This is a genomic window from Cryobacterium sp. 10C3 (assembly GCF_034314285.1).
GTDB lineage: Bacteria > Actinomycetota > Actinomycetes > Actinomycetales > Microbacteriaceae > Cryobacterium > Cryobacterium glucosi.
On sequence record NZ_JAVIWF010000002.1, the window covers coordinates 1,034,593 to 1,149,935 of the forward strand.

The window sequence follows — 115,343 nt, forward strand, 5'->3', positions numbered from 1 at the left end:
GCATCAGGCGCTGGCCCTCGACGACGCGCTGGCCGGAATGGGCGGGCCCCGCGTGCGACCCCGTCGCCGTGTCACTCCGGTCGATCACCGATCGCTGTGCCTCCTTGAGCTGGAGCACGAGCACGTCTTCCGGTCCGATCCCTTCGAGCAGGACGACCCAGGAGTACAGGCCAACGCTGCCGACCCCGACGACCTTGTGGGCGAAGTCGATGATGTGGAACCGGTCGAGCAGGCGCCTGCGGCTTTCGTTGAGCGATGCGCGATAGGCGGCGAAGGTCGCCTCGACGATTTCGGCCGTCGAGCCGGCGAGCGGGATCCTGGTCAGCAGCGGCGGCTGGTCGAGGAACCGCCGGTGCCCGTCCACCACCCGGGTGAGCTTGCGCACGACGGACCAGGTGTCGCGGGTCTCCGCCTTGGCGACGCTGTCCCTGACCGCGCGGCGACCGGTCTTGCCCGTCGACGCGGAGATGATGGCTTCGACGTGGCTCGATTCCATCCGGTCGTACCAGACGCGCATGATGGGCATACTCGAATAGTCCGCGATCGTGCTGCGATAGCTGTGCGCGGCCTCGAGGGCAGCAGCCCTGCCGATCTCGGCAGGCAGGCCGGCGTCGGCAGCGGCGAGGACGAACGAGGTCGCCAGACGCTTCACGTCCCACTCGAAGGGTCCGCGCCAGGTCTCGTCGAAATCGTTGACGTCGAAGACGACGCGGCGGTCCTCGCTCGCGAACAGGCCGAAATTGGACAGGTGCGCGTCACCGCAGAGCTGGGTGCCGAGCCCCGTGTCCGGAAGCGCGGCGAGGTCCCGCGCCATCACGAGCGCCGTTCCACGGAAGAACGTGAACGGTGACACGCCCATCCGGGCATGCCGCAGCGGGATCAGGGACGGGTCTCTCGTGCTCGCCTGACCCAGGAGCAGGTCCACCGGATCGGAGCGATTCGCCGGGGCCTCCCAGGCGGCGAGCGACGATCGCGGCAGCCGCATCCGCGCTGCACGGCCCAGCTCTTCATGCTGCGTCGTCGTGGGGCGAACGGTGTCCGTCGTGCTGTCCATGGCGAGAGTGTATCGCCCCGACAAACGCGGCGTTCCACGGATCAGCGAAACGGATCAGCGAACACGAATCCGTGCGGCTGACGGAGTGGGGGAGCCGAGGTAGTGGTCGCGCGGCCAGTGCCGCACGCGCCTCGGGAGCAGCGTGTAGACGCGGATCGTGAGGCGCAGCATCCGGTCGAAGCGGCGTTGCCGACGAGGAGACCAGCTCAGGTCGAACAGGTCGCGCACGGAGGGTGGCAGCAGTCCGACGGTGACCAGGCGAGCGAGGGGCATGGCCAGGCGCAACAGCAGCGGCCCGCTGCGGGGGTACAGGAGCCGTCTGGCGACCTCCCGGGTGGTGTCATCCGTCCGGAGCCCATCGAGCCTCTCCTGCCAGTAGGTCGCGAAGGCCGCCCGATCGCGCGGCCACAGCGCTTCGGGCACCTGCAGAGCCGTGCCGAGCACCGCGTATTCCCGGTACAGGGACTCGGCGGTGCCTTCGTCGAACGCTCCGAACACCCGTTCGTACATGCCGACGGCCGAGTCGTAGAGCGTCGCGGCCACCCAGAGCTGCAGCTCGGGCGTGAAGGCGTTGTACGCTGGCGCCCCGCCGGCTGCCACGCCGACGACGGGAACGTGGGCCCGGTTCACCCGCCGGACCGCAGCCCTTGCCTGATCGGGAGTGCCGCAGGTCACGGCGTATGCGTAGCTCAGGGTGCCGGCCAGCCGGTCGAGCGGCCGGTTCTCGAAATCGCTGTGGTGGGCGACCCCGTGCCCGATCGCCGGATCCGCGAGCTGGAGCAGGATGGAGCGACCGCCCGCGAGCAGCATGACGGCTTCGCCCGCGATGTCCCGAAGCTGCAGCATGACCGGCCTCCCCTGTGATGGCCGAGTGTAGTCCGGCAAAAGTATTTCGGGAGTTTCTCCCCGATCCGGAATAAACCCGCTCTCTATGCGCTTGCATGTATCCGAGGGCGGCGATCCATCCGTCACGCAGACTTGAGGAGCATCATGACCGAAACCACCGCGACGACCATCCCGGGCTACAAGGCCGGAACCTGGACAATCGACCCGACCCACTCCGAGGTCGGCTTCAGCATCCGCCACATCATGATCAGCAAGGTCAAGGGCACGTTCGACACCTTCGCAGCGACCTTCGTCACCGGCGAGAACCCCCTCGACTCCGTCGTCACCGCCTCGGCAGACGTCGCTTCGATCAACACCAACGAAGCCAACCGCGACGGCCACCTCCGCACCGGCGACTTCTTCGAGGCCGAGACCTACCCGACGATCGACTTCGTCTCCACCGGTGTCCGTGAAGTCAAGGGCGAGTTCCTCGTCGACGGCAACCTCACGATCAAGGGCGTCACCAAGCCCGTCACCTTCGACTTCGAGTTCGGCGGCTTCGGCACCGACCCGTACGGCAACTACAAGGCCGGTGCAACGGCCAAGACCGAGATCACCCGCGCCGACTTCGGCCTCAACTACAACGCAGCGCTTGAGACCGGCGGCTTCCTCCTCGGTGAAAAGGTCACCATCACGATCGAGCTGCAGGCCGTCCTCAACCAGGCGTAGTCTTCCCGGTTCGTGAAAAGGGGTCCCACTTCGGTGGGGCCCCTTTTTTGGGCTACTACTCGCCCTTGATCTCTTCGCGGACCCTCCGCAGGTCCTCCATGAGCGATCCGATCAGGATCCAGTGCTGCGGATGCGGCGTCATGATCAGGAGCGGTTCGGTCAGGGCGGGCGGTTCCACCGCGACGGGCAGGTGATCCCGATCGGGATAGTCCGCCTCCGCAGCGAGGAGCCGGAGGTCGTGCGCGGAGCGGCTCAGCTCGACGGTGATCGCGAGCACCGTCGGCTCGAGATGCAGGGAATGGTCGTAGTGGTCCCTGAGCGACCTCGTCATGCCGATCGCACGGGTCACGAGAGAGGTCAGCCGGTTGTAGAACTCCTCGTCGACGTCGAGCAGGCGTCGGTTCGTGGTGTGGCGCGGGTTCAGGGTCAGGCTCTCCTCCGCTGATTTGAGGGCTTTCTCCGCCTTGTTCAGCATCGGCCTGAGCAGCCGCGCCGTTGATCATCATCTCCTCGATCTGCGTCTGCGTCTGCGGGAAGCGCAGCGCGTCGACGATGCGGTCCAGGGTGTCCGCGACCTCGCGAGCGAGGCGGATGACCGTCTCGTGCGCGGGCGCGAGCAGCACCGGCGGCACGATGAGCGCATTGACGAGCAGTGCGGCCGCGGCGCCGATCATCGTCTCGATGATGCGATCCCTGGCGTATTCCGGCGTCGTGGCTCCGATGGAGAGCACCATCATGGCGCTGATCGGGATCTGGCTCGCCGAGCTCGGGGCCAGGCGGAGCGCCCAGGCGAGCAGGATGCAGAATACGATCGCGAGCAGCACGATCCAGCTCGACTTGCCGAATGCTACGCCGACGCCGTAGGCGACGAGCACCCCGCCGACGACGCCGAGGCTGCGCTCGATCGCCCGGCCGAGGGTCTGGTTGATGTTCGGCTGCACGACGAGAAGCGCCGCGATCGCGGCGAAGATTGGGAGCTCAGTGTGCAGGAGTCCCTGCGACAGCACCCAGCCGAGCATGACGGCGAGGGAGGTCTTCACAGCCTGGAGCAACGGAATCCGGCTCGAGGATCGAACGCGGGCCGATATTCTCACCCGTTCAGGATATCGTGCCCGCTCGAGCGGAAGGGGCAGTCGGGGGAGTGATCGTCGTGGGAAGTCCGGTGAAGGCGGAATAGTCACGGATCGCCCTGGCGAAGCCGGTGGTTCGCCGTGCGGTGAGGGTGCCGAACGGCGCAGCCTCGACCGCGACGGTCGGTCCGGCCGCCCTGGTGCGCGTGGTTTCTTTCCGCCAGGTGCCGATCACGCGCCCGTCCGCGACGATGAGCGGCAGGAAGATCCCGTTGAGACCGGGAACGACCCGCGGGAAATCGGCGTCGTCCACGACGTACGACCGGTCGCGGTAGCCAAGCAGGTACTCGTCGAAGCCGGGCAGCGCGAGCACGGGCGTGCGCTGTGCCGGTCGCGAGCCGAGGGTGCCGCGTTCCGTGGCCGCGGGGAGGAGCAGGGTCTCGCCGTCCACCTCGAGCTCCTCCAGCCGGTCGCCGGCTTCCGCGAGAGCGACCCGGGCGTCAGCGACCGTGAGCTGGGTCCACGCCGCGAAGTCGCGCAGGGTCGCGGGGCCGTGGCCATCCAGGTAGCGGACGAGGAACTCGGCGAGTCCCTCACTTCGGTCGAGGCGGCGCTGCGCGGGCGCCCACTCGTCGAGCAGGGCGAGCGCAGGCTGGCCGTCCTGGTTGGGACCCCAGACCACGAGACCCGCGAGCGCGAGGGCGGCGATCAGGTGATAGCCGCGCTGGCCGTCGGGGTTGATCCCCGCGGACCGCAGCCCGGCGAGGAACGGGGTGCGGCTGAGGCGCCTGCCGCCGGAGAGGAGGCCGGTGGCCGCCTCCGCGGCCGCGGCGATGATGGTGTCGTCGAGCCCGAGTTGTCTCTGCCTGGTCGCCATCGATGCGAGCACCTTTGCGGCGGTGAGGTCCAGCATCCACCGGACGTCGGTCGCGGGGACCAGGTGCAGCGTTCCGCGCATCGGATACGAACGCACGATCGACCCGGCATCGAGCGCGGACAGGACGTCGGCGGCGACGGTGCCTGGGGAGCGCACCCCGAGCGCCCAGCTCGCCGCGGGAAGGTCCTGGGCCTGCACCGCGAGCATCCGCTCGACCACGGCGAGCAAGCCGTCCGGCCCGCCGGCCTCTCCTGCGGGCGCGGAAAGCCCGTGGCTCACCAGTCGGAGGCGCAGGACATCGGAGCGGGAGGCACGCGTGGGCATGCGGCCAGTATGACGCCGGGCGGGGACACTGTGGAACCGGCCGGGTCAGTCGAAGGTCCGCAGCAGCAACCAGTCGTCGTCTTCCGTCGCATGGCGCACGTCGAAGACGTGCGTTTCGCCGTCCTCCGCCGTCGCCTGGAACCGCCAGCCGGCGATGCACAGCGGCGGATGCCCGACACCGAAGGTGTTCGGCGCGAAGGGGCGCCACCAGTCCGCCGTGCCGACGAGGGCGGTCGGCGTGTCCGTCACCCGGAATCGTCGCGAGCGCCAGAGGATCCGGCGGGGTTCTCCCCTGCTGTTCGTCTGGACCGTGACGGGTTCAGGGTGTTGCCCGTCGATCGGGACCACTGATCACCTCGCCTGCCGTATCGAACGTATGTTCGATAAAACTATAACAACGAGGCCCGCCGAATACCAGCCACGGCGACGAAGTCGGATCGTGGCCGGGCCGGGTCCCCGCCCGCGGAGGACGGAAGCGGGGGAGGAGGAGGAGGTGAGCGCTCAGGCGAGGTCGTCGTCGGTGCGGGCGCCGAAGACGATTTCGTCCCAGCTCGGCATCGAGGCGCGTCCACGCTTTCCGAGGTTGCCGGTGTTGCGCGGCTGCCCGGTGGCAGCCTGGGAGGCCCAGGCGTTGCGGGTCGGGTCCGTACGCGGGGCCTCGACCGGGGTGTCGGCGACGGAGGCCTGGGCCGGGTCGTCGATGAGTCGCGGTCCGCCCGGTGCCGGCGCTTCGCCCCGGGAGTCCGGGACGGGGGCGCCTGAGCCGAGGACGGCGGCTTCACGCTCGCCGCGGCGGCGGCGCAGGGACTCGAGCAGGTCCGCGGTCTCGCTCAGGCTCTTGGGCGGTTCTGCGGCACGCTTGATAGCCGCCTTGGACACGGCTTCCGTCGTTCCGGCCGAGCGGGAATAGGGGATCGGATCCAACTGGGGCGCCGTGTCGTTCATGAGCTCGTCCGGCAGCGACTCCTTGAACGTGAATGCGCCGCTGTCGAAGCGGGACACGTCGGCGGGGCTCGTCTCCGCGCCGACCGCGCGGAGGCGGGGGATGAGCGCGCCCTTGAGCTCGCCCTGCTGGGAGAGTGCGATGGCCTCGTTGCCGAGGGGGAGAGCGCGTTCTTCTTCGGTTCGAAGGACCAGCGGGCATCGTGGTCGATGTCGTCCGCGGTGAAGGCAAGCTTGACGATCCAGCCGGCGCCGGGTTCCTTCCAGCTGGCCCAGCGTTCGTCCGTTGCCCCGAGGGAGGCGAGGCGCTCGCGGATGACGCCGCCGAACGTCGCGGATCCCTCTCCGGGATCGGGCTCGATCGCGGTGTGGACGGGCACGCCGAGGGCGCACGAGACGATGTACTCGCGTTCGGCGACAACCGGACCCTCGAAGCGACGGACGAAGTCGATCGGGGCTCCCGTCACGGCGGCGACGTCCTCAGCCGACATGCCGGAACGGATGTGCGCTTGCACGTCCCGCGGGGACAGCTTTGTTTTCGGGGTGTGTTCTATCTGGGTTTGGCGAAGCCGGGACTGGAGAACCTCGTCGATGGGGATCCGAAAACGGTCACCATCCTCGCTCGCTGCAAGCAGCGCGCCGTTCTCTACTCCGATTACCTTCAAATCCTGCATGGCGAAAGCCCTCTCGCGATCACTGATTGGCCAACACTGTCATGAAACGCCCCTCATTCCGGGGAATACGCCGGGCGTGCCGTAAGTTGACCACTCAGCCGAAGTTATCAGCGGCGAGAGTTTGCTATTCCTTCGGGATTGTTGCAAACTGTGCCCGCTGATTTCGTTAATCGGCATTAAATGAATGAATGGATGGGCATGGCAACCGATTACGACGCACCCCGAAAGTCCGAAGACGACTCTGAGTCGATTGAGGCCCTCAAGGAGCGCGTACCGGACAAGATGTCTGGCGTCGTGGATGTAGACGACTCAGACAACCCCGGTGGGTTCGATTTACCCGGTGCCGATCTGTCCGACCTCGACCTCGATGTCGTCGTCCTGCCCCCGCAGGCCGATGAATTCACCTGCGTAGAGTGCTTCCTCGTGAAGCACCGCTCGCAGATGTCGCACGAGACCAAGCTCGGCCCGGTCTGCCTGGAGTGCGACTCCTAAAAGCGCGTTTTAGTTACTTGATGCCGGCCGTCGTGATCCATTGATCGCGGCGGCCAACGTCGTTGGGTGGCGTGTCGAGACGAGCCAGTACGGTGCCGGATCCTGGGGATCCTCGATCGGGACCCGCACGACGGGACCGATCCAGCCCCTGATCAACAGCCAGGCCCGCGCGTCGAGCCTGCGCCCGCGCTCGAGCGTCGCTTCTGCGGCCTCGAAGGGCACGGCCTCCCCGATCAGCTCCGTTCCTATTCGCGCGCGACCCGCCGTGAAGACACCGTCCGCGACGGAGACGACCGGAGCAGTCAGCAGCAGCGTGAGGATAGCGGCACCGTAGAGCACGATGGCGATGATGATTCCCCAGAGCATCGAGATCGGTGCGAAAACGAGGATGCTCGCCGGCATCAGCAGTGCGGTCGCGAGGAATGGGGCTGGTGAGGCCCAGAGTCTTTCACGATATTCAGGCATGGCTCTATTCGATCAGACTTCTGCACTACCCTCGACACGTGGCAGAAAGCGTCGAAGTGTTGATAACCGCATCCATCGTTCCGCGGTACGCGCATCCGGGCGACGCCGGAGCAGATCTGCACTCGGCTGAAGAGCGTGTTCTTGCCCCCGGCGAGCGTGCCCTGGTCGGGACCGGCGTGTCGATCGCCCTCCCGGACGGTTATGCGGCGTTCATCGTGCCCCGCAGCGGCCTCGCGGCCAAGCACGGCATCACGATCGTGAACTCGCCGGGTACCGTCGATGCCGGCTACCGGGGCGAAATCAAGGTCTCGCTGCTCAACACCGACCAGACCGAATCTTTTGCGATCGCCGTGGGCGATCGCATTGCCCAGATCATCATCACGCCCGTCTCCCGGGCCGCTTTCATTCCCGTCGACCGGCTGCCAGACAGCCAGCGCGGCGCGGGCGGCTTCGGATCAACGGGTGTGAGTGAATCGGGAAACGGCCGGCAGACCGCCGGCTCACCAATGTCAGGAGACACCCCGTGACCGACGTCGCGAATGCGGACCAATTCCCGGAACCACTGCCCAAGTCGGCGCCGGAGGACCGTGAGACAGAGGGGCCCCTCGACGAGAGCGAGGCGAACCCGGTGCGACCGTACGTCGACCTCGGCGGCGTCAAGGTCCTGCCGCGCGAGGGCCTGCACCTGCGCCTCGAGATCGAAGAGGGCAGCAAGCGGGTCGTGGCCATCGGCCTGGACTACGCCGGTTCGACCCTGCAGGTCCAGCCGTTCGCCGCACCGCGGTCGAGTGGGCTGTGGCACGAGATCCGCGACCAGATCGCGGACCAGATCGGCAAGCAGGGCGGCACGACGACGCTGCGAGAAGGACCGTTCGGTCCGGAGCTCGTCGCGGAGATCCCAGTAGCCACCGGCCAGGACGCCTCCGAAACCAGCAGGCTGGCCCGTTTCATCGGCGTCGACGGCCCCCGCTGGTTCCTCCGCGGAGTGATCGCGGGCGAAGGCGCCATCAACCCGGACGCCGCCGCGCAGATCGAGGACCTCTTCCGCAGCATCGTCGTCGTGCGGGGGTCCGCACCGATGCCGCCGCGCGACCTGATCCCGCTGCGCATGCCGGTCACGCCCGCCGGCCCCGCAGAACCGTCCGACGCCTGACCCCACCCGTTCCCGCCAGGAAGATCGCCCCGACATGACGGACACCCCAGCATCCCGCGACGAGCCGGAGACCCCCACCCGGCGGAGCCGGCCCCGAAGGCCGTGTTCGCCGACGGCATGGCCGCTGCGGCGCGACGTGCCGGCTTCTCGCCCGCTGCAGAGGGGGAGCCGATCAGCGGCCACGCCCTGCTCGCAGCGATGGGCGGCATCCGCGGCCTGGTCGAGGCCGTGGTGCCCGGGCTCGTCTTCCTCGTCACGTACACCCTGACCCGGGCCCTGGTTCCCTCCTCGTCGCCCCGATCGTGATCGGTGTCGTGATGGCGGGCCTGCGTGTCGCGGCGAGGCAGACCGTGACGCAGGCTGTCGGCGGACTCGTCGGCATCGGCATCAGCGCCGTGCTCGCCTTGCTCTCCGGAAAGGCAGAGGACTTCTACCTCTCCGGGTTCTGGATCAACGGCGTGTACGGGGGAGCCCTCGTGATCTCGATCATCGTGGGGTGGCCGCTCATCGGCCTCGCCGTCGGCTTCCTGGTCGGCGACGGCGTGAACTGGCGGTCCGACCCGTCCAAGCGCCGGGTGCTCACCCTGCTGACCGCCCTCTGGGCAGGGCTGTTCCTCCTGCGCCTCGCCGTGGAACTCCCGCTGTACTACGCAGGCAACGTCGCCTGGCTCGGCGCGACCAAGCTCCTGATGGGCATCCCGCTGTATGCGCCGCTCCTCATCGTGTCGTGGCTGATGGTGCGGTCCGTCTACCGTCCGAGCCCGCCCGCCGACGGTGAATCCGGGAACTGATCCATGACCACAGCAGCGTCGTGACCGGCGCAGCTTCATGACCGGCGCGGGGGTTCACGATGGGCTGAGCGACGCCGAGATCGCCGAGCGGCTCGCGGACGGTCGAGGCAACGACGTCCGGCAGTCGACGTCGCGCACGGTGGCGGACATCCTGCGGGAGAACGTCTTCACCCTGTTCAACGCGATCCTGACCGTGTGCTTCGTCGCCGTCGCCGTGCTCGGCGACTACCGGGACGGCCTCTTCTACCTCGTCGTCGTCGCGAACGCGCTGATCGGGATCGTGCAGGAGGTCCGTGCGAAGCTCGTGCTCGACCGCCTCGCGCTCCTCGCGGTTCCCGAAGTCGCGGTCAAGCGCGATGGGTTCGCGCACATCGTCCCGCTCGGCTTGGTCGTGCAGGACGACGTGCTCATCCTCCGTCCGGGCGACCAGGTGCCCGCTGACGCCGTCGTCCTCGATGGAGACGACCTCGTCGCGGACGAGTCCCTCCTCACCGGGGAGTCCGATCCGGTCGTCAAGGTCGTCGGCGACGAACTCCTGTCCGGCTCGTACATCTCGGGCGGCTCCGGCTACGCGCGGCTCACGTTCGTGGGTGCTGACTCGTATGCGAACCGGCTCACCGCCGAGATCAAGCGGCACTCCCTCGTCCACTCCGAGCTCCGGGCGGCGACCAACCGCATCCTCGTGCTGCTGTCGTGGCTGCTCGGCCCGGTGATCCTCCTCACCCTGATCGGGCGCATCGCGGCATACGGCGGGCTCGACGCGCTCTTCACCGGGCCGGATGCTCCGTGGCGAAGCGCACTCCGCGACTCGGTGGCCGGCGTCGTCGGCATGATCCCCGAGGGCCTCGTCCTCCTGATCAGCCTCGCCTTCGGCCTCGCCGCCATCCAGCTGGCCAGGCACAAGGTCCTCATCGAGGAACTCGCCGCTGTCGAGGTGCTCGCGCGGGTGGACGTGCTCTGCCTCGACAAGACCGGCACCCTCACGAGCGGCACGCTCGACTTCGACAGGCTCGTCGTGCAGTCGGCGGCGCACGAAGCGGATGCCCGGCTCGTGCTCGGCCTGATCGGCACGGACGATGCGGCGAACCTCACCGCGCGGGTGCTCGGGCTGCACTTCGAACCGGGGGCGGCCGTCGTGGGCGCCCGGCTCCCGTTCAGCTCCGCCCGCAAGTTCAGCGGCATCACCCTCGACCTTCCCGGGCGCGGCAGTTCGTCGTGGCTCTTCGGGGCCCCCGAGCGGCTGCTCGCGGCGCACCCCGAATCGCTGGAGGCGGCATCCGCTATCGCCGCCGAGGGACACCGCACCCTCGCGCTCGTGCGCCTGGACGGGACGACACCCCTCGACACGGCGATCGACCCGGAGCACTCCAGCCTCGAACCGGTGTGCCTCGTGGTGTTCCGCGAATCGGTTCGCCCGCACGCGGCAGAGACCCTGCGGTACTTCGCGACGCAGGGGGTGCGCGTGATCGTCATGTCCGGGGACAGCCCCGTGACGGTCGCCGCGATCGCGCGCAGCCTCGGCGTGGCCGGCGAGACGGTCAACGCTGCAGAACTCGACGATGACGAAGCACTGGCGGCCGCGCTCGAAACGACGAGCCTGTTCGGACGGGTCAGCCCCGAGCAGAAGCGGACGGCCGTCGCCCTGCTGCAGGGACAGGGGCGGACGGTCGCGATGACGGGGGACGGCGTCAACGACGCGATGGCGATCAAGGACGCCGACCTCGGCATCGCGATGGGGTCTGCGACCCCTGCCACGAAGGCGGCGTCGCGCCTCGTCCTGCTCGACAACCGCTTCGACCGCCTCCCCGAGGTGCTCGGCCTCGGTCGCAGGGTCATCGCCAACGTCGAACGCGTCGCCAACCTGTTCCTGTCCAAGACGGTCTACGGCATCCTGATCGCCCTGACGACCTCCCTGCTCGCCTTGCCGTTCCCGTTCCTGCCCCGGCAGCTCACGCTGGTCTCCGGCCTCGCGATCGGCATCCCCTCGTTCGTGCTCGCGCTTGCGCCCAACCGGCGGATCTACACCCCGGGGGTCCTGCGCCGCATCCTCCGCTACGCCGTGCCGACAGGCGCCATCGCCGCGGCGACGGCCCTCGTGACGTTCCTCTTCCTCTACGGCAGGATTCCGCTCCACGAGGCGCGGAGCGTCACGACCATCGCGCTTTTCGTCGTCTCGCTCTGGATTCTCTGCGTGCTCGCCCGGCCGCTCACGGGTCCCCGTCTCGCCCTCGTCACGGGAATGGCCGCTGCGATGGTGCTCGCGTGCACGATCCCGTTCACCCGGGCGTTCTTCGTCATCGACGTGCGCCTCGACCTCCCGTTGCTTTTCGGGATCGGCATCGGGGCGCTCGGAGCGGCGGGCATCGAGCTCATGTACCGGCATGCGCGGCGCACCGGTCTCGTTTTCGACCGCGAATAGGGCGCGCCAGGGGAAGACCGGGCAGCCGCTCCCTGCTAGAGTTATCTCTACGTCAAGATAGTTTGACGGTGATATCGTTCGGTGACGCCGCCGGTTAGGTTACCCTTGCTGGCCTTGCGCTGGTCCGTTCGTCAGGATTGGGGACTGCGGACGGATTCCCGTCAGTTTCCACAAAGGAGAGGGCATCGTGTCTGCGTTAAACAGTTTTGGAGCCAAGGACACCCTCCGCGTCGGAGCGACAGACTATGAGGTCTTTCGCCTGGACTCGGTGCAGGGTTACGAATTGCTGCCGTTCAGTCTCAAGGTGCTGCTGGAGAACCTCCTCCGCACCGAAGACGGCGCCAACATCACGGCCGATCACATCCGCGCCCTCGGCGCCTGGGTTCCCACGAGCGAACCGGACACCGAGATCCAGTTCACGCCCGCCCGCGTGATCATGCAGGACTTCACGGGCGTGCCCTGCATCGTCGACCTCGCCACGATGCGCGAGGCCGTCGCAGAGCTCGGTGGCGACCCGAACAAGATCAACCCGCTCGCACCCGCCGAACTGGTCATCGATCACTCGGTCATCGCCGACCTCTTCGGCAGCGAGAACGCCCTCGAGCGCAACGTCGAGATCGAATACCAGCGCAACGGCGAGCGCTACCAGTTCCTGCGCTGGGGCCAGACCGCCTTCGACGACTTCAAGGTCGTCCCGCCGGGAACCGGCATCGTCCACCAGGTCAACATCGAATACCTCGCCCGCGTCACGATGACCCGCGTCGTCAACGGTGTGCTGCAGGCCTACCCGGACACCTGCGTCGGCACAGACTCGCACACGACCATGGTCAACGGTCTCGGCGTTCTCGGCTGGGGCGTCGGCGGCATCGAGGCAGAGGCGGCCATGCTCGGCCAGCCCGTCTCCATGCTCATCCCCAAGGTCGTCGGCTTCAAGCTCACCGGCTCCATCCCGACCGGCGTCACCGCGACGGATGTCGTCCTCACCATCACGCAGATGCTCCGCAAGCACGGCGTTGTCGGCAAGTTCGTCGAATTCTACGGAGAAGGCGTCGCGGAGGTCCCCCTCGCCAACCGCGCGACCATCGGCAACATGAGCCCCGAGTTCGGCTCGACCGCCGCCATGTTCCCGATCGACGATGTCACCCTCGGCTACCTGCGCCTCACCGGCCGCAGCGAGGAACAGGTCGCCCTCGTCGAGGCATACGCGAAGCTGCAGGGCCTCTGGCACGACCCGGCCCGGGAGCCCGTCTTCAGCGAGTACCTCGAGATCGACCTCGGTACCGTCGTCCCCTCGATCGCCGGTCCCAAGCGTCCGCAGGACCGGGTCGAGCTCAGCCGCGCCAAGAACCAGTTCGAGACCGACCTGCAGAGCTACGCGACCCAGGACCTGTCGCAGGTCGATGCCGCCGTCGAGGCGACCTTCCCCGCCTCCGACCCGATCGGGTTCACCGCCCAGGACGAGAGCAGCGCCCACGCGATCTCGCACACCCACGTGAGCCACCCGCCGCGGACCATCTCCAGCCCGGTCGCGATCGAGACCGCCGCGGGGGCGAGCTACACCCTCGACCACGGGGCCGTCGCCGTCGCCGCGATCACCTCCTGCACGAACACGTCCAACCCGAGCGTCATGCTCGCGGCCGGGCTCCTCGCCCGCAACGCCGTCAGGAAGGGCCTCACGAGCAAGCCGTGGGTCAAGACGACCCTCGCACCGGGCTCCAAGGTCGTCACGGACTACTACGAGAAGGCCGGCCTCACCGGTGACCTCGAAGCCCTCGGCTTCTACACCGTTGGCTACGGCTGCACCGTGTGCATCGGCAACACCGGTCCGCTCATCGACGAGGTGTCCGCCGCGATCAACGAGAACGACCTCGCCGTCACGGCCGTTCTCTCGGGCAACCGCAACTTCGAGGGCCGGATCAGCCCGGACGTCAAGATGAACTACCTGGCGAGCCCGCCGCTCGTGATCGCATACGCCCTCGCCGGTTCGATGAACTTCGACTTCGAGACGGATGCCCTCGGCGACGACACCGAGGGCAACCCGGTGTTCCTCAGGGACATCTGGCCGGATTCCGCCGAGGTGCAGTCGACGATCGACAGTTCGATCGACACCGAGATGTTCACGAAGGAGTACGGCGCCGTCTTCGAGGGCGACGAGCGCTGGCGCTCCCTGCCGACGCCAGACAGCGAAGTCTTCGAGTGGGACAGCGAGTCCACCTACGTGCGGAAGCCCCCGTACTTCGACGGCATGACGCTCGAGACCACCCCGGTGAGCGACATCGTCGGCGCCCGGGTGCTCGCGAAGCTCGGCGACTCTGTCACGACCGACCACATCAGCCCGGCAGGCAACATCAAGGCCGACAGCCCCGCCGGAGCGTACCTCGTCGAGCACGGGGTCGCCCGCGGCGACTACAACTCCTACGGCTCGCGCCGCGGCAACCATGAAGTCATGATGCGCGGCACCTTCGCCAACATCCGGCTGCGCAACCAGCTCCTCGACGACGTCGAGGGCGGCTACACCCGCGACTTCACCGTCGCGGGCGCGCCGCAGTCGTTCATCTACGACGCGAGCCAGAACTACCAGGCCGCGGGCATCCCGCTCGTGATCTTCGGCGGCAAGGAGTACGGCTCCGGTTCCTCACGGGACTGGGCGGCCAAGGGAACCAGCCTCCTCGGAGTCAAGGCCGTCATCACCGAGAGCTTCGAGCGGATCCACCGCTCGAACCTGATCGGCATGGGCGTCGTCCCGCTGCAGTTCCCGGCCGGCGAGAGCTGGGCGTCCCTGGGACTGGACGGCACCGAGATCGTCTCGATCGCGGGCCTGACGGAACTCAACGCCGGCGTCACCCCGAAGACGGTCCACGTGACCGCGACCCCGAGCGAGAACTCGGCAGCGGGCAAGGCGACCGTCGAATTCGACGCCGTGGTCCGCATCGACACGCCCGGTGAGGCCGACTACTACCGGAACGGCGGCATCCTGCAGTACGTTCTTCGTTCACTGGTCGCGTAACCGGCACGATTACCGGGTAACCGTTCGGGACCGGCGCGTAGACTCAACTCCTGTTGAAGCTACGCGCCGGTTCCTTTCTGCCCGCGACGTCGTACTCGAAAGGTGTTGCCGATGAGCCTGCCTGGAGACCATAACGGGGCCGCGTGACCTCGACCGCCTCTCGCTCGAAGAATTGGTCCAGCTCGCGGCGGAAGTCCGCGGCTTCCTGGTCAGCGAGGTCTCCAAGACCGGCGGGCACCTCGGGCCGAACCTCGGCGTGGTCGAGATGACCATCGCCATCCACCGCGTCTTCGAGTCGCCGCGCGACGCGATCGTCTTCGACACCGGGCACCAGTCCTATGTGCACAAGCTCCTGACCGGCCGCCAGGACTTCAGCGGCCTCCGCCAGCAGGACGGCCTCGCGGGGTACCCGCAGCGCTCGGAGTCCGTGCACGACATCGTCGAGAGCTCCCACGCTTCGAGCTCGCTGTCCTGGGCTGACGGCATCTCCCGCGCCTTCGAGATGACCGGGCAGAGCGACCGGCACGTGATCGCCGTCGTCGGAGACGGTGCGCTCACCGGGGGATGACCTGGGAAGCGCTCAACAACATCAGCGACGACAACACCCGCCGCCTGATCATCGTCGTGAACGACAACGGCCGCTCCTATGCCCCGACGATCGGCGGCATGGCCCGGTTCCTCAACACCGTGCGCACCCGCAGCAGCTATCACGCGGCCTACCTGAGCAGCCGCCGCGCCTTCGACAACATGGGCGCACCGGCCCGTGCGTTCTTCCGCGGTGTCCGCGGCGGGCTGCACGGCTTCCTCGCCCGATTCTCCAACAACGAGGCGCTGTACTCGAACCTCGACATCAAGTACATCGGCCCGGTCGACGGGCACGACATGGAAGCGATGCTCGAGGCGCTCCAGCAGGCCAGGAACTACGGTGCGCCGGTGATCGTGCACACGATCACCCAGAAGGGCAAGGGCTACAACCCTGCCATGCAGGACACCGCAGACCAGTTCCACGCGGTCGGCCAGATCGACCCGGAGACGGGGGAGTCGACCGAGACCCCCGGCGCGCCGTCCTGGACCTCGGTCTTCGCCGACGAACTCCTGAACCTCGCGACCGAGAACCAGCGGATCGTCGGGATCACGGCGGCCATGCTGCGTCCGACCGGGCTGCACCGGATGGCGGAACGGTTCCCGAACCGGGTGCACGACGTCGGCATCGCCGAGCAGCACGCCGTGACGAGCGCCGCCGGCCTAGCCTTCGGCGGGTTGCACCCCGTCGTCGCCCTGTACGCGACCTTCATCAACCGCGCCTTCGACCAGGTCCTGATGGACGTCGCCCTGCACAAGGCCGGGGTGACCTTCGTCCTCGACCGCGCGGGCGTGACCGGCCCGGACGGGCCGAGCCACCACGGCATCTGGGACCTTGCCATCCTTCAGGTCGTCCCCGGCATCCGTCTCGCTGCGCCGCGCGACTCGACCAGGCTCCGCGAGGAGCTCGGAGAGGCCGTCGCCGTCGAGGACGGACCGACCGTGCTGCGTTTCCCGAAGGGCAGCACCGGGGTCGAGTTCGACGCTGTGGCCCGCCTCGACGACGGCGTCGACGTTCTCCTCGAATCGACGCAGAAAGACGTGCTCATCGTCACGGTCGGACCGATGGCGGCCATGGGCCTCGACGTCGCCAGGCGCCTGTCAGCGCAGGGGATCGGCGCGACCGTCATCGACCCGCGCTGGGTCGTCCCTGTGCCCAGGAGCCTGGTCGGGCTCGCCGCTGAGCACCGCCTCGTCGTGAGCATCGAAGACGGGATCCGGGTCGGGGGAATCGGCACGCGCATCCGCCAGGACCTGCGCGAGGCCGGCGTCGACACGGCCGTCACCGAACTCGGACTGCCCGACGAATTCCTCGCCCACGGCACCCGCGCCGAGATCCTCGAACGGGTCGGCCTCACGCCACAGCACATCGCGCGCGACGTCGTGGCGATGGTGCTCGGCAGCAAGCTCCCGCACGCGCGGCCGCTCCCCGCCGATCGAACGGACACGGGATCGATCACGATGCGCGGCGGCCGCGCGGAGTGACCGGGCGACCCTGGGCCGGCTCGCCCGCACCGCGTATGCGCGACGGGGCATGCCGATGACGGTCATGATCGCGGGCTGCGGCGATCTCGGAACCGAGGTCGGGCTGCGGCTCGCGGCACTCGGACACCGCGTCGTCGGGCTGCGCAGGTCGCCCGGCGTTCTTCCCTTCGCGATCGAGGGCCAGGCCGTCGACCTCACCCGTGAGCGGCCCGTGGTCCCCGCCGATACCGACATCGTGATCGTCGCGATCGCCGCGGCCGGCCCGACCGCGGATGCCTACCGCACCTCCTACGTGGACGGCCTGCGCAACCTCCTCGACGCCCTCGATGCGGCGGGCGTCGAACCGAGCCGCTTCCTGCTCGTGTCCTCGACCGCCGTGTACGGCGTGAACGACGGGAGCTGGATCGACGAGGGAACTCCCGCTGTGCCCTCGTCCGGGACCGGTGCCGTGCTCCTCGAAGCCGAGGACCTGCTGCGCGGCCGCCTGCCCGGCGCCACCGTGCTGCGGCTCGCCGGGATCTACGGGCCCGGCAGGGAACGCCTGATCGGCCAGGTCCGCGACGGGACGACCTCTGCGGAGGGTTTGTCCAGCCACACCAACCGCATCCATCGGGACGACGCGGCAGCGGCCATCGTGCACCTCGTGACCGGCGACGCGGAGCCCGCGCCGCTCTACCTCGGCGCGGACAGCCTTCCCGCGCGGCGCGGTGACGTCCTCGCCTTCCTCGCCGCCGAACTCGGCGTTCCCGATCCGGTCGGACTCGCGAGCCGCGCGTCGACAGTGGTGGGGGAATCGGCCGACAGCCCCGCGAGTCCCGTCGGGTCAGCGGGCCGGGCGTCGCCCGGACCTCGCGGCGGCGACAAGCGCTGTCGTAACGCCCTCCTGCTCGCGAGCGGGTTCCGCTTCGCCTACCCGAGTTATCGGGAGGGGTACCGTTCCCTCCTCGCCGGCGTCGGCATCCGTCATCCCTGAACCGCCCTCGAGGTTTTAGGGTTGCAGCATACCCACCCCGCCCAGCACGGTCTCGATCCCCGAGGTCGGCGACGACCTCCCTCCACTCAGAATCGGAAAGGCTCTCCCCAGCATGAAGAACATCACTCTCGGCAGCACCGGCCTCATCGTCTCCCGGCTCGGACTCGGCTGCATGGGCATGTCCGCGTTCTACTCCGGTGCCGGAACGGATGAAGCGGAGTCCGTTCGCACCATCCACCGCGCGATCGACCTCGGCGTCACGCTCTTCGACACCGCGGAGATCTACGGACCGTACCTCAACGAAGAACTCCTCGGAAGAGCACTTGCCGACCGGCGCGACGAGGTCGTCGTCGCGACCAAGTTCGGCACCATCCTGCACCGCGGCGACGGAAGCAGGGGCCTCGACGGCAGCCCCGAGAACGTGCGCCTCTCGGTGCATGGCTCCTGTCCCGACTCGGAACCGACCACATCGACCTGTACTACCAGCACCGGATGGACCCGGGCGTCCCGGTCGAGGAGACCGTCGGCGCCCTCGCCGAACTCATCGAGGAGGGCGTCATCGGCCACTACGGGCTCTCGGAGGCCGCACCGGACACGATTCGCCGCGCGCACGCCGTACACCCCGTGACGGCGCTGCAAACCGAATACTCGCTGTGGAGCCGAGAGCCGGAAGAAGGAGCTTCTCCCACTCCTGCGCGAGCTCGGCATCGGCTTCGTGCCATACTCGCCGCTCGGTCGCGGCTTCCTGACCGGGACCATCCGCTCGCTCGACCAGCTTGACGCGAGCGATTTCCGCCGCTCGAACCCTCGGTTCGAGGGCGAGAACCTGGCCGCCAACATCCGCATCGTCGAACAGGTGGATGCCGTCGCTGCGGAACTCGACGCGACCCCCGCCCAGGTGGCGCTCGCCTGGCTGCTGGCCCAGGGCGACGACATCGCCCCGATCCCCGGGACCAAGCGGGTCGCCAGGGTCGAGGAGAACGTCGCCGCCGGTGACCTCATCCTCACGGAAGCGCAGCTCGCCACCCTCGGCGCGCTCGACGCCCCCGCGGGCGACCGCTACGCCGACATGTCAGGGGTCAACAGGTAACCAGGGCGCCTCCCCGCCTGAGCCACACAAAAAACACCCTCGCCGACTCGACGAGGGTGTTTTTGCGCAACTCAGGCGGGCAGCGGACGCTAGAGGGCTACGGGAACCTCCGACGAGACTCCGCGGATCATCGGCGTGTGGAACGTGCCGCCGAAGACGCGCTCGCTCGCGCCGACCCTGTCGAGGTACGGGGTGGCCCCGCCCATCTGGAACGGCCAGCCAGCCCCGAGGATCACGCACAGGTCGATGTCCTCCGCCGCGTGCACGACGTCGTCGTCGAGCATCCGCTTGATCTCGTCGGCGAGTCCGTCCTCGATGCGTCGCAGGATCTCCTCGCCCGTCATCGGCGTCGTGCCGCCGGCGACGATCTTCTTCGCGGTCTTGTCGAAGCCCGTGACCTTTCCCTTGGCATCGCGCTCGAGGATCTTGCCGTGCTCGGCGAGCCGGTGCAGGTTGTCGCTCTCGAAGAACCGGTCGGGGAACGCGGCATGGTGCGTGTCGAGGACGTGCGCTCCGACCTTGAGCCCGACGAGTTCGAGGAGCTCGAACGGCGTCATCGGGAGTCCGAACGGCGCGATCGCGCCGTCGACGACCTCGAACGGGGTGCCGGTGTCGACAGCGTGCATGGCCTCACCGAGGAGCTTCGCGAGGATGCGGTTGACCACGAAGCCGGGGGTGTCACGCGTGATCACGGCGTTCTTCCTCAGCTTGCCCGCGATCACCATCGCGGTCGAGAGGGTCGTCTCGTTCGTCTGCGGGGTGTTCACGACCTCGATGAGCGGCATCACAGCGACCGGATTGAAGAAGTGGAAGCCGACCAGGCGCTCCGGGCGGGCGAGCTTCGCACCGATCTGCTCGACGGAGAGAGACGAGGTGTTCGTCGCGAGGATCGCCTCCGGCGACACGTACTTCTCGATCTCGGCGAAGACATCCTGCTTGACGCCGAGTTCCTCGAACACGGCCTCGATCACCCAGTCGGCGTCGGAGAAGCTCGCCTTGTCCGTCGTGCCCGTCACGAGAGCCCTGAGCCGGTTGCCCTCGTCCGCTGTGATGCGGCCCTTGGACTGCAGCGTCGCGATCTCGCCGTGGATGTACGCGACGCCCTTGTCGACGCGGGCCTGGTCGAGGTCCGTGATGACGACGGGCACCTGCAGGCGGCGAACGAACAACAGGGCGAACTGGCTCGCCATCAGGCCGGCACCGATGACGCCGACCTTCGTGATCGGGCGCGCGAGCTTCTTGTCCGGAGAACCGGCCGGGCGCTTGGCGCGCTTCTGCACGAGGTTGAACGCATAGATGCTGGCCTGGAGCTGGTCGCCGGCGATGAGCGCGGCGAGGGAATCGTCCTCGCGCTCGAAGCCCTCCTCGCGTGTGCCGCTCTTGGCGGCCTTGAGCAGGTCGAGTGCGATATACGGGGAGAGCGCGACAGTCCCGATCCTGCTTTCGAGCATCCGCCTGGCGATTCCGATCGCGGCGTCCCACTTCACGAGGCGCTCGATCTTTCCCGGCTTGTTCGGCCGGGTGACCGTCGTCGTGCCGGCGATCACGCCGTCCGCCCAGGCGATGGAATGCTCGAGGAATGCCGCGGACCCGAAGAGCACATCGGCGATGCCGAGCTCGACGGTGTCGGTGGCCTTGAGGACCCGGTTCTTGAGCGGGTTCGAGATGATCACGGTGAGGGCGTTCTCGATGCCGATCAGGTTCGGCAGCAGGTAGGAGCCGCCCCAGCCGGGAATCAACCCGAGGGACACTTCGGGGAGGGCGACGGCGGCGACGGATGCGTCGACCGTGCGGTAGTCGGCGTTGAGGGCGATCTCGAGACCGCCCCCGAGTGCGAGCCCGTTGATGAAGACGAACGAGGGCACACCGAGCGTGGAGAGCTTCCCGAGGGCGTGGTGGCCGAGCTGGCCGAGCAGCTTGCCCGTCGCGAGCGAGGGAATCTCGCTGACCTTGCCGAGGTCGGCGCCTGCGGCGAGGATGAACGGCTTGCCTGTGACGGCGACGCCGTGGATCTCACCGCGTGCCGCCCGCTCGGCGAGGGCGTCGAGGGTGGCGGCGAACTCGAGAAGGGTGACCGGACCGAGGGTGTTCGGACGGGTGTGGTCCCTGCCGTTGTCCAGGGTGACCAGGGCGAGCGTGCGCGCCCCGGACAGGGGAATGTCGCGCACGAAGGAATGCGTGACGACCTCGTCACCGGAGAGGGCGACGAGTTCGGAGAAATCGAGTGCGGTGTAGTCGGTCATCGCTTACTTTGCCTTCCGATTGAAGTGCGGGTTTTCCCAGATGACGGTGCCGCCCTGACCGAGGCCGATGCACATGGCGGTCAGGCCGTAACGGACCTCGGGGTGTTCGGCGAACTGGTGCGCGAGCTGGTTCATCAGGCGCACGCCAGAGGAGGCGAGCGGGTGGCCGATCGCGATCGCACCGCCGTACTCGTTGACGCGGGGGTCGTCGTCGTCGATGCCGAAGTGATCGAGGAAGGAGATGACCTGGACCGCGAAGGCCTCGTTGAGCTCGAAGAGTCCGATGTCGGTGATGCCGAGGCCGGCCTTGCGGAGGGCCTTCTCGGTGGACGGTACCGGGCCGAGGCCCATGACCTCAGGCTCGACACCCGCGAAGGCGAAGCTCACGAGCTTCATCTTGACGCTGAGGCCGAGTTCCTTGGCGGCGGCGCCGCTCGCGAGCAGGCAGGCGCTCGCGCCGTCGTTGAGCCCGGACGCGTTGCCTGCCGTGATCCGGCCGAAGGGCCGGAACGGGGTCTTCAGCGTGGCGAGGCCTTCGAGGGTCGTCTCGGGGCGCGGCGCTTCGTCGCGGGTCGCGAGCCCCCAGCCCTGTTCGCTGCGAATGGCGACGGAGACCAGGTCCGGCTGGATCTTGCCTGCCGCGTACGCCGCTGCGACCTTCTGCTGGCTGCGCAGCGCGTACCGGTCCGACCGGTCCTTGGTGTACTCGGGAAAGCGGTCGTGGATGCGCTCTGCGGTCGAGCCCATGTTCAGGGCGTCTTCGCTGACGAGCCGCTCGGAGAGGAACCGCGGGTTCGGGTCGACGCCGGAGCCCATCGGGTGCCGGCCCATGTGCTCGACGCCGCCGGCGATGGCGAGGTCGTATGCCCCGAAGCCGATCGCGGCGCCGACCGTGGTCACGGCGGTCATCGCACCGGCGCACATCCGGTCGATCGCGTATCCGGGCACCGATTTCGGCAGCCCGGCCAGCAGCGCCGCGGTGCGACCGAGGGTGAGTCCCTGGTCTCCCGACTGCGTCGTCGCGGCGATCGCAACCTCGTCGATACGTTCCCCCGGAACCTTCGGGTTCCGTTCCAGCAGGCCGATCATGGCCTTCACCACGAGATCATCCGCCCGGGTGTTCCAGTACATGCCCTTTTCGCCGGCGCGTCCGAACGGGGTACGAACCCCATCCACAAACACGACTTCTGCTCTTTCGGCCACGGTGCCTCCATCAATCAGATCAGGTGTCGGTTGATCCTAGGGTGGCACGATTGACGGGTCGAATCCTTGGACGGATCCTACGAATCGACCTCGACGGTTACGGCGATGTTTTGGTTGGCTTCGACAAAGGCAGCCGTGATCTGTTGTGCAGTGAGTTCAATTTGCCAGTCGCGGGCACCGAGGGCGGCGAGCGCCTCGCTGATGGATTCCACTTCGATCGGCTCCGGTGGCGTCCAGGCGATCCGGCGCACGAAGTCCGGAGTGACGAGGTTCTCGATCGGGATCGCGAAGGACTCGGAGATCTGGCCGAGAGCAAGCCGCGCTGCCTTGTACCGCAGGTCGGCCTCTGGATTCCGGTCAGACCACGCCCGCGGCGGGGAAGGGCGTCACCGGTTCCGCGCAGGGAGGGAGGTCCGTCGCGCGGATGCCGTCCTGGATCGCAGTCCACCACCTGTCGAGTTCGCTGCGGCTCGCGCGGCCGCTGAACTCGCGGAGATCGGCGAGCGCCTGCCTGCTGGCCGGCAACACCCGTGCAGCGGCGACGAGCGACGCGTCGGGGACGAGGCGCCCCGGCGACACGTCGAGGTGCCTGGCGAGGTCGTCGCGGGCAAGCCAGAGGGATCTCGCGACGGCGAGGTTGCGCTGGGAACGAATCGAATGCACCCCGGACAGCCTGCGCCAGGGCTCTGCGCTGATCGGCTTGGGCTCGTGGTCGAGCGTCGCCTGGAATTCCTGGGCGGCGATCTGGGTCTTCTCGTCGGCGGCGAGCATCTCGACCATACGGTCGCGCAGGTCGGGGAGGAGCTCGACGTCGAGGGCGCCGTAGACGAGCCAGCTCTCCGGGAGCGGCCTGGTCGACCAGTTCGCCGCGGAATGCTCCTTGGCGAGATGGATGCCGAGGAGTTCCTCGACGACCGTGCCGAGGCCGACCCGCGGTAAGCCGAGAAGGCGTGCGGCCAGTTCGGTGTCGAAGATGATGTGCGGGTCGAGGCCGACCTCCCTCAGGCACGCGAGGTCCTGACTGGCGGCGTGGAAGATCCATTCATCTCCCGCGATCGCCGCGTTGAGCTCGGAGAAGTCCCCGATCGCCGGCGGATCGAACAGGAAGGTGCCCGCGCCGCGCCGGTACATCTGGATCAGGTACGCGCGCTGGGAGTATGTGAAACCCGATGCCCGTTCGGCGTCGATGCCGATCGGTCCCGTTCCCTCGCTGAGGGCAGCGGTGGCCGCCAGATAGGCGTCCCGCGTATCGATCACGCGGTGATCAACCACGACCAGTTCGGCGTGCGGACAACATGCTGACTCCTTCGCCAATCGGGGGAAGACCTGCGAGCATGCAGATCAATTCGCCCCAGCCTTCGACGTGAGCGGTGAGATTGTGGTCCACAGGTGTCCACGAAGCACGCAGCTCTATCTGCGCACCGTCGCCTTGCTTCGCAAGTTCGCCGAAGCCCGACGAAATAATCTTAGTCGCGGTTCCGGATGCCGCGGTATAGCGGGCTCCGTGGGAGTCGAGGGCATCGATCAGCCAGGCCCAGGCCACTTCGGCGAGGAAAGGGTCGACACCGATCTCCGTCTCGAGGGGAGCCTGCGCGAAGCAGACCACCCGGAATGCTCCGCCCCAGGCCTCCGGCTCCTCAGGGTCATAGAGGAGGATGAAACGGCCGGTCCCGAGATCGGAGTTGCCTCCGTGGCGTGACGGGGCGACATCCGCGGAGAGGGCAACGGCGTGCGGGGCGAGCTTCCCTGGGGCCGGGATTTCGCTGAGCACCAGGTCGGTGCGGGTGTGCGCTCTGCGGATGGCCGCGAGCGCAGCGGCGAACTCCGGGGGAGTGGTTCTTGTGTTTCGGGCACGTCTGCAGACTAGAGTTTTTTCCGGGCGGGTCGGTGAGGCACGCCGGGCAGCCGGAGGTACGCGTGCGGGAAAAATCGAGGTCAGGGACGCCGGGCGGACTGGTCGTCGCGGTCACGGCTCTCGTAGTTGCCGGCGCGGCCGCGGTCGTGGTGGCGGGAGTGAGCGTGCTGGCCGCCGTGATGGCGCGTCGTATCGTGACGCCGTCCGACGCACGCGCCGACGACACCGACGTTCTCGGCGTCGATCTCGAGGCCGCGACGATCACGCTCGCGGTGACGCCGGATTCCGTGTTGCCCGGTGACTACAGCTTCTGGTTCGAGCGTGAGTCCGGGCACGCCCAGCTCGGCGAGGTCCTCCGCGTGACGAAGACGGCGGTCATCCGCCGGATAGCCCGAATCGACTACGGGGACCTGAGCGAGGCCCGCAGAGGCCGCCTCGGCGGGTATTCCTATCTGGGTCCCTGGGATCTCGGCCTCCCGTTCGAGCAGGTGCAGGTGCAGACGGAGGTCGGCGAGGCCCCGGCCTGGCTGGTCCCCGCCGAGCGGCCGGACGGTCGCTGGGTGATCCAGGTGCACGGGCGGGGTGTGCGACGGCAGGAGACCCTGCGGGCCGTCCCTGTGTTCCACGACAGGGGCTACAGCTGCCTCCTGGTCTCGTATCGCAACGACGGCGACGCGCCGGGAAGCGACGACGGCCGGTACGGACTCGGGGATACCGAATGGCGCGATATCGATGCGGCGATCGGTTTCGCGGCGGCTCGCGGCGCGACGAGCATCGTGCTGATGGGGTGGTCGATGGGCGGCGCGATCGTGCTGCAAACCGCGACGCGTACGGGCTACCCGCACCTGCTCTCCGGCATCGTGCTCGATTCGCCTGTGATCGACTGGGCAGACGTCGTCGCGTTCCAGGGCAGCACGCTTCGCCTGCCTGGCCTCGTTGCCACGGGGGCCATGCAGGTCCTCGGCCGGCGGTGGGGCGGCCGCCTCACCGGCCAGGCGAGTCCGATCGACTTCCGCAGGCTCGACTTCGTGACCCGCGCCGACGACCTCGAGCTCCCCGTGCTCCTGATGCACAGCGATGACGACGGCTACGTGCCCTCGAGCCCGTCGCGCGCCCTCGCGGTTCGCCGGCCCGACATCGTGACCTTTCTACCGTTCACCGTCGCGCGGCACACCAAACTCTGGAACTATGACAGGGAAGGATGGAACGCGGCGATCGGGACCTGGCTCGGCGAACTCGAATCCCCGGCGGAACCGACCGGGCCTGATGATCCGCTCCACCCGGCCGGATAGCGGTCTCAGGGGCGCTCGCGCAGCTTGCGCTTGGTGCGGGCGAGCATCGCGGACATGCCACGGATGCGGAGCGGCGAGACCGCCTGCGTGAGTCCGATGGTCTGCGGGTAGTCGTCCGGCACGGCGAGCACCTCGGCGACGGACAGGCCGTCGAGGCCCTGCGCGAGGATGGACGCGAATCCCCGGGTCGTCGGGGACTCCCTGGGCGCCGTCGCGTGCAGGTGCACCGCGTCCCGGTCGTCGACATCGACGAAGATGAACACGGGTGACTGGCACTCGACGACGCGTTCGAGCAGGTCGGGATGCTCCTGGTACCGGCTCGGAAGCTCGGGGAGTTCATCGGCGAACTCGAGCAGAAGGAGTAAGCGGTCCTTCTGTTCCAGCTCGAGGAAGTCTTCCTGGATCTCGGCCAGTTTCGCGGGCAGTTCGGTGGTGGTCATCAATCAGATCCTGTCCTGGTTCAGCGGGGTTCGGGGGCCGTACCGGCGGCCGCTCCCGTGACGATCGGGACCCGCACGGCGTTGCCCCATTCCGTCCAGGAACCGTCGTAGTTGCGCACGTCCTCGAATCCGAGCAGGTGGGTGAGCACGAACCAGGTGTGGCTCGACCGCTCGCCGATCCGGCAGTACGCGATCACGGCATCGTTCTCGCGGAGCCCCGCCTCGCCGCGGTAGATCGCCTCGAGTTCCGCGCGGGACTTGAAGGTCGCATCCGGTGCCGCGGCGCGCGCCCACGGCACGGAGGCCGCAGAGGGGATGTGGCCGCCGCGCAGGGCGCCTTCCTCCGGGTATGCGGGCATCGTGGTGCGCTCCCCGGTGTACTCCTCGGGGGAGCGGACGTCGATGAGCGGGCGGCCGAAGTGTGCGAGCACGTCGTCCTTGAAGGCGCGGATCGGCGCGTCGTTGCGGGGGACGAGGGGGTACTCCGCGGCAGCCACCTCCGTGGCCTCGCGGGTCAGGGCTCCGCCCTCGGCGATCCACTTGTCCCTGCCGCCGTCGAGCAGGCGCACGTCGGGGTGGCCGAAGAGGCTGAACACCCAGAGCGCGTACGCGGCCCACCAGTTGTTCTTGTCGCCGTAGATCACGACGGTGGAATCGCGCGCGATGCCCTTCGAACCCAGGACGGCCGCGAAGGCAGCGCTGTCGACGAAGTCCCGCTGGACCGCGTCGTTGAGCTCGGTGTGCCAGTCGATCTTGACGGCGCCGGGGATGTGGCCGCTCTCATAGAGGAGCACGTCCTCGTCGGACTCGAGGACAGTGAGTCCGGCATCACCCTGGTGTTCGCGCAGCCAGGCCGTGCTGACGAGCCGTTCGGGATGAGCGTACGCGGCGAACTTGGCATCCGGATCGAGATCGACGGGCATGGGAACCTCCAGTGGGGCCGGGCGGTGCCCCGGGATCATTTGAACGCGGTTTAGGCTGGTCTTCCGGCCCGCGCTTCGAATGTACGCGGTCCGGCCTGGTCGCGCATTCGTGGTGAAATACTTCAACACGAATGTCCGAAAAGCAGCCCATATGGCCAACCGAGACAGAAACACGGGTATTCCACGATGGTTCCAGAGGCGCCCCGGGCTCCCAGTCGGCTGCATCGGCTCGCGGAACGCTCTCCCGAGATCACGGGGGCCGAAATCGTCGCCGAACTCGTGCCGCCTCCCCAGTTCGAGCACGCCTCATTCGAGTCCTACCGGCCCGATGTGAACTTCCCTTCCCAGCTCGAGGCCGTCGACCGGCTCACGGCCTTCGCCGAGGCCTGGCGACCGCAGCGCCCCGGCGGATTCTTCTCACGTACCCGGAAGGCTCCAGCGCAACTCCCGGGGATCTACCTCGACGGTGGGTTCGGCGTCGGGAAGACCCACTTGCTCGCCGCGCTGTGGCACTCCGCGCCGGGCCCCAAGTACTTCGGCACCTTCATCGAATACACCGCCCTCGTCGGGGCGCTCGGTTATGCTGCGGCGGTCCGGCAGCTCTCCGGGGCGAAGCTCATCTGCATCGACGAGTTCGAACTCGACGACCCGGGCGACACCATGTTGATGACGCGGTTGCTCGGCGAGCTCGTGGCCTCGGGCACCCGGGTCGCCGCGACCTCCAATACGCCGCCGAATTCACTCGGTGAGGGCCGGTTCGCGGCCATCGACTTCCTTCGCGAGATCCGCGCCATGTCCGCGAACTTCGAAATCCTCCGCATCGACGGGCTCGACTACCGCAGGCGCGACATCGAAGGCCACTCCGTCGCCGTCGAGGGACCCGAACTCGACCGGCTCGTCGCGGCGCTCGTGGCCAGGGGAGCGAACGTGACGGAAGACGACTTCGGTTCCCTGATCCGGCATCTCAGCACCGTGCATCCGTCGAAGTACATCAAACTGATCGCCGGGGTCGAGGTCATCGCCCTGACCGACAGCTACCTGTTGACCGACCAGACGGATGCCCTGCGGCTGGTCGCCTTCATCGATCGCGTCTACGACGCCGAAATACCGATCGTCGCGAGCGGGTTGCCCCTCGCGGAGGTCTTCGACGATGAGATGCTCGCGGGCGGCTACCGGAAGAAGTACCAGCGCTCCCAGTCGCGGATGGTGGCACTGACAACGGGCGAGCTCCCTCCGCACGACTGAAACCGGGATCCGTCGCGGCCGAATGCGGCTCTGACGTGCCTGTTTGCCGGAACGGCCCTGTCGAATCGGCGGCTGAGTCAAGCCGGGAAACGCGGAGTCGGGAGATACCGGGCGTCAGGAAACACGATGTTAACACGGTCAACAATCGCGTAACGCGGTCGAAACATCCCTGAGCGTGTGCGGAAACGTGTGCACTCCACACTGTCTCTGTACCTGCCGATACACGCTTCACGCTCACCCTGTGCACGTCGGCGGTCATCCCTGTTAGTTAGAGAGAGGTAACCATATCCATGGTTGAACTGTCGGTCCTGCTGGACGATACGACTGATGCACTTACCACAAACATCAATTCCCTGTGGCTCCTCGTCGCGGCAGCCCTCGTCCTCCTGATGACTCCGGGCGTGGCCTTCTTCTACGGCGGCATGGTCAAGGCGAAGAGCGTCATCTCCATGATGATGATGAGCTTCGGCGCCATGGGCCTGATCGGCGTGCTGTGGGTGGTCTACGGTTACGGCCTGTCCTTCGGACCGCCGCTCATCGGCGGCTGGCTCGGAAACCCGTCCGAGCTGATCGGCCTCAACGCACTCCTGACGAGCGGCAAGGACGGCGGACCCGACCTGGGCGCCCTCGCGTTCGCCGGCTTCCAGGCCACCTTCGCGATCATCACCGTCGCCCTCATCTCCGGAGCGATCGCCGACCGGGCCAAGTTCGGCGCGTGGATGATCTTCGCCGGCGTCTGGGCCACCCTGGTCTACTTCCCGGTCGCGTACTGGGTGTTCAACCTCACGGACGGCTGGGCTCCCTTCCTCCTCAAGGTCAACGACTTCGCCGGCGGCACCGCGGTGCACATCAACGCCGGTGCGGCCGGCCTCGCCCTCGCCCTGGTCCTCGGCAAGCGCGTCGGCTTCAAGAAGGGCATCTCCAAGCCGCACAACGTGCCGCTGACCCTCCTCGGCGCGGCAATGCTCTGGGTAGGTTGGTTCGGCTTCAACGCCGGCTCCGAAGCCGCCGTCGACGGTATCGCCGCCCTCGCCTGGATCAACACCCTCGCAGCACCCGCCGCCGGTATCATCGGCTGGCTGATCGTTGAGAAGATCAAGGACGGCAAGCCGACCATGATCGGTGCAGCATCGGGCGCCGTCGCAGGCCTCGTCGCGATCACCCCCGCGTGTAACATCCTGACCCCGATGTGGGGCATCCTCCTCGGGCTCATCGTGGGCGCCGTCTGTGCCGTCGCGATCGACCTGAAGTTCAAGCTCGGCTTCGACGACTCCCTGGACGTCGTGGGCATCCACCTCGTCGGCGGCATCATCGGAACGCTCTACGTCGGTCTCGTCGGCAACAACGTCGGCCTCCTCCAGACGGGCAGCTTCAACCAGCTCGGCGTGCAGGCCCTCGCGGCATTCGGCATCGGCATCTACTCCTTCGTGATGGCATACGCCATCGGCTGGATCATCCAGAAGACGATCGGCTTCCGCATCACGAACGAAGACGAAGTAGCCGGCGTCGACACCATCGTGCACGGCGAAGAGGGCTACGCGCTCGACGCCGTCTAACCGGCACTTTCTCTGCACGGGCAGCTGAAACCAGAGCCAGCCGAAACAAGAAGGGGCGCATCCGCGGCACGCGGATGCGCCCTTCTTGCGTCCGATCCGGTGCCTGTGCACGAGCGGATGCTGACCGTCGACCCAGCAGTCGCCCGTCAGCGCCTGACGGATCGGGTGCGATACAGTGTGGCTGTGTCAGCCATCCGCGGTTTCTTCAGTGCCCTGCGGCGACTCTTCGCGCCGACGAGGCCTCGCAGTGACCGGTCGACGGTTCCGAGCCCTGGTCGAACCGGAGCGGGCGCGACCGTCGAAGTCGACCCGCGGAGTCTTCGTGATGTACGGCTCGCCTACCGGCCGACCCGGAATGCGAGTCCGGACCCTGGAGAAATCGTCTGGACCTGGGTTCCCTTCGAGGAACGTGACGGGCGCGGCAAGGACCGCCCGGTCGTGATCGTGGCCGAGGCGGGCAAAGGGGCCGTCCTGGCCGTCCAGTTGACGAGCAAGGACCGAACCGGGCACCCCGACTATGTGGCGCTCGGCGTCGGCGACTGGGACAGGAGCGGCCGTCCCAGCTGGGTCAACGTGGACCGGGTCTTCATCGTGAACCCGGGCGGCATGCGTCGTGAGGCCGCCAGGGTCGATGCCGCGCGCTACGGGCGCATCGCGACGGTCCTGCGCGGCCGTTACGGCTGGAACTAGGACCATGCCGAGCAGTCACCCGGCCTCGTCGATTGCGCCGCCCCTCGCCGGCCGGGCTGTTGCGAGCCAGCGCTGGTCGCACCTCTGCTTCGTGCATTGGCGCGTGCCGGCCGCCGAGGTCGCACCGCTCCTGCCCGCGGGCCTGGTTCCCGACGAATTCGACGGCACCAGCTGGGTGGGCCTCATCCCGTTCGTCCTGGATCGGGCCACGATCTGGGGCAGCCCACCCATTCCGTACTTCGGGAATTTCGTGGAGGTGAATGTCCGGCTCTACGCCGTCGACGCCGAGGGGCGACGCGGAGTCGTCTTCGTCTCCCTCGAGGCGTCGCGGCTCGCGGCGGTGCTCGCTGCCCGTGCCGCGTTCGCACTTCCGTACATGTGGTCGCGGACGCGGCTGGCCGTCGTGGCGGGCGAGTACCGCTATTCCTCCCTGCGGCACTTCGCAGGCCGGGCCAGGACCGATATCGTCGTCCGGCCGGGGATGGAACCGGTGACCGGTGAACCGCTCGCGGACTTCCTCACGGCGCGCTGGGCGCTTTTCACCCGTGCCAGGGGGCGCACGGTCTACCTCCGTAACCACCACGAGCCCTGGGAGCTCGTCCAGGCCGAGCTCGTGCACCTGGACGACACTCTGCTGGCCGAGGCCGGCTTCCCGGCGCTCAGCGGGCGCGTACCGGATTCGGTGCTGTATTCGCCGGGCGTCACGACCCGTTTCGGAACGGGCTGACCCGTATCACTGGCGGTCCGGCGGCCGAGCGGGGAGCCCATTGACAACAGGACCCCCTCGCCGGTAACGGTCGAGGGGCCCTGTCGGGCGTTCGGGAAGCCGGGGGACTATGCCCCGCAGGTGACGGTGACTCCGTTGTTGTCGAAGACGCCTGCGCCGTGCTCCGTGCAGAATGCCGCAAGGTTGACGCCCGCGCTGACTGCGACCGCGATCACGATCCCGACGACGATGATGCCGACGACACTGATGATGATTCCGGCGAGGGCGAAGCCGTTGCCGAGTCCTGCCTTCTTCGACTTGACGAAGCCGACGATGCTGACAATGAGCCCGAAGGGCTGCAGCGAGACGAGGGAGAGGATGAGACCGACAATACCGAGGGTCTTGCCGGGGTTGACTGCGGAGGCTACGGGAGTCGTCATGGTGACGGCCTTTCTGTGGGCGCCGGAACCCGGACGGGCAGGCGGCAGATGGGTATGGGGAACCCAGACAGCTGAAGGAACCGGAGGTCGGTCGGGTGATCGTCCGGGTGGCGGCTGCTCGGGTGACGTGCGGCAGCAGAAAGCACGAACGGCAGCAGGGGGCGTCGTGTGCGCTGCGCCGAGAGATCGATGCTGGACAAGAAGGTGCCCTCTGTCGCACTGATGCGCCGGAGGGTTCGCTGGGTCAGTCGTCGGGAACTGTAGTTCTTGTCTGGCTTGGGTCGAGCATGGCACAGCGGACACTCAGAGTGCAAGGAGGATTCTCCACGCTCGCGCCGGCCTCTGGTCGACCCCCGTCGCGACGGGGATCTCGGCTCAGCCGCCCGATCCGAGGAGGCCGGCGCCGAGCACAGCACACGCGATCGCGATGATCAGGAAGACACCCACCCAGAGCAGGCCGGGGATGTGCGTGAGGCGGGCGAGCTGGTCGGCATCCGAGGCTGTGCCGCGGCGGCGGGAGCGTGATCCCTGAAGCTCGAGCACCGTGCGTACGGCGCCGAGAAGAAGGAATGCCGTCACGAGCAGGGCGAAGACGCTCTGCACGAACGCGGAACCGAACCAGGTGACCGCGAAGATCACCGTGGCCGTCGCGAGCACGGACCAGAGTCCGAACCAGTTGCGCACCTGGATGAGAAGCAGGGCGAGGGCCGCGAGCAGGAGCCAGAGCAGTCCGACCGAATACCCCAGGCTCAGGAGCCAGGCCGCACCGAGTCCGAGCAGGGCGGGCGAGGAATAGCCGGCGAGCAGGGTCAGCACCATCCCGAGTCCGCGGGGTTTGCCCCTGCTGACGGTGAGCCCCGACGTGTCAGAGTGCAGCCGGATGCCGTCGAGCTGTCGGCCGCCGAGGGTCGCGACGAGCGCGTGGCCGCCCTCATGCGCGATGGTGACCACATTCCTGCAGGCCCGCCACAACGCCGGGACGAGCACGATGGCGGCCGCGGCCGCGATGGTGAGCCAGGCGGGGATGAGGGGAGTACATCGTTCCTGGCCGTGACACGTTCCCAGAAGCCGAGCAGGAGATCCATGTTCACAGACTAGGTGGGCGAGGCCATCCGGACGTTGCCAGGGTCAGAGCGCCGGACATGGAAAACGTCCCGCTCCCCTGAAGGCCGGGGCCTGAGGGGAGCGGGACGCGCTGAACCGGGTGCTTAGGCGCTGGGCGTCGGGTTGGCCGCTGCCACAGAGAAGATGACGACAAGGATGACCACGAAGAGCACGAGGAAGATCGCGCTCAGGATGATGCCGGCCTTGGCGAGGCCGTTGGGGGCGCCGGCCTTCTTGGCCTGGTTGAAGCCGATGATGCTCACGATGAGGCCGGGCAGCTGGAGGTAGGGAATGAAGGCGAGGATGAACCCGACGATGCCGAGGATCTTGCCGGGGGTGGCCGTTGTGGTTTCGACGGAAGTCATGAGAGGAGCCTTTCTGGCTGTTGTACTACTGCTGGGGGGATTACCGGGTGGTGTCTGGAACGGCCGGCGACGGACGCACGAGGTCTGCCGCGAGGCGTGCATGCGGCAGGTCGAACGCAGCCGTCGTCGTGCGGCGTTCACGAGTCCCGGGAAGCGAACGATGCGACTCGGTTCACTTCACGGAACAGGACGGGAGTACAGCGCTCTTTCGTGATGAAGACGAAGGAGGGTTCGCTGGGCCGGGGATCCAATGGGATGGTCCTTCGGCTTGAAGAAGAGCTTGGCACAGGACGCACTCAGGTTGGCGGGATTGGCCCCCCCAGTACGAGGGTACAAAAAACCCCGCTCCGGCGGGGTTTTCTCCTCTGTAGGAGTGGGCGATACCGGACTCGAACCGATGACCTCTTCCGTGTGAAGGAAGCGCGCTACCAACTGCGCCAATCGCCCGCGGCGAGCGAATTTTGTTCGACCGCGACTCTCGATACTAGCCCAGACCGGGCGTCTGTCGTGCACCGACGCGCCACCGCACGCTCAAGTTCCGCTCGGTTTGTATATCCGGAAAAGTACCGGTACAGTCTTCAAAGCACGCAGAAATGCGCGCAGTTGCGGATGTGGCGCAGTGGTAGCGCATCACCTTGCCAAGGTGAGGGTCGCGAGTTCGAATCTCGTCATCCGCTCGAATTGAATCGGCCGAAAGGCCGATTCTCTTTGGTATGAACCCGAATACGGTGGATTGGCCGAGAGGCGAGGCAGCGGCCTGCAAAGCCGTATACACGGGTTCGAATCCCGTATCCACCTCCAGTCTTGGAGAACGAAGTTCTTGAAGCACTAGATTTGGGCGATTGGCGCAGCGGTAGCGCGCTTCCCTGACACGGAAGAGGTCACTGGTTCGATCCCAGTATCGCCCACAGATAAACCCCCGGTTACCCCGGGGGTTTTTTCGTTTAACGTCCACCGGAATGGGGATACCGGTCCGGAGTCTGGTGCAGCACTCTCAAGGGGAGGTTCGCCATGAATTCGCACACGGTGCCGCACGGCATCCGGTTCGGCCGCCGGGCGACCGACTTCCCGGCCGTCGTCGGCGCTGACGTCACCGACCGCCCGGGCGCCAGCAGGGCCCCCGTCGCGGGGTGCCGGCAAGCAGGTACCTGCCGCCGCAGGACTGGGACCGCCTGCTCATCGCCGATGCGCAAGGACTGCCCACCCTGTACCTCGCCGCCGACGCCGGTGAATTGTGGCTGACGGAGCCCAGCACCGGCCGGGTCGTCGCGCTCGGCAACAGCCACCTGCGCGGCCTCGGCATCTGGAGCTTCTGGCTGCACAATGTCGACCAGCGCACGATCGTCGCACGAGAGGGACTCCTCCAGCCCGGTTCGGTCGTCGCGCTCGTCCGCGAGCAGGCGCACGGGTCCGGCCCCCGTGGGATCGCCGTCCACGCTGCGACCGGGCGCCCGGTCGGCCACGTCAGCCCGCGGATCGCCGCCGGGCTCTCCCCGCTCCTCGACGGCGGAGCGGGGCTCCTGGCGGTCACCCTCGCATCCGATCCGACTCTCGCCCGTGACCGGCCAGGGCTCGTCAAGGTGATCGCCTGTTCACCGGACGTCATCGGGCATCTCTTCCGCCGGCTGCCGCAGGGGGCACCCGTGCCGTTGCGTGCGCACGACACCGTCCTCGTGGCCTGAGCCTGGCAGCCGCCCGAGCCGCACGGGAATCCCGGTCGCGACCGCGCCGCTAAAGTTGGAGGGGTTCGCACAATACTGAGGAGTACTACACGTGGCTGACGGCTTTGAGCTTTTCACCGACCGGTCTGTTGTCGCAATGCGCGTCAACGGTGAGCTCAAGGATCTCGCCGCAACGCTGACCCAGACGGATGTCGTGGAACCCGTGACGATTTCGTCGCCGGATGGCCTGAACATCCTCCGCCACTCGGCAGCGCACGTGCTCGCCCAGGCGGTGCAGAACGTCAACCCGGCGGCACGCCTGGGGATCGGTCCGCCCGTGACGGACGGCTTCTACTACGACTTCGATGTCGAGGTGCCGTTCACGCCAGAAGACATCAAGGCGCTCGAGAAGGCCATGGACCGCATCATCCGCCAGGGCCAGCGTTTCGTGCGGCGCGTCGTGACCGATGAAGACGCCAGGGCCGAATTCGCCGCGGAACCGTACAAGCTCGAGCTGATCGGGCTGAAGGGCGGCGCCGTCGCGGCCACCGCGGACAACGAATCGGTCGAGGTCGGCGGCGCCGAGCTCACCATCTACGACAACGTCGACCCGAAGACGGGCGAGACGGTCTGGAAAGACCTCTGCCGTGGCCCGCACCTGCCGAACACCCGCATGATCGGCAACGGATACTCGCTGACCAGACTCGCCGCCGCATACTGGCGCGGCTCGGAGAAGAACCCGCAGCTGCAGCGCATCTACGGGACCGCCTGGCCGACCAAGGACGAGCTGCGCGCTTTCCAGGCTCGCCAGGAGGAAGCCGCCAAGCGCGACCACCGCAAGCTCGGCCAGGAACTCGACCTGTTCTCCTTCCCGGAGGAAATCGGTTCCGGACTGGCGGTCTTCCACCCCAAGGGCGGGATCATCCGCGCGGAGATCGAGAACTACATGCGCGAGCAGCTGCTCGCGAACGGCTACGACCTCGTCAACACCCCGCACATCACCAAGGCGCACCTGTTCGAGACCAGCGGGCACCTGCAGTGGTACAAGGACGGCATGTTCCCGCCGATGCACCTCGATGAAGAGGTCGACGCGGAGGGGAACATCACCCGGCAGGGCCAGGACTACGCCATCAAACCGATGAACTGCCCGATGCACAACCTCATCTTCAAGGCGCGGGGCCGCAGCTACCGCGAACTTCCGCTGCGTCTGGCCGAATTCGGAACCGTCTACCGGTACGAGAAGAGCGGAACGCTGTCCGGCCTCACCCGGGTGCGCGGGCTCACCCAGGACGATGCCCACATCTACGTCACCGCGAGCCAGGTGAAGGCGGAAGTCGCCAGCCAGCTCGAGTTCGTCTTCGAGACGCTGCGGGGATACGGGCTCACCGATTTCTACCTCGAACTCTCCACCAAGGACCCGGTGAAGTTCGTCGGCACCGACGAGCAGTGGGACGAGGCAACCGAGACCCTCAGGCAGGTCGCCGTCGAGTCCGGGCTCGAACTGGTCAGCGACCCGGGCGGAGCGGCGTTCTATGGCCCGAAGATCTCCGTGCAGGCCAGAGACGCGATCGGCAGGACCTGGCAGCTCTCCACGGTCCAGCTCGACTTCAACCAGCCGGAACTCTTCGACCTGGAGTACACCGCCTCCGACGGGACCCGCCAGCAGCCGGTGATGATCCACCGTGCCCTACTCGGCTCCATCGAGCGCTTCTTCGCTATCCTCCTCGAGCACTATGCCGGCGCCTTCCCGGTCTGGCTGTCCCCGGTCCAGGTCGTCGGCATCCCCGTCGCCGAAGCGTACGAGGACTATCTCGGTGAAGTCATCCGGCAGCTGAAGGCACTCGGGGTGCGCGCCGAACTCGACACCTCGAGCGACCGGATGCCCAAGAAGATCCGCACCCACACCAAGGCGAAGGTGCCGTTCCAGCTGATCGCAGGCGAAGACGACCGGGCGGCCGGATCGGTGAGCTTCCGTTTCAGGGACGGTACCCAGGAGAACGGCATCCCCGTCGTGGATGCGATCGCCCGTATCGTCGACGCGATCGCAACGAAGGCGCAGGTCTGAGATGGACGCCGGAGACGAGACGATCGAATCGTCCAGCGACTTCGCGGCCGTACCGGATGCCTTCCAACGGTTGTGGACGCCGCACCGGATGGTCTACATCCAGGACGGCACGCAGCCGCACGCCGACGCCTGCCCGTTCTGCCTCGCCCCGGCGATGACCGACGAGAAGGCGCTCATCGTCGCCCGCGGCACGCACGCGTACGTGCTCCTCAACCTGTTCCCGTACAACAGCGGCCACCTGCTCGTCTGCCCGTACCGCCACATTGCGACCTATGACGAAGCAACGCCAGAGGAAGTCGCCGAGATCGGTAGTCTGACCCAGGTGGCGATGCGCGTGCTCGCCGTGACCTCCAACTGCGACGGCTTCAACATCGGGATGAACCAGGGCAGGGTCGCCGGAGCGGGCATCGCCGAACACCTGCACCAGCACATCGTTCCGCGCTGGGCCACAGACTCGAACTTCTTCCCGATCATCGCGAAGACCAAGGCCATTCCGCAGCTGCTCGGCGACGTCCGCCGGATGGTCGCGGACGGCTGGCCGCGCGACGAGGACTAGCTCCACCCATCCCTACCATTCCCGCTCCCGCAGCCGCTGCTCGCGGAGTTCCCACCAGACGCAAGGAATAGAATTCACGTTATGACTGAAACAACATCCATCGAGCAGTTTGGTTCGAGCCGCGTCAAGCGCGGACTCGCCGACATGATGAAGGGCGGCGTCATCATGGACGTCGTCACTGCAGCCCAGGCCCGCATTGCCGAAGATGCCGGAGCCGTCGCCGTCATGGCGCTCGAGCGCGTTCCCGCGGACATCCGCTCCCAGGGCGGCGTCGCGCGGATGAGTGACCCGGACCTGATCGACAGCATCATCGCCGAGGTCTCCATCCCCGTGATGGCGAAGGCCCGCATCGGTCACTTCGTCGAGGCGCAGGTCCTGCAGGCGCTCGGCGTCGATTACATCGACGAGTCCGAGGTCCTCAGCCCGGCCGACTATGTGAACCACATCGACAAGTGGAAGTTCGACGTGCCGTTCGTGTGCGGCGCGACCAACCTCGGTGAGGCGCTCCGCCGCATCAACGAGGGTGCCGCGATGATCCGGTCGAAGGGCGAGGCCGGCACCGGCGACGTCTCGGAGGCGACCAAGCACATCCGCACCATCAACGCCGAGATCAAGCGCCTCGCTTCGCTCAGCAAGGACGAGCTCTACGTGGCGGCCAAGGACCTGCAGGCGCCGTACGAGCTCGTCGTCGAGATCGCCGCGACCGGCAAGCTCCCCGTCGTGCTCTTCACCGCGGGCGGCGTGGCCACCCCTGCAGACGCCGCGATGATGATGCAGCTCGGCGCGGACGGCGTCTTCGTCGGCTCCGGAATCTTCAAGTCCGGCAACCCGGAGCAGCGCGCCAACGCGATCGTCAAGGCCGTCACCTTCTTCGACGACGCCAAGATCGTCGCCGAAGTTTCTCGCGGCCTCGGCGAAGCCATGGTCGGCATCAACGTGTCCGACCTCGCGGCACCGCACCGCCTCTCCGAGCGCGGCTGGTAGCTCGAACAGGTGACGGTAGGAGTACTCGCCCTCCAGGGCGACTTCCGCGAGCATGCGCAGGTGTTGCGCACCCTCGGAGCGGACGTCGTCCTGGTGCGCCGACCAGAAGAACTCGCCCGCGTCGACGGGCTCGTGATTCCGGGCGGCGAATCCAGCGTGATGGACAAGCTCGCGCGGGCCTTCGGCCTCGCCGATCCCTTGCGCGCCGCCGTCAGGGCCGGCCTCCCGGTCTACGGGACCTGCGCGGGACTGATCATGCTCGCGGACACCGTCGTCGACGGCATTCGCGGCCAGGAGAGCATCGGCGGCCTCGACATCAGCGTCCGGCGCAATGCCTTCGGCTCCCAGACGCAGTCCTTCGAGACCGATCTGGAGGTACCGGTGCTCGGCGATGCGCCGGTGCACGCGGTGTTCATCCGCGCCCCGGTCGTCGATACCGTCGGTCCGAAGGCAAGGGCCCTCGCGCGGCTCGCCGACGGCCGCTGCGTCGCGGTCGAGCAGGGGCGCCTGCTCGGCACCTCGTTCCACCCGGAGATCACGGGGGAGCACCGCTTCCACGAGTACTTCCTCGGAACGGTCGCGGCCGCCCGCTTCCTCGGCTGATCCGGCCGGGGTTTCCCGCCTGCCGGCTGCGGGACTAGGGTTCTGGCATGAGTCAACGATGATGAGATATGTAGCCCTGCTCAGGGGAATCAATGTCAACGGCATAACCGTGGCCATGAATGATCTCGTGAAGACCTTCGAGGGCCTCGGCTACTCGGACGTCAAGACGGTGGTCGCGAGCGGCAACGTCGTCTTCACAGTCGACGAGGCGGCCGAGGCTTCACCGGACGCGATCAAGAGCCGGATCGAGGCGGCGTTGTCGGAGCGCTTCGATTACGAGGCCTGGATTGTGCTGATCGACGAGGCAGAACTCGCCCGCGAGGTGCGGTCCTACCCGTTCCCGGAACGGGAGGGCTGGCACGCCTACGTCATGTTCGGTTCTGACCCCTCCCACCTCGCGGAGCTCGCCGGCCATGCCAGGGAGCTCGACCAGGCGGACGAGCGGATCGAACTCGGCCACGGCGTCCTCTACTGGGAGGTCCGGCGTGCCGTCGGAATCAAGAGCGCCTTCAGCAAAAAGAGCGCCAAGGTGAAATACCGCGCCACGACGACGACCCGCAACCTGAACACCCTGCAGAAAATCATCACGCTCTGATCCTCCCTGCTTCGTCAGGGCGTCCGCCACGCCTGCCGGACGGCTCCGGCGGGGCGGATCGGGCACCTCGGGTTAGACTGGCCAACAGCGCATTGGTGCGACGAATTCGCTTTTCTGCCACTGGCGGCAGACGGCCGGCACCACAATCAGACAGCCAAGCACGACAACGGGAGATTCATGTCCGGACATTCCAAGTGGGCGACTACCAAGCACCAGAAGGCGGTCACCGACTCACGGAGGGCCAAGGCCTTCGCCAAGCTGATCAAGAACATCGAGGTCGCCGCTCGGATGGGCGGCGCCGACCTGTCGGGTAACCCGACGCTTGTGGATGCGATCCAGAAGGCCAAGAAGACTTCGGTCCCCAACGAGAACATCGACCGTGCGGTCAAGCGCGGAGCCGGCCTCGCCGGCGTCGTCGTCGATTACACCACGATCATGTACGAGGGCTACGCCGCAAACGGCGTCGCCATCATGATCGAGTGTCTCACCGACAACAAGAACCGCGCTGCGGCTGAAGTCCGCACGACGGTCAGCCGCAACGGCGGCAACATGGCCGACCCGGGCAGTGTTGCCTACAACTTCCACCGCAAGGGAATCGTCGTCGTCTCCAAGGCGAACGGCGTGACCGAAGACGACGTTCTCGGCGCGGTCCTCGACGCGGGTGCCGAAGAAGTCGTCGACGAGGGGAGACCTTCGAGGTCTTCAGCGAGGTCCAGGACCTCGTGGCAACCCGTACGGCACTGCAGGCCGCCGGAATCGACTACAACTCGGCCGATATCGCCTTCGTCCCGCAGCTCACGATCGACGTCGACGCGGAGACCGCTCGCAAGGTGTTCAAGCTCATCGACGCACTCGAGGAACTCGACGACGTGCAGAACATCTACAGCAACTACGCCGTGTCTGCCGCAGTCTCCGCTGAGCTCGAAGCCGAGAACGAGTAGTCAACGGTGGCCGTGCGGGTGCTCGGAATCGACCCCGGGCTCACCCGTTGCGGCGTCGGTGTCGTCGACGTCGCGCCGAACCGCACGGCTACCCTCGTCGACGTCACCGTGTTGCGCAGTTCGCCCGACCTGCCACTCGAGCAGCGCCTGCTGCTGCTGAGCCGAGGACTCGAGGAGATGATGGACCGGCATAAGCCGGCCTTCGTCGCGATCGAGCGCGTCTTCGCCCAGCACAACGTGCGCACGGTGATGGGCACCGCCCAGATCAGCGGGGTCGCCCTCCTGCTCGCCGCCCAGCGCGGCCTCACGGTCACCCTGCATACCCCGAGCGAGGTCAAGGCGGCGATCACCGGCTACGGCTCGGCCGACAAGGCCCAGGTCGGCGCCATGGTCGCCCGCGTGCTCGGCCTCAGCGAGGTCCCGAAACCGGCGGATGCCGCGGACGCACTCGCACTGGCCATCTGCCACGCCTGGCGAACCGGGGCATCAGGAGGCACCCTTCCGACGACGGACGGGCTCGCGGGCGGCGCACTCACGCCGGCACAGGCTGCGTGGCGCGCCGCGGAGCGCGGAGCGGCAGCGTCGGCGGTGCCCCGTAGGCTTAAGCGATGATCTCTTCCGTACGTGGACTCGTCCTCTCCGCCGTTGGCTCGACGGCGGTGCTCGAGGTCGGGGGAGTCGGGCTCGCCGTGCAGGTGACGCCGACGACCGCCCTCGGCCTCCGGCACGGCAGCGAGGCGCGCCTGCTGACAACCCTGCTGGTCAGGGAGGACTCGCTCACCCTCTACGGTTTCGCGACCGCCGACGAGCTGTCCGTCTTCGAACTTCTCATCGGCGTCACAGGGGTCGGCCCGAAGTCCGCGCTCGGCGTACTCGCCGTGCTCACCCCGAACCAGGTGGCCCAGGCCGTCGCAGGTGAAGACGACGCCGTCTTCCGCAAGGTCAGCGGCATCGGGCCGAAGACCGCGAAGCTCATCATCCTGTCCCTGGCCGGCAAGGTCGTGGTTTCGGCCGTCGACGGCGCACCCCGCACCAGGCGTCCTTCCGTGGCAAGCCCCGCAGCGAGCGTCCAGGCCGCCCTGATCGGCCTCGGCTGGTCCGAGCGCGTCGCGGAGGAAGCCGTCAGGGAGACCCTCGCCGAGGCCGCCGAACCCGACCTGATCGGTGTCGCCGCCCTGCTGAGGCTCGTCCTCGCCCGGCTCGGACCGGCGCACCAGGCTTCGGAGGACCGGCAGTGACATCGGAACAGTTCGCGGCGACGCCGGACCCCGGGGTCGAGCTCACGAGCCCACTGCTCGAGGGTGAGGCCGAGCTGGCATTCGAGGGCGCGCTTCGCCCGCGGAGCCTCGCGGAATTCGTCGGCCAGCAGAAGGTGCGCGGCCAGTTGCAGCTCATGCTCACCGCCGCAACGATGCAGAATCGCACACCAGACCACATCCTGCTCGCCGGCCCTCCCGGCCTCGGCAAGACAACGCTCGCCATGATCATCGCCTACGAGGGCAACCGCCCGCTGCGCATGTCGAGCGGTCCGGCCATCCAGCACGCCGGCGACCTGGCAGCGGTGCTGTCCTCCCTCGTGCCAGGCGAAGTGCTCTTCATCGACGAGATCCACCGGATGGCGAGGTCCGCAGAGGAGATGCTCTACCTCGCAATGGAGGACTTCCGCATCGACATCATGGTGGGCAAGGGCGCAGGCGCCACGTCCGTGCCGCTCGACCTCGCCCCATTCACCCTCGTCGGCGCGACGACACGGTCCGGGATGCTCCCGAACCCGCTTCGCGACCGGTTCGGGTTCACGGCGCACCTCGAGTTCTATGCCAGCCAGGAGCTGGAACAGGTCCTCGCCCGCGCGGCGACCATGCTCGACCTCGACATCGACAGGGAGGCCATCGCGGAGATCGCCGGTCGCTGCAGGGGAACGCCGCGTATCGCGAACCGGCTCTTGCGCAGGGTGCGCGACTACGCCCTCGTCCATGGCGGTGCCGCCGACCTGGCGGCCGTCCACGCGGCCCTCGAGCTCTACGACGTCGACCCGATCGGCCTCGACAGGCTCGACCGCGAGGTCATGAACATCATCCTTACCCGTTTTGGGGGTGGGCCGGTCGGACTGAACACCCTCGCCGTCTCGGTGGGGGAAGAAGCCGAGACCGTCGAGTCGGTCGTTGAGCCGTTCCTGGTACGGATAGGCTTCCTCACGCGCACCCCGCGTGGCCGCGTGGCGACGGCAGCCGCCTGGCGGCACTTCGGGCTCGCCGATCCGAACGACGTCGGCCGCCAACCCGCCCTTCCGCTTGATGACCTATAATTCGATGTGGTTCGCTCCGAGCCGCATGTACGCACACGCTTCGGCCACCGCGCCGCAACTGAAAGGCTTTGCTGCACTATGGATCCGTTGACTCTCGTCATGCTCGCCGTACTGGCGCTGCTGGTGTTCTTTATGTTCCGCAACGGCCGCAAGCGCCAGAAGGAACAGGCGTCGCTGCAGTCGCAGATGGTCGCGGGCGCGAACGTCATGACCAACTTCGGTATGTACGGAACCATTCTGTCGATCGACGAGGAAGCAAACAAGGTCGAGCTCGAGATTGCTCCCGGAACCGTCGTCCAGATGCACCGCCAGGCGATCTCCCGCGTCGTCGAGCCCGCCGTCACCGACGAGTCCGCCGACGAAGCCGATGCCGAACTCGAGTCGTCGACCGACGACGCGCGCGCGGCCCGGCTCAATGAAGACGACGCGATCCTCCTGGGCGAACCAGAGTTCGGTGAGCGCATTGCCGACGAGGCCCCCTCAACCGATTCGACCAAGAGCGACCCCACCAAGGGCGACGCGTAACCAACCCTCGCCCGGCTCGCGTCCTTGTGGCGCCCGCACGCGTATAGAAAGCTGAGTTCCAAGGTGGCAAAGTCGACTCCGGCCAAGAAGGCCTGGCGTTCCCTGACGTGGCTGGGGGTGATCGTCATCGGCCTGATCGCAGTCAACCTCTTCGGTGTCCTCACCGCCGGAGGGTCCTGGGCGCCCAAGCTGGCCCTGGACCTCGAGGGTGGCACGCAGATCATCCTCGCGCCGAAGCTCGAGTCCGGTCAGTCCGTCTCCCAGGAGCAGCTGAACCAGGCGGTGTCGATCATCCGGCAGCGCATCGACTCCTCCGGTGTCTCCGAGGCGGAGATCAACACGAGCGGCCAGAACATCGTCGTGTCGATCCCGGGAATCCCGGACGACGCAACCATCAACCGGATCGAATCGTCCGCGAAGCTCGAGTTCCGCCCGGTCCTGGTCGCCGCCGCCCCGTCGACGGCAGCTGTCGGCGCCGACGGCACCGCAACGCCGACTCCGGTAGCCACGGTCGACCCGAGCCTGTCGAGCACGCCGACGGCCGTACCGACGAACGGCAGCGATCTCAGCTGGGTGACCCCGGCGCTCCAGGCGCAGTACGACGCCTTCGACTGCTCGACCATCGACACCTCCAACGTCGCACCGGCCGACCAGCCGCTCGTGACCTGTGAGACAGACGGTTCGGTCAAGTACATCCTCGGGCCGGTGGAGGTCAGCGGCGAGAACGTCTCCGACGCCACCAACGGCCAGAAGACGACCCAGTCCGGTGCCACCACCGGCGAGTGGGTCGTCAACATCAAGTTCGACGATCAGGGCACCAAGGACTTCGCGACGGTCAGCACCCGGCTGAGCGGCCTCACCGGCGTGCAGAACCAGTTCGCGATCGTGCTCGACGGCAAGGTCATCTCCGCGCCACGCACCCTCGCCGTGATCACGGACGGCAACGCCCAGATCAGCGGCAGTTTCGATCAGGCATCGTCGAAGGTTCTCGCGGACCAGCTGAAGTTCGGAGCCCTGCCGCTGAGCTTCACCGTACAGAGCCAGGACACGATCTCGGCGACCCTCGGTTCGACCCAGCTCGTGAGCGGCCTCATCGCCGGCCTGATCGGACTCATCCTGGTCGTCCTGTACTCGCTCCTGCAGTACCGACTGCTCGGTTTCGTCACTGTTGCGTCGCTCGTCGTCGCCGCCGTCATCACTTACCTGCTGATCACGATCCTGTCCTGGCGTGAGGGCTACCGGCTCTCCCTCGCCGGTGTCGCGGGGTTGATCGTCGCCATCGGAATCACGGCGGACTCGTTCATCGTGTACTTCGAACGAGTGCGCGACGAGTTGCGCGACGGCCGCGGGCTGGAATCGGCCGTGGAAGCGGGCTGGAAGCGCGCCATCCGCACGGTCCTCGCCTCCGACGCGGTCAACTTCCTCGCCGCGGGCGTGCTCTTCATCGTCGCCGTCGGAAACGTGAAGGGCTTCGCCCTGACGCTCGGGCTCACGACGATCGTCGACGTCGTCGTCGTTGCGCTCTTCACCCACCCGGTCCTGCAGCTGCTCGCCCAGACCCGCTTCTTCAACGAGGGCCACCGGTTCAGCGGCCTGGACCCGAGGGCTCTCGGAGCCACCTACCGGGGGAGGGCGAAGTTCCGGCCCTCAGACGAGGTCGCCTCCGCCAAGTTGTCGTCCGCGAGCCGTGAGGCCGCGAAGCGCCAGACCATCGCCGAGCGGAAAGCATCAGAACTCGTCGGATCCTCCTCGGATCGGTCGACCGACGGGAAGGATTCCTAATGGCGAGCTTTTCCCAGTTCGGCAACGACCTGCACACCGGCAAGCGCTCCTTCAACATCATCGGGCGTCGCAAGGTCTGGTATTCCCTGGCCGGTATCGCCATCCTGATCGCGCTCGTGGTGCCCCAGCTTCGCGGCGGCTTCGTCTTCGGTATCGAATTCACCGGCGGCTCCGAATTCGTCGTGAGCGACGTCGCGACCCAGGACCAGTCGCTCGCGGTCAAGGCCGTGACGAGCATCGAGCCCTCCGCGGTCCCGAAGGTGTCGAACGTCAGCACCACCGGCATCCGCATTCAGACGGACCAGCTGTCGAGCGACGCGACCCGGCAGATGCGCACAGCACTCGCCGACGCGTACGGCGTGCCCGCCGAGCAGGTCACGGCATCGTTCATCGGCCCGTCGTGGGGTGCTGACATCACCGGTCAGGCACTCAGGGGCCTCGGGATCTTCCTCGTCCTCGCCGCGATCGGCATGGCCCTGTACTTCAGGACCTGGAAGATGTCCCTCGCCGCGATGGTCGCGCTGCTGCACGACCTCATCATCACGGCCGGGTTCTACGGGATCACCGGGTTCGAGATAACCCCGGCCGCGGTGATCGGGTTCCTGACGATTCTCGGTTACTCGCTCTACGACACCGTCGTGGTGTTCGACAAGATCCGAGAGAACACCCGCGAAGACGGACCGGAATCGCGCAGGACCTTCGCAGACTCTGTCAACCTCGCGGTGAACCAGACGCTCGTGCGTTCCATCAACACCTCCGTCGTCGCGATCCTCCCGGTCGGCTCGATCCTCTTCATCGGCGCGTTCGTGCTCGGGGCGGGAACGCTGCGCGACATCTCGCTCGCGCTCCTGATCGGTATCATCGCCGGCGCGTACTCGACCATCTTCATCGCATCTCCGCTGTACGCCCAGCTCCGCACGATGGAACCCGGAGTGCGCAAGCGTGACAAGAAGGCGCTCGCCCTGCGCGCCAAGGCGTCCTCCGCGCCGAAGACGGACGTGCGCGTCACCGTCTAGCCGCACCGGATCACCGCCAATAGCGCCGCTCCCCGGCTAATTCGAGGGGAGCGGCACGGAGCGGTCGAAAAAGGCGCGATAATTGCTGGATGCCCGGGAATGGCCGGGCGCTCGCGAACGAGGTATGAGATGACGGAAACGACGACACCGCCACCGAACGCGCCGCTGCCCGCCGCTTCCCTCCGACGCCTCGTTCCGCGGATCTTCTCCCGCGCCCAGCCGGTCGGCGCCGTGGACACCCTGCTGCGGACCGTGCGGATGCACCACCCGAAGGTCGACCTGTCGATCATCGAGCGCGCGTATACCGCAGCGGAACGCGCCCACGAGGGTCAGGTGCGCCGCAGCGGAGAACCGTACATCACCCATCCGGTCGCCGTCGCCCAGATTCTCGCAGACCTCGGCATCGGCCCGAAGACCGTTGCCGCCGCCCTGCTGCACGACACCGTCGAAGACACCGAGTACACCCTCGACCAGTTGCGCGCCGACTTCGGCGACGAGATCGCGATGCTCGTCGACGGCGTGACGAAGCTCGACAAGGTCAAGTACGGCGACAGCACCCAGGCCGAGACCGTTCGCAAGATGATCGTCGCGATGTCCAAGGACATCCGGGTACTGATCATCAAGCTCGCAGACCGGCTCCACAACGCGCGCACCTGGGGATTCGTTCCCGCAGAGTCCGCGGTGCGCAAGGCGACGGAGACGCTCGAGATCTACGCCCCGCTCGCGCACCGCCTCGGGATCCAGACCATCAAGTGGGAGCTCGAAGACCTGTCCTTCGCGGTCCTGTATCCGAAGCTCTACGCCGAGATCGAAAGCCTCGTCAAGCAGCGCACCCCGCAGCGCGAGGAGTTCGTGCAGCACGTCATCGACGCGATCGTCGAAGACCTCAAGGCCGCGCGCATCCGCGGCAAGGTCGCGGGACGGCCCAAGCAGTACTACTCGATCTACCAGAAGATGGTCGTGCGGGGACGCGAATTCGACGAGATCTACGACCTCGTCGGCATCCGTGTCCTCGTGAACTCGGTTCGGGACTGCTACGCCGTGCTCGGTGCGATCCACGCCCGCTGGACGCCGCTGCCCGGCCGGTTCAAGGACTACATCGCCATACCCAAGTTCAACCTCTACCAGTCCCTGCATACGACGGTGCTCGGCCCGAGCGGTCGCGCCGTCGAGATCCAGATCCGCACCCAGGAGATGCACCAGCGTGCCGAGTTCGGCGTCGCATCGCACTGGAAGTACAAGGAACAGACCACGGGCAAGAGCTCGGGGCCCGGCCCGCAGAGCGACACCGACATGGCCTGGCTCGCGCACATCTCCGACTGGCAGGCCGAGACCGCGGACCCCGGCGAGTTCCTGGACTCGCTGCGCTACGAAATCGGCGCCAAAGAGGTTTACGTCTTCACCCCGAAGGGCCGGGTGATCGGCCTGCCGACGGGAGCGACCCCCGTCGACTTCGCTTACGCCGTGCACACGGAGGTCGGCCACCGCACCATGGGTGCCAAGGTCAACGGGCGGCTGGTGCCCCTCGAGAGCCCATTGGTCACCGGGGACGTCGTCGAGGTCTTCACCTCGAAGAACCCGGACTCGGGGCCGAGCAAGGACTGGCTCAACTTCGTCAAGAGCCCGAGGGCCCGCAACAAGATCCGGCAGTGGTTCACCAAGGAACGCCGCGACGAGGCCATCGAACAGGGCAGGGACGCCATCGCCCGCGCGATGCGCAAGCAGAACCTTCCCCTGCAGAAGCTGATGAACCAGGACTCCTTCGCCGAGGTCGCAGCGGTGATGAAGTACGAGGACGTCTCCGCGCTCTACGCCGCCGTCGGCGAGGGGCACATCAGCACGCAGTCGGTGCTCGAGAAGGTCGTCGCGACCCTGCAGAGCGTCGAGGAGAGCGATGCGACCGATCTGCCGTTCGCGCCGAACGGACGCACCCAGACGCTGCGCAACAGCGACTCCGGGATCCTCGTCCGCGGTGCCCCGGACATCCTGGTCAAACTCGCCCGTTGCTGTACCCCGGTTCCGGGAGACAAGGTCGTCGGGTTCATCACTCGCGGCGCCGGAGTCTCCGTGCACCAGGCATCCTGTCGCAATGTGCAGTCGCTGCTCAAGGAGCCGGAGCGGATGATCGAGGTCGACTGGGCCCCCACGTCGAAGAGCCTGTTCCTGGTCCAGATCCAGATCGAGGCCCTCGACCGCTCAGGACTTTTGTCGGACGTGACCAGGGTGCTCTCCGAACATCACGTCAACATCCTCTCCGCGACCGTGCACACCTCGAGCGATCGGCTGGCGATCAGCCGTTTCGTCTTCGAGATGGGTGACACGACCCACCTGGACCGGGTACTCAACGCCGTGCGTCGCATCGACGCCGTCTACGACGTCTACCGCGTCAACGACGGGTAGGCTCTCCGAGCGCCTGCATGGCCGTTTCCGCGGCGTCGAGCTGAACGAGCGCCCTGTGGGTGTACGGGAGGCGGTCGATGGCGCAGGTGCGCCTCGCCGCCGAGGTGTCCGGGTGGCCGGCCAGGCGGAGCAGTGCACCGATCAGGGCTGACGGGGCGGGAGACTCCGGGGGAGGCCAGCGCGCGAGGTCGAGTGCGGTGCGCAGCGGCCGGGTGACGAGAAGGCCGCCCGGCAGGATACCGTCCCTGCGCACGGTGCGGGCGCCGACGCGGATCGTGTTCTCGAGGTCACAGGCGACCTCGCGGACGCCGAAACGCGGTGACGGCGGGAAGTACGCCCGCGCCGTGATGGGCACGCAGAACTGGTGGCGCCCCGGCTCGGGAGCGAGGCCGTAGATCCACGCGGCGGTCAGCCGTTCCGCGATCGCCTTGGCCGGCACCAGGAGGGCGAGGGACCGCGCCCGTTGGTCCCGGTCTTCCGCGAGGTCCACCGGGCTCCAGAAGTCGCCGACGCGGAACAGCTCTCCGTCCAGGCACAGGCTCGAGAGCTCTGCGAGGGGGAGATCGCGCGGGGAAAGGACGTCGGGGAGTCGGATGGGCACCTGGACAGGGTGCGCCCCGGGAGTACACGAGAGCGACGGGGCTCCGGCATCTGTGGACAGCTGCCGGAGCCCCGTCGCTTGTGGACGGACTCCGCGGGTTGCGGCCTACTGGCCGATGGCCTTCAGCCACGCCTTGCGGGCCTCGAGCGCCTCGCGGGCTTCCGTGATCGCGCGGGCATCGGTTCCTGCCTCTGCGGTCGCGAGTTCGGCCTCGAGCTTGGCGATCGCGTCGTGCAGCTGGCCGGCGAGGCCCTCCGTACGCGCTTTGGTCTCCGGGTTGTTCCGCACCCAGTGATCGTCATCGAGCTTGCGGACGGCCGCTTCGACCTTGCGCATGCGATCTTCGACGACCTTGACGGAGTCGCGGGGAACCTTGCCGATCGCGTCCCAGCGGCGCTGAACGGAGCTGAGCGCGGTGCGGGCCTTGGTGCGGTCGGTTTCGGTGAGGAGCGCTTCGGCCTCGGTGAGGAGCGCGAGCTTCTCGACGAGGTTCCCGGCGAATTCCTCGTCGTCCTGGGCGTCGATCTCAGACTTGACGGAGTACAGCACGTCGCCGGCGGCCTTGAACTTCGCCCACATGGCGTCGTCCTGCTTCTTGCCGCTGCGGCCGGCGAGCTTCCACTCGTCGAGCAGCGTGCGATAGGCGGGGATCCCGTCTGCGCCCTTCGGCGCGAGGGCCTCCGCCTGCTCGATGAGCTGCTGCTTGCGGTTACGGACGTCCTTGTGCGCCGTGTCGAGCTCGGCGAAGAACGCCTTACGGTTCTGCTCGATGGTCGTGCGTGCAGCGCGGAAACGCTTCCAGAGCTCGTTGGCCTCACCCTTGGGGATGCGAGGGGCATCGTGCTGGTGCGCCTGCCACTTGGCGAACAGTGCGTCGAGGGCTGCGCTTGTCTGCTTCCACTGCGTCTTGGCCGGGTCTTCTGCTGCGAGCGCCTCGGCCTCCTCGACGATCGCGGCGCGTTCGGCGACGGCGGCCACTGCGGCGGCCTTCGATTCGGCACCCTGCTGCTCCGTGAGTTCGCTGACGGCGCCGCCGAGGGCGCCGAGACGCTCTACGAGGGCCGCGAGGTTGCCGACGGCGTTGGCGGTCGCAACGGTCTTCGCGAGGTGCGAGACCGATTTTGCGATGTCCGCAGCCGGTGCGCCGCCCTTGGCGCGCTGTTCCAGAAGGGTGACCTGTCCGTTGAGTTCGACGTACTTGCGCTCGAAGTAGGCCAGGGCCTCCTCCGGCGTCGCGTCAGGATACTGGCCAACCGCGCGTTCGCCCGACGCTTCGCGCACGAAAACCGTGCCGGATTCGTCTACGCGACCCCATGGTTGCTGATCTGTCGTAGTCAAGAGTCTCACCTTAGATGTCGATGTGTGTGTGCCCACACTGGGCCAATACCCGGTCAAGCCTATTGCAAGGCCCGGACGGCTGGAACTACTGGACGCTGAAGGCGCTGATTAACGTGGTGACCTTGGGGGCGCCGTCCGTCGAACCGTCTGCGACTCCGGCGTCCGTGATCTGCGCCTTCACCTGGTCGAGCCCGCTCGTGACATGGCCGATCACCGTGTAGCCGCCTGCGGCATCCGCCGGGATGGTCGAGTCTTCGTAGAGGATGAAGAACTGGCTGCCCTGACTGTACCCATTGGCGCTCTGGCGTGCCATCGCGATCGATCCCGCCGGGTAGACGTTGTCTGCCGGCGCGTTCTCGACGGGCCCATAGCTGTATCCGGGGCCGCCTGAGCCGTCGCCTGCCGGGTCGCCGCACTGGAGCACGTAGATGCCCGAGGTCGTCAGGCGGTGGCAGGTCAGGTCGGAGTAGAAGTCGGACTGGACGAGGCTGATCGTGGACGAGACCGCCTGCGGGGCCGCCGCGCCGTCGAGTTCGATCCCGAGGTTGATGCCGTTGAGGCCGAGGGTGCCCGTCCAGGTGCGGCCCTCGGCGAGCGTGCTCGGAGGGACGGTTCCGGTGTTCGCGCCGGCCGCAGCGGTCGGGGTCGCCGACGGTGTGGCCGTGGGTGCTGCCGTTGCGGAGGAGCTCGGCGCCGGGGTGCCGGGACCGCCGTTGAAGAAGTAGACCTGGGCGACGACGGCGAGCACGGCGACGACGAGGACGGCGATGCCTGCCACGATGTTGTCCCTGCGGCGGCGGGACTGCTGGTGTTCGTGAACAGCCCGGCGGGCCTGGTATGCGCGAACCCGGATGCGGGCCTCGCGCTCGTCGCGATCCTGCTTCTTGTTCGCTGCCACGGCTGTCCTCCGGGAATCCGCGCGGACTCGTTCCGCAACCAGCTTGAACTCTACAACGAGAGGACCGCAGCTCGGACGCCGGTGTCAGCGGTGCGAACTACGCTTGAGGCATGGTCGATGGACAACCCGGACTGCGCAGCGGCGCAACACCCCTCGCGGTACGGATGCGCCCGACGACCCTCGCTGAAGTCGCCGGCCAACGGCACCTTCTCACCCCAGGTTCGCCCCTGGTCAGCCTGGCCAGTGACAAGTCGGGGGAGCGCGGCGCGGTTTCGGTGATTCTCTGGGGTCCGCCGGGCACCGGGAAGACGACCCTCGCCCAGGCGATCGCGCACAGCTCCGGCCGTCGTTTCGTCGAACTCTCCGCCGTGTCCGCCGGCGTGCGCGACGTCCGGCAGGTGATGGAGGAGGCGCGCACGAGCCGCGACCTCTACGGACTGTCGACCGTGCTCTTCCTCGACGAGATCCACCGGTTCAGCAAGGCCCAGCAGGACGCACTGCTGCCCGGGGTCGAAAACGGGGTCATCATCCTCGTCGCCGCGACGACCGAGAATCCCTCTTTCTCCGTGATCGCGCCCTTGCTGTCCCGGTCCCTCCTGCTCACCCTCGAAACGCTCAGCGACGAGGACCTCGGGGTCGTCATCGACAGGGCCGTGACGGATGCCCGGGGTCTCGCCGATCGCTTCGTGCTGGAACCGGACGCCCGTGCCACGATCATCAGGCTTGCCTCCGGCGACGCCCGCCGTGCGCTCACGGCGCTCGAGGCGGCATCCGTCTCTGCATTGTCAGGGACGTCAGCATCGGGCACCGTGAACGATGACGATGACGATGACGGTGTCGATCCCGAAGCGCCGGAGCCGGACCTTCGCCCGGTCATCACGAGCGACACAGTCGCCCTCGCCGTCGACAGGGCGCTGCTGCGCTACGACCGCAACGGCGACGAACACTACGACGTGATCAGTGCCTTCATCAAGTCGGTACGCGGATCGGATGTCGACGCATCCCTGCACTACCTCGCGAGGATGATCGAGGCGGGGAAGACCCGCGGTTCATCGCGCGCCGCATCATCGTCCTCGCCTCGGAGGACATCGGCATGGCGGACCCCCAGTCCCTCGTGATCGCGGTCGCCGCAGCCGACGCCGTGCAGCTGATCGGGATGCCGGAAGGGCGGATCCCGCTCGCCCAGGCCGTCGTGCACCTCGCGACCGCACCCAAGTCCAACGCCGCGTACATGGCGCTCGACGCGGCGATCGCTGACGTCCGCGCCGGCAAAACCGGCCGGGTGCCGAAGCACCTGCGCGATGCCCACTATGCCGGCGCCAAACGACTCGGGCACGGCAAGGGCTATCGCTACCCGCACGACGACACCGTCGGAGTCGTGCAGCAGCAGTATCCGCCGGACGAACTCAAGGCGGTCCGCTACTACCAACCCACCGAACACGGCAACGAACGCGAAGTCTCGGCACGCCTCGGCAAGCTGCGCCGGATCATCCGCGGCGACTGACGGCGGGCGCGCGCGACAGGGCCGAATGCACTCCCGCGCCCCGTCCCGCACCGGCACGGCCGCCGGGGTCCGGTGTGGTATTCTTTTGAGGCCTACAACTGGCATCGGCATGCGGCTGCGTCCGATTCCAGGTTGGAGAGGGAGCCCTGTAGCCGGGCACCCCGTGGCACACCCCTCTGATCTCCCATGACGCCTGCTCACGTGCGGGCGCCCTGGATTCCACCTTTTCTGTTGCTCGTTCCATTGAAAGGACACCGTGTCTACCAAGTCACGTACCCGCAGTAAGACCCGCCTGTCGCGGGCCCTGGGCATCGCCCTGACCCCGAAGGCCGCCCGCTACCTCGAGAAGCGTCCGTACGCTCCGGGCGAGCACGGTCGCACCAAGCGCAAGACCGATTCCGACTATGCCGTGCGTCTCCGCGAAAAGCAGCGCTTAAGGGCCCAGTACGGCATCCGCGAAGCCCAGCTCAAGATCGCCTTCGAAGAAGCTCGTCGCGCCCAGGGCCTGACCGGTGAAAACCTGGTCGAGATCCTCGAGACCCGCCTCGACGCACTCCTCGTTCGCGCGGCAATCGCCCGCACGACAGCTCAGGCCCGCCAGATGGTCGTGCACCGTCACATCCTCGTCGACGGCCAGCTCGTCGACCGCCCCTCCTTCCGCGTGAAGCCGGGCCAGCTCATCCACGTCAAGGCTCGCAGCGAGGGCATGGAACCGTTCCAGGTCGCCGCAGCCGGCGGACACGTCGACGTGCTCCCGAAGCTCCCGCCGTACCTCGAGGTCGAGATCGACAAGCTGCAGGCCCGCCTCGTGCGTCGCCCGAAGCGCATCGAAATCCCCGTGACGTGTGAAGTCCAGCTCGTCGTCGAGTACTACGCAGCCCGCTAGGTTCCCCTGCCCGTCGTCAGACGGCATCTGAACTACGCTGGAGAGCGGATCACCCCCTACGGGGTGGTCCGCTTCGTGCGTTAACCGGTGCAGCACGCCGGGTGCCAATGCATGCCCCTCTCGGAATGGATGGAGTCACCAGTGTCAGGTGGAGATATCGCGGGCCTCGCCGCCGCCGTCGTGTTTGCCGTTCTCGTCGGGCTCCTCGCGGTCCCGCTGCTGAAGCTCGGCCGGGTGTTCGATGAGACGACCCTGGCCATCCATGAGCTGAGCCAGAACGTCACGCCGCTCCTCTCCGAAACCACGACGACCCTGCAGGAAACCAACAAACAGCTGGCCAGGGTCGACACGATCACTGGAAACGTCGCGGACGTGACGGGCAATGTCTCGGCACTCGTCGCACTGTTCGCCGCGACCGTCGGCGGACCGCTCATCAAACTCGCAGGCTTCTCCGCCGCCGTCAGGGCGGGTTTCCGCGCCGCATCCCCGACGCGCGCAGGCCGTCGGCGCGGGTAGTCGGCTACGCTGGAAAGAGGCTGGTCGAGTCCGGGATACGCCGGCCGCACCACACGCGCGGCCATCGCGCATTTCTTATCAGGGTCTCCACACCGTTCAGGGAGCATTTGTCATGAAGAATTTCATCTGGTTGGTCATCGGGGTCGGCATCGGATTCTTGATCGCGCATGAAGCCAACAACACCCGTCAGGGCAAGCTGTTCTTCAGTGACCTCGACACCAAGGCCCGCGAGTTCGGCGAGGCCATCTCCGATGGCTACCGCAAGCGCGAAGCCGAGCTGCGCGACGCGCTCGGCGACGTCGCCGACGCCGGAACGGACGCGCTCGGCGGAACGACCCGCCCCTGAGCCCGCTCAGCCCTCGCTACTTTTTCGCCTATTCATTTTCAACGAACTACGGAACCCATGCAGACTGCTGAAATTCGCGGGCGCTGGCTCGACTTCTTTGCCGACCGCGGACACACCGTCGTACCGTCGGCGTCACTCGTCAGCGACGACCCCACCCTCCTGTTCACCGTCGCCGGGATGGTGCCCTTTGTGCCCTATCTGACCGGCCTCGTCCCCGCGCCGTATCCCCGTGCGACGAGTGTGCAGAAATGCATCAGGACCAACGACATCGAAGAGGTGGGTAAGACACCCCGCCACGGCACGTTCTTCCAGATGAACGGCAACTTCTCCTTCGGGGACTACTTCAAGGAACAGGCCATCGGCTACGCCTGGGAGCTCCTGACGACGTCTGAGGCCGACGGCGGCTACGGATTCCAGGAGAAGGACCTCTGGGTCACCGTCTACCAGGATGACGACGAGGCGTTCCGCTACTGGCGCGCCCTCGGCCTGCCGGAGGACCGCATCCAGCGCCTCGGAATGGACAGCAACTACTGGTCTACCGGCCAGCCGGGCCCAGCGGGCCCCTGCTCCGAGATCTTCTTCGACCGCGGCCCCGCGTACGGTGCCGACGGCGGCCCGGCGACGGACGACGACCGGTACGTCGAAATCTGGAACCTCGTCTTCATGCAGTACCTCAGGGGCGAGGGGACCGGCAAGAACGACTTCGTCATCCTCGGCGACCTCCCGAAGAAGAACATCGACACCGGCATGGGTCTCGAACGTGTCGCCTTCCTCAAGCAGGGCGTCGAGAACATGTACGAGATCGACCAGGTCCGTCCGGTCCTCGACCTCGCTGCCGCCCTCTCCGGACGCCGCTACGGCGCCGTGCACGACGACGACGTACGCATGCGCATCGTCGCAGACCACGTGCGGTCCTCGCTCATGCTGATGAGCGACGGCGTCACGCCGTCCAACGAGGGTCGCGGCTACATCCTCCGGCGGCTGATGCGCCGCACGGTACGCGCCATGCGCCTGCTCGGCGTGGACGTCGCGACCTTCCCCGAACTGTTCCCCGCCGCGCGGGACGCCATGATGAGCGCGTATCCCGAGGTCCACGGCGACTACGCCAGGATCAGCCAGGGCGCATACGCCGAGGAGGAGACCTTCCTCCACACCCTCGCGAGCGGCAGCACGGTCCTCGACGTCGCGGTCGCGAAGACGATCAAGGCGAAGAAGACCGAACTGCCGGGGGACACCGCGTTCCTGCTGCACGACACCTACGGGTTCCCGATCGAGATCACCCTCGAGATGGCGGAAGAAGCCGGGCTGAGCGTCAACCGGTCGGCATTCGACGCCCTGATGGCCAAGCAGCGCTCGATGGCGAAGGCGGACGCGAAGGCCAAGAAGACCCACCTCGCCGACCTCTCCGTCTACAGCGCCTTCCGCGCGTCAGGCGAGACGGTGTTCACCGGATACGAGGAACTGCAGACCGAGTCCAGCGTGCTCGGGATCATCGTGGACGGCGCATCCGTCACGAAGGCGGTCGCGGGCGAAATCGCCGAAGTGATCCTCGCCGAGACCGCGCTCTACGCCGAGTCCGGCGGTCAGGAGGCCGACGCCGGCCTCATCGTCGGCCGCGGATACGAGCTCGAGGTCCTCGACGTTCAGAAGCCCGTCAAGGGCCTGATCAGCCACAAGGTGCACGTCACAAGCGGTGAGGTCGGCGTCGGAGACCCTGCGACGAGCGTCGTCGATCCCGACTGGCGACGCGGCGCCCGGCAGGCGCACTCCGGAACCCACGTGCTGCACGCGGCACTTCGCCAGGTCCTCGGCCCGAACGCGCACCAGTCCGGCTCGTACAACAAGGCCGGATTCTTCCGTCTCGACTTCTCCTGGAACCAGGCGCTCTCTGCCGCGACCCGCAGCGAGATCGAGGAGATCTCCAACAACGCGATCCGCGACAACCTGCCCGTCGTCACCCGTGAGCTTCCCTCGCCGAGGCGAAGGCACTCGGGGCCATGGCGCTCTTCAGCGAGAAGTACGGCGACCGGGTTCGCGTCGTCGACATCGGCGGACCCTGGTCACGGGAACTCTGCGCGGGAACCCACGTGGGTTCGAGCGCCGAGATCGGAATGATCAACCTCGTCAGCGAGGCCTCGGTCGGGTCCACGAACCGCCGCGTCGAGTCCCTCGTCGGCCTCGAGGCCTTCCGGGACCTCGCTGCTGAGCGGGCGATCGTCTCCCAGCTGACCGCGAACCTCAAGACTCCCAAGGAACAACTGCCCGAACGCATCGGCGAGCTGCTCACGAGCCTCAAGGCCGCGGAGAAGAAGATCGCGGCTTTCGAGGCGAAAGCGCTGACCGAGCGCGTCCCCGCACTCGTCGCGACCGCCCAGCGCGCAGGGGCAGTACGCCTTGTCGCCGAGAACCTCGGCACCCTGCACTCTCCCGATGAGGTGCGGATGCTGGTCACGGCAACCCGGGCGCAGCTCGGCTCCGACCCTGCGGTGGTCGCGCTTGCGGCCGTCGTCGACGACAAGCCAGTCATCATCGTGGCCACCAACGCTGCAGCGCGGGAGACGGGCCAGCGCGCCGGAGCCCTCGCGAAGCTCGTCGCCGGCATCCTCGGCGGCGGGGGCGGCGGCAAGGACGACCTCGCCCAGGGCGGCGGAACCGACGTCGACAAGATCGCGAGCGCCCTCGTCGCCGTCCGCACCACGATCGCGGGCTGAAGAATGCGGCATGGCGTGCGGGTCGGAGTCGATGTCGGCAAGGCCAGGATCGGTCTCGCGATGAGTGACCCGCACGGCATGCTCGCGACCCCGGTCGAAACCGTTCCCCGGGACGGGAACGGCGTCACCGATGTCGCCCGCATCATCGCCGTCGTCCAGAATCTCGGCGCAATGGAGGTCATCGTCGGCCTCCCGCTCGCCCTGTCCGGAAACCACACCGCGTCGACACAGGACGCCGTCGGCTTTGCGGAGGTGCTCGCCCTGGCCGTTCCCGTTCCCGTGCGCCTCGTCGACGAACGGCTCTCGACCGTCGCCGCCCAGGGAGTCCTCCGCACGGCAGGCCGGAAGGCGAAGACACAGCGCCCGGTCATTGACCAGGTAGCGGCCACCATCATCCTCCAGCATGCTCTCGACACCGAACGCGGTCTCGGGCATCCGCCAGGTTCTGCCGTTGTGCCGGCCGTTCCCGCCACGCCACCGTCGCCAGCCGCCCCGATCGAAGGGTCCTGATCGTGTCCCACCCACCGCTCGACCCCCGGGACGACCCGGCAGGCCGGAACTCAGCGGCGCCCCACGCGCACGGTACTCCTCCGACTCCTGCTCCCGGCGAGGAAACCCCGGTCAATCCCTGGGCATCTTTGCTGGCTCCGCACGCCGGGACGACGGCGTCCGGCGAGCCGGGCCACGCAGGGGCCCCCGCCGACGGCGGTGACTTCCCCACCCGCCGGTCGCTCCGCACGACCGCCCAGGCTCCGTCGACCTCACGATCGAGCCGTCGCTCCCAACTCGGCTCCGAGCCACCGCGACCGCCCAAGCGGCGTCGCAAGGGCGCGTGGGGCTGTCTGATCGCCCTCGTCGTGCTGGTGGCGCTAGTGGCGGGGGCCTTCTTCGCCCTGCAGGGCCCGATCTCCCAGCTCCAGGCGACCCTCGCTGGTCCCGCCGACTACTCCGGGTCTGGCGAGACGAAGGTCGTGGTCATGATCCATGACGGTGAGACCGGATCGGACGTGGCGAACACGCTGGTGGCCCAGGACGTCGTCAAGAGCTACGACGCCTTCTACAAGCTGCTGCTGAAGGTCACCCCCGCTCCGGTCTTCCAGCCAGGCGCGTACCAGCTCATGACGAAGATGAGCGCGAGCGCCGCGCTCACCGCACTTCAGGACCCTGCAAGCAAGCTCGAACAGACCGTCGTGATCCCGGAAGGAACGGCGGAGGCGGACATCCTCCAACTGGTCAGCGAGGGGACGAACCTCCCGCTCGCCGACCTCCAGGCGGCGTCCACCGATGTCGCGGCCTTCGGCCTTCCCGCAGAGGCCACGACCCTCGAGGGCTTCCTGTTCCCCGCGACGTACACCTTCGCTCCGGGCATCACCGCGAAGGACGCGCTCAAGACCCTCGTTGACCGCCAGTTCCAGGCCCTCGACTCCGCAGGGGTCGCGGCCGCAGACCGGTGGAAGACCATCGTGCTCGCCGCACTCATCCAGCGGGAGGCCGGCCTCGCCGCCGACTACCCCAAGGTCGCCCGGGTGTTCCTCAACCGGCTCGACCCGGCCCAGTGGGAGAGCGGGCTGCTGCAGTCCGACGCGACGGTGGCATACGGCACCGGCCACACGAACGTCGTCACGACGACGGATGCCGAACGCGCCGACGCGGGCAACGCATACAACACCTATGTCCACCCCGGACTCCCGGTCGGCCCGATCTCGAACCCGGGGGACCTCGCGATCAACGCAGCCCTGCACCCCGCAGACGGGACCTGGCTGTATTTCGTGACCTGGAACCTCGACACCGGCGAGACCATCTTCTCGACGACCGCAGCCGAACACGAAGCCGGTGTCGCCCAATGGCAGGCCTGGATGAAGGACCACCCCGAATATGGTTGAGCGCACGACACCCCCGCTTCCTGAGCGCGAGAACCACGGAAAGCCTGTGGAAGGATAGTGGGCATGCTTCGTTGGCTCACCGCAGGAGAGTCCCACGGCCCCGAACTCATCGCCATTGTCGAGGGTTTGCCCGCAGGGATCCCGGTCACACTCGATTCGATCCGCCTCGATCTCGCGCGCCGCAAACTCGGCTACGGCCGGGGCGCCCGGATGACGTTCGAGCAGGACGATCTCACCATTTCCGGCGGTGTCCGGCACGGGTTCACCCTCGGCGGGCCCGTCGCGCTGCGGATCGGCAACACCGAGTGGCCGAAGTGGTCAGAGGTCATGAGCGCTGACCCCGTCGAGACGGCGCCGGGCGAAGCCCAGAGCACCCGCGGCCGCGGCGCCCCGCTCACCCGGCCCAGGCCGGGTCACGCCGACCTCGTCGGCATGCAGAAGTACGGCTTCGACGAAGCCAGGCCCGTCCTCGAACGGGCCAGTGCTCGCGAGACCGCCGCACGGGTGGCCCTCGGTGCCGTCGCACGGTCGTTCCTCGCCGAGCTCGGCATCCGCCTGGTCAGCCATACCCTGTCGATCGGGCCCGTGCGCGTGCCCGAAGACGCTCCGCTGCCCCACCCGGACGACGTCGGGATGCTCGACGCCGATCCGCTGCGCTGCTTCGACGCGGCGACCAGCGCGCTGATGGTGGCCGAGGTCGACCAGGCTCACAAGGACGGAGACACCCTCGGCGGTGTCGTCGAGGTGCTGGCATACGACCTGCCGCCCGGTCTCGGTTCGTTCGTGCACTGGGACCGGCGACTGGACTCCCAGCTCGCAGCGGCCCTGATGGGCATCCAGGCGATCAAGGGCGTCGAGGTCGGGGACGGCTTCCTCACCACGACCCGCCGCGGTTCGCACGCGCACGATGAGCTCGTGCAGTCCGACGGCCGCATCCAGCGGGTCAGCGACCGCGCAGGCGGTACGGAGGGCGGCATGAGCACGGGAACCGTGCTGCGGGTGCGGGCAGGCATGAAGCCGATCGCGACGATCCCCCGGGCACTGCGCACCGTCGACGTCACGACGAGCGAGGCGGCCCCCGCCCACCACCAGCGGTCGGATGTCTGCGCCGTTCCTGCCGCAGGCGTCGTCGCCGAGGCCATGGTCGCGCTCGTTCTCGCCAACTCGGTGCTGGAGAAGTTCGGCGGAGACTCGATCGACGAGACCAGGCGGAACCTGGAGTCCTACCTCGCACACATCCCCGGCAACCTCAAGACGGGCGCGTCGAGCGACGCCTCGCTGTGATCCCGGCGGCACTGTGACAGCGGACCTGCCCGCCGTGCCGGAACCGGCAGGGGACGGTGACCTCCCGGACTTCCCGCTCGTGCTGATCGGGCCGATGGCCGCCGGAAAGACCAGGGTCGGCAAGCGGGTGGCGCGGGTGCTCGGCGTTCCGTTCGTGGACACCGACGCGCTCGTGGTCTCCGGACACGGGTCCATCGCGAACCTCTTCAGCCGGTACGGCGAAGGACACTTCCGCGCGCTGGAACGGATCGCCGTCGGCCAGGCCCTCGCCACCAGGGCCGTCGTCTCCCTCGGTGGGGGAGCGGTGCTCGATCCGGGTACCCGCGCCGACCTCGCCCGGTGCCGGGTCGTCTACCTGAGCGTGACGGAGCAGGCCGTCGCCGGCCGGATCAAGGGCGGCAAACGACCGCTGCTTGCTGGCGGGCTCTCCGACTGGATCCGCATCTACGAACTTCGCCGCCCGCTCTACGAAGAGCTTGCCGGTCTCCACATCGACACCTCGAATCGCCAGATGGACTCCATCGCCGACGATGTCGTGGCCTGGACCCAGAGAGGGCAGAACACGCATGACTGACGTTCACAACACCACCGAGACCACCGAGACCACCGGGACCACCGGGACGACCGTCATCACGGTGTCCGGAACCGACAGCTACCCGGTCATCATCGGCAGGGGACTGCTCTCCGAGGTCGCGGAACAGCTCGGCCCGAAGGTCGGCAAGGTGCTCATCGTGCACACCTCCACGCTCGGCGCTCGCGCCGTCGCCCTCCGCGAGGGCCTGCTCGCGCACTACGAGGTGCTCATCGCCGAGGTCCCGGATGCCGAGGCCGCCAAGCGGGTCGAGGTCGCCGCGTTCTGCTGGCAGGTGATGGGCCAGGCCGACTTCAGCCGGACGGACGCCGTGATCGGCTTCGGCGGCGGAGCCGCGACCGACCTCGCCGGTTTCGTCGCGGCGACCTGGCTGCGCGGCGTTCGCCTCGTCCAGCTCCCGACGAGCGTGCTCGGCATGGTCGACGCCGCCGTCGGCGGCAAGAACGGCATCAACACCGCCGAAGGCAAGAACCTGGTCGGCACCTTCTACGCACCCGCCGCCGTGATCTGCGACCTCGACACCCTCGACGACCTGCCCCGCAACGAGATCCTCGCCGGTTTCGCCGAGATCGTGAAGGCAGGCTTCATCCAGGTGCCCGAGATCCTCGACATCGTCGAAGCGGATGTCGCGGCCGTGACCGACCCGAAGACGCCGCAGTTCCGCCGCGTGCTCGAACTCGCGATCGAGATGAAGGCCCGCGTCGTCGGCGCTGACTTCAAGGAATCCGGCCTGCGCGAGATCCTCAACTACGGGCACACCCTCGGCCACGCCGTCGAGCACGCCGAACGGTACGGCTGGCGGCACGGCGCCGCGGTCTCTGTGGGCATGATGTTCGCCGCGGAGCTCGCCCGGCTGAGCGGACGGCTGTCCGACGAGGCGGCCGACCGGCACCGCAGCATCCTCGAATCGCTCACCCTGCCGACCAGCTACCCGGTCGGCCGCTGGAACACCCTGCTTGCGACGATGCAACGCGACAAGAAGACCCGCAGCGGAATGCTGCGTTTCATCGTTCTCGACGACATCGGCAAGCCGACGGTGCTCGAGGGCCCCGACACGTCGCTGCTCTTCGCCGCGTACCAGGAAATCGGCTCCTAGCGTCGTCGTCGAGGAATGGGTCCTAGAATGATGCCCTGAGCGGGCAGCGACCCGGTCGCCGACCAGAGTCGATCGGAGGACAGACAGTGAACCAGTGGACCGTGGGGTCGACAGGCGAACCCGTTCGGGATGTCGTGCTGAAACTGGCCAAGGCGCACGAGTCCGCATTCGGCTCGGCATTCGGTGCCGGAGCAGGTGCGGGGCCGGCCCGCCTCTTTCCGCGCTTCGGCGCGGAAGCCCACGCCGATTCGACCAGTCACGCGGATGCCCGCGGCGGAGTCCGCAGGCTCGTCCAGGAATCCTGGGAACGGTCCCTGTCACTGCAGATCGATCCCGCCCGCCCGGCACCCGAGCCGGAACTGTCGTCCGACGCGCTCAGGGAGCTGCGCGACCGGCATCCGCTCTCCGCGGTGCTTCCTGTCGTCCAGAACCTCCTGATCCGGCATTCGCTCGAGTCCGGTCTCATCGTCGCCATCGGAGACGAGTCGGGCAGGCTGCTCTGGATCGACGGCGACCGCACCGTGCGGCGCCAGGCGGAGGGCATGCTGTTCGTCGAGGGAGCCGACTGGTCGGAACGCCGGGTCGGGACGAGCGCCCCTGGGACGGCGCTCGCGCTCGATCACGGAATCCAGATCCAGCGGGCGGAGCACTTCAACCGGCTGGCGCACTCGTGGAGCTGCACGGCCGTGCCCATCCACGACCCCGATTCCGGCGTCATCCTGGGCGTCATCGACGTCACGGGAGGGGACGACGCCGTAGGTCCGCAGACCCTTCCGCTCGTCGAGGCCGCGGCCTGGGCGATGGAGGCCGAACTGCGCATCCAGCGGCTCCGCGATCGAAACGACAACGGACCAGGGCACGGAGGCCCGCGCGATCGCGCGATCGTGCGTGTCGCCGGATTCACGCAGGCGCCGCCGCCCACGACCCAGAGACGCCCGACGAATGCGCGGGTGTCCGTGCTCGGGCGCGACACCGGGTTCCTCGAGAACGGCCTCCGGTCCTTCGAACTGAGTCCGCGGCACGCCGAGATCCTGACCCTGCTCGCCTGGTACCGGGACGGCCTCACCGCCGACCGGCTCTCCCAGCTGCTGAGCGACCAGTCGAACTCCGTCGACAACCTGCGCGCGGAGATGGTTCGCTTGCGGAAGGTCCTCGACGGGACGGCCCCGCCCATCTCGATCGCCTCCCGGCCGTACCGTCTCGGTTCGCCGGTCGAGCTGGATGCGCAACGCGTGCTCGCCCTACTCGAACGTGGCGCCCACCGGGTGGCGCTCGGCACCTACCGCGGGCCGCTGCTGCCCGCCTCCGTCGCCCCCGGCATCGTCGAGATCCGCTCGGAGATCAGTTCCCGGCTGCGGCAGGCGCTGCTGAGCGACGCGAGCCCCGACCTGCTCCTCGAGTACGCCCGCAGCGACGAGGCGGCCTGGGACGAGGAGGTCTGGCGCGCGTGCCTGGAACTGCTGCCGCCCCGGTCGCCGAAACGGGCATCCGTCGTCGCTCGCCTCGCGAAGATCGAGGCGGACCTCGCCGAAACCGGCGCCCCGGGTGGCGGGCGCAACCTCCCGCAACCCTGACGCAACGGTCCCTCCGCGTACGCTCGGGCCAGGTCCGCAGCAGGCGGACCCCACCGACAACGTCGTCGACGAGGAGAGAAATGACCGTCTATGCCAACCCCGGGACCCCGGGCGCCAAAGTCACCTTCAAGCCCCGCTATGAGAACTGGATCAACGGGGGCTGGGTCAAGCCCGTCAAGGGCCAGTACTTCGAAGACATCTCTCCGGTGAACGGGAAGCCGTTCGCCGAGGTCGCCCGCGGAACGGCGGAGGACATCGAACTCGCGCTCGACGCCGCCCACCGGGCCGCGCCGGCCTGGGGCAAGACGACGGCGACGGAACGCGCCGCCGTGCTCAACAAGATCGCCGACGTCATCGACGCGAACAAGGAACTGCTCGCCGTCGCAGAGACCTGGGACAACGGCAAGCCGATCCGCGAACCGCTGAACGCCGACCTGCCGCTCGCGAGCGACCACTTCCGCTACTTCGCTGCTGCGATCCGCTCGCAGGACGGCGACCACGCCGAACTCGACAACGACACCGTCTCGTACCAGTTCCATGAGCCGCTGGGTGTGGTCGGGCAAATCATCCCGTGGAACTTCCCACTGCTGATGGCGGCCTGGAAACTCGCGCCCCGCCCTCGCGGCAGGGAACGCGATCGTGATGAAGCCGGCGGAGCAGACCCCGGTGTCGATCATGGTGCTGATCGAACTGATCGGCGACATCCTGCCGCCCGGCGTGCTCAACATCGTCAACGGGTTCGGCCTCGAGGCGGGCAAGCCGCTTGCGTCCTCCCCGCGGATCCGCAAGATCGCGTTCACAGGCGAGACCACGACGGGCCGCCTCATCCTGCAGTACGCGAGCGCCAACATCATCCCTGCCACGGTCGAACTCGGCGGCAAGAGCGCGAACATCTTCTTCAGCGACGTCGCCCAGGAGCAGGACAGCTTCTACGACAAGGCCCAGGAAGGTTTTGTGCTCTATCGCCTTCAACCAGGGCGAAGTCTGCACGGCACCGAGCCGGGCGCTCCTGCAGAAGCCGATCTACGAGAGCTTCCTCGGCAGCGCCATTGAGCGCACCCGCAAGGCGATCCAGGGCAACCCGCTCGACACCGACACCCAGGTCGGGGCCCAGGCGAGCAACGACCAGCTCGAGAAGATCCTGTCCTACATCGACATCGGCAAGCAGGAGGGCGCCCGTCTCGCCCTCGGCGGTGAGCGTGTCGACCTCGGCGGTGACCTGAGCGGCGGCTATTACGTGCAGCCGACGCATGCTTCGAGGGCAACAACAAGATGCGCGTGTTCCAGGAGGAGATCTTCGGGCCGGTCCTCGCGGTCACGAGCTTCTCCGACTACGAGGACGCCATTTCGATCGCCAACGACAACCTCTACGGGCTCGGCGCGGGCGTCTGGTCCCGGAACGGCAACGTGGCATACCGGGCCGGGCGCGACATCCACGCCGGCCGGGTGTGGGTGAACAACTACCACCACTACCCTGCCGGCGCCGCGTTCGGCGGGTACAAGAGCTCTGGCATCGGCCGCGAGAACAACAAGCTCGCCCTCGGGCACTACCAGCAGACCAAGAACCTGCTCGTGTCCTACTCGGAGAAGCCCCTCGGCTTCTTCTAAACGGCATCGTGCCGAAGGGGGCCGCCGGTATCGACCGGTGGCCCCTTTCGGCCGTCCCGCAGCTCGACTACCGTTGGTGCACATCCCGCCCGATGACCATCGAGCGTGAATCGAACGATGAAAGGCCAGGCAATGTCGCCAGCAGCGCCCTCAACAACCACGGTCATCGCCTCCGTCACGGTTCCGGGGGAGACCACGCCGCGCGTCGAGTTCACGCCGGCCGCCGTCGACACCCTGCGCGAGCTCTGGGCCGAGTTCGGACCGCTGATGTTCCACCAGTCGGGCGGATGCTGCGACGGCAGTTCGCCGATGTGTTTCCCGGCCGGGGAGTTCATCACCTCGGACCGCGACGTGCTGCTGGGCCGGCTCGACATCGCGCCGGCCGGTGAAACGGCCCAGGCCGTCGACTTCTGGATGTCGGCGGAACAGTTCGAATACTGGAGCCACACGTTCCTGACGGTCGACCTCGTCCCCGGCCGGGGCAGCGGCTTCTCCCTCGAGGCTCCGCGCGGCGTGCGTTTCCTGATCCGGTCCCGCCTGATGGAAAGCTTCGGCTGAGGGCTCGTTCGGGAAGGTCGTGCCCATCCCCGGTCGTTCGTGACTCGCGACAGGGGTGGCCGAACCTGCGGAGTGCCCGTTGGCCCGCCTTTGGCTCTCAGCCTCCGGGCAACTACACTCGTTTGAGGCCGATTCGGCCGCGCACCTTCCTAACTGAACTGAATGAACGGAAACGCTTTCCATGGCATCAACCGCCGATATCCGAAATGGCGTCGTCCTCAACATGGACGGCCAGCTTTGGGCCGTCACCGACTTCCAGCACGTCAAGCCGGGCAAGGGCGGCGCTTTCGTTCGCACCAAACTGAAGAACGTCGTCACGGGCAAGACCGTCGACCGCACCTTCAACGCCGGAGCCAAGATCGAGACCGAGAACGTCGACCGCCAGGACTTCCAGTACCTGTACGCGGACGGCGACTCCTACGTCTTCATGGACGTCTCCGACTTCGACCAGCTCACCGTCTCCAACGTCGTCGTCGGCGAGGCCTCGAACTTCCTCCTTGAGAACCAGAACGTCACCATCGCCCTCCACAACGGCAACCCGCTGTATGTCGAGCTGCCGGCATCCGTCGTGCTCGAAATCACGTACACGGAGCCTGGCCTGCAGGGCGACCGCTCCACCGGCGGCACCAAGCCCGCCACCGTGGAGACCGGGTTCCAGATCCAGGTCCCGCTGTTCCTCGAACAGGGCACCAAAGTCAAGGTCGACACCCGCACCGGTGACTACCTCGGCCGCGTCAACTAGTGAGCGCACGAACGAAGGCGCGTAAGCGCGCGCTCGACATCCTGTACGCCGCCGACGTGCGGCAGACGACGATTCCCGAATCGCTCGCCGCCGAGGCGCAGCGGGCCGCGAGCGAACCCGCGCGGATGGCCTCCTGGCTGTACGCGCGCGAGATCGTGGACGGCGTCGTCGATCACCGCGAGGAGATCGACGAACTCATCGAGACCTACTCGCAGGGCTGGACGCTCAAGCGGATGCCGGTCGTCGACCGTGCCATCCTGCGGATCGGGATCTGGGAGATCCTGTTCAACGATGCCGTTCCTCACGCCGTCGCGATCGATGAGGCCGTCGAGGCCGCGAAGATCCTGTCGACGGATGATTCGGCCGGGTTCGTCAACGGATTGCTCGGCAGGATCGCGCAGACGGCCCCGCCGGCGTCGGCTGCTCCCGCAGCACCCTAGGCTCGTCCGCACCGTCCCGTACCGTTCGTCCAGGGGAAGATCATGAGCAACGACAATCCAGAGCCGTTCCCGTCCTACCCGGACCAGTCCGGTCTGCCGGCGTCCCCCGAGCAGGGAACGCCGCATCAGGATTCGCTCCAGCCGTACCCGCAGCAGGACTACCGGCAGCAGGAGTACCCCCAGGTGCCCCGCACGAACACGCTCGCGATCGTCTCTCTCGTGTCCGCGTTCGTCGTGTCCCTCGTCGCCGTGATCACGGGGCACATCGCGCTCGGCCAGATCGCACGCCGCGGTGAACGGGGGCGCGGCCTCGCCATCGCGGGTCTTGTGATCGGCTACGTGGGACTGGCGTCCACGGCCGTCCTCATTGTCCTCTCGATCCTGTTCGCTGCGGCCTTCGGTCGGGTCTTCCTGAACATGGCCCAGCACGGCGGCTTCGGCGGGCCGGTCACCTCGGCGACGAGCGAACCGGACGCCTCGCAGGGCCTCCTGCCGAGTGGCACGCTCGGCGCGGCCCACTTCGACGATGGTTACGTGTCCGTCGGCACCGGCAGCCAGATCGTCGACGAGTACATCGACCCGATGTGCCCGTACTGCGCCCAGTTCGAGGCGACCAACGGAGCGCTGCTCGCGAGCCGCGTCGATGACGGCTCGATCACACTGCGCCTGCACGCGCTGACCTTCCTCGACCAGGCCTCCCAGGGCACGTACTACTCGAGCAGGGCATCCTCCGCGCTCACCTGCGTCGCAACACTCGCTCCGGACTCGACCCTCGACTACCTCGCGGCCCTGTTCGCGAACCAGCCGCAGGAGAACACCCAGGGCCTCACTGACGCTGAACTCGCTGCGCTTTCGCCGGCCGGTACGGACATCTCCGGCTGCATCGCGCAGGGCGACTACCAGATGTGGTCGGAGGCCAACACCGATGCCGCCCTCAACGGGCCCATCCCTGGAGCGGAGATCGATTCGATCCAGGGCACGCCGACCGTGCTCGTCGACGGGGCGCAGTACCCGGGCCGACTGACCGACAGCCGTGAGTTCGAGGCATTCCTCGACTCTGGCTCAGGATCCGGCCAGTCGACGACCGAGGGGTCGTCGGGCGCCTGAGCGCAATCCGGCCTGGCTACAGGACGGCGTAGAGGCCTTCGAGGGCGCTCGCGATCGAGTCGAAGCTGCCGATCCGCTGCCCGTCTTCGTTGACCAGCAGGAACCCGCGCGGCGTGCGCTCGAGGATGCCCGCGAGTTCATCGGTCACATCGTGACGGACCTCCCAGCGCGCCGGGCCGGCGTCCACGACGGAAAACAACTGAACGAGGTCCGTCCGGTCCATTCAAATCCTTCATCTGTGCGTGCTTTCGCCAGCGGATGCCTGCCGCGGGACAATCCTGACGTGTGCCGGGCCCGACCGCAACTTCTGTTCGGTGAACACCCGGTGACGGTGTCGGCGTGGTCCAGGCGGAGCAGGTCAGGCGGGCAGGTCAGAGTGCGATGGCCAGGGCCAGGATCCGTGAGCGCGGCTGATCGGCCCAGGTGCCGGAGAGGTGCTCCGGGACGCCGCCGGTGGGCGTCCGGGCCGCGAGAACGCTCGTCTCCGCAGTAGGGCTGCCGGGCACCCTGAGTACGACGAGGCGCAGGGAGCCGGCCTCGACCACGGTCGAACCGAGCTCGTCCCTGGTCGAGAGAGCTGTCGTCGACGACAGTGCCGGGGTGGACGCATCCGTGGTCCCGCTGCCTGCGACCGTCGCCGTGGACTCCCGGAAGACGAGGTCCCCGTCGACGTCGACGAACTCGTCGGCCTGGGTGCCGCCGCGGTGGATGGTCGTTGCGAGCGCGGCGATGTAGGTGGGATCCCCGGTGGCGTCGTATGTCCAGCGACGACCCAGGACCGAGTGTTCCATCGTGCCGATCAACCAGGCGTCGCCGCCTTCGAGGGGCGCATCGCGATACGTCAGCGGCACCTGGAGCACCGGACCGTCGCCGGCACGCACGAGCAGCGTTTCGATGCCGACCTCACCCGCCGGATCGTCAAAACGGTATGCCGCGACGGCCGTCAGGGGGCGGAGGGATCGCCGGCGAACCAGGACTGCATCCGCAGCCAGGGTTCGACGAGTTCAAGCTTGGACGGCCGAAGCTGGGCCCGGTGGATGAGTGCCATGACCTCGATGGTAGGGCACGTCCGCCTGGCAGAAAGGGCTGTCAGGCCGGAGACGTCTAGAACAGCCGGGAAGTCCGTATCCGTCCGCACGTCGCCGACTGGTCGGCGGCGTTGAGGTCACTCCGCCACTGTCGGCGTGAGCCGTCGGCTGGCAGACTGGGGGCGTGAATCCAGAGCCGATCCCGTCGTCCGCTGCACCAGACGGTCTGCACGCGTCGTCGCCCACGTCGCGGGTCGACCACTATGCCACTGGTGAGACCAAGGCGAGCGGGAGCACCCTCGATGGCGAACTCCACGGCGAGTGGGAGTGGTTCCGCACAGACGGCACGCTGATGCGTACGGGAGAATTCGACCGCGGCCGCCAGATCGGCGTTTGGCGCACCTGGGCCAGGGACGGCAGCCTCGTCAAGGAGACCCGCTTCCGCTGAGTCGCTCACTGACTCGATTCCGCGCCCTCCCGCAGCCGGCCGACAGGATCTCGGACCTCTGCTGCGCGATGTTCCGCACGTCGGTGAGCGTCCCGAACTCAGGAGTTCCATGCGGCCGGGTGGGATCGGCTGCACTTGTCCGCGGACCCGAGTTACCCGCCCGGGCGGATCTCCTGAATTCGGAACCATGGGCAGGAGAATCAACCGTCTTCAGGTGTGAAAGTGGAAATATGAAGCGCAAAATTATGTGAGTAAGTCTCGCATTCGTGTTCGATTCGGGGTAGAATCGGGGTATGGCAGGAGCTACGGATCCCCAGTCACACACCCCGCAGGCCCACGATTCAGTGGCCGCGGGCGATCAACCCACCGTTGGTGTCGAGTCGGCCCATCCGGTTGCGGTTGCGGTTGCGGTTGCCGAGGGTTTCGAGGGCGCGGAGGGTCTGGCCGGGTCGGTGCCATCGGTTCATGCGGATGCTGTCGCAAGGCTCGCCGAGGCGCAGGCGGTTCTCGCAGACGCCCTGGCGGCGATCCCGGTGGGGCTGCTCAGCGATACAGAAGCGGTGACGGCGCTGAGTACCGTGGAGGCGATCGGTCGGACGGTGGATGCGGCCCGGGTGAGCACGGCGACGGATGTGGACCGGAGGGCCCGGGTGCTCGGCCGGGAGGGTCTGGCCTGGCGGATGGGCTGCACGGGCCCGTGGGATGTACTCACCCGGGTGACGCGGGTGTCGGCCCGGGAGGTGAAGCGGCGCACGAAGCTCGGCGACGCGGTGTTGCCGCGGCCGTGCGGCGGGAGCAGCTGGTTGCCGCCCTTGTTCCCGACGGTTGGGGCGGCGCTGACGGCGGGGGAGATCGGGGTGGAGACGGCGGAGTTGATCGTGGCGGGGTTGCAGGTGATCAGTCACCGGGTGGCACCGGATGACTTACTCACGGCGGAGCGGGCCCTGGTCGCCTCGGCGGCGGGCATGATCACCCCGGAGACGGAGAACCTGGCGGGGGCGGGTGTCCCGGTGACGACGGACCTGATCCGGGGCATGGTCGCGCAGTGGCAGGCGGCCCTGGACCCCGACGGGATACTGCCCCAGGAGGACCTTTTCGAGGCGAAATCCAACATCGGCTTCGGCCAGTTGAAGAACGGCTTGTACCCCGTCAAGGGCGGGGTGACGCCGGAACTGTTCGGCGTGATGAACACCCTCTTCGACGCCTTCCTCAGCTTCCACGCCCGCCCGGCGTTCCCCACCGCCGAGGAACAGGCCCTGATGGATTCGGGGCAGATGATCCCCGGCGCCGAGACCGCGGGTACCGACGCCGACACGGGCCCGGATCTGGACGTGATCGAGGCGGAGCTGCGGGAGCGCCGCGCGGACACCCGCACGGGCGGTGAGAAACGCGCGGACATCCTCCGGGCGTTGTTCGAACACGCGGCCCGCGACGAGGACACGCCCAGCATGGGCGGATCCGCCCCGACCGTGATGGTGCACGTGAACGCGGCCGACCTCGCCTCCGGGGTCGGGGTGGGGTGGATCGACGGGGTCGAGGCCCCGGTATCGCTCAAGACAGTGCACCAGCGCATCTGCGACGGCGGCTTCCAAGGGGTCCTCTCCGGGGCGAACAACGAAGTCATCAAGCTGGGTCTGGAGCGGCGCTATTTCAACCGGGCGCAGCGCCGGGCGATTACCGCCCGGGACGGCGGCTGCATCATCCCCGGGTGCAAAGCCCCGGCGCACTGGGCCGAAGTGCACCACGTGAAGCCCTGGGCGCAGGACGGACCGACCAACGTGGACAACGGTGTCCTACTGTGCTGGTTCCATCACCACACCATCGACACCTCCGGGTGGGAGATCCGGATGGTCAAGGGCTCACCCCAGGTGCGGGCCCCCGGACTCATCGACCCGCAACGGCTCTGGCGGCCACCGAACCGGCACCGCGCCCACCAGATCCTCACCTGACCACCCAACCGCGCATGACCGGGGCTGCTGCTAGGCTGAACAGCGGTAACAGCCATCCTTTAACAACCGTCCGGTGAGGCGGGGAAGGAGGCCTTCGTTTTGTCACGCATTGTGCTCAACCAGGCTGAAATAACCCGGGCTTTGACTCGGATCTCCCACGAGATCCTGGAGTCCAACCGGGGACCGGACAATCTCGTCATCCTCGGCATCCCGACCAGGGGCGTTGCACTCGCCCGGCGGATCGCCGACATCATCGAGCGGATCGAACCCGCCGCGGCACCCGTGAGTTCGGGTTCCCTCGACGTGACGATGTACCGCGACGACCTCGCCCACACCCGCACCCGCACACCGTCCCGCACCCTCGTACCCGCGAGCATCGACGGCGCGACTGTGGTGCTCGTCGACGACGTGCTCTACTCCGGCCGCACCATCCGCGCGGCCCTTGACGCTCTCGGCGACCACGGCCGTCCCGCGATCGTGCGCCTCGCAGTCCTCGTCGACCGCGGCCACCGGGCGCTGCCGATCCGCGCGGACTTCGTCGGGAAGAACCTCCCGAGCTCGACGGAGGAACGCATCAACGTGCACCTCCTCGAGGTCGACGGCGACGAATTCGTGAGCATCGACGGGGGAGCGCAGAATGAAGCATCTGCTCTCCACCAAGGACCTCAGTCGCGACGACGCCATCACGCTCCTCGACATCGCAGAAGACATGGCGGATGTCTCCACGCGCGAGGTGCGCAAGCTCCCGACACTCCGCGGCAAGACCGTGGTGAACCTCTTCTTCGAAGACAGCACCCGCACCCGGATCTCCTTCGAAGCCGCCGCGAAGCGCCTGAGCGCTGACGTGATCAACTTCAGCGCCAAGGGCTCGAGCGTCTCGAAGGGCGAAAGCCTCAAAGACACCGCCCAGACGCTCGCCGCGATCGGCGCAGACGGCGTCGTGATCCGGCATCCGGCATCCGGTGCCCCCCAGGTACTCGCGACGAGCGGCTGGATCGACGCCGGCATCATCAACGCCGGGGACGGCACCCACGAACACCCGACCCAGGCGCTCCTCGACGCGTTCACCATCCGCCGTCGCCTGCACAAAACCGCGTCGCGCGGCAAAGGCCTCGACGGCGTCACGGTGACCATCGTCGGCGACGTGCTGCACTCGCGGGTCGCGCGCTCCAACCTGTGGCTGCTGACGACGCTCGGAGCCGACGTCACGATGGTCGCGCCACCCACCCTGTTCCCGATGGACATGACCGGCTGGCCGGCGGCGGTGAGCTTCGATCTCGACGACGCGATCGACGCAGGGCCCGACGTGATCATGATGCTCAGGATCCAGCAGGAACGCATGAATGCGGCCTTCTTCCCCAACAGCCGCGAGTACTCGCGGCGCTGGGGACTCGACGATGAGCGCTTCGCCCGGCTCGCGCCGACTAGCATTGTCATGCACCCCGGCCCGATGAACCGCGGCCTGGAGATTTCCTCAGCCGCTGCAGATTCGGCCGCATCGACCGTGCTCGAGCAGGTCGCGAACGGTGTTTCGATACGTATGGCGGCACTGTACCTGCTCATGTCGGGCGACCGGGAGGAAAGCTAAATGAACAACACGGCCACCCGCTATCTGATCCGAAACGCGAGCCTCGCCGACGGCACCCGCACCGACCTGTTGCTCTTCGGCGGTCGCATCCAGGAAATCGGCACCGCGCTCTCACACGCCGGCGCGACGGTGATCGACGCCGACGGCCTCGTCGCCCTTCCCGGACTCGTCGACCTGCACACCCACTTGCGCGAACCCGGCTACGAGCAGAGCGAGACGATCCTCACCGGCAGCCAGGCCGCCGCGATCGGCGGCTTCACGAGCGTCTTCGCAATGGCCAACACCTCGCCGGTGCAGGACACCGCCGGCGTCGTCGAACAGGTGCTCGCCCTCGGTGAACGGGCCGGGTACGTCACGGTCCAGCCGATCGGCGCCGTCACCCTCGGGCTCGCGGGGGAGCGGCTCGCCGAGCTCGGCGCCATGGCGACCAGCCGCGCCCGGGTCCGGGTCTTCTCCGACGACGGCTTCTGCGTCTCCGACCCGCTGCTGATGCGTCGCGCCCTCGAATACGTCAAGGCCTTCGACGGCGTCATCGCCCAGCACTCCCAGGAACCGCGCCTCACCGAGAAGGCCCAGATGAACGAGGGCGCACTCTCGAGCGAACTCGGCCTCGCCGGCTGGCCTGCCGTCGCCGAGGAATCCATCATCGCGCGCGACGTGCTGCTCGCCGAGCACGTCGGGAGCCGCCTGCACGTCTGCCACGTCTCGACAGCAGGCGCCGTCGACGTGATCCGCTGGGCCAAGGCGCGCGGCATCAACGTGACCGCGGAGGCCACCCCGCACCACCTGCTCCTCACAGAGGACCTGGTCCGCGGCTACGACGCCCGCTACAAGGTCAATCCGCCGCTGCGCCGCCGCGAAGACGTCGACGCCCTCCGCGCCGGCCTCGCCGACGGCACGATCGACATCGTCGCAACCGATCACGCCCCGCACCCCGTCGAGTCCAAGGACTGTGAATGGGATGCGGCCGCCAACGGGATGGTCGGACTCGAATCCGCGCTCTCGGTCGTGCAGGCATCCGTCGTCGACACCGGACTTCTCGACTGGCGGGACGTGTCCCGGGTGCTCTCGGCCACCCCGGCACGGATCGGGCGCCTCGCGAGCCAGGGCAGGCCGCTCGAGGTCGGCGCCCCCGCCAACGTCACCCTCTACGACCCGGCAGCGAGCCGGGAGTTCGGCAGGGACGACCTCGCCGGCAAGAGCACCAACTCGCCATACCTCGCGATGACCCTGCCCGGTCGGGTCGTCGCCGTCTTCCACCGCGGCACGGCGACCGTGCTCGACGGGGTCCTCAGGGCCCCCGCTGAACTCGGCGGACGAGAGGAACCCCAGCATGGATAGCACCATCCCCGCCATTCTGATCGGTCTGGTCCTCGTCGCCGTGCTCGCGCTCATGCTCCGAAGCTGGCGTGCACGCACCCGCCGCGATGCCGCGCTGGCCGCGGGCTACCCGCTCCCAGGACCGGAATCGGCCGATGCCGTGCTCGCAACGGCCGAAGCGTTCTACGTCGCGACCACACGGGAAGGCCGACAGCTCGAACGCCTGAACATCCGCGGCCTCGGCTTTCGGGCCCGCGCCCTGGTCACCGTGACCGGGACCGGCGTTCTGCTCGATCTCGTCGGCGAGAACCCGGTCTTCATCCCGATGGCGGCCGTCACCGGACTCGAGGACGCCACCTGGACCATCGACCGCGCCGTCGAGACCGGCGGTCTGCTCCTGCTCCGCTGGCGCCTCCAGCCGCAAGCGGATGCCGCAGGCCAGGTCGTCGACAGCTACTTCCGCATCCTTGACCCCACCGACCGCGCCCGCGTGAGCGCGTCGATCCGAACCGAAGCGGCGGGTGCCCTGCACCCGGACGCGCACGACGAAAGCGAGGCGTAGCGTGAGCGACACCGAGGCCCAGGCCCAGGCGGCACCCGACGAGACGACACCGACGACACCGGAGACACCCACCACGCCGACCACGGCTCCCGCCGTGCTCGTCCTGGAGGACGGCAGGCGCTTCGTCGGCCACGCATACGGCAGCCGAGGACAGACCCTCGGCGAGATCGTCTTTGCGACCGGAATGACCGGCTACCAGGAGACCCTGACCGACCCGTCGTACGCCGGCCAGATCGTCCTGATGACCGCCCCGCACATCGGCAACACCGGGGCCAACGACGAGGACATGGAATCCTCCCGGATCTGGGTTGCCGGGTTCATCGTGCGCGAACCGGCCAGGATCGCCTCGAACTTCCGCTCGACGCGCACCCTCGACGAGGACCTCACGAACAACGAGGTCGTCGGGATCAGCGGCATCGACACCCGGGCGATCACCCGGCACATCCGCTCGGCCGGCGCCATGAAGAGCGGCATCTTCTCCGGGCCCGCCTTCGACCTGTCGGCAGGCGAGCAGCTCGAACTCGTCCGCGGCGGCGCCCCCATGCGCGGCCGCAACCTGTCAGACCAGGTGTCGACGGTCGAACCGTTCCAGATTCCGGCGAAGGGCGAACGGATCGGCTCCGTCGCGGTGCTCGACCTCGGCGTCAAGACGTCGACGCTGAACTACCTCGCCGAACGCGGCTTCGAAGTGCTCGTGCTGCCCCAGTCGGTCACGGCGGAGCACGTGCTCTCGCTCAATCCGACCGCGCTTTTCTTCTCCAACGGACCCGGTGATCCTGCGGCGTCCGATGCGCACGTCACCCTGCTGCAGGAGGTCCTCCGCGCCGGCGTGCCGTACTTCGGCATCTGCTTCGGCAACCAGCTCCTCGGCAGGGCGCTCGGCTTCCGCACCTACAAGCTCCCCTTCGGCCACCGCGGCATCAACCAGCCCGTGCTCGACAAGACCACCGGCCGCGTCGAGATCACGTCGCAGAACCACGGCTTCGCCGTGGACATGCCGATCGAAGGCGTCAGCGACTCCCGCACCGGCTTCGGCCGCGTCGAGGTCAGCCACTACAGCCTGAACGACCAGGTCGTCGAGGGCATCCGCTGCCTCGACATCCCCGCGTTCTCCGTGCAGTACCACCCCGAGTCTGCGGCAGGCCCGCACGACGCCAACTACCTCTTTGATCGGTTCAGGGACATGGTGACCGCCCACACGGCGGCCACCGGAGCAGGAGACGCCAAGTAATGCCCAAGCGCGACGATATCAACAGCGTCCTGGTCATCGGAAGCGGGCCGATCGTCATCGGCCAGGCCTGCGAATTCGACTACTCAGGAACCCAGGCCTGCCGCGTGCTGCGCGCAGAGGGCGTCAGGGTCATCCTGGTCAATTCGAACCCGGCCACGATCATGACGGACCCCGACTTCGCGGATGCGACCTACATCGAGCCGATCACTCCGGAGATCCTCGAGACGATCATCGCGAAGGAACGCCCCGACGCCATCCTGCCGACCCTCGGCGGCCAGACCGCGCTCAACGCGGCCATCCAGTTGCACGAGCGCGGCATCCTCGAGAAGTACGACGTCGAACTGATCGGAGCGTCCTTCGAGGCCATCCAGAAGGGCGAAGACCGCCAGATCTTCAAGCAGCTCGTGCTCGACGCCGGCGCAGACGTCGCCCGCTCGCACATCGCGCACACCGTCGATGAGGCCATCGGCTTCGCCGAAGACCTCGGCTATCCGCTCGTGGTGCGCCCCTCCTTCACGATGGGCGGCCTCGGCTCCGGATTCGCGTACACCGAAGAGGAACTGCGCCGCATCGTCGGCGACGGCCTGCACCAGAGCCCGACCACCGAGGTCCTCCTCGAGGAATCCATCCTCGGCTGGAAGGAATACGAACTCGAGATGATGCGCGACACGGCCGACAACACGGTCGTCGTCTGTTCGATCGAGAACGTCGACCCGGTCGGCGTGCACACCGGTGACTCGATCACCGTTGCCCCCGCGCTCACCCTCACGGACCGCGAGTACCAGAAGCTCCGCGACATCGGCATCGACATCATCCGCGCCGTCGGCGTCGACACCGGCGGCTGCAACATCCAGTTCGCGATCGACCCGGCCGACGGGCGCATCATCGTGATCGAGATGAACCCGCGGGTTTCCCGTTCGTCCGCCCTCGCGAGCAAGGCCACCGGCTTCCCGATCGCGAAGATCGCGGCGAAGCTCGCCCTCGGTTACCGCCTGGACGAGATCCCGAACGACATCACCCAGGTCACCCCGGCGAGCTTCGAACCGACCCTCGACTACGTCGTGGTCAAGGTCCCGCGCTTCGCGTTCGAGAAGTTCCCCGCCGCAGACCCGCGCCTCACCACGACCATGAAGTCCGTCGGCGAGGCCATGGCGATCGGCCGCACCTACGCATCCGCCCTGCAGAAGGCCTTGCGTTCGCTCGAGAAGCGCGGATCGTCCTTCCACTGGGGTGAGGAGACCCGCACGCTCGAGGAACTCCTCGAGGTTGCCTCGATCCCGACGGACGGCCGCATCGTCACCGTTCAGCAGGCCCTCCGCAAGGGCGCCACGATCGACCAGGTCTTCGAAGCCACCAAGATCGACCCGTGGTTCATCGACCAGATCGTCCTGATCAACGAGATCGCCGCAGACGTCGCCGCCGCCGAACGGCTCGACATGGACATCCTCCGTACCGCGAAGGACCACGGTTTCTCCGACGCCCAGATCGGCGAGCTCCGCGGCTTCGGCGAAGCAGATGTCCGCAAGGTCCGACACATCCTCGGCGTGCGCCCGGTCTACAAGACCGTCGACACCTGCGCGGGGGAGTTCCCGGCCCTGACCCCGTACCACTACTCGAGCTACGACGAGGAGACGGAGGTCGTCCCCAGCGACCGCCGCAAGGTCGTCATCCTCGGTTCAGGCCCGAACCGCATCGGCCAGGGCGTCGAGTTCGACTACTCGTGCGTGCACGCTTCGTTCGCCCTCTCCGAGGCCGGCTACGAGACCATCATGATCAACTGCAACCCCGAGACCGTCTCGACGGACTACGACACGAGCGACCGGCTCTACTTCGAGCCGCTCACCCTCGAGGACGTGCTCGAGGTCATCCACGCGGAGAGCCAGAGCGGCGAACTCGTCGGCGTCGTCGTGCAACTCGGCGGCCAGACGGCCCTCGGGCTCGCGAAGGGGCTCGAGGCGGAGGGAATCCCGATCCTCGGCACCTCGCCCACCGCGATCGACCTCGCGGAGGAGCGCGGCCTGTTCTCGAAGATCCTCGACGAGGCCGGCCTGCTCGCCCCCCGCAACGGCGTCGCCACCGACTTCACCGGTGCCGTCGTCGTCGCTGAGGAGATCGGCTACCCCGTCCTCGTCCGCCCGAGCTACGTGCTCGGCGGCCGCGGCATGGAGATCATCTACGATTCCCTGTCCCTCGCCGACTACTTCGAGCGGATGCAGGGCCAGGGCATCATCGGCCCGTCGCACCCCGTGCTCGTCGACCGGTTCCTGGACGACGCCATCGAGATCGACGTCGACGCGATCTACGACGGCACCGAGCTGTACATCGGCGGCGTCATGGAGCACATCGAGGAAGCCGGCATCCACTCCGGTGACTCGAGCTGCACCCTGCCACCCGTGACCCTCGGCCGTGCCGAGATCAACCGGGTCCGCGAGGCCACCCTCGGGATCGCGCAGGGCATCGGCGTGCGCGGCCTGCTCAACGTGCAGTTCGCCATCGGGGCCGGCGTGCTCTACGTGCTCGAGGCCAACCCGCGGGCCTCCCGCACGGTGCCCTTCGTCGCGAAGGCTCTCGGGATCACCCTCGCCAAGGCCGCCGCGCTCATCATGGTCGGAACCAGCATCGCCGAACTCAAGGCGAGTGGAAAGCTGCCGCTCATCGACGGCTCCCGCGTCCCAATGGAATCGCCGGTCGCCGTGAAGGAGGCCGTGCTTCCCTTCAACCGGTTCCGCACCCCGGAAGGCCACGTCGTCGATTCCGTGCTCGGCCCGGAGATGCGCTCGACCGGAGAGGTGATGGGCATCGACCGTGACTTCCCCCGCGCCTTCGCCAAGAGCCAGCTCGCCGCCTACGGTGGAATCCCGCTCAGCGGAACCGTGTTCGTCTCGGTCTCCGACCGCGACAAGCGTGCGATCATCCTGCCGATGCTGCGCCTGCAGCAGCTCGGCTACGAGATCGCCGCCACGGAGGGCACCGCGGAGGTGTTGCAGCGCAACGGAATCCGCGCGAGGGTCGTCACGAAGTTCAGCGAGAAGCACGATGAGGAAGACACGTCGATCGTCGAGCTGATCCGCCGCGAAGAGGTTCAGATCGTCATCAACACCCCCGGCGGTCGCACCGCCCGTGCCGACGGCTACGAGATCCGGGCGGCGGCCGTCGCCGCGGACCTGCCGTTGTTCACGACGATCGCGGAGCTCAGCGCTGCCGTCGCATCCATCGACGCGATTCGAGGCGGGTTCGAGGTGACATCGCTCCAGGAATATGCACTCACGCGGGAAGCCGCCCTGTGATCGACTCCACGTTCGGCGACCGTGTCGAGGCCGCGTTCGGCCGGTGGGGCCAGCTCTGCGTGGGTATCGACCCCCACGCCTGGCTGTTGTCGGACTGGAACCTGCCGGACACCGCTGACGGCGCCGAGACCTTCGGGCGTCTCGTCGTCGCCGCGTGCGCAGGCAGGGTCGGCCTCATCAAGCCCCAGCTCGCCTTCTACGAGCGTTTCGGGTCGCGGGGGTACCTCGCCTTCGAACGCGTGCTCGCGGATGCCCACGCAGCAGGCCTGCTCGTGATCGCGGACGTGAAGCGCGGCGATCTCGGAACGAGCGTCGCTGCGTACGGTGAGGCCTGGCTCACCCCCGGTTCCCCGCTCGAAGTGGATGCGATCACCGTCAACGCGTACATGGGCGTCGGTTCGCTCGAGCCCGTCTTCGAACGGGCCGCCGCTGCGGGCAAGGGGCTCTTCGTGCTCTCGGCAACCTCGAATCCGGAGGCGAGCGCCATCCAGCGCGCCCGCGTCCCCGACGGCCCGCACGCCGGTGCCACAGTGGCCCGTGCCGTCTTCGACGACGTCGCCGAACGCAACGCGAGGGCGGGGGAACGGGTCGGCTCGGCTCGATCGGCGTCGTGCTCGGTGCGACACTCGACCTCGCCGATTTCGGCCTCGACCTCTCGGTTGCACCCGTCGGAGGAGCCACCCCGATCCTCGCTCCCGGATTTGGTCACCAGGGTGCGCATGTCGCTGATCTGGGAAACCTCTTTGGGGGGTACGCTCATTCCGTAATAGTGAGTGAATCTCGTAGCGTGTTGTCAGCAGGCCCGGAACGAATCGGACAGGCGATCGCACGCCGAGTACTTGAAGCAGGAGCGGCCCGTGGCTGAGAATCGCCCTACCCCACCAGACGTCGATCGGGTTGCCGCATCGCGCGCAGCCGTGGCAGCGCGCCGAGCGCGCGCAGCGGTCAAGGCCGAGATCGCAGCAGGGAAGCGCACGCCGCTTGCCGTGCTCTCTGCCGCCATCGAGCATCCGGACGGCGTCGAAGGACGCCTGCGCGCGACGGAGTTCCTCGTCAGCATCCCGGCCATCGGTGTCACGAAGATGCGCCGGATCATGACCCAGCTCGAGATCTCGCCGTCCAAACGGCTCGGCGGCCTCGGCAAGCACCAGCGCGACCGCCTGCGCGAATTCCTCGCGAACCGGACCGTGTCCCGTCGTGGATCCACCGACGCACACCTCGTCGTGCTCGCCGGGCCGACGGCGGTCGGTAAGGGTGCCGTCGCCGGCTATATCCGCGAGAACTACCCCGATGTGCATCTTTCCGTGTCGGCGACGACCCGTGCCCCGCGGCCGGGCGAAGTCGAAGGAAAGAGCTACTTCTTCGTCTCCGACGCCGAATTCGACCGCATGGTCGCGTCGGGGGAGCTGCTCGAGTGGGCCGTCGTCCACAATGCCTTCCGCTACGGGACCCCTCGCGAGCCCGTGGAACAGGCACTCGCGAGCGGACACAGCGTCCTCCTCGAAATCGACCTTCAGGGCGCACGCTCCGTGCGCGCGGCCATGTCCGAAGCGCGAATGGTCTTCCTGCTTCCGCCGAGCTGGGATGAACTGGTGCGCCGCCTCATCGGCCGCGGCACCGAAAGCCCCGCGGAACAGGCACGCCGCCTGGAGACCGCGAAGCTCGAGCTGGCGGCCCAGGACGAGTTCGATTTCCGTGTAGTCAACCAGGAGGTCAATGTGGCGGCCCGGGAAGTCGTAGACTTGATGAATCTGCGTAAAGCACCCTCGCTGCTTTAACGCACTCCGACTTATCCGTCTACTCGCCGCAAACGCTCTGAAGGAGTGCCACCTTGGCCAACAAGCCCACCGGTATCATTGACCCGCCCATCGACGACCTGCTCACCAAGGTCGACTCCAAGTACGCGCTCGTGATCTTCGCGTCCAAGCGTGCTCGTCAGATCAACGACTACTACGCTGACCTGCACGAAGGCAGCCTCTTCGACAACGTCGGACCGCTCGTCGACTCGACTGTCGACGACAAGCCGCTCTCCGTCGCCCTCCGCGAAATCAACGAAGACAAGCTCGTTTCCCGACCGATCGTCGAGTAACACGAAGCAGACCAGAAGCACACCAGAAGCGCGCAGGATGTCGCAAGGACGCACGATCGTCGTCGGAATCACCGGCGGCATCGCCGCGTACAAAGCTGTCAACATCGTGCGCGCTTTTGTGCTGCTCGGAGACTCCGTCCACGTGGTCGCGACGCCAGCGGCGCTGCGCTTCGTCGGCAGGCCGACACTCGAGGCGATCTCCCGGAACCCGGTGCACACCGACCTCTACGAGGGCGTCGCCGAAGTCCGCCACGTCGCGATCGGGCAGTCGGCGGACCTGATCGTGGTGGCCCCTGCGACGGCGAACACGATCGCCAAGCTCGCGGCCGGCCTCGCCGACGACCTGCTCGGCAACACGATCCTCGCGAGCACCGCGCCACTCGTGATCGCCCCGGCGATGCACACCGAGATGTGGAACAACCCGGCGACCGTGCACAACGTGCAGACCCTCCGAAACCGCGGCGTCATCGTCGTCGGCCCCGGCGTGGGACGCCTGACCGGATCGGATTCCGGTGCCGGCCGGATGGAGGAACCCGACGTCATCGTCGCTGCGGCCCTCGCCGCCCTGCACCCGGGAACCCCGGCCAGAGACCTCTCCGGCAGGCGCATCGTCATCACAGCCGGCGGCACCAGGGAACCCCTCGACCCCGTCCGCTTCCTCGGCAATCGATCGAGTGGCAAGCAGGGCGTCCGCCTCGCCGAAGCCGCCACCGCGCGGGGAGCGTCGGTCGTGCTCATCGCGGCGAACCTCGAGATCCCGGTGCCCGCGGGCATCGAGACCCGCCTCGTCGGCACCGCACTCGAACTCCAGTCCGCCGTGACCGACGCGGCTGCGGGCGCGGACGCCGTCATCATGGCCGCAGCGGTCGCGGACTACCGCCCGGCCACGGTCCGCGGCGACAAGATCAAGAAAGACGACGAGGGGGACACCCTCACCCTCGAACTCGTCAGGAACCCGGACATCCTCGCGGGACTCGCCGCGGCGAAGACCACCGGTCAGCTCGTGATCGGATTCGCGGCAGAGACGGAGGCGGACCCCGACCGGCTCCTCTCCCTCGGCCGCGAGAAGCTCGCGCGCAAGGGCTGCGACTACCTTGTTCTCAACAGGGTCGGCTGGACCGAAGGGTTCGCCGCGGAACGTAACGAGGTTCGGATCCTCGATTCTGCCGGAGTTATAGTGGCGGAGGCCGCGGGGACAAAAATGTCGGTGGCCGGACGCATCCTTGACGTTGTGGTCGCCGGACTCGGCTGATCCCCTCCATCCATACTTTTCTACCAACGACACAGAGACAGGCCAGATGAGCGATCTTCGCCTCTTCACTTCCGAATCCGTCACCGAAGGTCACCCGGACAAGATCTGCGACCAGATCTCCGACAGCATCCTCGACGCCCTCCTCACCGAGGACCCGAACAGCCGCGTCGCCGTCGAGACCCTGGTCACGACCGGCCTCGTCCACGTCGCCGGCGAAGTCTCGACGGAAGCGTACGTCGAGATCCCGTCGATCGTGCGCAAGTGCATCACCGACATCGGCTACGACTCCTCCGACGTCTGGTTCGACGGCCGCTCCTGCGGCGTTGAGATCTCCATCGGCGGCCAGTCTCCCGACATCGCCCAGGGCGTCGACGACGCCTTCGAGCACCGCGAACAGGCGAGCGCCGAAGACTACGACCGCCAGGGCGCCGGCGACCAGGGCATCATGTTCGGCTACGCCACCCGGGAGACCCCCGAGCTCATGCCGATCCCGATCTGGATCGCGCACCGCCTCGCCGAACGCCTCGCCGAAGTCCGCAAGTCCGGCGAACTCGACTACCTCCGCCCCGACGGCAAGACCCAGGTCACGATCGGCTACGACGGCATCATCCCGCGCACCGTCGAGACCGTCGTCCTGTCCACCCAGCACGCCCCTTCCGTCACGACGGAGCGTCTTCGCGCCGAGGTCGAAGAGCTCGTGATCCGCCCGGTGCTGTCCCGCGTCGAACTCGATTCCTCGAGCCTGACCATGCTGATCAACCCGACGGGCCGCTTCGAGATCGGTGGCCCCCAGGGCGACGCCGGACTCACCGGCCGCAAGATCATCATCGACACCTACGGCGGATCCAGCCGTCACGGCGGTGGCGCCTTCAGCGGCAAGGACCCGTCCAAGGTCGACCGCTCCGCCGCGTACGCGATGCGCTGGGTCGCCAAGAACGCCGTGGCAGCCGGGCTGGCCGAACGGCTCGAGATCCAGGTCGCATACGCGATCGGCAAAGCAGCGCCCGTCGGGCTCTACGTCGAGACCTTCGGAACAGGGGCACTGCCGGACAAGGAGATCACCGCGGCGATCCGCGAGGTCTTCGACCTGCGACCGGCCGCGATCATCCACCACCTCGACCTGCTCCGCCCGATCTACCAGAAGACGGCGACATACGGTCATTTCGGTCGCGAGCTCCCCGAGTTCACCTGGGAGAGGCTGGACCGCGTCGACGAGCTGAGAAGCGCCTCCGGGATCTGATCATGGGACGCACGGGCCTCGTGGCACGCGTCCTGATCGAGTCGACACTGCCCCAGCTCGACCATCTCTTCGATTACGGCATCCCGGACGACCTCGCCGCGGCCGCGCGGCCGGGAGTGCGGGTCCGGGTGCCCCTGCGCTCGGCGGGACGCGTCGCCGACGGCTACCTGATCGAGGTCCTCGATGCCGGGGGAGCCGTCCTCGCGACCCTGAACGCACCGGTGTCCGGCATCGAGCCCCCGAAGGACGCCGCCGCCGACTTCCATGGCGCCCTGAGCCCGGTCGAGGCCATCGTGTCCGCTGCCCCCGTGCTCACGGCGGAGGTCTGGCGCCTCGCACGTCGCGTCGCCGACCGCGCGGCCGGCAACGCGAGCGATGTGCTCCGGCTCGCGATCCCCCTCGCGCTGTGCGGGTCGAGAAGGCCTGGCTCGCCGCGCAGGACGAAGCCGCGCAGGACGAAGCCGAACCTGCTCCGGAAGCCGAACCCGCGGCATCCGCCGGTTTCGCTGACTACCCGGCCGGTCTGCTCGACGCGGCCCTGGCCGAGCAGAGGCGCCTCAGCGTGGCCGCCGTACCCGCCCTCGTCGCCCTGCCGGACGGGCGCACCGTCGGCCACTGGGCCACCACGATGGCCGAACTCGCCACGGCAACCGTTCGGAGCGGGCGAAGCGCCATCCTCTGCGTTCCCGACTACCGCGACCAGGACCAGCTCCAGGCCGCCCTCGATGCCTGCGCGCCCGCGGGAACCGTGAGCAGGGTCGATGCCCGCCAGCCCAACCCCGAGCGCTACCGCGCCTTCCTCGCCTGCCTGGAACCCACCCCGCGGATCATCCTCGGCAACCGGTCTGCGGTCTACGCGCCGGCGCACAACCTCGGGGCGATCCTGCTCTGGGACGACGGGGACCCCCTGCACTCCGAACCGCTCAGCCCCTACGTCCATGCCCGCGACGCAGCACTGGTCCGCCAGGCCCTGAGCGGGTGCGCACTGATGTTCTTCGGGCACACCCGCAGCGTGCCCGTGCAGCGGCTCCTCGAACTGGGCTTTCTCGGCGAGGCGCATCCCCTGAGCCCTCGGCATCCCCGGGTGATCCCTACTGAATTCCAGCTCAGTCCCGACCGCCAGGAGCGGACCAACCGGATCCCCTCCGCCGCCTGGCAGGTGGCCAGGGCCGCCCTCGCTGACGGACCCGTCCTCGTCCAGGTCGCGAGCCCCGGGTACGCGCCGACCCTCGCCTGCCAGACCTGCAAGAAGTCGGCCCGCTGCACGCACTGCCAGGGACCGCTCGCCCTCGCGAGCGCGAACGCCGTGCCGTCCTGCCGTTGGTGCGGCAAGCTTGCGGCAGGCTGGAGTTGCCTGCACTGTGAGGGCAGGTCCCTGCGGGTGGTGTCGCTCGGAACCGGGCGCACCGCCGAGGAACTGGGCCGCGCCTTTCCCGGCGCGCTGGTCCTCGTCGCCGACGGGGAGCATCCGCTGCAGCAGATCGGGGCCGCCCCTGCCCTCGTCGTCGCGACGCGCGGTGCCGAGCCGATCCCCGAAGGCGGCTACCGGGCGATCCTCCTGCTCGACGGTGAGAAGATGCTCGCCCGCGAGTCCCTCGGCGTCGCAGAGGACTGCCTGCGCTGGTGGAGCAACGCAGCAGCCCTCGCCGCCCCCGGCGCGTCCGTCATGCTCGCCGGCGTCGGAGGGGCACTCGCGACGGCGCTCAACGCGTGGCAGCCCGGTGCCTTCGCAGCGGCAGAACTCGCTGACCGCAGGCAGCTGCGCTTCCCGCCCGCCGTGCGCGTCGCCTCTGTGACGGGGACCGCCGCCGATGTCGCAGCGGCGGTCGAGGATCTCACGGACGTTCCCGGCCTCGATGTGCTCGGTCCTGTCACAACCGTCGACCCCCTCGTCCGGGCCGTCGTGCGGTTCAACTACGTCGACGGCGACGACGTCGCCAGGCTCGTGAAGGCGGCGATTGTGCGCAATGCAGCGCGCCGCCGCCGGGCCAAAGGCGCCGCCTTCCGCCCGGCACCTACACTCAAAGTACGATTCGACGACCCGGAGCTGCTCTAAATGAAACTCGTATTCGCGGGCACGCCCCAGGTGGCGGTGCCCAGTCTCCAGGCCCTTGCCGACTCGCCGCACTCCATCGCGGCGGTCATCACCCGGGCGGATGCCCCCTCGGCCGGAAGCGTGTGCTCACCCCGTCACCCCTCGCGCAGGCCGCTGCCGGGCTCGGACTTCCGCTGCTCAAGACCAATCGCCTCGACGCTGCGGCGACGGAACGAATCGAAGCCATCGAACCCGACCTCGGCGTCATCGTCGCATACGGCGGGCTCGTGCGGGAACCCCTGCTCTCCGTTCCCCGCCTCGGCTGGATCAACCTGCACTTCTCCCTGCTGCCACGCTGGCGCGGGGCAGCGCCCGTGCAGCGCGCCATCATGGCCGGAGACGAACGGACGGGAGCCGCGGTCTTCCAGCTCGTCGCCGAGCTCGACGCCGGCGCCGTGTTCGCGAGCTTCTCCGAACCGATCTCCCGGCACGCGACCGCCGGCGGGCTCCTCGACTCCCTGAGTCACAGCGGTGCCGTGCTGCTCAGGAACGTCGTCGACCAGCTCGAGGCCGGCACGATCGAGGCGGTGCCCCAGGTGGGCGAGCCCACCACGGCCGCCAAACTCGGCCTCGCCGACGCCAGGATCGACTGGGCCGCATCCGCTGCGGTCGTCTACAACCGGGTGCGCGGCGTGACGCCGGAACCCGGAGCCTTCACCATGCTCGGCGAAGCGCGCCTCAAGGTCCTCGACCTCGCGCCGACCCACGGCGCCCAGCCGCTTCCGGCGGGCGTGATTCGCGAATTCGACAAGAAAGTGCTGGTTGGAACCGGGACGGAGCCGCTAGAGCTCGTCACGGTGCAACCGGCTGGAAAGACACAGATGAAGGCAATCGACTGGTGGCGCGGCATGGCGGCGACGGACGTGGTCGCCTCATGAGCGTCCAACAGCACCAGGGCTTCGTCCAGCCCGCCCGCCGCGTCGCCTACGACGTCATCGCGGCCGTCCGTGAGTCGGACGCCTACGCGAACCTGTTGCTGCCGACCCGTATCCAGCGGGCCGCCCTCAGCACGGCGGATGCCGCCCTCGCCACCGAACTGACCTACGGCACCCTGCGCATGCAGGGCTACTACGATCTCGTGATCGCGGAAGCGGCCGGCCGGCCGGTCTCCGCGATCGACCCGGCCATTCTCGACGTACTGCGCCTCGGCGCCCACCAGCTGCTCGCGACGCGCGTCGCGACCCACGCCGCCGTCAACGAATCCGTCGAACTGGCCCGCCAGGTCGGCTCCCGTGCAGCGACGGGCTTCACCAACGGCGTGCTTCGCACCATCTCCCGCTCGACCCCGGAGGAGTGGCGCGAACGGGTCCTCGCCGGAGCAGGCTCCGCGGACGACCGGCTCGCCGCCGAACACTCGCACCCGGTGTGGGTCGTGCGCGCATTCAGGCAGTCGCTGCGCCTCGAAGGCCGTGAGGACGAACTCGAAGACCTGCTTATCGCCGATAACGCCGCCCCCCGGGTCAACATGGTCGCGCTGCCTGGCATCACGACAGCAGAGGAGACCGCCGGCCTCGGCCGACCCAACGAGTACTCCCCGGTCGGGTTCATGCTCGCGGGCGGAGACCCCGTTCACCTCGTCACCGACCACGACGGCCGCATCCGGGTGCAGGACGAGGGTTCGCAGCTCGCAGCACTCACCCTGAGCCGGGCCCGCCCCATCACGCCGGGAGAACGCTGGCTTGACCTCTGCGCCGGACCCGGCGGCAAGGCGGCCCTGCTCGCCGCAGAAGCGCGCGCGGGTGGCGCCGAACTCGTTGCAAACGAGCTCGTTCCGGCGAGGGCCACGCTCGTGCGCCGCGCCCTCTCCGCGGTCCCGGGCACCGTTCCGGTCTGGGAACTCGACGGGACCCGCATCGCCGTCAACCACTCCGAGGAATTCGACCGCATCCTGCTCGACGCACCGTGCACGGGTCTCGGCGCACTGCGTCGCCGGCCGGAGGCGCGCTGGCGCAAGCTTCCGCGCGACGTCGCCGAACTCTCCGACCTGCAGTCCGGCCTCATCGACGCGGCGCTCGGCGCACTGAAGCCCGGCGGCCTCCTTGCATACGTCACGTGCTCACCGCACATCGCGGAGAGCCGCGGCATTGTCGCCACGGCGCTGAAGAAGTGGGGAGACCGGGTGCGGGCCGTCGACACGGCCGCGGTCGTCCAGGGATTCAGCGGCACCCCGCTCGACCTGCCGGGCGACGGAACGAGCGTGCAGCTGTGGCCGCACCGCCACGGAACCGACGCGATGTTCATCACCCTGCTCGAGCGCACCGCTTAGCAATACTCGTGAGGTGTCGCATATCGACGTTCGCCGGGCGAATGAAGGTCGATGTGCGACACCTCACGGAGTGGGGTGGCATGCCTGCGGCGATAGGGTGAAGGCATGCCGATCAGGATCAGCCCCAGCATTCTCGCCGCAGACTTCGCGAACCTGGAACGCGACCTCGGTCGCATCCGCACCGCCGACCTCGTGCACGTCGACGTGATGGACAACCATTTCGTGCCGAACCTCACCTTCGGGCTCCCCGTCGCCGAGCGCATCATGCAGGTCTCTGCGCTGCCCGTCGACGCGCACCTCATGATCGAGGATCCGGAACGGTGGGCACCGAAATTCGCCGAGGCCGGAGCGTTCTCCGTGACCTTCCACGGTGAGGCGACGACCAACCCGGTCGCGCTTGCGCGCAAGCTCCGGGCAGCAGGCGCCCGCGCGGGCATCGCCCTGAAGCCGGGCACCGCCATCGAGCCGTACCTCGAGTTCCTCGCCGAATTCGACCAGGTCCTCGTGATGACCGTCGAGCCCGGTTTCGGCGGCCAGAGCTTCCTGCCGTCGACCATGCGCAAGCTCCGCACGGTGGCGGATGCCGTCAGGGCCAGTGGCAGGGACATCTGGCTGCAGGTCGACGGCGGCATCACGGAGGAGACCATCGTCGTGGCCGCAGAGGCGGGCGCGGATACCTTCGTCGCCGGCTCGAGCGTGTTCGGTTTCCCGGATCCCGAGGCCCGGATCGCTCTCCTGAGGACTGCTGCGACCGCGCACTCGCACGCGCACTAGTAACCTAGGGGAGTGAAAACATTCGACAACCTCTTCGCTGAACTGGGCGAAAAAGCACTCAACCGGCCGGAAGGCTCCGGAACCGTCCGTGAACTCGACGCGGGAGTGCATGCCATCGGCAAGAAGATCGTCGAAGAAGCTGCCGAAGTCTGGATGGCAGCGGAGTTCCAGAGCGACGAGGAAACCGCCGCAGAGATGAGCCAGCTGCTCTACCACGTGCAGGTCATGATGCTGGCGAAGGGGCTCACCCTCGCCGACGTCTACAAGCACCTCTGAACCGGCCGCCGCAGCGGCCGGCGCCGCCATCCCTACCCCGAGAACTGACCTGCTGAGAGTGTTGAGATGCTGAGAATTGCCGTGCCCAACAAGGGCTCCCTGTCCGAAACCGCGGCGCAGATGCTGCACGAGGCCGGGTACACCGGGCGTCGCGACCCGCGCGACCTCGTCGTGTCCGACCCGCGCAACGGCGTCGAGTTCTTCTACCTGCGTCCGCGGGACATCGCCACCTACGTCGGCAGCGGGGCGCTCGACGTCGGAATCACCGGCCGGGACCTTCTGCTTGATTCCGGCTCCCCGGCACGGGAGATCGCGAGCCTCGACTTCGGCGACTCGACCTTCCGCTTCGCGGGCCCCGCCGGACGCTTCGGCGAGCTGAGCGACCTCGAAGGGCTCCGCGTCGCGACGAGCTACCCCGGTCTCGTCGAAGCCTTCCTGGCCCATCACTCCGTCACGGTCACCCTCGTGACCCTCGACGGCGCCGTCGAGTCCGCCGTCCAGCTGGGTGTCGCGGATGCTGTCGCCGACGTCGTCTCGACCGGAACGACCCTGCGCAAGGCCGGCCTCGAGATCTTCGGCCCGGTCATCCTCGAATCGACGGCGGTCCTGATCACCTCCGAGAACGAGAACGCCGGCATCCACACGCTCCTCCGCCGTCTGCAGGGCGTGCTCGTCGCCCGCCAGTACGTGCTGATGGACTACGACATCCCGCTCGTCAAACTCGACGCGGCCTGCCTGCTCGCCCCCGGAATCGAGTCACCCACGGTGTCGAGCCTGCACGACCCCGACTGGGTCGCCGTGCGCGTGATGGTCCCGCGTCACGACAGCAACCACATCATGGACGCCCTCTACGAGCTCGGCGCCCGGGCCATCCTGATCAGCGCCATCCACAACGCCCGCCTGTAGAACCCGATTGTGGGCAGAATAGCAACGGGCGGAACAACACTGGGCAGCAGAGCCCCGGAGGTGCAATCGTGAGTCTTGCCGTGCGGGTCATCCCGTGCCTCGACGTGGCCAACGGCCGGGTCGTCAAAGGCGTCAACTTCCAGAACCTCAGGGACGCGGGCGACCCGGTCGAACTGGCGCGACGGTACTACGAGCAGGGTGCAGACGAACTCACGTTCCTCGACGTCACCGCGACCGTCGACAACCGGGCGACGACGTACGACGTCGTGCGCGCCACAGCGGAGCAGGTCTTCATCCCGCTCACCGTCGGCGGCGGGATCCGGGGAGTCGAAGACGTCTCGCGGCTGCAGGCGAGCGGCGCTGACAAGGTCGGCGTCAATAGCGCCGCAATCCTCCGCCCTGCCCTGATCGGCGAGATCGCCGACCGCTTCGGTTCACAGGTGCTCGTGCTGTCCCTCGACGTGAAGCGCAGCGACCGCACGGAATCCGGGTTCGTCGTGACGACCCACGGCGGCCGCACGGAGACCGACCTCGACGCCCTCGCCTGGGCCAGGCTCGCGATCGAACTCGGAGCGGGGGAGCTGCTCGTCAACTCCATCGACGCGGACGGGACCAAGAATGGCTTCGACCTCGAGCTGATCGGCCTCATGCGCGAAATCAGCAGCGTACCCGTGATCGCCTCCGGCGGCGCTGGACGGGTCGAAGATTTTCCGCCCGCGATCCGGGCAGGCGCAGACGCCGTCCTCGCGGCATCCGTCTTTCACAACGGCGAACTCAGTATCGGAGACGTCAAACACGAACTCGCCAGGGAAGGACTCGTGGTGCGCTGATGACACCCCTGCAGACCATCGAGGATGCCCTCGGGTGCGCCGTCTTCAATGCGGACGGCCTCCTGCCCGCCGTGATCCAGCAGTGGGACACCCGCGAGGTGCTCATGCTGGGCTGGATGAACGAGGAAGCCCTCCGGCGGACCTTCTCAGAGGGCCGCGTGACATTCTGGTCACGTTCGCGCCAGGAATACTGGCGCAAGGGCGACACGTCCGGGCACGCTCAGTACGTGCGCGGCGCAGCGTTCGACTGCGACGCAGACACCCTGCTCGTCCAGGTCGACCAGGTCGGCGGGGCCTGCCACACCGGAACCCACACGTGCTTCGACGGGCGGGACATCGACGTCGCCCACGGCGCCAGGCCCGATGCGACAGACCCCGATGCGACAGACCCCGATGCGACAGACCCCGACGCGACAGACGGAGAACACGCATGACGACGGATTCCCAGACGAGTACGGCCGGCACGACGACGGCCGCGCAGTTCGACGCGCTGGTAGCAGGGCACCGCGTCATCCCCGTGATCCGCGAACTCTTCGCGGACGGGGAGACCCCGTCGGCATCTACCGCAAACTCGCGGCCGGTCAACCGGGCAGCTTCCTGCTCGAGTCGGCGGAACAGGGCGGCATCTGGTCGCGGTTCTCCTTTGTCGGGGTGTCGTCGTTCGGCGTCCTGACCCAGCAGGGTTCGGAAACCCGGTGGATCCCCTACGGCGTCGACGCCGCACGCGTCCTCGGCCCGGCAGCGGCCCAGCCGCCGCTCGAGGCCCTCGCCACCCTGTACGCCCGCTGGCAGACGCCGCGGCTTCCCGGGCACCCGCCGTTGACCGGCGGTCTCGTCGGGTTCATCGGCTGGGAGGCCGTTCGTCAGCTGGAACGCCTGCCCAACCAGCCCACCGCAGACTATGACGTACCAGGCCAGGCCTTCAGTTTCGTGGCAGACCTCGTCGCGATCGACCACAAGTTCGGCACGGTCCAGCTGATCGCCAACGTCCTGAACGACGGGATCGACGCCGCGGACACGCTCTGGGCGACCGCCCAGGCCAGGCTCGATTCGATGCAGGCCAGGCTCGCCGTGCCTGCGGAGGCCTGGCTCGCCGAGGTCGACATGTCGGCCCCCGCGACGATGCGCGCCCGCACCACCCGCGACGACTTCCTGGCCTCCGTCGACACCGCCAAGCGGCACATCGTCGACGGGGACATCTTCCAGGTCGTCATCTCCCAGCGTTTCGACCAGGAGTGCACGGCCGACCCGATCGATGTCTACCGGGTGCTCCGCAGCCTCAACCCGAGCCCGTACATGTACCTGCTCGGCCTCGAGTCCGCGACAGGGGAACCGTACTGGATCGTCGGATCGTCCCCTGAGGCCCTCGTCAAGGTCCAGAACGGGCGCGTGTTCACCCACCCGATCGCCGGATCCAAGCCGCGCGGTACCACCCCGGAGCAGGACGCCGACTTCGAGACCGAGCTCGCCGGTGACCCCAAGGAAGGTGCGGAACACCTGATGCTCGTCGACCTCGCCAGGAACGACCTGCTCAAGGTCTGCGCACCCGGCTCCGTCGAGGTCACCGAGTTCAAACGCATCGAGCGATTCAGCCACATCATGCACCTCGTCTCGTCCGTCGAGGGCAACCTGCTGCAGGGGAAGACGGCCATCGACGTGTTCCGGGCGACCTTCCCGGCCGGAACCCTGTCCGGGGCGCCGAAGCCGCGGGCGCTCGAAATCATCGACGATCTCGAGCCCACCCAGCGCGGTGTCTACGGGGGAGTGGTCGGCTACTTCGGGTTCGCCGGGGACGCGGACCTGGCCATCGCCATCCGCACCGCCACGATCAGCAACGGTGTGGCCAGGGTGCAGGCCGGGGAGGCCTCGTCGCAGACTCCGATCCCGCGAGCGAGTTCCAGGAATCGGTCAACAAGGCCGCGGCACCGCTGCGCGCCGTCGCGATCGCCAACGCCATGAAGCGGGTGCACTAGGTGAAGCGAACCGGTCGCACCCTCAAGCTCCGGCTGGTGCTCCTCGTCATCGCCGCGAGCGGACTCGCGCTCCTCGCCTGGAGCCAGGTCTGGATCGACGTGCGCGTCGTGCAGGGGTCATCGACCGTCGACCTGCCGATCAGCGGTTCGACCGCAGCGGGCGCGCTGAGCGCCCTCGCCCTCGCCGGGCTCGCCCTCGCCGGCGCACTCACGATCGCGGGCCCCGTGATCCGGGTCGTACTCGGCGCCCTCGAGGTGCTTCTCGGCTTCTCGGTCTCCCTCGGTGCCGGCCTCGCCATCGGCAACCCCGCCGCAGCGAGCGCGGCCGCGATCACCAAAGCGACGGGCATCGCGGGTAACGCCTCGATCCAGGACGGCGTCACTGCGGCCGCCCTCACACCCTGGGCCTTCGCCGGCTTCGCGGCCGGTGTCATCATGGCCGCGGCCGGTGTCGGCATCCTCGTCACGAATCGCCGCTGGCCCGGCGCGACGAGTCGATACCAGGCCGTGCGCTTCGAGCCCGCGGACGGTGCACCCGGCGGCCAGCCGGCTGCTTCCGCCGGTGAAGACGCGCGAGAGGATGCCGTCATCACCTGGGACGGGCTCACCCGCGGCGATGATCCCACCGAAACGGCCGGTGACCGGTGATCGGCGCCGCCGCTAGACTTGAGCCGCACCAGGACCCACAATCCACGCGTCCGCAGATGACGCCCATGCGTACGCAGTTGACGCCCAGAAGGAGAACCATGAGCTTCGAGTCGGTAGACCCAGGCGAAGGCCACTCGATCGCGGCCTGGACGGCTGTCGTCGTCATGCTCGTCGCGATCACGATCGGCACCGTCGCCTTCTTCCTCGATGTGCCGTGGCTGGTGTGGGCCTCTGTCGTCCTCCTCGTCCTCGGCCCGATCGCCGGGTTCGTACTGAGCCGGCTGGGCTACGGCGTCGCCGACGCAGCGCCGCACGAAAGTCATTAGCCGAGTGCTGTCCGAACTCCTCGCCGGGGCACTGTCAGACGCCGCTGAACGGCGCCTCACCCGTCCGTTCGCCGCCGTCGAATCGGCGGCCGTCGATCGCGCCCCCGCTATCGACGCACTACACGCCCTCGCACCGGCCGACAGGGTCAAGATCATCGCGGAAGTGAAGCGGGCAAGTCCTTCCCGGGGCACCCTCGCCGAGATCTCGGACCCTGCCGCCCTCGCCGTCTCCTATGAGTTCGGCGGGGCGAGCGCCATCAGCGTGCTCACAGAGGGACGCCGTTTCCTCGGGTCCCTCGCCGACCTCGAACAGGTGCGATCCGCCGTGTCCATCCCTGTCCTCCGCAAGGACTTCATCGGCGAGCCGTACCAGGTCCTCGAGGCCAGGGCCGCGGGCGCAGACCTCGTGCTCCTCATCGTCGCGGCACTCGACCAGGCCACCCTCGGGTCCCTCCAGGCCCTCGTCCGCGAACTCGGCATGACGGCCCTCGTCGAGACCCATAGTGCCGAAGAAGTCGACCGTGCGCTGGATATCGGTGCAAGCCTCGTCGGGGTCAACGCCCGCGACCTGTCGACGTTCCAGCTCGACCAGGAGCTCTTCGGCCGCCTCGCAGACCGGATCCCCTCCGGTGTCATCCGCGTCGCCGAATCAGCGGTCAAGACGGCCGCGGACGTCGCCCACTATCGTGCCGCCGGCGCCGACGTCGTCCTCGTCGGCGAAGCGCTCGTCACGAACGATCCCATCCTCACCCTTACCGAATTTCTGGCGGTCTAAATGTCCACGTCCCTTCGAACCGAAACAGGCCCGTACTTCGGCGACTTCGGAGGCCGGTTCGTCCCGGAGTCGCTCGTCGCAGCCCTCGACGAGCTCACGAACGAATATGCGCTGGCCAAGGTCGACCCGGCCTTCGCCGCTGAGCTGATGGAACTGCACAGGAGCTACACCGGCCGACCGTCGATCATCACGGAGGTGCCGCGGTTCGCCGCGCACGCCGGCGGCGCCCGGGTGATCCTCAAGCGCGAAGACCTCAACCACACCGGGTCACACAAGATCAACAACGCCCTCGGCCAGGCGCTTCTCACCAAGCGAATCGGCAAGACCCGGGTCATCGCCGAGACCGGCGCCGGCCAGCACGGCGTCGCGACCGCGACCGTCGCCGCGCTGTTCGGGCTCGAGTGCGTCGTCTACATGGGCGAGGTCGACACCGAACGGCAGGCCCTCAACGTCGCACGGATGCGCCTCCTCGGTGCAGAGGTCGTCTCCGTCCGCACCGGGTCGCGCACCCTGAAGGACGCGATCAACGACGCCATGCGCGACTGGGTCACGAACGTCGAGACGACCAACTACATTTTCGGCACCGTCGCAGGTCCGCACCCCTTCCCCGCGATGGTGCGCGACTTCCAGAAGATCATCGGAGAAGAGGCCCGCGCCCAGGTGCTCGAACTCACCGGGCGCCTCCCCGACGCCGTCACGGCGTGCGTCGGCGGCGGTTCCAACGCCATCGGAATCTTCGACGCCTTCCTGGACGATCCTGCTGTCGCCCTCTACGGGTACGAGGCAGGCGGAGAGGGCATCGAGACCCCGCGCCATGCCGCGACCCTGACCAAGGGACGCCCGGGGATCCTGCACGGGGCGCGCAGCCTCATGCTGCAGGACGAGGACGGCCAGACCGTCGAGTCGCACTCCATCTCGGCCGGACTCGACTACCCGGGGGTCGGACCAGAGCACTCCTGGCTCTCGACCATCGGACGGGCGACGTACCTGCCCGTCACCGACGCCGCGGCGATGGACGCGTTCCGCCTCCTCAGCCGCACGGAGGGCATCATCCCGGCGATCGAGTCGGCCCATGCCCTCGCCGGAACCCTCGAGCTCGGCAAACGGCTCGGACCGGAGGCGACCATCCTGGTCAGCCTCAGCGGTCGCGGGGACAAGGACATGGAAACGGCGGGCCGATACTTCGACCTGCTCGACGAGGGTGCACAGCAGCTATGACCGCAACGACGAAGACCAGCACACCGATGACGCCCAACCGCACCAGCAGGGTCGAAGCCACGATCGCCCGGCGCAAGGCAGAGGGCGGCGGTGCCCTGATCGGCTACCTTCCCGTCGGTTTCCCCACCCTCGCTGAGAGCATCGAGGCCGCCGTCGCCCTCGCGGAGAACGGCGTCGACATCATCGAGCTCGGGTTGCCGTACTCCGACCCCGTGATGGACGGCCCCGTGATCCAGGCGGCCACCCAGCAGGCCCTCGCCAACGGTTTCCGGCTCCGCCACGGAATCGAAGCTGTCGCGGCGATCACCGCACGCGTCGACGCTCCGGTCCTCATGATGACCTACTGGAACCCGATCCTGCAGTACGGGGTCGACCGCTTCGCCGACGACCTGCTCGCCGCGGGCGGCGCAGGCCTGATCACCCCAGACCTCATCCCCGACGACGCAGCAGACTGGTTCGCGGCGAGCGACCGCACCGGCCTCGACCGGGTCTTCCTCGCCGCGCCCTCGTCGTCAGACGAACGGCTCGCCCACGCGGTCGAGGTCAGCCGTGGTTTCGTGTACGCCGTCTCCACCATGGGCATCACCGGGGCGCGTTCCGACGTCGACTCCGCAGCCCGCGTCCTGGTCGACCGGCTGCGCCTCGCCGGTGCGACGAGCGCGTGCGTGGGCCTCGGGATCTCGACTCCGGAGCAGGTGCGCGAGATCCTCGGCTACGCGGACGGCGCCATCGTCGGTTCCGCGCTGGTCAAGGCGCTGTCCGACGGGGAGTCCCGGCCCTCGGGGCCCTCGCCGCCCGGCTTGCAGCCGGGGCGACCGGGATCCGCGCCGCCGTTTAGGGTAAGTTGACCGAGGCGAGCTCCCACGCTTCCCCGCTACGAAAGGTAATACCCAGGTGTCTTTTCTGCTGAGCATTCCGAGCCCAGGCCCCGAGTGGAGCTACTTCGACCTCGGCATGTTCCGGGTCCACGCCTACGCGTTGTGCATCCTGGCCGGCATCATCGCGGCAACGGTCATGACGAGCAGGCGCCTCAGTAATCGCGGCGCCGAGCCGGGCGTCGTGCTCGACATCATCCTCTGGGCCGTCCCGCTCGGCATCGTCGGCGCCCGGGCGTACCACGTGCTCACCCACCCTCCGACTACTTCTTCGCCGGTGCGAACCCCTGGGAAGTCTTCGCGATCTGGAACGGCGGAAACGCCATCTTCGGAGCGCTCATCGGCGGGGCCGTCGGCGCATACATCGGCTGCCGGATCTCCGGCGTGAAATTCTGGTCCTTCGCGGATGCCCTCGCCCCCGGAATGCTCATCGCGCAGGCGATGGGACGCCTCGGCAACTGGTTCAACACCGAACTGTTCGGCCTGCCGACGACCCTGCCCTGGGGCCTCGAGGTGCCGTCGACCAACCCGGCCTTCCCCGTCGGGCTCCCGGCCGGCACCCTGTTCCACCCGACCTTCCTCTACGAGATGATCTGGAACACGATCGGCGTGATCGTCATCCTCCTCATCGAACGCCGGATCACGCTCCGCTGGGGCCGCGCCTTCGGTGTGTACCTGGTCTGGTACGGCCTCGGCCGCACGTTCTTCGAATCGATCCGCATCGACCCGAGCGAGATCTTCTTCGGAATCCGCACCAACGTCTGGGCAGCGATCATCGCCGTGGTCCTCGGCATCATCCTCATCGTGGTGCAGGGCCGCAGGCACCCCGGACTCGAAGTCAGCGTCTATCGCCCAGGTCGGGAATGGAAGCGCCCCGTCCCTGAGGTAGAATCTGAAGAGTTTGATACGGATTTCGAGGACCACGGTGATGAGGCCGTCGAACCCGCCGCATCGGGCGACGTTGCAGCCACAAGCACCAGCAACCCGCGCCTCCAGGCCTGAGACCGTACACCCGGCTCCCGCCTCCCTCCCGGTACGACGGGTCGGCGCGCAACTGTACGCAGATGATCTCCACCCCCGCGGGCCAGCGTCGTCCCCACTTGCCAGCTATCTCTGAGGACGGTCCCATGCCGCAGTCACCCCTCTTTTCCCGCTTCAGCACCGTTCCCCAGCCCCAGGGGCTGTACAACCCTGCCGACGAGCGGGACGCCTGCGGGCTCGCCATGGTCGCGACACTCCGCGGAACCGCCGGGCACGACATCATCACGATCGCACTCGACGCCCTCCGGAACCTCGAACACCGCGGCGCGGTCGGGTCAGACGCCGGAACCGGCGACGGCGCAGGCATCATCACCCAGATCCCGCACGACTTCCTGAGCCAGGTCGTCGAATTCGAGCTCCCCGCCGCCGGGCGGTACGCCGTCGGCAACGTGTTCCTCCCGACAGACCCGACCGAACGCAGCGCCGTCAAGCGCCAGATCGGCCGGATCGCCCAGGAGGAGTGCCTCGAGATCCTCGGCTGGCGCGAAGTCCCCGTGCGCCCCGACGAGGTCGGAAACCTGGCCAGGGCGGCCATGCCCGCGATCCAGCAGCTCTTCGTCCAGAGTTCGCGCACGGAGGACGACGGTGAACGCGTCGCGGACATCGCGCTCGACCGCCAGACCGTCCGGCTGCGGAAGCGCGCGGAGCGGGAACTCGAGACGTACTTCGCGTCGCTCTCCTGCCGCACCCTGGTCTACAAGGGCATGGTCACGACCCTCCAGCTCGAACCCTTCTACCCGGACCTCTCCGACCCGCGCTTCGTCTCGAAGCTCGCCCTCGTGCACTCCCGGTACTCGACCAACACCTTCCCGTCGTGGCCGCTCGCGCAGCCGTTCCGGATGATCGCGCACAACGGTGAGATCAACACCGTGCAGGGCAACCGCAACTGGATGCGCGCGCGCCAGTCCCAGCTCGAATCCTCCCTGCTCGGAGACCTCGCCCCGCTGCTGCCGATCGTCACCCCCGGCGGCAGCGACTCCGCGTCCTTCGACGAGGTCGTCGAGCTCCTGAGCCTCTCCGGCCGCTCCCTGCCGCACGCCGTCATGATGATGGTCCCTGAGGCCTGGGAGAACCAGACCGCGCTCGACGAGGAACGACGCGCGTTCTACGAGTACCACTCGATGCTGATGGAGCCGTGGGACGGTCCCGCGGCGATCGTCTTCACCGACGGTTCCCTCGTCGGCGCCACGCTCGACCGCAACGGGCTCCGCCCCGGCCGGTACCTGATCACCGACGACGGCCTCGTCGTGCTCGCGAGCGAGATCGGCGTGCTCGACATCGACCCCGCCCGCGTGGTCCGCAAGGGCCGGCTCCGCCCCGGCAAGATGTTCCTCGTCGACACCGTCGCGGGCCGGCTGATCGAGGACGACGAGATCAAGGCAGAACTCGCCGCGATGGAACCGTGGGGGGACTGGCTCGACGCCGGCCGGATCAACCTCAAGGACCTCCCTGAGCGCGAGCACATCGTGCACCCGCCGGCATCCGTCGTGCGCCGCCAGCGCACCTTCGGCTACACCGAAGAAGAAGTGCGCATCCTGCTCGCCCCGATGGCCCGCACCGGCGGGGAACCCCTCGGCGCCATGGGCAGCGACACGCCGATCGCCGTTCTGAGCGACCGGCCCCGGCTCATCTTCGACTACTTCACCCAGCAGTTCGCCCAGGTGACAAACCCGCCCCTCGACTCGATCCGCGAAGAGGTCGTGACCTCCCTCAAGCTCGGACTCGGGCCGGAGCGGAACCTCCTGTCCGTCGGACCGGAGCATGCGCGCCAGGTGGTCCTGGACTTCCCGGTCATCGACAACGACGAACTCGCCAAGATCCAGCACATCGACCCCGCCCCCGGCAGCCGGACGACCTCGACCATCCGGGGCCTGTACCGTTTCGACGATGGCCCGGACGCCCTGGCCAACCGCATCGACGCGATGTGCCTCGAAGTCGACGACGCCATCGAGGCCGGAGCCCGTTTCATCGTGCTCTCCGACCGCGATTCCAACAAGGATCTCGCGCCGATCCCGTCGCTCCTGATGATCGCCGCCGTGCACCACCACCTGATCCGCACGGAGAACCGGATGAAGGTCGGCATCGTCGTCGAGGCCGGTGACGTGCGCGAGGTGCACCACGTCGCGCTCCTGATCGGCTACGGCGCCTCAGCGGTCAACCCGTACCTCGCGATGGAAACCTGCGAGGACCTGGTCCGGAGCGGGTACATCACGAACGTCTCACCCGAGAAGGCTGTGCGCAACGTCATCAAAGCCCTGGGCAAGGGCGTGCTCAAGATCATGTCCAAGATGGGCATCTCGACGGTGTCGTCCTATGCGGGAGCCCAGACCTTCGAGGCCGTCGGCCTGAGCCAGGACTTTGTCGCCCAGTACTTCACCGGGACGACGAGCAAGCTCGGCGGCATCGGCATCGATGTCATCGCCGCGGAAAACGAAGCACGCCACGCCTCGGCCTACCCGGAAGATGCAGCGGTCACGGCGCACGAAAGACTCAGCACCGGCGGCGAGTACCAGTGGCGCCGCGACGGCTCCCCGCACCTGTTCAACCCGGAGACGATCTTCCGGCTCCAGCACGCGACCAGGACCGGCCGTTACGACATCTTCCGCGAGTACACCAAACTCGTCGACGACCAGGCCGAGAGCCTCATGACGCTCCGCGGCATGTTCACCTTCGACACGCACAAGCGGCACCCCGTGCCTCTCGACGAGGTCGAATCGGTCGCGTCGATCGTCGCGCGCTTCGCGACCGGTGCGATGAGCTACGGCTCGATCTCCCCGGAGGCCCACGAAACCCTTGCGATCGCCATGAACCGGATCGGCGGCAAGTCGAACACCGGGGAGGGCGGCGAGGACCTCGACCGGCTGATCGACCCGCAGCGCCGCAGCGCCGTCAAGCAGGTCGCCTCCGGGCGGTTCGGCGTGACGAGCATGTACCTGTCGCACGCCGACGACATCCAGATCAAACTCGCCCAGGGAGCCAAGCCCGGTGAGGGCGGCCAGCTGCCGCCGACCAAGGTGTATCCCTGGATCGCGCGCACCCGGCACGCCACGGCGGGCGTCGGTCTGATCTCGCCGCCGCCGCACCACGACATCTACTCGATCGAAGACCTCAAGCAGCTCATCTTCGACCTCAAACGGGCGAACCCGGATGCTCGCATCCACACGAAGCTCGTCAGCCAGTCCGGCATCGGCGCTGTCGCTGCCGGCGTCGCCAAGGCGTTGTCGGACGTGATCCTGGTCTCCGGCCATGACGGCGGCACCGGGGCGAGCCCGCTCAACTCGCTCAAGCACGCGGGGACGCCCTGGGAACTCGGACTAGCGGAAACCCAGCAGACCCTGATGCTCAATGGCCTGCGTGACCGCGTCGTCCTGCAGGTCGACGGCCAGCTCAAGACCGGCAGGGATGTCATCATCGGCGCGCTGCTCGGAGCGGAGGAGTTCGGCTTCGCGACCGCGCCCCTGATCGTCGAGGGCTGCGTCATGATGCGGGTCTGTCACCTCGACACCTGCCCTGTCGGCGTCGCCACCCAGAACCCCGAGCTGCGGAAGCGCTTCACGGGCAAGGCAGACCATGTCGTGAACTTCTTCGAGTTCATCGCCCAGGAGGTGCGCGAGTATCTCGCGGAGCTCGGCTTCCGCAGCCTCCAGGAGGCCGTCGGCCACCACGAGATCCTCGACGTCGACGGCGCACTCGAACACTGGAAGGCAGCGGGCCTCGACCTCGCGCCGATCCTCGACGGACCTGACTTCCCGGATTCCGAGCCGAGACAGTTCGGTCGACCCCAGGAACACGAACTCGACAAACACTTCGACAACGAGCTCATCAGGCGCGCGGGAAGCGTGCTCGAGCACGGCGGCCGGGTCGAGATCGCCCTGCCGATCCGCAACACCGAACGGGCCGTCGGCACAATGCTCGGCCACGAGGTGACGATCCGGCACGGCGAGAACGGCCTTCCGGCCGGCTCGATCGACGTGACGCTGACCGGTTCGGCGGGACAGTCGTTCGGGGCCTTCCTGCCGGGCGGGATCACCCTCAGGCTGGAAGGCGACTCGAACGACTACGTCGGAAAGGGCCTCTCCGGCGGTCAGATCGTGGTCCGCCCCGACCGTTCGAGCATCTTCTCCGCCGAGGAGAACGTCATTGCCGGCAACGTGATCGGCTACGGCGCCACCCAGGGCAGCATGTTCATCCGCGGCATCGTCGGCGAACGGTTCCTGGTGCGCAACTCCGGAGCGACCGCGGTCGTCGAAGGCGTCGGGGACCACGCCCTCGAATACATGACGGGCGGGCTCGCCCTGATCCTCGGCCAGACCGGCCGCAATCTCGGTGCGGGCATGAGCGGCGGCACCGCATACGTCTACGGACTCCGCACGGAGGACGTCAACAGCCAGGCGCTCGAGTCCGGGGAGCTCACTCTTCTCCCGCTCGGAAGCGCCGACAGGGAGATCGTCAGCGATCTCCTCGAACAACACCGGGACCAGACGGATTCCGTGCTCGCCGCGGCTCTCCTGTCGGATCTCGAAACAACCATGTCCACATTCGTCAAGGTTCTGCCGCGGGACTACGCCGCCGTCCTGGCGACCAGGCAGAACGCCGTCGCCGAGGGTCTCGACCCCGACGGCGACGTCGTCTGGAACCGCATCCTGGAGGTTACCAATGGCTGATCCGAAGGGATTCCTCACGACGAAGGCGCGCGAACTGCCGCCGCGTCGCCCGGTGTCCGTGCGCCTGATGGACTGGAAAGAGGTCTACGAACAAGGAGACGCCGCCGTTCTCAAACGGCAGGCAGGCCGCTGCATGGACTGCGGCGTTCCCTTCTGCCACCAGGGCTGCCCGCTCGGCAACCTGATTCCGGAGTGGAACGATCTCACCTGGCGGGAGGAAGGCAGGCAGGCCATCGAGCGCCTGCACTCCACGAACAACTTCCCTGAGTTCACCGGACGGCTGTGCCCGGCCCCGTGCGAGTCTGCGTGCGTCCTCGCGATCAGCCAGCCTGCCGTGACGATCAAGCAGGTCGAGGTCTCGATCATCGACCAGGCCTTCTCCAACGGCTGGGTGCAGCCGCAGCCGCCGGGGCGCCTGACCGGCAAGACGGTCGCCGTCGTCGGATCGGGGCCCGCCGGTCTCGCCGCGGCCCAGCAGCTCACCCGTGCAGGTCACACGGTCGCCGTGTTCGAACGCGACGACAGGATCGGCGGCCTGCTCCGCTACGGCATCCCCGACTTCAAGATGGAGAAGAAGCACCTCGACCTCCGCCTTGCGCAGATGACGGCGGAGGGAACCCGGTTCCGCGCCGGCGTGAACATCGGCGTCGACATCACCTGGGACGACCTCAGAGCCAGGTACGACGCCGTGGTCGTCGCGACCGGTGCGCTCGTACCCCGCGACCTGCCCGTCCCCGGCCGCGACCTCCCCGGCGTGCACTTCGCGATGGAATACCTCGTGCAGCAGAACCGCACGGGCGCTGGGGACACGGTCGACAGCCAGATCACCGCAGAGGGCAAGCATGTTGTCGTCCTCGGTGGTGGCGACACCGGCGCCGACTGCATCGGCACGGCGCACCGCCAGCTCGCGGCATCCGTCACGAACCTCGCGATCGGCAGGCAGCCCGGCACAGAACGGCCCGAACACCAGCCGTGGCCGATGTCCGCGACCCTGTTCGAGGTCTCGAGCGCCCACGAAGAGGGCGGCACCCGCGAATACCTCGCCTCGACGATCGAGTTCCTCTCCAACGAGGCCGGCGAGGTGCGCGCCATCCGCGTCGCTGAAACCGAGTACCTCGATGGCCGGCGCGTGCCCAAGGCGGGTACGGAACGTGAAATCCCCGCGGACCTCGTACTCCTCGCACTCGGATTCACCGGCCCGGAATCGGCGGAGCTCACCAGCCAGCTGCACGTGCCGCTCGATGGGCGGAGTAATGTCGTTCGAGACGGTAACTACCAAACCAGCCGTGAGGGCGTGTTCGTCGCCGGCGATGCCGGTCGCGGACAGTCCCTCATCGTCTGGGCGATCGCTGAAGGTCGTGCTGCTGCAGCCGCCGTCGATCGATTCCTCGAAGGTGAGACACAACTACCTGCTCCGGTCAAACCGACCGACCATGCCTTCGCCATCTAACGGTCCCTGTGAAGTGAGCGATTAGCCGGAGGACGCCACCAAGCGGCCTCCAGAACCACAGAACAAGAATGCGCCTACCCGGCGCGGAAAACGGAGCACTTTCAGAATGAGACGCGCCAAAATTGTCGCTACCCTCGGGCCGGCAGCCGCCAGTTACGATCAAATTCGAGCCCTGATCGACGCGGGTGTCGATGTCTGCCGGATGAACCTGAGCCATGGTGACTACACCGTGCACGAGGCCGTCTACGCGAACATCCGCAAGGCAGCGAATGATTCCGGTCGTGCGGTCGCCGTCCTGGTCGACCTGCAGGGCCCGAAGATCCGGCTCGGCAAGTTCGAGGGCGGCCCTTATGAACTGGCCGTCGGCGACATCTTTAAGATCACCACGGACGATGTCCTCGGCACGAGGGAACTCTCCGGCACGACGTACAAGGGCCTGCCCAACGACGTCAAGCCCGGCGACTTCCTGCTGATCGACGACGGCAAGGTCAAGGTCGAGGTCGTCGCGACAAACGGCATCGTCGTCACGACGCGCGTCATCGTCGCCGGCCCGGTCTCGAACAACAAGGGCATCAACCTGCCCGGTGTTGCCGTCAACGTTCCCGCACTGTCCGAGAAGGACGAAGCAGACCTGCGCTGGGGCCTCCGCCTCGGCACCGACCTGATCGCCCTCTCCTTCGTGCGCGACGCGGCAGACATCACCCGCGTGCACGAGATCATGGCAGAGGAGGGCCGCAAGGTCCCCGTCATCGCCAAGATCGAGAAGCCGCAGGCCGTCGAGCACCTCGAAGAGATCATCGACGCCTTCGACTCGATCATGGTCGCCCGTGGCGACCTCGGCGTCGAGCTCCCGCTCGAAGCCGTGCCGATCGTGCAGAAGCACGCCGTCGAGCTCGCCCGCCGGATGGCCAAGCCGGTCATCGTCGCGACGCAGATGCTCGAATCGATGATCCACAGCCCGGTCCCGACGCGTGCGGAAACGTCCGACGTCGCGAACGCCGTTCTCGACGGCGCGGACGCGGTCATGCTCAGCGGCGAGACAAGTGTCGGCGAATACCCCGTCGTCACGGTTCAGACCATGGCGCGGATCGTCGCATCCACCGAAGACCACGGCCTGGAGCGCATCGCGCCGCTCACGAACAAGCCGCGCACCCAGGGCGGGGCGATCACCCTCGCCGCGATCGAGGTCGCGGAATTCGTCGACGCGAAGTTCCTCTGCATCTTCACCGAATCCGGAGACTCCGCCCGCCGGATGTCCCGCCTGCGGTCGAAGATCCCGATGCTCGCCTTCACGCCTGAGCCCGGCATCCGCCGCCGCCTCGCGCTCACCTGGGGCGTGCAGACGTACCTCGTGGACCGGGTCACGCACACGGACTCCATGTTCGGCCAGGTCGACGACATCCTGCTCGGCCAGGGCCTGGCCCAGCTCGGTGACAAGGTCGTCGTCATCAGCGGTTCCCCTCCCGGAATCGCCGGCTCGACGAACGACATCCGGGTGCACCGCATCGGCGACGCCCACAACGAGGTTGCTCCGGCATACGTCAAGCAGTAGTCCCGTTGGAAGGAAAGCCCCGTCGACCGTTTCGGTCGGCGGGGCTTTTCCAGTGTCCGGGCGGGATCAGTCCGTCGTGCCCAGGAACGCGATGGCCGCGTCGCGGAAGGCGCGGGAGGTCGGGGCGTTGAAGTGGTTGCGGCCGGGGATCTCGAAGAACGATCCGGCAGGCGTGGCCTCCGCGAGGGCCCGCGAAGCCTCGAGGATTCGATCCTCGCTCCCGGTCGCGAACAGGAGCGGCTGGGACGGCGCGTTGTCTGGTCCGGGCTGGGGACCGTCGCGCATGCCCTCGACGAGCGCGACGAGCGCCTCGAGATCGTTGCCCGGCAACGCCTTGGCCATGGTGAGGTACGCGCCAGTGAGCCGGTCGCCCACCTCGGTGCCGTGTTCGATGTGCGCGCGGGCATCGGCGACCTGGAATCGCGTGAGCGGGTCACCGTCCGGAATGCCGCCGAGTACCGCGCGGGTCACGCGCCCCTCGAGCTCCCTCGCCGCCTGCCAGCCGACCCGTGCGCCCAGGGAGTAGCCCGCGTAGGCGACCTCGTCGAGCAGGTAGGCGTCGAGGACCTGTTGCACGTCGGCGACGAGCGTGTCCATCGTGTACGCGGAGGGGAGTGCGGCTTGTCGCTCAGGCCGTGGCCACGCTGGTCGATCGCGATCACGTGGAAGCCCGCGCGCAGGAGGTCCCTCGTCCAGCCGGTGGCGTGCCAGTTCGCGACGGCGCTCGACGCGAAGCCGTGCACGGCGAGCACGGTCGGGTCCGACGGATCACCGAATTCGTAGGTCGCGAGGTTGACCCCGTCCGCGGAGTAGACGAAGCGGTGGGCGGGCGCTGTTGAGTGTTCATCGTCCACTATTTGACCACGCCGGCGGCCGGGGCGAGCGCTGCGGGGAGCGGCCAGGTCTCTGGCCCGGGCCGCTACTGTAGACGGGTGAGCGAACTGACAGTGAGATCCGATGCCGTGCAGCACCCCGAATTCGCGGATGCCGTGCGCCCGGCCCGGTCGCAGGCCCTGCTCGACACGATGAAGGAACGGGTCGTCATCGCCGACGGCGCCATGGGGACGATGCTGCAGGAGCACAACCCCACCCTCGACGACTACCAGCAGCTCGAGGGCTGCAACGAGATCCTGAACGTGAGTCGTCCCGACATGATCGAGGCGATCCACGGCGCGTACCTCGACACCGGCATCGACGCCGTCGAGAGCAACACCTTCGGAGCCAACTGGTCGAACCTCTCCGACTACGACATCGAGGACCGCATCGAGGAACTCGCGAGGCTCGGAGCGGCGATCGCCAGGAAGAGCGTCGAGGACTACGAGTCCAGGGACGGCCGGGTGCGCTGGGTGCTCGGTTCGATGGGTCCGGGCACCAAGCTCCCGAGCCTCGGCCACACCACATACGCCCACCTCAAGGCGACCTTCGCCGAGCAGGCCGTCGGTCTCATTCGCGGCGGTGCCGACGCCTTCCTGATCGAGACCTCCCAGGACCTGCTCCAGACCAAGTCCGCGGTGAACGGCTGCAAGCAGGCCATCGCGGAGACCGGCATCCGCCTGCCGATCTTCGTCGAGGTGACCGTGGAGACCACAGGCACCATGTTGATGGGGAGTGAGATCGGGGCGGCGCTCACGGCGCTCGAACCCCTCGGCATCGACGCGATCGGCCTGAACTGCGCCACCGGTCCGACAGAGATGAGCGAACACCTGCGCCATCTCGCGCGCTACTCGCACGTTCCGGTGATGTGCATGCCGAACGCCGGCCTGCCGATGCTGACGGCGACGGGGGCGAGCTACCCGCTCACGCCGGACCAGCTCGCGACGGCGCACGAACAGTTCGTCAAGGAGTTCGGGCTGGGCCTCGTCGGCGGATGCTGCGGGACGACTCCCGCGCACATGCGCGCGGTCGTCGACCGCTTGCGCGGCGCCACCGTCAGTGCACGCACCATCGAAGAGGACTCTGGCGTCGCGAGCCTCTACCAGCACGTCAGCTTCGACCAGGACAGTGCCTTCCTCGCGATCGGGGAGCGCACGAACGCCAACGGCTCCCGGGCATTCCGCGACGCCATGCTCGAGGAACGCTGGGACGACTGCGTCGACATCGCCCGCGCCCAGGTCCGCGACGGCGCCCACCTGCTCGACGTCTGCATCGACTACGTCGGGCGGGACGGCGTCGCCGACATCCGCCAGGTCGTCTCCCGGCTCGCGAGCGCTTCGACCCTGCCGCTCGTCGTCGACTCCACAGAGCCCGCGGTGCTGCAGGCGGGCATGGAACTCATCGGCGGACGCCCGGTCGTGAACTCGGTCAACTTCGAGGACGGCGAGGGCCCCGCCAGTCGCTTCGGCCGGATCATGCCGCTCGTCAAGGAACACGGGGCCGCCGTGATCGCCCTCACCATCGACGAGGAGGGCCAGGCCCGCACCGCAGAGCACAAGGTGCGCATCGCGACGAGGCTCGTCGAGACCCTCGTGAACGCCTGGGGGATGCGGGTCGAAGACATCATCGTCGACGCCCTGACCTTCCCGATCGCCACGGGCCAGGAGGAGACCCGCAGGGACGGGATCGAGACGATCGAGGCGATCCGGCAGATCAAGGCGAAGTATCCCGGCATCCACACCACGCTCGGCGTCTCGAATGTGTCCTTCGGGCTGAACCCGGCGGCCAGGTCGGTGCTCAACTCCGTGTTCCTGCACGAGGCGACAGCGGCCGGGCTCGACTCCGCCATCGTCAACTCGGCCAAGATCGTTCCGCTCGCCTCGGTGCCGGACGACCGCCGTAAGGTAGCGCTCGACCTGGTCTGGGATCGCCGCGAGTACGACGTCGACGGCAACCTGACCTACGACCCACTGGCCGCGCTCCTCGACCTGTTCGCCGGTGTCGACTCCGCCGCACTGAAGGACGAGCGCGCGGCCGAGCTCGCGGCCCTGCCGGTCGGCGAGCGCCTCGAGCGACGCATCATCGACGGAGAGGCCAAGGGGCTCGAGGCCGACCTCGACCTCGCCCGCGCCGGAGGGATGAGCGCCCTCGACATCGTCAACGTGCACCTGCTCGCCGGCATGCAGATCGTCGGCGCCCGGTTCGGCAGCGGAGAGATGCAGCTGCCGTTCGTGCTGCAGTCCGCCGAGGTGATGAAGGCCGCTGTCGCGCTCCTCGAGCCGCACATGGAGAAGTCGGAGGCAGCGGGCAAGGGCACGATGGTCCTCGCGACCGTGCGCGGCGACGTGCACGACATCGGCAAGAACCTCGTCGACATCATCCTGACCAACAACGGTTACGACGTCGTGAACATCGGGATCAAGAAGACGATCAACGAGATCATCGCGGCCGCGGAGGAGCACAACGCCGACGTGATCGGAATGAGCGGCCTGCTGGTCAAGTCCACGGTCGTGATGAAGGAGAACCTGCTCGAACTGAACAACCGGGGGCTCGCGAAGAAGTGGCCCGTGATCCTCGGCGGCGCGGCCCTCACCCGCGCCTACGTCGAGGAAGACCTCGCCGGACTGTTCGAGGGGCAGGTCCGGTACGCCAGGGACGCCTTCGAGGGCCTGAAGCTGATGGAGCCGCTCGTGGCCATCGCCCGCGGCGCAGACCCGGCATCCGTCGGCCTGCCGCCGCTGAAACAACGCATTCACAAGCGCAGCCTGCTCACCGTCACCGAGCCGGACGCCATGCCGGTGCGCAGCGACGTGGCAGCAGACAACCCGGTGCCCGTTCCGCCGTTCTGGGGGACCAGGATCGTCAAGGGCGTCGCCCTCGCCGAATACTCGGCCTTCCTCGACGAGAGGGCGACCTTCATGGGCCAGTGGGGCCTCAAGCCCAGCCGCGCGGAAGACGGCGCCAGCTACCAGGAACTCGTCGACACCGAGGGCAGGCCGCGGCTGCGGTACTGGCTCGACCGGATCCTCGCGGAGGGCATGCTCGACGCCTCCGTCGCGTACGGCTACTTCCCCGCATACAGCGAGGGCAACGACCTCGTGGTGTTGCACCACGACGACGACCCGGACGGGCGCCTCGGCACGCCGGGCCTGCTCGCGCCCGACGGCGGTTCCGGCGGAGCGGTCGGCACCGAACGGTTGCGATTCTCCTTCCCGCGCCAGAGACGGGACAGGCACCTGTGCCTGGCCGACTTCGTCCGTCCGCGCGAGTCCGGGCAGGTCGACGTCGTCGCCCTCCAGCTCGTCACGGCCGGCGCCAACGTCGACAGCGTGACCGCGAAGCTCTTCGCTGCGAACAAGTACCGCGATTACCTGGAGCTGAACGGTCTCACCATGCAGCTAACCGAGTCCCTCGCCGAGTACTGGCACGCTCGCGTGCGCTCAGAGCTCGGTCTCGGCGCCGAGGACCCGGCCGACGTGGCCGGCATGTTCAAGCTCGAATACCGCGGCGCCCGTTTCTCACTCGGCTATCCGGCCTGCCCCGAGATGGAGGACCGCCGCAAGGTCGTCGAACTGCTCAGGCCCGAGCGGATGGGTGTCGTGCTGTCTGAGGAGCTGCAGCTTCATCCGGAGCAGTCGACGGATGCGTTCGTGTTCCATCACCCGGAAGCGAAGTACTTCTCGGTCTAGCGTCGCCCGGCGATGGCGCGCTCCTGGCGGCGGGCAGTTTCGCCCGGCGCAGGGCGGCGAGGGCCGCCGGGCCGACCAGGAAGATGCCGAGCACCGTCGTGACGGCGCGAACGGTGTCCCAGGTCAGCGTCGACGTGACGAGCGAGTAGAGGCCGAAGGAGGCCAGGTTCGTGCCCAGGGACGCTCCGGGGAGTAGGAGATGCCGGTCCCCGTTCCAACGGCGAACGGCCAGAACCACAGGTTCATCACGAGCCCGAACAGGTAGGACGCGACGACGCCGTACCCGGCCAGGAGCGCGATCTCGAGGCGTGCCCTGGCACGCGGGCCGAGTCGCCCACCGCCGCGCAGGCGTGGCAGCAGGGCTGCACCCGCGCCGACCCAGCCGCAGGCGAACATCTGGAACGGGGTCCACGGCCCGAACCCGCCCCAGAGCACCGAAGACACGGCGATGGTCAGCAGCCCGAGCAGCAGCCCGAACCGGGCACCGTAGACCCGTCCGGCCAGGATGAGCAGGATGAACACGGCCTCGACACCGCCGACGCCCGTGCCCGCGATCCGGACCGCAGCTCCCACTGCCGCGAGCACCCCGAGCACGGCCACCGTCTTCGCGGTGTACATCTCGCGGTCCACCACAAGGGCGAGCGCGACGATCACGGCGGGCACGAGGGCGAACGCGACGAACGGAACAGCGCCCTGCGCGTCCCGGGGAACGGCGGTCGCGAACAGCGGCCAGCCGAAACCCGAGGCGGCGAGCAGGCTGCCACCCCACAACACCGCGGATGTCCACCGCCCGCTGCGGCGCTTCACGGCGTCACCGGCTTGTCCGGGCCCGGAGTTCCGACAGCTGAGGCCGCGCCCGACGCCCCGGCGCCGATGTACAGCTCGGCACTCAGGCACCCGGCCTCGAGGTGCAGGGTCCGGGTGGCGAAAAACCGGGAGAAGTCGTGGTCGTGCGTCGCGAACAGCACCGCGGATTCCCGGCTGGACGCGCGTTCCAGCGCCGTGCCCACGAGCGAACGGGCTGCGGCGTCGAGGCCTCGGGTCGGCTCATCGACGAGCAGCAGGGCAGGGGTGTCCGCGAGCTGGATCGCGATCGCGAGGCAGAGCCGCTGGCCCGCAGAAAGGTCCCGCGGGTGACGCTCGAGGAGGGGAGCTGCTGCGGCGGAGTCGTGCCCCAGAAGCCGCGCGAACGTCCCGGCTGTGGAGCCCGGTGCGAAGCCCGCGCGTCGTCCCGCGCGTCGCCGCGTCGACCGGTCACTGCGGCGGCATTCGTCCGCGACCGTCGTAGCGAAGAACAGGTCGTCGAAATTCTCCGGAACGAGCGCGACCGCCCGGCGCCGGTTCCTCCTGTGCATGGCCGAAACATCCTGCCCGGCGACGATCACGGTGCCACGGGTCGACGGCAGCGCGAGCGCGTTCAGGAGGCTGCTCTTGCCCGCGCCGTTCCGGCCCTCGAGGGCGACGATCTCGCCGGCTGCCAGCTCGAGTGACACCGCGTCGACGACGGTCCGGTCGCCGTGTCGAACCGTCAGCCCGCGGATGCCGGCGAGCGGCTTTCCGGCGAACGGCACCGCGGCGCGCAGCCCGGCCTCCGACTCCGATCCGGGACTCGGACGGTGCCCGGCCCGTGCGTTCCTGCTCGGGACGCTGCGATCGCCGACCCGGTTCGGCGGCTGATCACCCGGAGGCAGCATGCGCGCGCGGTGCCTGTCGAGCACGAGCCAGGCATCCGCGATCGTTTCGAACTCGCGGCTGTTGTGCTCGGCGACCACGACGCAGACTCCGGCCTCGTGGGCCAGCCGGTCGAGCACGCGGAGGACCCTGTCCCTCGCCTCGGTGTCGAGTTCGGCGAGTGGTTCGTCGACGAGCAGGAGCACCGGCCGGCAGATCAGGGCGCCACCGAGGGAGACGAGGGTGGCCTCCCCGGCGGAGAGCGCCGAGACGGGGCGACCCAGCAACGACGTGATGCCGAGTTGCGCGGCCACCTCCCGCACACGCTGCTCCACGATCACCGCGGCGACGCCGCGCACGGTGAGGGCGAAACCGATCTCCTCCGCCACGGTCTCCGCGACGAAGGACAGCCGCACGTCCTGTGGCACCAGGCCGACGAAACCGGCGGTGTCGCGCGGGGAGTCTCGGCCCTGTCGACGCCGCCGATCTCGATCCGGCCGTGCTGGCGGCCGCCGTGGAAGTGCTGGAACAGCCCGCTCATCGCCTGGAGCAGGCCGGACTTGCCCGAACCGGTCGGCCCGACGATGACCGTGAGGGTGCCGGGGGCGAGAGCGAGGTCGAGGTGCTCGAGGCGCCAGTCCCCGTCGAAATCGAGCGCGGCATCCGCCAGGACGACGGGCCGGTCACAGGCACCGCCGACGGCCCCGACGGACGCGAACCCCCGCGCCTCCATCGATGCAGCGAGGGCGAGGGCGCGCTCGATGGTCTGCTCGAACACCGGGACGAGCAGGGCCGCCACGGTCCGCTCACCCCGGAGGGCAGCGGCCAGGCGGACGCGCCTGACCGAGTCCAGGAGTGCGGGAAACGTGGCCCACGCGATCACGAGCGCGCGGGAGACCGTGCGCAGCGGCCCGCGCCTGGCGCCGCGGGCGAACAGGCGGCTCACGTCGACGAGCGCGTTGAGCACCCCGAACACGAGGATCACGGCCGCGACCGGGAGCGCGCTCAGCGCCGCGTTCCCGATGCCGCCGGTCGTGACAGGTCCGAACAGCACGACGTGACTGAACGGTCCGGCGAGGGGGACTCGCGGCAGGTCGAGCAGCACCAGCCCCGTGCCCCCGCCGCCGCCGAAGAGCACCCGGTATCCGATCCGAAGCACCACGAATCCGAGCGCGAAGAGCACGGCCGCGCGGAGAGGGGCCAGGCGAAAGCGGAACACCGGGGTCGGAGCCCTAGCTCCCGGGCGTCGGAGTCTCGGTACCGGTGGTGAACACGAGGCCGAGGGACTGACCCGGCGTCACCTGGAGGCTCCCGAGGCCCTCCTGGGCGTACTCCCAGGCCGCGCCGGGGGACTGCTGGATCCACAGCGCCCAGTATGCGTATGCGGGCGCCATCGACTGGCACGATTCGACGAACGAGGCCTGGCCCGTGACCGTGACGGTCTCGTCGGCGGCAGGGCGCCCGTTCACGCGGCAGACGACCTGGTCGCCGTACTGGACGGTTCCCTCGGTCGCGACGGCCGCGGTCTTCATGACGGCGCTTGCAGCGATCGTGGTCGCCGTCCCGGTGTCCACACAGTCGGTGATCTTCGGTGCGGCGAGGGTTCCGAAATCGACGACAACCCTCACCCCGGAACAGGCCTCTGGCGAGGCGGACTCCGTGGCGGCGGCCGTTGCTGCGGCTCTGGGCGCGGCGGTCCCGCTGGGCGACGTGGACGGGCCGGTGGCGCAACCGCTGAGCGCCAGCGCTCCGAGCAGGGTGAGCGTAACGAGTACTGGCATCTTCATGCCCCCCAGAATACTGAGCGGCAGGCGGGAATCGGAATTCGTCAGACGCGCAGGGTCATCGTGCCGGAGCATGCCCGCGGTGCTGTCCCCGGGACAGAGTCAGAGCGCCGGCACCCGCTCTGCCGGCAGGGGAGACCCCGGCGGGGTGCCGTCGCCGAACGGACGCCCGCCCAGGGCGTCGCGACCAGACGGTTCGAGCCAGCCACGGGCATCCGGCCCCTTCGGGACGATGCCGCTCGGATTGATGTCGCTGTGGGTGACGTAGTAGTGCCGCTTGATCTGTTCGAAGTCGATCGTGTCGCCGAAACCCGGCGTCTGGAAGAGGTCCCTCGCGTATGCCCACAGGACGGGCATCTCGCTGAGCTTGTTGCGGTTGCACTTGAAGTGGCCGTGATACACGGCGTCGAACCGTGCGAGCGTCGTGAAGAGCCGGATGTCGGCCTCGGTGATCGTGTCGCCGACAAGGAAGCGCTGGGTCGCGAGGCGCTCCTCGAGCCAGTCCAGGCGGGCGAAGAGGGCGTCGTATGCCCGCTCGTAGGACTTCTGGCTGCCGGCGAAGCCGCACTTGTAGACGCCGTTGTTGACGTCGTGGAAGACCAGGTCGGCGACCTCGTCGATCTCGGCGCGATGCTCGACCGGATACAGATCGGGAGCACCCTCACGGTGATACTCCACCCATTCGGTTTCGAAGTCGATCGTGATCTGCGGGTAGTTGTTGGTGACGACCCGTCCGCTCGGAATGTCCACGATCGCGGGAACGGTGATGCCGCGCGGGTAGTCCGGGAATCTCGCGAAATAGGCCTGCTGAAGCCGTTCAATGCCGAGCACCGGGTCAACGGCGCCGGGGTCGAGGTCGAAGGTCCAGCTGTTCCTGTCGTGCGTCGGTCCCGGCAGGCCCAGTGAGATGACCGCCTCCAGCCCGAGCAGGCGCCGGACGATCGCGGTCCGGTTCGCCCACGGGCACGCCCGCGCGGCCACGAGACGGTACCGGCCGGGCTCGACGGGCCAGCCGTCACGGGCGTCCCGGGTGATGCGGTCCTCGATGTAGTGGGTGTCGCGATCGAAGGGCTGTCCGGGTTCGATGTAGCTCGGCGTCAGGTCTGCGCCCTCGGGCTCTGGGGTGGTCATCCTTCAACGGTAGCGGCGGCGCGAGAATTTACCTCGCGGTAACGGAGTCGCGTCATCTTCGACGCAGTGCAGCGGCTACTCTCCGAGGAAGGCATTCAGAGGAGATACTGCATGATCGGTCGCGTTGACCCGTTTATCGGCACCGAGGTTACGGACCTTCCTCCCCAGACCGGCCTCGCCGCCACCTGGTGGTGGCCGAAGCCTCAAATCGGGAACACGCACCCGGGCGCTACCTACCCGCTCGGGATGGTATCGGCCTGCGCGTATTCGGGGGCCTATCCGACAGGGTACGGCCGGTACGACCTCTCTCTCGAGGGCATCCCGCCCCTCCTGCACGAGCGTCACCTCGCTTCGGGATTCGCGCACTTCCAGCAGTCCGGTACCGGCGCCATCCGAAAGTA

Annotated in this window: 94 protein-coding genes, 4 tRNA genes and 15 pseudogenes (2 of these 113 only partly in view); 82 read left to right on the forward strand and 31 right to left on the reverse strand. The window is 67.9% G+C overall.

The annotated features are described in order from the left end of the window. On the reverse strand, positions 1–1,054 hold the 5' portion of the coding sequence (locus RGU41_RS05545) for a DUF2252 domain-containing protein (protein ID WP_322135752.1). The gene continues 329 nt to the left of window position 1, outside the view; 1,054 of the gene's 1,383 nt are visible here — the first part of the coding sequence; the start codon lies at positions 1,052–1,054; its stop codon lies off the left edge, out of view. A gap of 54 nt (positions 1,055–1,108) precedes the next feature. Then, entirely contained in the window at positions 1,109–1,900 is a 792-nt protein-coding gene (locus RGU41_RS05550; protein WP_322135753.1) for an oxygenase MpaB family protein, read from the reverse strand. Positions 1,901–2,044: 144 nt separating this feature from the next. Between RGU41_RS05550 and RGU41_RS05555 the strand changes: the two genes are divergently transcribed. Further along, complete coding sequence (locus tag RGU41_RS05555) at positions 2,045–2,608, forward strand: YceI family protein (protein WP_134559820.1); 564 nt, start codon at positions 2,045–2,047, stop codon at positions 2,606–2,608. Positions 2,609–2,663: 55 nt separating this feature from the next. On the opposite strand, the gene RGU41_RS05560 is transcribed toward RGU41_RS05555, so the two are convergent. The 6 genes and pseudogenes from RGU41_RS05560 to sepH all read right to left on the reverse strand — a co-directional run bounded on the left by RGU41_RS05560 (position 2,664) and on the right by sepH (position 6,495). After that, positions 2,664–3,083 carry a hypothetical protein gene (locus RGU41_RS05560; protein WP_322137414.1) on the reverse strand — a complete coding sequence of 140 codons (420 nt, stop codon included), beginning with the start codon at positions 3,081–3,083 and terminating at the stop codon, positions 2,664–2,666. Positions 3,084–3,303: 220 nt separating this feature from the next. Continuing rightward, positions 3,304–3,627: pseudogene (locus RGU41_RS05565) on the reverse strand (FUSC family protein); the annotation flags it as partial. Between the two features lie 79 nt (positions 3,628–3,706). Then, positions 3,707–4,879, reverse strand: coding sequence for a winged helix DNA-binding domain-containing protein (locus RGU41_RS05570; protein WP_322135754.1), 1,173 nt, complete (start codon positions 4,877–4,879; stop codon positions 3,707–3,709). A 45-nt stretch (positions 4,880–4,924) separates the two neighbouring features. After that, on the reverse strand, positions 4,925–5,227 hold the full coding sequence (locus RGU41_RS05575) for a hypothetical protein (RefSeq protein WP_241987333.1): 303 nt from the start codon (positions 5,225–5,227) through the stop codon (positions 4,925–4,927). Between the two features lie 153 nt (positions 5,228–5,380). Beyond that, the gene (locus RGU41_RS05580) at positions 5,381–5,824 is read right to left on the reverse strand and encodes a hypothetical protein (protein WP_322135755.1); all 444 of its coding nucleotides are present in this window, start codon (positions 5,822–5,824) and stop codon (positions 5,381–5,383) included. Then, positions 5,821–6,495 (reverse strand): septation protein SepH, encoded by a 675-nt coding sequence (gene sepH / locus RGU41_RS05585; protein ID WP_322135756.1) that lies wholly within the window; start codon positions 6,493–6,495, stop codon positions 5,821–5,823. The genes RGU41_RS05580 and sepH overlap by 4 nt, the downstream gene beginning before the upstream one ends. 198 nt (positions 6,496–6,693) lie before the next feature. Between sepH and RGU41_RS05590 the strand changes: the two genes are divergently transcribed. Continuing rightward, positions 6,694–6,987, forward strand: coding sequence for a DUF4193 domain-containing protein (locus tag RGU41_RS05590; RefSeq protein WP_134447980.1), 294 nt, complete (start codon positions 6,694–6,696; stop codon positions 6,985–6,987). 9 nt (positions 6,988–6,996) lie between these two features. On the opposite strand, the gene RGU41_RS05595 is transcribed toward RGU41_RS05590, so the two are convergent. Then, positions 6,997–7,452, reverse strand: coding sequence for a DUF3093 domain-containing protein (locus RGU41_RS05595; RefSeq protein WP_322135757.1), 456 nt, complete (start codon positions 7,450–7,452; stop codon positions 6,997–6,999). 38 nt (positions 7,453–7,490) lie between these two features. Here RGU41_RS05595 and dut point away from each other — a divergent pair, with 38 nt between their 5' ends. The 9 genes and pseudogenes from dut to RGU41_RS05640 all read left to right on the forward strand — a co-directional run bounded on the left by dut (position 7,491) and on the right by RGU41_RS05640 (position 18,952). Continuing rightward, on the forward strand, positions 7,491–7,979 hold the full coding sequence (gene dut / locus RGU41_RS05600; protein WP_241975429.1) for a dUTP diphosphatase: 489 nt from the start codon (positions 7,491–7,493) through the stop codon (positions 7,977–7,979). Beyond that, complete coding sequence (locus RGU41_RS05605) at positions 7,976–8,605, forward strand: DUF3710 domain-containing protein (protein WP_134447986.1); 630 nt, start codon at positions 7,976–7,978, stop codon at positions 8,603–8,605. Before dut ends, RGU41_RS05605 begins: the two co-directional genes overlap by 4 nt. Positions 8,606–8,707: 102 nt before the next feature. After that, complete coding sequence (locus RGU41_RS05610) at positions 8,708–8,911, forward strand: hypothetical protein (protein WP_322135758.1); 204 nt, start codon at positions 8,708–8,710, stop codon at positions 8,909–8,911. Next, the gene (locus tag RGU41_RS05615) at positions 8,908–9,396 is read left to right on the forward strand and encodes a DUF3159 domain-containing protein (RefSeq protein ID WP_322135759.1); all 489 of its coding nucleotides are present in this window, start codon (positions 8,908–8,910) and stop codon (positions 9,394–9,396) included. Before RGU41_RS05610 ends, RGU41_RS05615 begins: the two co-directional genes overlap by 4 nt. 37 nt (positions 9,397–9,433) lie before the next feature. Then, on the forward strand, positions 9,434–11,815 hold the full coding sequence (locus RGU41_RS05620) for an HAD-IC family P-type ATPase (RefSeq protein WP_322135760.1): 2,382 nt from the start codon (positions 9,434–9,436) through the stop codon (positions 11,813–11,815). 187 nt (positions 11,816–12,002) lie between these two features. Further along, positions 12,003–14,822 carry an aconitate hydratase AcnA gene (gene acnA / locus RGU41_RS05625; RefSeq protein ID WP_322135761.1) on the forward strand — a complete coding sequence of 940 codons (2,820 nt, stop codon included), beginning with the start codon at positions 12,003–12,005 and terminating at the stop codon, positions 14,820–14,822. A 121-nt stretch (positions 14,823–14,943) separates the two neighbouring features. Beyond that, positions 14,944–16,889: pseudogene (gene dxs / locus RGU41_RS05630) on the forward strand (1-deoxy-D-xylulose-5-phosphate synthase). 55 nt (positions 16,890–16,944) lie between these two features. Beyond that, the gene (locus tag RGU41_RS05635) at positions 16,945–17,862 is read left to right on the forward strand and encodes an NAD-dependent epimerase/dehydratase family protein (protein ID WP_322135762.1); all 918 of its coding nucleotides are present in this window, start codon (positions 16,945–16,947) and stop codon (positions 17,860–17,862) included. 112 nt (positions 17,863–17,974) lie between these two features. Beyond that, a pseudogene (locus RGU41_RS05640) lies at positions 17,975–18,952 on the forward strand (aldo/keto reductase). An 89-nt stretch (positions 18,953–19,041) separates the two neighbouring features. Here RGU41_RS05640 and RGU41_RS05645 read toward each other — a convergent pair. The 4 genes and pseudogenes from RGU41_RS05645 to RGU41_RS05665 all read right to left on the reverse strand — a co-directional run bounded on the left by RGU41_RS05645 (position 19,042) and on the right by RGU41_RS05665 (position 24,172). Further along, positions 19,042–21,195: a 3-hydroxyacyl-CoA dehydrogenase NAD-binding domain-containing protein gene (locus tag RGU41_RS05645; RefSeq protein WP_322135763.1), complete on the reverse strand. Its 2,154-nt coding sequence runs from the start codon at positions 21,193–21,195 to the stop codon at positions 19,042–19,044. Between the two features lie 3 nt (positions 21,196–21,198). Beyond that, a complete protein-coding gene (locus tag RGU41_RS05650) occupies positions 21,199–22,398 on the reverse strand; it encodes a thiolase family protein (RefSeq protein ID WP_134448000.1) in 1,200 nt (399 codons plus the stop codon). Positions 22,399–22,475: 77 nt separating this feature from the next. Beyond that, a pseudogene (locus RGU41_RS05660) lies at positions 22,476–23,670 on the reverse strand (HRDC domain-containing protein). After that, on the reverse strand, positions 23,663–24,172 hold the full coding sequence (locus RGU41_RS05665) for a DUF3000 domain-containing protein (protein WP_416173177.1): 510 nt from the start codon (positions 24,170–24,172) through the stop codon (positions 23,663–23,665). The pseudogene RGU41_RS05660 and the gene RGU41_RS05665 overlap by 8 nt, the downstream one beginning before the upstream one ends. Before the next feature lie 143 nt (positions 24,173–24,315). Between RGU41_RS05665 and RGU41_RS05670 the strand changes: the two genes are divergently transcribed. Continuing rightward, positions 24,316–25,545 (forward strand): alpha/beta hydrolase family protein, encoded by a 1,230-nt coding sequence (locus tag RGU41_RS05670; protein ID WP_322135765.1) that lies wholly within the window; start codon positions 24,316–24,318, stop codon positions 25,543–25,545. A 5-nt stretch (positions 25,546–25,550) separates the two neighbouring features. Here RGU41_RS05670 and RGU41_RS05675 read toward each other — a convergent pair whose 3' ends face one another. Together RGU41_RS05675 and RGU41_RS05680 are read right to left on the reverse strand one after the other, a co-directional pair. Then, positions 25,551–25,985, reverse strand: a complete 435-nt coding sequence (locus RGU41_RS05675) for a SufE family protein (protein ID WP_134448008.1) — start codon at positions 25,983–25,985, stop codon at positions 25,551–25,553. Positions 25,986–26,005: 20 nt separating this feature from the next. Beyond that, positions 26,006–26,908, reverse strand: a complete 903-nt coding sequence (locus RGU41_RS05680) for a sulfurtransferase (RefSeq protein WP_134448010.1) — start codon at positions 26,906–26,908, stop codon at positions 26,006–26,008. 186 nt (positions 26,909–27,094) lie between these two features. Between RGU41_RS05680 and zapE the strand changes: the two genes are divergently transcribed. The 4 genes from zapE to RGU41_RS05700 all read left to right on the forward strand — a co-directional run bounded on the left by zapE (position 27,095) and on the right by RGU41_RS05700 (position 31,126). Further along, positions 27,095–28,153, forward strand: a complete 1,059-nt coding sequence (zapE, locus tag RGU41_RS05685; RefSeq protein ID WP_134448012.1) for a cell division protein ZapE — start codon at positions 27,095–27,097, stop codon at positions 28,151–28,153. A 389-nt stretch (positions 28,154–28,542) separates the two neighbouring features. Next, on the forward strand, positions 28,543–29,709 hold the full coding sequence (locus RGU41_RS05690; RefSeq protein ID WP_416173178.1) for an ammonium transporter: 1,167 nt from the start codon (positions 28,543–28,545) through the stop codon (positions 29,707–29,709). Between the two features lie 183 nt (positions 29,710–29,892). Continuing rightward, the gene (locus RGU41_RS05695) at positions 29,893–30,399 is read left to right on the forward strand and encodes a type II toxin-antitoxin system PemK/MazF family toxin (protein ID WP_241985051.1); all 507 of its coding nucleotides are present in this window, start codon (positions 29,893–29,895) and stop codon (positions 30,397–30,399) included. 4 nt (positions 30,400–30,403) lie between these two features. Next, on the forward strand, positions 30,404–31,126 hold the full coding sequence (locus tag RGU41_RS05700) for a YqjF family protein (protein ID WP_134448016.1): 723 nt from the start codon (positions 30,404–30,406) through the stop codon (positions 31,124–31,126). Between the two features lie 107 nt (positions 31,127–31,233). Here the strand turns inward: RGU41_RS05700 and RGU41_RS05705 are convergent, their stop codons facing one another. The 4 genes from RGU41_RS05705 to RGU41_RS05720 all read right to left on the reverse strand — a co-directional run bounded on the left by RGU41_RS05705 (position 31,234) and on the right by RGU41_RS05720 (position 33,461). Further along, complete coding sequence (locus RGU41_RS05705) at positions 31,234–31,545, reverse strand: hypothetical protein (RefSeq protein ID WP_134448018.1); 312 nt, start codon at positions 31,543–31,545, stop codon at positions 31,234–31,236. 375 nt (positions 31,546–31,920) lie between these two features. Next, the gene (locus tag RGU41_RS05710) at positions 31,921–32,610 is read right to left on the reverse strand and encodes a M50 family metallopeptidase (protein ID WP_416173179.1); all 690 of its coding nucleotides are present in this window, start codon (positions 32,608–32,610) and stop codon (positions 31,921–31,923) included. A gap of 143 nt (positions 32,611–32,753) precedes the next feature. Continuing rightward, positions 32,754–33,014, reverse strand: a complete 261-nt coding sequence (locus tag RGU41_RS05715) for a hypothetical protein (RefSeq protein WP_134448022.1) — start codon at positions 33,012–33,014, stop codon at positions 32,754–32,756. 374 nt (positions 33,015–33,388) lie between these two features. Continuing rightward, positions 33,389–33,461, reverse strand: a tRNA-Val gene (locus RGU41_RS05720). A 158-nt stretch (positions 33,462–33,619) separates the two neighbouring features. Here RGU41_RS05720 and RGU41_RS05725 point away from each other — a divergent pair. From RGU41_RS05725 to RGU41_RS05805, 17 genes and pseudogenes are all read left to right on the forward strand, one after another. Next, positions 33,620–33,691, forward strand: a tRNA-Gly gene (locus RGU41_RS05725). Between the two features lie 50 nt (positions 33,692–33,741). After that, positions 33,742–33,815, forward strand: a tRNA-Cys gene (locus RGU41_RS05730). A gap of 35 nt (positions 33,816–33,850) precedes the next feature. Then, positions 33,851–33,922 (forward strand) — tRNA-Val (locus RGU41_RS05735). Positions 33,923–34,144: 222 nt separating this feature from the next. After that, on the forward strand, positions 34,145–34,696 hold the full coding sequence (locus RGU41_RS05740) for an HIRAN domain-containing protein (RefSeq protein WP_322135768.1): 552 nt from the start codon (positions 34,145–34,147) through the stop codon (positions 34,694–34,696). Positions 34,697–34,787: 91 nt separating this feature from the next. Further along, positions 34,788–36,740: a threonine--tRNA ligase gene (thrS, locus tag RGU41_RS05745; RefSeq protein WP_416173140.1), complete on the forward strand. Its 1,953-nt coding sequence runs from the start codon at positions 34,788–34,790 to the stop codon at positions 36,738–36,740. 1 nt (position 36,741) lies between these two features. After that, positions 36,742–37,296: an HIT family protein gene (locus tag RGU41_RS05750; RefSeq protein ID WP_174774630.1), complete on the forward strand. Its 555-nt coding sequence runs from the start codon at positions 36,742–36,744 to the stop codon at positions 37,294–37,296. 81 nt (positions 37,297–37,377) lie between these two features. Next, the gene (pdxS, locus tag RGU41_RS05755; RefSeq protein WP_134449442.1) at positions 37,378–38,280 is read left to right on the forward strand and encodes a pyridoxal 5'-phosphate synthase lyase subunit PdxS; all 903 of its coding nucleotides are present in this window, start codon (positions 37,378–37,380) and stop codon (positions 38,278–38,280) included. A 9-nt stretch (positions 38,281–38,289) separates the two neighbouring features. After that, entirely contained in the window at positions 38,290–38,883 is a 594-nt protein-coding gene (gene pdxT, locus RGU41_RS05760) for a pyridoxal 5'-phosphate synthase glutaminase subunit PdxT (protein ID WP_134449443.1), read from the forward strand. A 61-nt stretch (positions 38,884–38,944) separates the two neighbouring features. Next, on the forward strand, positions 38,945–39,478 hold the full coding sequence (locus RGU41_RS05765) for a DUF1697 domain-containing protein (RefSeq protein ID WP_277870858.1): 534 nt from the start codon (positions 38,945–38,947) through the stop codon (positions 39,476–39,478). A 177-nt stretch (positions 39,479–39,655) separates the two neighbouring features. After that, a pseudogene (locus RGU41_RS05770) lies at positions 39,656–40,419 on the forward strand (YebC/PmpR family DNA-binding transcriptional regulator). 12 nt (positions 40,420–40,431) lie between these two features. Beyond that, positions 40,432–41,031, forward strand: coding sequence for a crossover junction endodeoxyribonuclease RuvC (gene ruvC, locus RGU41_RS05775; RefSeq protein WP_174774634.1), 600 nt, complete (start codon positions 40,432–40,434; stop codon positions 41,029–41,031). Next, positions 41,028–41,657: a Holliday junction branch migration protein RuvA gene (gene ruvA / locus RGU41_RS05780; protein WP_322135769.1), complete on the forward strand. Its 630-nt coding sequence runs from the start codon at positions 41,028–41,030 to the stop codon at positions 41,655–41,657. Before ruvC ends, ruvA begins: the two co-directional genes overlap by 4 nt. Positions 41,658–41,710: 53 nt before the next feature. Next, positions 41,711–42,724, forward strand: coding sequence for a Holliday junction branch migration DNA helicase RuvB (gene ruvB / locus RGU41_RS05785; protein ID WP_174774635.1), 1,014 nt, complete (start codon positions 41,711–41,713; stop codon positions 42,722–42,724). A 99-nt stretch (positions 42,725–42,823) separates the two neighbouring features. Beyond that, complete coding sequence (yajC, locus tag RGU41_RS05790) at positions 42,824–43,249, forward strand: preprotein translocase subunit YajC (protein WP_322135770.1); 426 nt, start codon at positions 42,824–42,826, stop codon at positions 43,247–43,249. A gap of 63 nt (positions 43,250–43,312) precedes the next feature. Beyond that, positions 43,313–45,031 carry a protein translocase subunit SecD gene (secD, locus tag RGU41_RS05795; RefSeq protein WP_322135771.1) on the forward strand — a complete coding sequence of 573 codons (1,719 nt, stop codon included), beginning with the start codon at positions 43,313–43,315 and terminating at the stop codon, positions 45,029–45,031. Continuing rightward, the gene (secF, locus tag RGU41_RS05800; RefSeq protein WP_134449451.1) at positions 45,031–46,047 is read left to right on the forward strand and encodes a protein translocase subunit SecF; all 1,017 of its coding nucleotides are present in this window, start codon (positions 45,031–45,033) and stop codon (positions 46,045–46,047) included. The genes secD and secF overlap by 1 nt, the downstream gene beginning before the upstream one ends. 129 nt (positions 46,048–46,176) lie before the next feature. Further along, positions 46,177–48,447: a bifunctional (p)ppGpp synthetase/guanosine-3',5'-bis(diphosphate) 3'-pyrophosphohydrolase gene (locus RGU41_RS05805; protein WP_322135772.1), complete on the forward strand. Its 2,271-nt coding sequence runs from the start codon at positions 46,177–46,179 to the stop codon at positions 48,445–48,447. Here RGU41_RS05805 and RGU41_RS05810 read toward each other — a convergent pair. The 3 genes from RGU41_RS05810 to RGU41_RS05820 all read right to left on the reverse strand — a co-directional run bounded on the left by RGU41_RS05810 (position 48,434) and on the right by RGU41_RS05820 (position 51,284). Then, positions 48,434–49,048 (reverse strand): hypothetical protein, encoded by a 615-nt coding sequence (locus tag RGU41_RS05810; RefSeq protein ID WP_134561160.1) that lies wholly within the window; start codon positions 49,046–49,048, stop codon positions 48,434–48,436. The genes RGU41_RS05805 and RGU41_RS05810 overlap by 14 nt on opposite strands. Positions 49,049–49,153: 105 nt before the next feature. Then, positions 49,154–50,386 (reverse strand): DUF349 domain-containing protein, encoded by a 1,233-nt coding sequence (locus RGU41_RS05815; protein ID WP_134559867.1) that lies wholly within the window; start codon positions 50,384–50,386, stop codon positions 49,154–49,156. An 85-nt stretch (positions 50,387–50,471) separates the two neighbouring features. Continuing rightward, positions 50,472–51,284, reverse strand: coding sequence for a peptidylprolyl isomerase (locus RGU41_RS05820; protein WP_134449455.1), 813 nt, complete (start codon positions 51,282–51,284; stop codon positions 50,472–50,474). A 110-nt stretch (positions 51,285–51,394) separates the two neighbouring features. Here RGU41_RS05820 and RGU41_RS05825 point away from each other — a divergent pair. The 16 genes and pseudogenes from RGU41_RS05825 to RGU41_RS05900 all read left to right on the forward strand — a co-directional run bounded on the left by RGU41_RS05825 (position 51,395) and on the right by RGU41_RS05900 (position 68,131). After that, positions 51,395–52,788 (forward strand): annotated as a pseudogene (locus tag RGU41_RS05825) (replication-associated recombination protein A). A 256-nt stretch (positions 52,789–53,044) separates the two neighbouring features. Beyond that, positions 53,045–53,674 carry a 30S ribosomal protein S4 gene (gene rpsD, locus RGU41_RS05830; RefSeq protein WP_134449457.1) on the forward strand — a complete coding sequence of 210 codons (630 nt, stop codon included), beginning with the start codon at positions 53,045–53,047 and terminating at the stop codon, positions 53,672–53,674. 141 nt (positions 53,675–53,815) lie between these two features. Continuing rightward, positions 53,816–54,190 (forward strand): DUF948 domain-containing protein, encoded by a 375-nt coding sequence (locus tag RGU41_RS05835; RefSeq protein ID WP_134449458.1) that lies wholly within the window; start codon positions 53,816–53,818, stop codon positions 54,188–54,190. A gap of 112 nt (positions 54,191–54,302) precedes the next feature. Beyond that, positions 54,303–54,536, forward strand: a complete 234-nt coding sequence (locus RGU41_RS05840; protein WP_134449459.1) for a hypothetical protein — start codon at positions 54,303–54,305, stop codon at positions 54,534–54,536. A gap of 57 nt (positions 54,537–54,593) precedes the next feature. Then, positions 54,594–57,247: pseudogene (gene alaS / locus RGU41_RS05845) on the forward strand (alanine--tRNA ligase). A 3-nt stretch (positions 57,248–57,250) separates the two neighbouring features. After that, entirely contained in the window at positions 57,251–57,757 is a 507-nt protein-coding gene (ruvX, locus tag RGU41_RS05850) for a Holliday junction resolvase RuvX (RefSeq protein WP_174774631.1), read from the forward strand. 2 nt (positions 57,758–57,759) lie between these two features. Next, positions 57,760–59,130 carry an endolytic transglycosylase MltG gene (gene mltG, locus RGU41_RS05855; protein ID WP_322135773.1) on the forward strand — a complete coding sequence of 457 codons (1,371 nt, stop codon included), beginning with the start codon at positions 57,760–57,762 and terminating at the stop codon, positions 59,128–59,130. 63 nt (positions 59,131–59,193) lie between these two features. After that, positions 59,194–60,414: a chorismate synthase gene (gene aroC / locus RGU41_RS05860; RefSeq protein WP_134449463.1), complete on the forward strand. Its 1,221-nt coding sequence runs from the start codon at positions 59,194–59,196 to the stop codon at positions 60,412–60,414. Positions 60,415–60,427: 13 nt separating this feature from the next. Next, positions 60,428–60,988, forward strand: a complete 561-nt coding sequence (locus RGU41_RS05865; RefSeq protein ID WP_322135774.1) for a shikimate kinase — start codon at positions 60,428–60,430, stop codon at positions 60,986–60,988. After that, complete coding sequence (aroB, locus tag RGU41_RS05870; protein WP_134449464.1) at positions 60,981–62,102, forward strand: 3-dehydroquinate synthase; 1,122 nt, start codon at positions 60,981–60,983, stop codon at positions 62,100–62,102. Before RGU41_RS05865 ends, aroB begins: the two co-directional genes overlap by 8 nt. Before the next feature lie 86 nt (positions 62,103–62,188). Next, entirely contained in the window at positions 62,189–63,676 is a 1,488-nt protein-coding gene (locus RGU41_RS05875) for a GAF domain-containing protein (RefSeq protein WP_322135775.1), read from the forward strand. A gap of 80 nt (positions 63,677–63,756) precedes the next feature. Beyond that, positions 63,757–65,284 (forward strand): annotated as a pseudogene (locus RGU41_RS05880) (aldehyde dehydrogenase family protein). A 132-nt stretch (positions 65,285–65,416) separates the two neighbouring features. Then, a complete protein-coding gene (locus tag RGU41_RS05885) occupies positions 65,417–65,842 on the forward strand; it encodes a DUF779 domain-containing protein (RefSeq protein ID WP_134449466.1) in 426 nt (141 codons plus the stop codon). Positions 65,843–66,023: 181 nt separating this feature from the next. After that, positions 66,024–66,584: an elongation factor P gene (gene efp, locus RGU41_RS05890; RefSeq protein WP_134449467.1), complete on the forward strand. Its 561-nt coding sequence runs from the start codon at positions 66,024–66,026 to the stop codon at positions 66,582–66,584. Continuing rightward, positions 66,584–67,024, forward strand: coding sequence for a transcription antitermination factor NusB (gene nusB, locus RGU41_RS05895; protein WP_134559877.1), 441 nt, complete (start codon positions 66,584–66,586; stop codon positions 67,022–67,024). Before efp ends, nusB begins: the two co-directional genes overlap by 1 nt. 42 nt (positions 67,025–67,066) lie before the next feature. Continuing rightward, positions 67,067–68,131 (forward strand): thioredoxin domain-containing protein, encoded by a 1,065-nt coding sequence (locus RGU41_RS05900; protein ID WP_322135776.1) that lies wholly within the window; start codon positions 67,067–67,069, stop codon positions 68,129–68,131. 16 nt (positions 68,132–68,147) lie between these two features. Here the strand turns inward: RGU41_RS05900 and RGU41_RS05905 are convergent, their stop codons facing one another. Continuing rightward, a complete protein-coding gene (locus tag RGU41_RS05905; protein WP_134449470.1) occupies positions 68,148–68,354 on the reverse strand; it encodes a hypothetical protein in 207 nt (68 codons plus the stop codon). Positions 68,355–68,502: 148 nt separating this feature from the next. Continuing rightward, positions 68,503–69,123, reverse strand: a complete 621-nt coding sequence (locus RGU41_RS05910; RefSeq protein WP_322137308.1) for a maltokinase N-terminal cap-like domain-containing protein — start codon at positions 69,121–69,123, stop codon at positions 68,503–68,505. 220 nt (positions 69,124–69,343) lie between these two features. On the opposite strand from RGU41_RS05910, the gene RGU41_RS05915 reads away from it, so the two are divergent. Beyond that, positions 69,344–69,607, forward strand: coding sequence for a toxin-antitoxin system YwqK family antitoxin (locus tag RGU41_RS05915; RefSeq protein WP_198413362.1), 264 nt, complete (start codon positions 69,344–69,346; stop codon positions 69,605–69,607). Between the two features lie 341 nt (positions 69,608–69,948). On the opposite strand, the gene RGU41_RS05920 is transcribed toward RGU41_RS05915, so the two are convergent. Further along, entirely contained in the window at positions 69,949–70,074 is a 126-nt protein-coding gene (locus RGU41_RS05920) for a hypothetical protein (RefSeq protein WP_255454590.1), read from the reverse strand. On the opposite strand from RGU41_RS05920, the gene RGU41_RS05925 reads away from it, so the two are divergent. From RGU41_RS05925 to pyk, 30 genes and pseudogenes are all read left to right on the forward strand, one after another. Then, positions 70,060–71,556, forward strand: coding sequence for an HNH endonuclease signature motif containing protein (locus tag RGU41_RS05925; RefSeq protein WP_322135777.1), 1,497 nt, complete (start codon positions 70,060–70,062; stop codon positions 71,554–71,556). The two genes, RGU41_RS05920 and RGU41_RS05925, sit on opposite strands and share 15 nt — an antisense overlap. 99 nt (positions 71,557–71,655) lie before the next feature. Then, positions 71,656–72,180 (forward strand): annotated as a pseudogene (gene pyrR / locus RGU41_RS05930) (bifunctional pyr operon transcriptional regulator/uracil phosphoribosyltransferase PyrR); the annotation flags it as partial. Between the two features lie 13 nt (positions 72,181–72,193). Next, on the forward strand, positions 72,194–73,144 hold the full coding sequence (locus RGU41_RS05935; RefSeq protein WP_134448751.1) for an aspartate carbamoyltransferase catalytic subunit: 951 nt from the start codon (positions 72,194–72,196) through the stop codon (positions 73,142–73,144). Beyond that, positions 73,145–74,485, forward strand: a complete 1,341-nt coding sequence (locus RGU41_RS05940; protein ID WP_134448750.1) for a dihydroorotase — start codon at positions 73,145–73,147, stop codon at positions 74,483–74,485. Next, positions 74,478–75,026, forward strand: a complete 549-nt coding sequence (locus RGU41_RS05945; protein ID WP_134448749.1) for a hypothetical protein — start codon at positions 74,478–74,480, stop codon at positions 75,024–75,026. Before RGU41_RS05940 ends, RGU41_RS05945 begins: the two co-directional genes overlap by 8 nt. 94 nt (positions 75,027–75,120) lie before the next feature. Next, positions 75,121–76,257, forward strand: coding sequence for a glutamine-hydrolyzing carbamoyl-phosphate synthase small subunit (gene carA, locus RGU41_RS05950; protein ID WP_134448760.1), 1,137 nt, complete (start codon positions 75,121–75,123; stop codon positions 76,255–76,257). After that, positions 76,257–79,544 (forward strand): carbamoyl-phosphate synthase large subunit, encoded by a 3,288-nt coding sequence (carB, locus tag RGU41_RS05955; protein WP_134448748.1) that lies wholly within the window; start codon positions 76,257–76,259, stop codon positions 79,542–79,544. The genes carA and carB overlap by 1 nt, the downstream gene beginning before the upstream one ends. Further along, a complete protein-coding gene (gene pyrF / locus RGU41_RS05960; protein WP_322135778.1) occupies positions 79,541–80,311 on the forward strand; it encodes an orotidine-5'-phosphate decarboxylase in 771 nt (256 codons plus the stop codon). The genes carB and pyrF overlap by 4 nt, the downstream gene beginning before the upstream one ends. A gap of 90 nt (positions 80,312–80,401) precedes the next feature. Further along, a complete protein-coding gene (gmk, locus tag RGU41_RS05965; RefSeq protein ID WP_134448747.1) occupies positions 80,402–81,322 on the forward strand; it encodes a guanylate kinase in 921 nt (306 codons plus the stop codon). 53 nt (positions 81,323–81,375) lie between these two features. Then, on the forward strand, positions 81,376–81,633 hold the full coding sequence (gene rpoZ / locus RGU41_RS05970; RefSeq protein ID WP_134448746.1) for a DNA-directed RNA polymerase subunit omega: 258 nt from the start codon (positions 81,376–81,378) through the stop codon (positions 81,631–81,633). 37 nt (positions 81,634–81,670) lie between these two features. Then, complete coding sequence (gene coaBC / locus RGU41_RS05975; protein ID WP_134560068.1) at positions 81,671–82,885, forward strand: bifunctional phosphopantothenoylcysteine decarboxylase/phosphopantothenate--cysteine ligase CoaBC; 1,215 nt, start codon at positions 81,671–81,673, stop codon at positions 82,883–82,885. Between the two features lie 46 nt (positions 82,886–82,931). Continuing rightward, positions 82,932–84,125 (forward strand): methionine adenosyltransferase, encoded by a 1,194-nt coding sequence (gene metK / locus RGU41_RS05980; protein WP_134448744.1) that lies wholly within the window; start codon positions 82,932–82,934, stop codon positions 84,123–84,125. Positions 84,126–84,127: 2 nt separating this feature from the next. After that, complete coding sequence (locus RGU41_RS05985; RefSeq protein WP_322135779.1) at positions 84,128–84,877, forward strand: hypothetical protein; 750 nt, start codon at positions 84,128–84,130, stop codon at positions 84,875–84,877. 1,304 nt (positions 84,878–86,181) lie between these two features. After that, positions 86,182–87,098: pseudogene (gene fmt, locus RGU41_RS05990) on the forward strand (methionyl-tRNA formyltransferase). After that, positions 87,095–88,486, forward strand: coding sequence for an RsmB/NOP family class I SAM-dependent RNA methyltransferase (locus tag RGU41_RS05995; protein WP_322135780.1), 1,392 nt, complete (start codon positions 87,095–87,097; stop codon positions 88,484–88,486). Before fmt ends, RGU41_RS05995 begins: the two are co-directional and overlap by 4 nt. Before the next feature lie 105 nt (positions 88,487–88,591). Further along, positions 88,592–89,260, forward strand: coding sequence for a ribulose-phosphate 3-epimerase (rpe, locus tag RGU41_RS06000; RefSeq protein WP_134448740.1), 669 nt, complete (start codon positions 88,592–88,594; stop codon positions 89,258–89,260). A gap of 12 nt (positions 89,261–89,272) precedes the next feature. Beyond that, a complete protein-coding gene (locus RGU41_RS06005) occupies positions 89,273–89,536 on the forward strand; it encodes a phosphoribosyl-ATP diphosphatase (RefSeq protein ID WP_134448739.1) in 264 nt (87 codons plus the stop codon). A gap of 66 nt (positions 89,537–89,602) precedes the next feature. Next, positions 89,603–90,442: an ATP phosphoribosyltransferase gene (gene hisG, locus RGU41_RS06010; protein ID WP_322135781.1), complete on the forward strand. Its 840-nt coding sequence runs from the start codon at positions 89,603–89,605 to the stop codon at positions 90,440–90,442. A gap of 68 nt (positions 90,443–90,510) precedes the next feature. Continuing rightward, positions 90,511–91,272 (forward strand): imidazole glycerol phosphate synthase subunit HisF, encoded by a 762-nt coding sequence (hisF, locus tag RGU41_RS06015; RefSeq protein ID WP_134448737.1) that lies wholly within the window; start codon positions 90,511–90,513, stop codon positions 91,270–91,272. Then, on the forward strand, positions 91,272–91,706 hold the full coding sequence (gene hisI, locus RGU41_RS06020; RefSeq protein ID WP_134561151.1) for a phosphoribosyl-AMP cyclohydrolase: 435 nt from the start codon (positions 91,272–91,274) through the stop codon (positions 91,704–91,706). The genes hisF and hisI overlap by 1 nt, the downstream gene beginning before the upstream one ends. Then, positions 91,703–93,245 (forward strand): annotated as a pseudogene (locus RGU41_RS06025) (anthranilate synthase component I). Before hisI ends, RGU41_RS06025 begins: the two are co-directional and overlap by 4 nt. Next, positions 93,246–93,893 carry a Trp biosynthesis-associated membrane protein gene (locus RGU41_RS06030; protein ID WP_134448734.1) on the forward strand — a complete coding sequence of 216 codons (648 nt, stop codon included), beginning with the start codon at positions 93,246–93,248 and terminating at the stop codon, positions 93,891–93,893. A gap of 98 nt (positions 93,894–93,991) precedes the next feature. Continuing rightward, positions 93,992–94,219 (forward strand): DUF6704 family protein, encoded by a 228-nt coding sequence (locus RGU41_RS06035; RefSeq protein ID WP_134448733.1) that lies wholly within the window; start codon positions 93,992–93,994, stop codon positions 94,217–94,219. A gap of 4 nt (positions 94,220–94,223) precedes the next feature. Beyond that, the gene (gene trpC / locus RGU41_RS06040; protein WP_322135782.1) at positions 94,224–94,994 is read left to right on the forward strand and encodes an indole-3-glycerol phosphate synthase TrpC; all 771 of its coding nucleotides are present in this window, start codon (positions 94,224–94,226) and stop codon (positions 94,992–94,994) included. After that, positions 94,995–96,212 (forward strand): tryptophan synthase subunit beta, encoded by a 1,218-nt coding sequence (gene trpB / locus RGU41_RS06045; protein WP_134560083.1) that lies wholly within the window; start codon positions 94,995–94,997, stop codon positions 96,210–96,212. It begins immediately after the preceding gene. 26 nt (positions 96,213–96,238) lie between these two features. Beyond that, positions 96,239–97,050, forward strand: a pseudogene (gene trpA, locus RGU41_RS06050) (tryptophan synthase subunit alpha). Between the two features lie 116 nt (positions 97,051–97,166). Continuing rightward, a pseudogene (lgt, locus tag RGU41_RS06055) lies at positions 97,167–98,089 on the forward strand (prolipoprotein diacylglyceryl transferase). Positions 98,090–98,214: 125 nt separating this feature from the next. Beyond that, complete coding sequence (gltB, locus tag RGU41_RS06060; RefSeq protein ID WP_134448730.1) at positions 98,215–102,792, forward strand: glutamate synthase large subunit; 4,578 nt, start codon at positions 98,215–98,217, stop codon at positions 102,790–102,792. Next, positions 102,785–104,242, forward strand: coding sequence for a glutamate synthase subunit beta (locus RGU41_RS06065; protein ID WP_134448729.1), 1,458 nt, complete (start codon positions 102,785–102,787; stop codon positions 104,240–104,242). The genes gltB and RGU41_RS06065 overlap by 8 nt, the downstream gene beginning before the upstream one ends. A 106-nt stretch (positions 104,243–104,348) precedes the next feature. Beyond that, positions 104,349–105,794 carry a pyruvate kinase gene (gene pyk, locus RGU41_RS06070; RefSeq protein WP_134448728.1) on the forward strand — a complete coding sequence of 482 codons (1,446 nt, stop codon included), beginning with the start codon at positions 104,349–104,351 and terminating at the stop codon, positions 105,792–105,794. Between the two features lie 66 nt (positions 105,795–105,860). Here the strand turns inward: pyk and RGU41_RS20755 are convergent. Further along, positions 105,861–106,876: pseudogene (locus tag RGU41_RS20755) on the reverse strand (alpha/beta fold hydrolase). Between RGU41_RS20755 and metH the strand changes: the two are divergent. After that, positions 106,820–110,356: a methionine synthase gene (gene metH / locus RGU41_RS06085; RefSeq protein ID WP_322135785.1), complete on the forward strand. Its 3,537-nt coding sequence runs from the start codon at positions 106,820–106,822 to the stop codon at positions 110,354–110,356. The pseudogene RGU41_RS20755 and the gene metH sit on opposite strands and share 57 nt — an antisense overlap. 123 nt (positions 110,357–110,479) lie before the next feature. Here metH and RGU41_RS06090 read toward each other — a convergent pair whose 3' ends face one another. The 5 genes from RGU41_RS06090 to RGU41_RS06110 all read right to left on the reverse strand — a co-directional run bounded on the left by RGU41_RS06090 (position 110,480) and on the right by RGU41_RS06110 (position 114,942). Further along, positions 110,480–111,163 (reverse strand): hypothetical protein, encoded by a 684-nt coding sequence (locus tag RGU41_RS06090; protein ID WP_322135786.1) that lies wholly within the window; start codon positions 111,161–111,163, stop codon positions 110,480–110,482. Continuing rightward, the gene (locus RGU41_RS06095; protein WP_322135787.1) at positions 111,160–112,455 is read right to left on the reverse strand and encodes an ATP-binding cassette domain-containing protein; all 1,296 of its coding nucleotides are present in this window, start codon (positions 112,453–112,455) and stop codon (positions 111,160–111,162) included. The genes RGU41_RS06090 and RGU41_RS06095 overlap by 4 nt, the downstream gene beginning before the upstream one ends. After that, positions 112,365–113,246, reverse strand: coding sequence for an ATP-binding cassette domain-containing protein (locus RGU41_RS06100; protein WP_322135788.1), 882 nt, complete (start codon positions 113,244–113,246; stop codon positions 112,365–112,367). The genes RGU41_RS06095 and RGU41_RS06100 overlap by 91 nt, the downstream gene beginning before the upstream one ends. A gap of 13 nt (positions 113,247–113,259) precedes the next feature. Next, positions 113,260–113,814 (reverse strand): hypothetical protein, encoded by a 555-nt coding sequence (locus RGU41_RS06105; RefSeq protein WP_322135789.1) that lies wholly within the window; start codon positions 113,812–113,814, stop codon positions 113,260–113,262. Positions 113,815–113,913: 99 nt separating this feature from the next. Further along, positions 113,914–114,942: a glutathione S-transferase family protein gene (locus tag RGU41_RS06110; RefSeq protein ID WP_322135790.1), complete on the reverse strand. Its 1,029-nt coding sequence runs from the start codon at positions 114,940–114,942 to the stop codon at positions 113,914–113,916. Between the two features lie 111 nt (positions 114,943–115,053). Between RGU41_RS06110 and RGU41_RS20760 the strand changes: the two are divergent. Beyond that, positions 115,054–115,343: pseudogene (locus tag RGU41_RS20760) on the forward strand (glycoside hydrolase); its annotated part runs 448 nt beyond the window's last position; the annotation flags it as partial.

Bases quoted from the DNA above. Each gene is read 5' to 3' on its own strand.
- RGU41_RS05550 (WP_322135753.1), bottom strand. From the start codon at position 1,900: ATGCTGCAGCTTCGGGACATCGCGGGCGAAGCCGTCATGCTGCTCGCG.
- RGU41_RS05555 (WP_134559820.1), top strand. From the start codon at position 2,045: ATGACCGAAACCACCGCGACGACCATCCCGGGCTACAAGGCCGGAACC.
- RGU41_RS05560 (WP_322137414.1), bottom strand. From the start codon at position 3,083: ATGCTGAACAAGGCGGAGAAAGCCCTCAAATCAGCGGAGGAGAGCCTG.
- RGU41_RS05570 (WP_322135754.1), bottom strand. From the start codon at position 4,879: ATGCCCACGCGTGCCTCCCGCTCCGATGTCCTGCGCCTCCGACTGGTG.
- RGU41_RS05580 (WP_322135755.1), bottom strand. From the start codon at position 5,824: ATGAACGACACGGCGCCCCAGTTGGATCCGATCCCCTATTCCCGCTCG.
- sepH (WP_322135756.1), bottom strand. From the start codon at position 6,495: ATGCAGGATTTGAAGGTAATCGGAGTAGAGAACGGCGCGCTGCTTGCA.
- RGU41_RS05590 (WP_134447980.1), top strand. From the start codon at position 6,694: ATGGCAACCGATTACGACGCACCCCGAAAGTCCGAAGACGACTCTGAG.
- RGU41_RS05595 (WP_322135757.1), bottom strand. From the start codon at position 7,452: ATGCCTGAATATCGTGAAAGACTCTGGGCCTCACCAGCCCCATTCCTC.
- RGU41_RS05620 (WP_322135760.1), top strand. From the start codon at position 9,434: ATGACCGGCGCGGGGGTTCACGATGGGCTGAGCGACGCCGAGATCGCC.
- RGU41_RS05635 (WP_322135762.1), top strand. From the start codon at position 16,945: ATGACGGTCATGATCGCGGGCTGCGGCGATCTCGGAACCGAGGTCGGG.
- RGU41_RS05645 (WP_322135763.1), bottom strand. From the start codon at position 21,195: ATGACCGACTACACCGCACTCGATTTCTCCGAACTCGTCGCCCTCTCC.
- RGU41_RS05675 (WP_134448008.1), bottom strand. From the start codon at position 25,985: ATGACCACCACCGAACTGCCCGCGAAACTGGCCGAGATCCAGGAAGAC.
- RGU41_RS05680 (WP_134448010.1), bottom strand. From the start codon at position 26,908: ATGCCCGTCGATCTCGATCCGGATGCCAAGTTCGCCGCGTACGCTCAT.
- zapE (WP_134448012.1), top strand. From the start codon at position 27,095: ATGGTTCCAGAGGCGCCCCGGGCTCCCAGTCGGCTGCATCGGCTCGCG.
- RGU41_RS05690 (WP_416173178.1), top strand. From the start codon at position 28,543: ATGACTCCGGGCGTGGCCTTCTTCTACGGCGGCATGGTCAAGGCGAAG.
- RGU41_RS05700 (WP_134448016.1), top strand. From the start codon at position 30,404: ATGCCGAGCAGTCACCCGGCCTCGTCGATTGCGCCGCCCCTCGCCGGC.
- RGU41_RS05705 (WP_134448018.1), bottom strand. From the start codon at position 31,545: ATGACGACTCCCGTAGCCTCCGCAGTCAACCCCGGCAAGACCCTCGGT.
- RGU41_RS05715 (WP_134448022.1), bottom strand. From the start codon at position 33,014: ATGACTTCCGTCGAAACCACAACGGCCACCCCCGGCAAGATCCTCGGC.
- RGU41_RS05750 (WP_174774630.1), top strand. From the start codon at position 36,742: ATGGACGCCGGAGACGAGACGATCGAATCGTCCAGCGACTTCGCGGCC.
- pdxS (WP_134449442.1), top strand. From the start codon at position 37,378: ATGACTGAAACAACATCCATCGAGCAGTTTGGTTCGAGCCGCGTCAAG.
- RGU41_RS05765 (WP_277870858.1), top strand. From the start codon at position 38,945: ATGAGATATGTAGCCCTGCTCAGGGGAATCAATGTCAACGGCATAACC.
- ruvA (WP_322135769.1), top strand. From the start codon at position 41,028: ATGATCTCTTCCGTACGTGGACTCGTCCTCTCCGCCGTTGGCTCGACG.
- yajC (WP_322135770.1), top strand. From the start codon at position 42,824: ATGCTCGCCGTACTGGCGCTGCTGGTGTTCTTTATGTTCCGCAACGGC.
- secF (WP_134449451.1), top strand. From the start codon at position 45,031: ATGGCGAGCTTTTCCCAGTTCGGCAACGACCTGCACACCGGCAAGCGC.
- RGU41_RS05805 (WP_322135772.1), top strand. From the start codon at position 46,177: ATGACGGAAACGACGACACCGCCACCGAACGCGCCGCTGCCCGCCGCT.
- RGU41_RS05840 (WP_134449459.1), top strand. From the start codon at position 54,303: ATGAAGAATTTCATCTGGTTGGTCATCGGGGTCGGCATCGGATTCTTG.
- ruvX (WP_174774631.1), top strand. From the start codon at position 57,251: ATGCGGCATGGCGTGCGGGTCGGAGTCGATGTCGGCAAGGCCAGGATC.
- aroC (WP_134449463.1), top strand. From the start codon at position 59,194: ATGCTTCGTTGGCTCACCGCAGGAGAGTCCCACGGCCCCGAACTCATC.
- aroB (WP_134449464.1), top strand. From the start codon at position 60,981: ATGACTGACGTTCACAACACCACCGAGACCACCGAGACCACCGGGACC.
- RGU41_RS05885 (WP_134449466.1), top strand. From the start codon at position 65,417: ATGTCGCCAGCAGCGCCCTCAACAACCACGGTCATCGCCTCCGTCACG.
- efp (WP_134449467.1), top strand. From the start codon at position 66,024: ATGGCATCAACCGCCGATATCCGAAATGGCGTCGTCCTCAACATGGAC.
- RGU41_RS05900 (WP_322135776.1), top strand. From the start codon at position 67,067: ATGAGCAACGACAATCCAGAGCCGTTCCCGTCCTACCCGGACCAGTCC.
- RGU41_RS05905 (WP_134449470.1), bottom strand. From the start codon at position 68,354: ATGGACCGGACGGACCTCGTTCAGTTGTTTTCCGTCGTGGACGCCGGC.
- RGU41_RS05920 (WP_255454590.1), bottom strand. From the start codon at position 70,074: ATGAACCGATGGCACCGACCCGGCCAGACCCTCCGCGCCCTCGAAACC.
- RGU41_RS05935 (WP_134448751.1), top strand. From the start codon at position 72,194: ATGAAGCATCTGCTCTCCACCAAGGACCTCAGTCGCGACGACGCCATC.
- RGU41_RS05940 (WP_134448750.1), top strand. From the start codon at position 73,145: ATGAACAACACGGCCACCCGCTATCTGATCCGAAACGCGAGCCTCGCC.
- RGU41_RS05945 (WP_134448749.1), top strand. From the start codon at position 74,478: ATGGATAGCACCATCCCCGCCATTCTGATCGGTCTGGTCCTCGTCGCC.
- carB (WP_134448748.1), top strand. From the start codon at position 76,257: ATGCCCAAGCGCGACGATATCAACAGCGTCCTGGTCATCGGAAGCGGG.
- coaBC (WP_134560068.1), top strand. From the start codon at position 81,671: ATGTCGCAAGGACGCACGATCGTCGTCGGAATCACCGGCGGCATCGCC.
- metK (WP_134448744.1), top strand. From the start codon at position 82,932: ATGAGCGATCTTCGCCTCTTCACTTCCGAATCCGTCACCGAAGGTCAC.
- RGU41_RS05985 (WP_322135779.1), top strand. From the start codon at position 84,128: ATGGGACGCACGGGCCTCGTGGCACGCGTCCTGATCGAGTCGACACTG.
- RGU41_RS05995 (WP_322135780.1), top strand. From the start codon at position 87,095: ATGAGCGTCCAACAGCACCAGGGCTTCGTCCAGCCCGCCCGCCGCGTC.
- rpe (WP_134448740.1), top strand. From the start codon at position 88,592: ATGCCGATCAGGATCAGCCCCAGCATTCTCGCCGCAGACTTCGCGAAC.
- hisG (WP_322135781.1), top strand. From the start codon at position 89,603: ATGCTGAGAATTGCCGTGCCCAACAAGGGCTCCCTGTCCGAAACCGCG.
- hisI (WP_134561151.1), top strand. From the start codon at position 91,272: ATGACACCCCTGCAGACCATCGAGGATGCCCTCGGGTGCGCCGTCTTC.
- RGU41_RS06035 (WP_134448733.1), top strand. From the start codon at position 93,992: ATGAGCTTCGAGTCGGTAGACCCAGGCGAAGGCCACTCGATCGCGGCC.
- trpB (WP_134560083.1), top strand. From the start codon at position 94,995: ATGTCCACGTCCCTTCGAACCGAAACAGGCCCGTACTTCGGCGACTTC.
- gltB (WP_134448730.1), top strand. From the start codon at position 98,215: ATGCCGCAGTCACCCCTCTTTTCCCGCTTCAGCACCGTTCCCCAGCCC.
- RGU41_RS06065 (WP_134448729.1), top strand. From the start codon at position 102,785: ATGGCTGATCCGAAGGGATTCCTCACGACGAAGGCGCGCGAACTGCCG.
- pyk (WP_134448728.1), top strand. From the start codon at position 104,349: ATGAGACGCGCCAAAATTGTCGCTACCCTCGGGCCGGCAGCCGCCAGT.
- metH (WP_322135785.1), top strand. From the start codon at position 106,820: ATGAAGGAACGGGTCGTCATCGCCGACGGCGCCATGGGGACGATGCTG.
- RGU41_RS06105 (WP_322135789.1), bottom strand. From the start codon at position 113,814: ATGAAGATGCCAGTACTCGTTACGCTCACCCTGCTCGGAGCGCTGGCG.
- RGU41_RS06110 (WP_322135790.1), bottom strand. From the start codon at position 114,942: ATGACCACCCCAGAGCCCGAGGGCGCAGACCTGACGCCGAGCTACATC.